Origin of the sequence: Novipirellula aureliae, assembly GCF_007860185.1 — a bacterium.
Lineage (GTDB): Bacteria > Planctomycetota > Planctomycetia > Pirellulales > Pirellulaceae > Novipirellula_A > Novipirellula_A aureliae.
The window spans coordinates 199,330-299,866 of sequence record NZ_SJPY01000009.1 but is presented as its reverse complement, the minus strand read 5'-3'; the positions used below and the strand labels follow the sequence as shown (position 1 = coordinate 299,866).

66 protein-coding genes (1 of these 66 cut by a window edge) are annotated in these 100,537 nt (G+C 53.0%); 26 read left to right on the top strand and 40 right to left on the bottom strand.

The window, feature by feature from the left end; genetic code table 11:
• Positions 1–310: 310 nt before the first annotated feature.
• The 3 genes from Q31b_RS24870 to Q31b_RS24860 all read left to right on the top strand — a co-directional run bounded on the left by Q31b_RS24870 (position 311) and on the right by Q31b_RS24860 (position 3,702).
• A complete protein-coding gene (locus tag Q31b_RS24870) occupies positions 311–751 on the top strand; it encodes a hypothetical protein (protein ID WP_146602351.1) in 441 nt (146 codons plus the stop codon).
• 1,837 nt (positions 752–2,588) lie between these two features.
• Positions 2,589–3,137 (top strand): hypothetical protein, encoded by a 549-nt coding sequence (locus Q31b_RS24865; protein ID WP_146602350.1) that lies wholly within the window; start codon positions 2,589–2,591, stop codon positions 3,135–3,137.
• Between the two features lie 103 nt (positions 3,138–3,240).
• Positions 3,241–3,702 carry a hypothetical protein gene (locus tag Q31b_RS24860; protein ID WP_146602349.1) on the top strand — a complete coding sequence of 154 codons (462 nt, stop codon included), beginning with the start codon at positions 3,241–3,243 and terminating at the stop codon, positions 3,700–3,702.
• Between the two features lie 149 nt (positions 3,703–3,851).
• Here Q31b_RS24860 and Q31b_RS24855 read toward each other — a convergent pair whose 3' ends face one another.
• Positions 3,852–4,046, bottom strand: a complete 195-nt coding sequence (locus Q31b_RS24855) for a hypothetical protein (RefSeq protein WP_146602348.1) — start codon at positions 4,044–4,046, stop codon at positions 3,852–3,854.
• Between the two features lie 130 nt (positions 4,047–4,176).
• Here Q31b_RS24855 and Q31b_RS24850 point away from each other — a divergent pair, with 130 nt between their 5' ends.
• The 5 genes from Q31b_RS24850 (at position 4,177) to Q31b_RS24830 (ending at position 8,498) form a co-directional block, all read left to right on the top strand.
• Positions 4,177–4,452 carry a hypothetical protein gene (locus tag Q31b_RS24850; protein WP_146602347.1) on the top strand — a complete coding sequence of 92 codons (276 nt, stop codon included), beginning with the start codon at positions 4,177–4,179 and terminating at the stop codon, positions 4,450–4,452.
• Positions 4,453–5,095: 643 nt separating this feature from the next.
• Positions 5,096–5,659, top strand: coding sequence for a hypothetical protein (locus tag Q31b_RS24845; RefSeq protein ID WP_146602346.1), 564 nt, complete (start codon positions 5,096–5,098; stop codon positions 5,657–5,659).
• 618 nt (positions 5,660–6,277) lie between these two features.
• Entirely contained in the window at positions 6,278–6,829 is a 552-nt protein-coding gene (locus Q31b_RS24840; RefSeq protein ID WP_197172293.1) for a hypothetical protein, read from the top strand.
• A 122-nt stretch (positions 6,830–6,951) separates the two neighbouring features.
• Positions 6,952–7,275: a hypothetical protein gene (locus Q31b_RS24835; protein WP_146602344.1), complete on the top strand. Its 324-nt coding sequence runs from the start codon at positions 6,952–6,954 to the stop codon at positions 7,273–7,275.
• A gap of 203 nt (positions 7,276–7,478) precedes the next feature.
• Complete coding sequence (locus Q31b_RS24830) at positions 7,479–8,498, top strand: flagellin (RefSeq protein ID WP_146602343.1); 1,020 nt, start codon at positions 7,479–7,481, stop codon at positions 8,496–8,498.
• 226 nt (positions 8,499–8,724) lie between these two features.
• Here the strand turns inward: Q31b_RS24830 and Q31b_RS24825 are convergent, their stop codons facing one another.
• The 3 genes from Q31b_RS24825 to Q31b_RS24815 form a co-directional block, all read right to left on the bottom strand.
• Positions 8,725–9,348 (bottom strand): SpoVG family protein, encoded by a 624-nt coding sequence (locus Q31b_RS24825; protein WP_146602342.1) that lies wholly within the window; start codon positions 9,346–9,348, stop codon positions 8,725–8,727.
• Between the two features lie 69 nt (positions 9,349–9,417).
• On the bottom strand, positions 9,418–10,413 hold the full coding sequence (locus Q31b_RS24820) for a 4-(cytidine 5'-diphospho)-2-C-methyl-D-erythritol kinase (protein ID WP_146602341.1): 996 nt from the start codon (positions 10,411–10,413) through the stop codon (positions 9,418–9,420).
• Positions 10,414–11,472 carry a thiamine phosphate synthase gene (locus Q31b_RS24815; RefSeq protein WP_146602340.1) on the bottom strand — a complete coding sequence of 353 codons (1,059 nt, stop codon included), beginning with the start codon at positions 11,470–11,472 and terminating at the stop codon, positions 10,414–10,416.
• A gap of 142 nt (positions 11,473–11,614) precedes the next feature.
• Between Q31b_RS24815 and Q31b_RS24810 the strand changes: the two genes are divergently transcribed.
• Genes Q31b_RS24810 through Q31b_RS24800 form a run of 3 tightly spaced genes read left to right on the top strand, consistent with a single transcriptional unit; the run spans position 11,615 to position 15,494 of the window.
• On the top strand, positions 11,615–12,232 hold the full coding sequence (locus Q31b_RS24810) for a LemA family protein (RefSeq protein ID WP_146602339.1): 618 nt from the start codon (positions 11,615–11,617) through the stop codon (positions 12,230–12,232).
• Complete coding sequence (locus Q31b_RS24805) at positions 12,229–14,268, top strand: M48 family metallopeptidase (RefSeq protein ID WP_146602338.1); 2,040 nt, start codon at positions 12,229–12,231, stop codon at positions 14,266–14,268. The genes Q31b_RS24810 and Q31b_RS24805 overlap by 4 nt, the downstream gene beginning before the upstream one ends.
• The gene (locus tag Q31b_RS24800) at positions 14,265–15,494 is read left to right on the top strand and encodes an amidohydrolase family protein (protein WP_146602337.1); all 1,230 of its coding nucleotides are present in this window, start codon (positions 14,265–14,267) and stop codon (positions 15,492–15,494) included. Before Q31b_RS24805 ends, Q31b_RS24800 begins: the two co-directional genes overlap by 4 nt.
• Before the next feature lie 386 nt (positions 15,495–15,880).
• On the opposite strand, the gene Q31b_RS24795 is transcribed toward Q31b_RS24800, so the two are convergent.
• Positions 15,881–16,108, bottom strand: coding sequence for a hypothetical protein (locus tag Q31b_RS24795; RefSeq protein WP_146602336.1), 228 nt, complete (start codon positions 16,106–16,108; stop codon positions 15,881–15,883).
• Between the two features lie 225 nt (positions 16,109–16,333).
• Positions 16,334–17,917: a citramalate synthase gene (cimA, locus tag Q31b_RS24790; protein ID WP_146602335.1), complete on the bottom strand. Its 1,584-nt coding sequence runs from the start codon at positions 17,915–17,917 to the stop codon at positions 16,334–16,336.
• A gap of 393 nt (positions 17,918–18,310) precedes the next feature.
• Between cimA and Q31b_RS24785 the strand changes: the two genes are divergently transcribed.
• Both Q31b_RS24785 and Q31b_RS24780 read left to right on the top strand, forming a co-directional pair.
• Entirely contained in the window at positions 18,311–18,817 is a 507-nt protein-coding gene (locus Q31b_RS24785; protein WP_146602334.1) for a hypothetical protein, read from the top strand.
• Positions 18,814–20,559, top strand: a complete 1,746-nt coding sequence (locus Q31b_RS24780) for a GspE/PulE family protein (protein ID WP_197172290.1) — start codon at positions 18,814–18,816, stop codon at positions 20,557–20,559. The genes Q31b_RS24785 and Q31b_RS24780 overlap by 4 nt, the downstream gene beginning before the upstream one ends.
• Here Q31b_RS24780 and Q31b_RS24775 read toward each other — a convergent pair.
• The 19 genes from Q31b_RS24775 to Q31b_RS24685 form a co-directional block, all read right to left on the bottom strand.
• Positions 20,519–21,322 (bottom strand): class I SAM-dependent methyltransferase, encoded by an 804-nt coding sequence (locus Q31b_RS24775; protein WP_197172287.1) that lies wholly within the window; start codon positions 21,320–21,322, stop codon positions 20,519–20,521. The genes Q31b_RS24780 and Q31b_RS24775 overlap by 41 nt on opposite strands.
• A gap of 135 nt (positions 21,323–21,457) precedes the next feature.
• The gene (locus Q31b_RS24770; RefSeq protein ID WP_197172284.1) at positions 21,458–22,681 is read right to left on the bottom strand and encodes a glycosyltransferase family 4 protein; all 1,224 of its coding nucleotides are present in this window, start codon (positions 22,679–22,681) and stop codon (positions 21,458–21,460) included.
• Complete coding sequence (locus Q31b_RS24765; RefSeq protein ID WP_146602331.1) at positions 22,671–23,864, bottom strand: lipid II:glycine glycyltransferase FemX; 1,194 nt, start codon at positions 23,862–23,864, stop codon at positions 22,671–22,673. The genes Q31b_RS24770 and Q31b_RS24765 overlap by 11 nt, the downstream gene beginning before the upstream one ends.
• Positions 23,861–25,201 carry a glycosyltransferase gene (locus tag Q31b_RS24760; RefSeq protein WP_146602330.1) on the bottom strand — a complete coding sequence of 447 codons (1,341 nt, stop codon included), beginning with the start codon at positions 25,199–25,201 and terminating at the stop codon, positions 23,861–23,863. The genes Q31b_RS24765 and Q31b_RS24760 overlap by 4 nt, the downstream gene beginning before the upstream one ends.
• A gap of 26 nt (positions 25,202–25,227) precedes the next feature.
• Complete coding sequence (locus tag Q31b_RS24755; protein WP_146602329.1) at positions 25,228–26,121, bottom strand: heparin lyase I family protein; 894 nt, start codon at positions 26,119–26,121, stop codon at positions 25,228–25,230.
• Positions 26,122–26,140: 19 nt separating this feature from the next.
• Positions 26,141–27,250, bottom strand: coding sequence for a glycosyltransferase family 4 protein (locus Q31b_RS24750; protein ID WP_146602328.1), 1,110 nt, complete (start codon positions 27,248–27,250; stop codon positions 26,141–26,143).
• Positions 27,247–29,472: an NAD-dependent epimerase/dehydratase family protein gene (locus tag Q31b_RS24745; RefSeq protein ID WP_146602327.1), complete on the bottom strand. Its 2,226-nt coding sequence runs from the start codon at positions 29,470–29,472 to the stop codon at positions 27,247–27,249. Before Q31b_RS24745 ends, Q31b_RS24750 begins: the two co-directional genes overlap by 4 nt.
• Before the next feature lie 70 nt (positions 29,473–29,542).
• Positions 29,543–31,087 carry a flippase gene (locus tag Q31b_RS24740; RefSeq protein ID WP_146602326.1) on the bottom strand — a complete coding sequence of 515 codons (1,545 nt, stop codon included), beginning with the start codon at positions 31,085–31,087 and terminating at the stop codon, positions 29,543–29,545.
• Positions 31,084–32,397: an O-antigen ligase family protein gene (locus Q31b_RS24735; protein WP_197172279.1), complete on the bottom strand. Its 1,314-nt coding sequence runs from the start codon at positions 32,395–32,397 to the stop codon at positions 31,084–31,086. Before Q31b_RS24735 ends, Q31b_RS24740 begins: the two co-directional genes overlap by 4 nt.
• A 95-nt stretch (positions 32,398–32,492) precedes the next feature.
• The gene (locus Q31b_RS24730) at positions 32,493–34,886 is read right to left on the bottom strand and encodes a GumC family protein (protein WP_146602324.1); all 2,394 of its coding nucleotides are present in this window, start codon (positions 34,884–34,886) and stop codon (positions 32,493–32,495) included.
• A complete protein-coding gene (locus Q31b_RS24725) occupies positions 34,873–36,021 on the bottom strand; it encodes a DegT/DnrJ/EryC1/StrS family aminotransferase (RefSeq protein ID WP_146602323.1) in 1,149 nt (382 codons plus the stop codon). The genes Q31b_RS24730 and Q31b_RS24725 overlap by 14 nt, the downstream gene beginning before the upstream one ends.
• 272 nt (positions 36,022–36,293) lie before the next feature.
• Complete coding sequence (locus Q31b_RS24720) at positions 36,294–36,860, bottom strand: acyltransferase (protein ID WP_146602322.1); 567 nt, start codon at positions 36,858–36,860, stop codon at positions 36,294–36,296.
• Between the two features lie 10 nt (positions 36,861–36,870).
• Positions 36,871–37,953 carry a Gfo/Idh/MocA family protein gene (locus Q31b_RS24715; RefSeq protein WP_146602321.1) on the bottom strand — a complete coding sequence of 361 codons (1,083 nt, stop codon included), beginning with the start codon at positions 37,951–37,953 and terminating at the stop codon, positions 36,871–36,873.
• A 44-nt stretch (positions 37,954–37,997) separates the two neighbouring features.
• A complete protein-coding gene (locus Q31b_RS24710) occupies positions 37,998–38,744 on the bottom strand; it encodes a sugar transferase (protein WP_146602320.1) in 747 nt (248 codons plus the stop codon).
• A gap of 645 nt (positions 38,745–39,389) precedes the next feature.
• The gene (locus Q31b_RS24705; RefSeq protein WP_146602319.1) at positions 39,390–40,772 is read right to left on the bottom strand and encodes an MBOAT family O-acyltransferase; all 1,383 of its coding nucleotides are present in this window, start codon (positions 40,770–40,772) and stop codon (positions 39,390–39,392) included.
• Positions 40,773–41,822, bottom strand: a complete 1,050-nt coding sequence (locus tag Q31b_RS24700) for a hypothetical protein (RefSeq protein ID WP_146602318.1) — start codon at positions 41,820–41,822, stop codon at positions 40,773–40,775.
• A gap of 63 nt (positions 41,823–41,885) precedes the next feature.
• Positions 41,886–43,043 (bottom strand): hypothetical protein, encoded by a 1,158-nt coding sequence (locus tag Q31b_RS24695; protein WP_146602317.1) that lies wholly within the window; start codon positions 43,041–43,043, stop codon positions 41,886–41,888.
• A 110-nt stretch (positions 43,044–43,153) separates the two neighbouring features.
• Positions 43,154–44,275, bottom strand: a complete 1,122-nt coding sequence (gene carA / locus Q31b_RS24690) for a glutamine-hydrolyzing carbamoyl-phosphate synthase small subunit (RefSeq protein ID WP_146602316.1) — start codon at positions 44,273–44,275, stop codon at positions 43,154–43,156.
• A 190-nt stretch (positions 44,276–44,465) separates the two neighbouring features.
• On the bottom strand, positions 44,466–45,011 hold the full coding sequence (locus tag Q31b_RS24685; RefSeq protein ID WP_146602315.1) for a tRNA (cytidine(34)-2'-O)-methyltransferase: 546 nt from the start codon (positions 45,009–45,011) through the stop codon (positions 44,466–44,468).
• On the opposite strand from Q31b_RS24685, the gene Q31b_RS24680 reads away from it, so the two are divergent.
• Positions 45,010–45,720 carry a hypothetical protein gene (locus Q31b_RS24680; RefSeq protein ID WP_146602314.1) on the top strand — a complete coding sequence of 237 codons (711 nt, stop codon included), beginning with the start codon at positions 45,010–45,012 and terminating at the stop codon, positions 45,718–45,720. The two genes, Q31b_RS24685 and Q31b_RS24680, sit on opposite strands and share 2 nt — an antisense overlap.
• Before the next feature lie 13 nt (positions 45,721–45,733).
• The gene (locus Q31b_RS24675; RefSeq protein ID WP_146602313.1) at positions 45,734–47,185 is read left to right on the top strand and encodes an HD domain-containing protein; all 1,452 of its coding nucleotides are present in this window, start codon (positions 45,734–45,736) and stop codon (positions 47,183–47,185) included.
• A 125-nt stretch (positions 47,186–47,310) separates the two neighbouring features.
• Here the strand turns inward: Q31b_RS24675 and Q31b_RS24670 are convergent, their stop codons facing one another.
• The 4 genes from Q31b_RS24670 to Q31b_RS24655 form a co-directional block, all read right to left on the bottom strand.
• On the bottom strand, positions 47,311–48,855 hold the full coding sequence (locus Q31b_RS24670) for a sulfatase family protein (protein WP_146602312.1): 1,545 nt from the start codon (positions 48,853–48,855) through the stop codon (positions 47,311–47,313).
• Between the two features lie 91 nt (positions 48,856–48,946).
• Positions 48,947–50,647: a hypothetical protein gene (locus Q31b_RS24665; RefSeq protein WP_146602311.1), complete on the bottom strand. Its 1,701-nt coding sequence runs from the start codon at positions 50,645–50,647 to the stop codon at positions 48,947–48,949.
• Complete coding sequence (locus Q31b_RS24660) at positions 50,640–51,590, bottom strand: ABC transporter ATP-binding protein (RefSeq protein WP_146602310.1); 951 nt, start codon at positions 51,588–51,590, stop codon at positions 50,640–50,642. The genes Q31b_RS24665 and Q31b_RS24660 overlap by 8 nt, the downstream gene beginning before the upstream one ends.
• Positions 51,587–51,979 carry a GntR family transcriptional regulator gene (locus Q31b_RS24655; RefSeq protein WP_146602309.1) on the bottom strand — a complete coding sequence of 131 codons (393 nt, stop codon included), beginning with the start codon at positions 51,977–51,979 and terminating at the stop codon, positions 51,587–51,589. Before Q31b_RS24655 ends, Q31b_RS24660 begins: the two co-directional genes overlap by 4 nt.
• A gap of 372 nt (positions 51,980–52,351) precedes the next feature.
• Here Q31b_RS24655 and Q31b_RS24650 point away from each other — a divergent pair, with 372 nt between their 5' ends.
• From Q31b_RS24650 to Q31b_RS24630, 5 genes are all read left to right on the top strand, one after another.
• Positions 52,352–53,182: a serine/threonine protein kinase gene (locus Q31b_RS24650; protein WP_231617831.1), complete on the top strand. Its 831-nt coding sequence runs from the start codon at positions 52,352–52,354 to the stop codon at positions 53,180–53,182.
• Positions 53,183–53,575: 393 nt separating this feature from the next.
• Complete coding sequence (gene lpxD, locus Q31b_RS24645) at positions 53,576–54,643, top strand: UDP-3-O-(3-hydroxymyristoyl)glucosamine N-acyltransferase (protein WP_146602308.1); 1,068 nt, start codon at positions 53,576–53,578, stop codon at positions 54,641–54,643.
• A 15-nt stretch (positions 54,644–54,658) separates the two neighbouring features.
• The gene (locus tag Q31b_RS24640) at positions 54,659–55,549 is read left to right on the top strand and encodes an LpxI family protein (protein WP_231617830.1); all 891 of its coding nucleotides are present in this window, start codon (positions 54,659–54,661) and stop codon (positions 55,547–55,549) included.
• 70 nt (positions 55,550–55,619) lie between these two features.
• Positions 55,620–56,600 carry a phosphotransferase gene (locus Q31b_RS24635; protein ID WP_197172277.1) on the top strand — a complete coding sequence of 327 codons (981 nt, stop codon included), beginning with the start codon at positions 55,620–55,622 and terminating at the stop codon, positions 56,598–56,600.
• A gap of 100 nt (positions 56,601–56,700) precedes the next feature.
• The gene (locus tag Q31b_RS24630) at positions 56,701–59,235 is read left to right on the top strand and encodes a protein-disulfide reductase DsbD family protein (protein WP_231617829.1); all 2,535 of its coding nucleotides are present in this window, start codon (positions 56,701–56,703) and stop codon (positions 59,233–59,235) included.
• A 288-nt stretch (positions 59,236–59,523) separates the two neighbouring features.
• Here Q31b_RS24630 and Q31b_RS24625 read toward each other — a convergent pair whose 3' ends face one another.
• Entirely contained in the window at positions 59,524–60,075 is a 552-nt protein-coding gene (locus Q31b_RS24625; RefSeq protein WP_146602305.1) for a cob(I)yrinic acid a,c-diamide adenosyltransferase, read from the bottom strand.
• A gap of 67 nt (positions 60,076–60,142) precedes the next feature.
• Here Q31b_RS24625 and Q31b_RS24620 point away from each other — a divergent pair, with 67 nt between their 5' ends.
• The gene (locus Q31b_RS24620; protein WP_146602304.1) at positions 60,143–60,580 is read left to right on the top strand and encodes a bis(5'-nucleosyl)-tetraphosphatase; all 438 of its coding nucleotides are present in this window, start codon (positions 60,143–60,145) and stop codon (positions 60,578–60,580) included.
• A gap of 232 nt (positions 60,581–60,812) precedes the next feature.
• On the opposite strand, the gene Q31b_RS24615 is transcribed toward Q31b_RS24620, so the two are convergent.
• On the bottom strand, positions 60,813–62,456 hold the full coding sequence (locus Q31b_RS24615) for a Na/Pi cotransporter family protein (protein ID WP_261343884.1): 1,644 nt from the start codon (positions 62,454–62,456) through the stop codon (positions 60,813–60,815).
• Between the two features lie 137 nt (positions 62,457–62,593).
• Between Q31b_RS24615 and Q31b_RS24610 the strand changes: the two genes are divergently transcribed.
• Both Q31b_RS24610 and Q31b_RS24605 read left to right on the top strand, forming a co-directional pair.
• Positions 62,594–62,899, top strand: a complete 306-nt coding sequence (locus Q31b_RS24610) for a hypothetical protein (RefSeq protein WP_146602302.1) — start codon at positions 62,594–62,596, stop codon at positions 62,897–62,899.
• 607 nt (positions 62,900–63,506) lie between these two features.
• A complete protein-coding gene (locus tag Q31b_RS24605; protein WP_146602301.1) occupies positions 63,507–64,661 on the top strand; it encodes a hypothetical protein in 1,155 nt (384 codons plus the stop codon).
• A 17-nt stretch (positions 64,662–64,678) separates the two neighbouring features.
• On the opposite strand, the gene Q31b_RS24600 is transcribed toward Q31b_RS24605, so the two are convergent.
• From Q31b_RS24600 to Q31b_RS24580, 5 genes are all read right to left on the bottom strand, one after another.
• Entirely contained in the window at positions 64,679–65,599 is a 921-nt protein-coding gene (locus Q31b_RS24600) for an NAD(P)-dependent oxidoreductase (protein WP_146602300.1), read from the bottom strand.
• A 161-nt stretch (positions 65,600–65,760) separates the two neighbouring features.
• Positions 65,761–66,570, bottom strand: coding sequence for a PEP-CTERM sorting domain-containing protein (locus Q31b_RS24595; protein WP_146602299.1), 810 nt, complete (start codon positions 66,568–66,570; stop codon positions 65,761–65,763).
• Between the two features lie 129 nt (positions 66,571–66,699).
• Positions 66,700–75,636 carry a PKD domain-containing protein gene (locus Q31b_RS24590; protein ID WP_146602298.1) on the bottom strand — a complete coding sequence of 2,979 codons (8,937 nt, stop codon included), beginning with the start codon at positions 75,634–75,636 and terminating at the stop codon, positions 66,700–66,702.
• Positions 75,637–75,926: 290 nt separating this feature from the next.
• On the bottom strand, positions 75,927–77,648 hold the full coding sequence (locus tag Q31b_RS24585; RefSeq protein ID WP_146602297.1) for a serine/threonine-protein kinase: 1,722 nt from the start codon (positions 77,646–77,648) through the stop codon (positions 75,927–75,929).
• Entirely contained in the window at positions 77,617–78,264 is a 648-nt protein-coding gene (locus Q31b_RS24580) for a sigma-70 family RNA polymerase sigma factor (RefSeq protein ID WP_146602296.1), read from the bottom strand. Before Q31b_RS24580 ends, Q31b_RS24585 begins: the two co-directional genes overlap by 32 nt.
• A 439-nt stretch (positions 78,265–78,703) precedes the next feature.
• Between Q31b_RS24580 and Q31b_RS24575 the strand changes: the two genes are divergently transcribed.
• Positions 78,704–80,440, top strand: a complete 1,737-nt coding sequence (locus Q31b_RS24575) for a dockerin type I domain-containing protein (RefSeq protein ID WP_146602295.1) — start codon at positions 78,704–78,706, stop codon at positions 80,438–80,440.
• A 190-nt stretch (positions 80,441–80,630) separates the two neighbouring features.
• On the opposite strand, the gene Q31b_RS24570 is transcribed toward Q31b_RS24575, so the two are convergent.
• The 3 genes from Q31b_RS24570 to Q31b_RS24560 all read right to left on the bottom strand — a co-directional run bounded on the left by Q31b_RS24570 (position 80,631) and on the right by Q31b_RS24560 (position 82,412).
• Positions 80,631–81,341: a hypothetical protein gene (locus tag Q31b_RS24570; RefSeq protein ID WP_146602294.1), complete on the bottom strand. Its 711-nt coding sequence runs from the start codon at positions 81,339–81,341 to the stop codon at positions 80,631–80,633.
• On the bottom strand, positions 81,295–81,564 hold the full coding sequence (locus Q31b_RS24565) for a hypothetical protein (RefSeq protein WP_146602293.1): 270 nt from the start codon (positions 81,562–81,564) through the stop codon (positions 81,295–81,297). Before Q31b_RS24565 ends, Q31b_RS24570 begins: the two co-directional genes overlap by 47 nt.
• Before the next feature lie 557 nt (positions 81,565–82,121).
• Positions 82,122–82,412 carry a hypothetical protein gene (locus tag Q31b_RS24560; RefSeq protein WP_146602292.1) on the bottom strand — a complete coding sequence of 97 codons (291 nt, stop codon included), beginning with the start codon at positions 82,410–82,412 and terminating at the stop codon, positions 82,122–82,124.
• Positions 82,413–82,675: 263 nt separating this feature from the next.
• On the opposite strand from Q31b_RS24560, the gene Q31b_RS24555 reads away from it, so the two are divergent.
• Positions 82,676–86,473 (top strand): Calx-beta domain-containing protein, encoded by a 3,798-nt coding sequence (locus Q31b_RS24555; RefSeq protein WP_146602291.1) that lies wholly within the window; start codon positions 82,676–82,678, stop codon positions 86,471–86,473.
• 192 nt (positions 86,474–86,665) lie between these two features.
• Here the strand turns inward: Q31b_RS24555 and Q31b_RS24550 are convergent, their stop codons facing one another.
• Positions 86,666–87,004 carry an ECF-type sigma factor gene (locus Q31b_RS24550; RefSeq protein ID WP_146602290.1) on the bottom strand — a complete coding sequence of 113 codons (339 nt, stop codon included), beginning with the start codon at positions 87,002–87,004 and terminating at the stop codon, positions 86,666–86,668.
• Between the two features lie 263 nt (positions 87,005–87,267).
• Here Q31b_RS24550 and Q31b_RS24545 point away from each other — a divergent pair, with 263 nt between their 5' ends.
• On the top strand, positions 87,268–100,537 hold the 5' portion of the coding sequence (locus Q31b_RS24545; protein WP_146602289.1) for a S8 family serine peptidase. The gene runs 551 nt beyond the window's last position; the window shows 13,270 of its 13,821 coding nt (coding positions 1–13,270); it begins with the start codon at positions 87,268–87,270; the stop codon falls past the right edge of the window.

The following is a 100,537-nucleotide window of genomic DNA, read 5'->3' as shown; positions in this document are numbered from 1 at the left end:
CATTGAGATTGTAGTAGAATTCATGAGGCTTCTTTCGCATGTATTGTCGAACCACGATGTCCAAATTGTTGGTTACGACCATTAACACCAAGTGAGCGAATCCTCGTGATTCAGCTCGTTTATTACATCGAGAGAAGCCATTTTCGTTTAAAAATCCAATCAGTCCACCTAAGAGTATGTGCACGGGAGCGGCGTAGCGACCGCTGCGGCCATCGCCAGACCTTGGGTCGCCGCCCCGTGATGCCCAACGTTATCCGACTAAATCATTCACTGCACAACAGCACTCCATAGACACAAGGAAGTACCGCTGATGATTCTCATACCCCGTAAGATCCAAAGTGCAGTAGTGGCTTCCATTGCGATCGTGCTCCTCCATGACACCGTCGTTGCCCAGTCTCCCACGAGAGCCAATCGGTTATTTCAAATCCAACGCGACCAGCTATCTGATGCTCTTGGAGCCAATCATCCCGCTGTGCTCGCGGCAACCGCTCGTGTTGAGCTTGACCGGCAGTCTCGAACTCAGACTCACAGCATTGTGGATTTACCCAAGCCCGACCAAAAGTCCCAGCTCAATCAAGTTATTAACGCATTCAGTGACCTCGCTTCCGAGACCAACCACAAGTCTCAGCTCAAGCGAGTTGTTGACGCGTTCAACGACCTTGTTTCCGAGAACTACAAGCTTAAAAGACGAATTTTGGAGCTTGAGAAAAAGTTAGAGAGGCTTGAGGAGAAAAAAGCGGGTGCTGAGTAGCTAAAGCACCCAGACCGTAGATAACCAAACGTCCAGCGTGCGGACTGGAAATGGTTTGACAACGAACGGGTGTGAATCCCGCCTGGGTAGCCGCTATCCGCCTTAATGCTCGATGACACTTCGTAAACATGCTGGACTGCTAACTGTATCTTGCTCTGCTATTCGACGTCGCGTAGACACTGTTGATGTCATCGGATTGGTTCCGAGCGTTTACTGGATCGCGACGTCATTTCGTAAACGACTTGGGATTGGATTGGTTTCGAACGTTTATTCGATGACGACGTTGTTTGGTAAACGCTATGTCACCGAGGGGGACGAAGTCCGCACTGGTACGCCCACTGAATGATGGCACACTGGACCACTTCGTAAACCATCGTGGTGCTTCGTGTACTCGATTGCAAACGTTTGCTCGTTAATTACATCAAACTTATTACACTCACACCGTAGCGGATAACAACGCGATCAACCGCAGTCGGCCACGATAGTTTGCGGTCATCTAAGCGTTAATCGGGCCGACGCGGTTATCGCAAGCGTTATCGGATTGATGCGCTGTAGTCGTTACGGCAATTGGTGCGCTGTCGTTGCTCGGTTGATGCGGATGCTCGAATCCTAACCGCTATACTTGCTCGGTCGAACACTGACCCGAAACCCTAACTGCTATCGCTACTCGGTTGATGCGGATGCTCGAATCCTAACCGCCATACTTGCTCGGTCGAATCCTGACCCGAAATCCTGACCGCTATCCTTGCTCGGTCGATGGTTGCTCGGTCTCGCTTCGGTCGGCTACAATGGTGTTTTAACGTTCGCCGATTTAGAAAACCTTTTCGGCGATTCCCCAAACTGATCCGATAACCAATCGATGAACGTGCGGACTGGCAAGGTCTGATTGACTAGCGGGGGGAGATCCCGCCTGGGTAAGTGCTAGCCCCACGCCCAGTATCGAGTGTTGCAGCGACTGTATAAGACCAGAGGTCGAAGTCAGTCGTTGAAGCGTACACAGAAAGGTAGTGAGGATGAAGCGATCGTAGGTGGCCCTGCGACGTTGAATGGAATTAGCCCCGAAATTTGGTAACTGTCGGATCCTGCCCAAGGTTTGTTCATGCCTGAAGGCAATATCGGTTGCAGCGTTAACGGCAAGCTGTCATCGGAGGCCCGGGGTCGGCGGCCCATTCGCACTACACATCATGTCAATCAGGCAACCAGTGAGACCCTGAAGTTCTTGATCGCTTCGCGACTTCCAATTGTGAGCGGTCGAGTATGTCCTAGAAGTGGAATAAGCGACGAAGACAAATGACGCTCAGGGAGTCGGATGACCGAATAGTACCGTTGAAGCTTGAAGTCCAATCAGGTGGAATGACGTCGAGTAATATCGATCAAGGGAAGGCGGTCAGGATTTCACGCGATTCAGACTGGGCACCGCCCGTACTCTGTGACGGACCTTCGGTGTTAACTCGGCTGTATCGCAGTATTTCTCTTGTAATGGGAGTTCTGGATCGCACCACGTTGTTTTCCCCGCGCGTACGCCCCCGCGCGTATCGACAACGACAGAGTGTGGCCACCCGTTTGCTTGGGCGATACCAAGTGAGATTTGGGAGCCGGATGCTAGAAAGTGGCACGTCCGGATCTGAGAGGGGCCGAGGGTCAATGAGGCAAGGTTCGAATCTTGTGACACCACAATCGGGAAACCGGTGGCAAACAGGGAATACAAAGTGTAACCTAAACCAAAGAGACCCCGGTCTACTCGCCGGGAGCCGCCGATGACGCGTTTACAAATCGAGAGTCTTTCGCGGTCGCCCGGTTACGACCGCCGTTCGCCCAATTGGGAATACGCTTTTTGATGGCAGGCATTGACGATGAGCGAATGTGCGAGTGCGGGTGGCTTGGCGCGCAGCTAAACGACCCCGATTCGCCTGTTGGATACGACTCGCTATCTAACAGTTTTCACTTTACCGGACCGGACCGCGCTCAATACTCGATGTACTACTGTCCCTTTTGTGGTGGCAAATTCCCCGATTCAAACAAGCGGATGAACGTTCCTCTCGCGCCACCGGGAGAACGCATACGATTAGAGACAATGATCCGAAGCGTCGAGAGTGCCGATGATGCTACCCGAGTTCTTGGTCCGCCTGACTACGACGGTCTGATGCGAACCTACCGGCAAACCGCGGACGGGATGACCGTGGACTCATCGGTAACGCCCACCCGCAATATCGAATACTACAACGTATCCGACTGGTACAACATAGAGTTTTACTTTCATTCCGATGAACATACTGCTAAGATCGTCCCCAAGAATCTCTCGGCGACTCAGCTTGAAGGCACTTTTGACTTTCCCGAATCCGATGATCCGATTGTCGGTGACCTCGATGACGAGTTGCACGGATAGGGCGAATCAGCGGATGCTCGTGAGCCGCCGACTTGAGTTTATTGAAGTGGTCGGTCGTTCGCGGCGGCCACGTGATCCGTAATCGTTATCCGACTGAAATCCGATGAAACGCTTCCTTCGGTTTCGCATCCTTACACTACTTTGCGTCACGTTCGTTGCCGCGATCGGACTCGCTCTTAGTCGCCCGTTTGATCCCAAGATCACATTTGTTTCGACCGTTGCCACGACACAACCGCTGGACGAAGGCGGAACATATCCGTGCCTTCAGTTCTCGTTTCGCAACGACGGTCTGTTTCCGGTGTGGTACAACAATTCCGGCCCGCTATCTTGTGATATGATCATTCGTCAGTTTCCTGCGAATGAAACTGCTGACTGGGTCTGGCTTATGCCTGACGATGGGGTGTGGACTCGCGTAGACCCAAGTGATACCGCATCGGTGAACGTACCGTTTGACACCGGCGCAACCCGCCTTAGAATCGGGATCAAGCTGGCTGACTGGCGCGGACGTGACGCCGAGCGTTGGAGCGAAACCGTTAATCCAACGCAGCTACAAGACGGCACATAACTAAGGCATCGCTTTACGCTTGCTTGTCAAACGCCCTACCGTCAAGCGAGCCGAGTGGTTTGGCCAAGGAACGTCTTTCGCGCGTCCTCGGTGATCCCGGCCATTATCGGAATGGTGCTCGATCGACCCCTGACCCGAAACCCTAGCTGCTATTTCTTATCGATCGGTTGTTGCTCTGTCTCGCTTCGATCGACTACAATCAGATTCACACCGAATCGGGACGAATGTGTCACCGAAGCGGTCGAAGACCAAACCGACTCCGCTCCAATCCTGCTGCATAGTTCATCTTTGAAGTTCTGCGTCCCCAATTTCTCGTCGATCCCCCACACTGATCCGATTACCATGGGTTGAACGGGAGTCGGCCACGACGACTTTCGGCAATCTAAGCGGTTTTTTTTGGCCGACCACGTTAACCCGAACGTTCGTCGTGTCGGCAAACTCGACCCCCAAGCTCTTTGCAGCTCGCAATCTTCGATGCCCAACTCAAACGAAATGGACCCGCTCAATCCTGGCCGCTTGCCCACTCCCGATGACCTTCGTTTCAAACCGAAGGAAACACCGGATCCTCAACACACGCCACTGCCATCATGGACCGCGCCAGCATTGGGCGCAATGATCGGTGCTTTTGGAGCCATTCCGGCATTTCAACAGTACGACGGACCAATGGCGTGGATACTGACTGGCGTGATGATGTTCCTCGGCTTGCTTGGTGGCTTGATTATTCTCGGTTACGATATTGCTCGGCGTTGACCGACTGATAGCGCTCGAATTTTGCTCGGTCCTTCGTTGGCTTGTAAACTGAATGGTCGCGTCAACGCAACTCGGTCGCCATGACAGGCCGCCCAAACAGCCCCGACGAACCATGGGTTGGACGCGGAGGACTCGAAAGCGATTTTGGGCAGTGGTTGCTCATCCGCTCGTCCCAGGTCAACCCAAACGTTCCCCGACTGAAGACTTAAAGCACTCCAATCTAAAACTGTAGCTTTGCCGATTGGTTTATTCGTACTGCTTTTTATGACAGTCGCTATTTTCCGCCGTGCTCGGCGCAACGGCAGATCTGGTGCTGCATGGGCCGTTGGTCTTTGGGTGGCTTCGTTTGCCTGTGGGATGCTCTGCTCGGTTGGGTACTTGCTGGTCCTCGCAGTCACAACTGATCCAGAGGTCACTGACATCAAACTTCGTGATATGATGCTTCTTCCAACCGCAGTTGGCATGTGCATCGGCGCATTACTTGCAACGTCTCTAGCTGGCCGACCGCGTAAAGAATGACGCGCGGGGAGCCATGCGGTGACCATAAGCGGCGGTGGTGACTTTGATTGAAGTGGTTGATCAACCCCCGCCGCCCGCATATCGCAAACGTTCTGCCATACAAAACAATCGGCCATGTCGCATCGTGCTTGACCACCTTGAGCCAAACGATTCGCCCATCGAATCACTACCGATACTGAATGCGTACCTTCATACCGTTGCAGCTACTCTCAAGCCAAAGGTCGATCGCAAGGCGAAGGCTGTGGTTGGCATCGCGTGCTTGCCCTCATTTGAAGTCGAGTGGATGCTTGCGCTTCAGTGTTCACGCAGCGGGCATTACACATCCTACGCACACACTGCCGACCAAGAAATCTGGCCGCTTGAAGAGACGAAGGCAATTACACCGATCAAGAACCATGCGGCTGTTTCAAATGAACTCGGAGCTTCGCTGCACAAAATCTTTCGACTGGCGCTATTGGGGACTCGGCATTCGGATTCGCCCAACATGGGGCTTGATGGCGTCACCTATCACTTTTCTTGCGACCACATGAGCGGTAGGACTTGGTCACCTCCAGAGAACTCCTTGCCGGGTAAACTGTGCGCCCTTTCCGATTGTCTTTACAATGACACAGTCGCCGGCAAGATCAACGAGCGCCGGATTTCCCGACGCGTCCGTTGGTTTCATGGCAACCTTCCCGGGTTTGATTGAAGCGTACGAAGGCAGAACAATGACATGCACGGGAGGACGGCTTGCGACGTTTATTGAAATGGAAAGTCAACTCTCCGTCCCCCGTGATGTCGGACGTTCGCCGACCAAGACTCTCACTGGATCGCCCGTAAGCAGATTCTTCATGGAGACTACTCGCTGGATTGCTACTTTCATCGCGCTCGCTATCGCAGCGGTCTCCACCGGAGCCAACTTCTTCCTGGCATGTCGAAAGCTGATCCTCTTCACGTCGTCCGGGCCCTCCTACATTCCCGTCGTAGGATTTACCGCAGCACTGCTTGGCTTATTGTTGGTGCCAAAGACCCAGGCCACACTATCGGCGATTGCCGTCACGGCGGGATGTGTGTTCCTGTGCTTTGACATCTCCCCCCACTGCGCGGATGTGATAAACTCAGTGCGTGCAAGATTGACCGGGCGCAAGCCTTCGTGACCCTAAAGCGGGGATTGTTTGATCGTGACGACGAATTCCATGTCTCGCGTCAACTACGATCAAGAGCGGCGAACCAGACGATGCACGTGAGTCGCCGAGTTGAGTTTTTTTGGAGTGGTGAGTCGTTCGCGGCGACCACGTGATCGTTACCGTTCTGCATCTCAAACAGCATGACACTGGAAGCCGACATTATCGAACGCATCCGCGCAGACTTTCCGGATGCTGGTACCGCCCTTGCTGCTATGAGCGTGAGTGGAAAGACCGGACGCATTGCGCGATGTATTGTCTTCGCTTCAAACGGCTCGCTCGAGAAGATGCGCGAGTACATTCAAATGGCGGAGACGGACTTTCGCGATGTTATCGTCGCTGGGGAATATGATGAAACAATGCGTCCGGTTAGGGATCTGTGCGTTTCATTTCTGATTGCTTCTCCCGATGATTTTTGGATCGCTGAGACTGCAAAATCAATTTACAAACGCGGTTATTCGCTCACGGCTGTGAAATCTGGCCCTGCAACCGTCGGTCCGTTTGACTACACATGCGACCGAAGCGAAGGTACAGCGACGTTTTCAAGCGACGTTCACGAAATTGAAATCGAAAAAGCAGATCGAAAGTGGTCCGTTAATTCGGACGATGACTTGCGGCGATTCGGACTGGACGAATCCTTAGACGACGAGGAACGATTCAGGATACAATTGGACTTGTACCTGTCGCAGAAATGATGCAGAACCAGGCCGTGAACCGGAGCGGCCGGTGACGTCGGTTTTGAAGTCATAGTTTTTCGCGGCCGCCCGGTTACGGCTGTTGTTCCCCGACTGAACGATGCGGGGCATTTGGCTAATGCATGAAACAAGACACAAACCCATACGAATCACCAGCGGAACAATCGCGGCCAGCATCGTCCCCGCCGATCAAACGAGGCCCAAGCATTCCAGTCGGGATCGGCATCTGCGCCGCGATCACGGTGGTTTATTGGATCTGGGAAAGTCGGACCGGTGGAAATATCCGGGTCGACCTGCTTTTGTTCTATCCGGTATTGTTCGGCTTGTACCTCTATTCCCTGCAGCGTCTTGGCTGGCTTTCGGCGATCATCACGCTCCTACTTATGGTTGCAAATTACTGCTTTTTCGCAATTTCGTATTCGCTATTCGACCTACCATTGGGGTGACCTGAGGCGATCTTTTCTCACACCGGTTCTTACTCGGTGTATTCTATGATCGGCGGCCTTGCTCTACGTTTCACGCTTCGGTGGTTCTTAACCCGACTTGCGGGGAACCAGACGATGCACGTGAGTCGCCGAGCTGAGTCTATCGAAGTGGTGAGTCGTTTGCGGCGACCACGTGATCGTTAACGTTCGCCAACTGAATTACGATGAGATTGAAGCCGCAATACAAACTGTCCGCACTACTGGTGGTGACATTGGTTGCGGCAATTGCGTGTTCTCTTGCTTTGCCATTCGATCCGACCGTGACGTATCTAGCGATGACCGCCTACAACTCGACCGACGGAACGGCCACACCCACCGCGTTTGCTGACGGCGTGGATGCAGCAGGCGGACTCGCCGAAGACGTTGTCTTCGAACTGCTGGGCAAATCAGGCTCCGAAGTCTTCAACGTCAGTAAAGGAACGAGTATAGATGACCTCGTAAAACAGATCAACTTGGTCAACGATGCAACCGGGGTTACGGCAACCAAAGATGGCCAAGCGTTAGTTCTGACTTCGAACGACTATGGCTCCGATGCGATTGTTGACTTCCGTGTCATCAGCGAAGACAGTGGCGGAACAATGACGGCATCCGTCGGAGCTGGGGTTCGAGATACCGGAGCCGATATTGTTGCCAAGATCAACGGGATTGATGCCAACGGCAAAGGCAATACACTGGCGATCAACACCTCGACTCTTGACGTATCGATCCAAGTCGATCAGGGATCAAGCGACAGTATCGACTTCACAATCAATGGTGGAGGTGCACTCTTCCAACTCGGTTCGGATGTCGTCAGCAACCAACAAGCGCGGATTGGGATCGGCAGTGTTAGCACCGCTCGGCTAGGTGGTGCAACAGGAAAAATGTTCCAGCTTGGTAGTGGTGAATCGGCTTCATTGACGAATGACCCCAACCAGGCAGCCAAGATCGTCACCGAAGCAATCGAACAAATCACGAGTCTTCGCGGGCGGTTAGGTGCGTTTCAATCAACGACCCTCGAGAGCAATATTGTCAGCTTGAACGATACGGTCGCCAACTTGCAAGAGGCGGAAAGCTCGATCCGCGATGCCGACTTTGCGGAAGAGTCAGCCCGTCTAACACGTGCTCAAATCTTGGTGCAATCGGGAACAAATGTCTTGTCGATGGCAAATCAGAATCCTCAAAACGTTTTGTCACTCCTGCGATAGCCCGTTGGAATGGTTTCGTTCCCTTGTCTCCGGGCTCACGTTTGGGAACGAACGCGATGCAAGGAGAATTCGCACCCGGACCTCTGTCTCCCATGCAGAGGGCTCCCATGCAGAGGGCTCGGCAGGCGGCATGCAAGACAACCCGCTCTCAGGTGGATGCCTGGGAAGCCGTCGCATGCTGAGGAATGCGTGAAGCTCACGGTCTGATGGCGTGCGGTTTCACTCGCTAGAAAATGCCGACTCCGAAATCATCACCGCCCCCTGATTCGTTGCCCTCGGCATCGACCCGTTCTTTGGTGGACTGGTTTGACTCATCCAAAAAATGTGGACGTGGTGGACTCCCGCTTTCAAGCTTCGCGGGTCCTTCCTGGTCGATCATCGCCGTTTTGTTGCCGTCGCTCGGTTGGCTTGCTTCCGATTGGCTATTTACTTCGTGGCCGTCGTAGTCAAAATCATCATCATAACGAGATTGATAGCCTGGCTCACGTGAGCGAGCGAGTTCCGATCTGAATTCTTCGATCACGGCGGATTGAATTGTTTCACGACATTCACTGTTGATTGGATGGGCGACATCCGCATACAGCTTTTGCGGAGAATCAAGATCGACATCAAGCTGAAGCTTCGTTCCGCAATGGTTGCAGTAGGTTGCTCGCAAATGATTTTTGTGAGAACAGCGTTGGCAATGACCGGTAAGTTTGCGACTTGGCATGGCAACGAAAGGACCGTTTGCACCGTCAATGATTTTCAGGTCTCGGACGACAAAGCATCCGTCCATCGTGATCGAGCAAAATGCGCGAAGACGATCTTCGGATGATTCCATCAGCTTGATTCGAATTTCTGTGATTTGCACGGTTCGACCCTCCCTAACCGTTCGGCGTTACAACGTTTGCTTCTACTCTGATCCTGTTTGGACGACTCTTTAGCAGTTGGAACTCATTTCAATCTGCGAAGGAACCATCGACTGCCGACAATGCGAAACACGCAACCCAGGATAATATTGACTTCGCAATTGATTTGCCACACGTTTCGCATCGACCGTCGATCGAGCAAAACCGAAACAAGCCGACCCGCTGCCCGTTAGTTGACACCCTAACAAGTTCGACCGCCACATCGATTTGAGTATTTCGTCAATTTCAGGAGCAGTTTTTGAAGCGGGTTCCTGTAGTCGGTTCAGCCCCCCAAAGGCGATGTCGTTTACCAAACCCGCCTCAAGTGCCACGATCATCGCAGCACTGTCAATTGTAGCGTCTGGAATCGAGGCCACGGAATAAACACGAGCTGTTGACAAAGAAACTGCTGGAAAAACCACCACAATGTCAAACTGAGAGGATGACGCAATCTGCGACAAATGCTCTCCTCGACCCGTCGCTCGAGCGGCGCGGCTCTTTTCACCATTTGGACCTAAAAAGAAGGGGACATCGCTTCCCAAACCGGCAGCCAACTCCAGTATACCCGAATGATTTGGCGAGATTCCATTTAAAATCGCCGCACACCTCAACGCTGCGGCCGCATCACTACTCGCACCTCCCATCCCCGCCCCCGCTGGAATCGACTTCAACAATTCGCAGCGAAAACCAGTCGGAAGATCAAAACGATTGCGGAATCCTTCGAGCGCCCGGAAGACCAAATTTCGATCGTCTGCCGGAATCGCGAGCCATTCCGTTTGTTCCGATTCGGGGGTAACCCCCATTTGGCAAGCGATGATTTCCTGCGACGGCATCCAGCGAACCGACAATTCAATGGAGTCAGATTGGGTACGCTCAAGCGATAGATGGTCGCACCAATCGATCGGTACCATCACCGTGTCAATATCGTGAAAACCATCATCACGTTTGCCGAGTAGTTCAAGAAACAAGTTTAGCTTTGCAGGCGGACGTGTTCTTACAATCGTCGAAAAGGGGAGTGGATCATTCATTCAGTTTACCAGAATTGCTTTCAAATGAGCTGCGGCGGCTGCCGGGTCCTCGGCGTCTCTCAATGCTCCTGTGACGGCAATACGATCAAAACCAGCATCGATGACTTGATTGACATTCGTTTCATCGATGCCACCGATGGCAAATGCGGGTATGGTTGTCATCGTGGCTGCCTTTTCAAGAAACGCTGTACCGACATAATGGCTAAATGACTTGGTACGACCACCGAAAACAGGGCCACAACCGATATAATTCGCTCCATCAATCTGAGCCTGTTCAATCTCTTGAACCGTATGAGTTGAAACGCCAACAAGTCGCGAGTCACCAATGACCTGTCTCGCAATCTTCGCTGGCAGCTCATCCTGACCGACATGCACGCCATCGGAATCAGCAGCGGCCGCAATGTCTGCTCGATCATTGACGAGGAACAAGCAATCGAGTTCGATCGCTAGTTTCGCAGCAACGACGGAGCGCTCGTAAAGGGTGCGGTCGCTTGCGTCTTTATCGCGAAGTTGAAAGACGTCCACTCCCGCAGCAGCAAGCGATCGAATCGATGCGACGAACATCTCGAGATCCTCGTGAACATCCATTAGCAAATATAACTTCGCTTGCTCGAGCAATCTTTGACGGCGTGAGACCGGTACAAGTCGTTCGATCGAAGCACAGTGATGATAAGCTTGGTAACGGAGTTGCTCGACTTCCTTTGCAAAGCCCGCGTCAATGGTTTTCCCATATTCCTCGATCACCCGCAGCGATTGTTGGATCCGTGACGACGCAGCGGCGACAATCTGAATCTTCGTCGTCCGGTTGTACTCGGCCTTGGTTTGGATCACCGTGCCGATATCATCCGGTGTATTGCGGGCCGCCAAGAGCATCGAACGCGATAGGGACGTGTTCACCAGTCGAGTCAGTTGATGCCGGAGCGACTTAAACGATTCGGAGTGCGAAACCGACTCGATTTCAAAACGCGAGTACTCTTCGATGGTCCGAATTCCCTCGCTGACCCGATTGATCGAGGCGTCTAAAATTCGATAGGTCGCTGTAAGTGAGTCCGGTATCATTGCAATTTCAAACTTGGGTTGCGTGCGATTCAGCGCATTTGCCGACTCCGAATGGCGTCGACCGTTCCTATCGCGGTAAAATCGTGTTATCCTGGGGGGAACAATTCTTCCCTAACGTCTCATTCTATCTAAGAGTGCTTGCATGCCGCTACCTACCATTGCAATTGTCGCTTTCATCGTCGTCCTGCTAATCGGATTGGTTCTGTTACTGTATGGTGTTGGGATCTTCAATCGTTTAGTGACACTACGAAATCGCGTCGACAACGCTTTCTCGCAGATTGAAGTACAGCTCAAGCGGCGGCACGACCTGATTCCCAATCTGGTCGAAACGGTTAAAGGCTACATGAAGCACGAACGCGAAACACTTGAAGCGGTTATCAACGCTCGCAAACAGGCTGTTGGTGGACTGTCAAACGCCGCTTCCGATCCGAGCAATCCCGAAGCAATGGCAATGTTGGCCGGAGCGGAACAAGGATTGTCTGGAGCCCTCGGACGATTGTTCGCACTGGCCGAAGCCTATCCTGATCTAAAGGCGAATCAGAACATGGCACAATTAACCGAAGAGATCACGACGACCGAAAACAAAATTGGTTTTGCTCGGCAAGCCTATAACGATTCGGTGACAGAGTACAACACCTATCGGCAAACCTTCCCACCCATGTTGTTTGCAAATGCGTTTGGACACACTCGCGATCGGGAATTGTTGCAATTCGAAGACGAAAACCTCAACGAAGCTCCCAAGGTATCGTTTGAGAAATGAGCACTCGCTTCTTCGAGCAGCAAACAAAGGCTCGTCGAAACACGGCATGGCTGGTCGCCATGTTTGTGATTGCGACGTCGTGTATCGTCATCGTGACGTTTTTTGCCGTCACCTACTTTGCCAACGTCTCGCTGCGCCCAAAACGGTTCGATCTGTCCAGCGTTGATTCCGTTAGCATCCATCATTTTTTAGCAAACCCGAAAGCGACGAGGTTCGGCTATGGTGCTGCGATTTTTGCTACCGCGATGATCCTCGGTGGCACGGCATACAAAGTGATTTCGCTTCGTCATGGCGGCGGTAGGGGCGTTGCGGAAAGTGTTGGTGGACGACGCGTCGTTCCCGATTCCGCCGAACTCTCTGAGCGGCGGCTACTCAATATCGTTGAAGAGATGGCGATCGCGTCCGGCACGCCAGTTCCACCCGTCTATCTCCTTGAAGAGCCTGGAATCAATGCGTTCGCAGCTGGATATTCATCAAGTGATGCCGTTATTGGTGTGACTCGCGGAGCTCTCAACCATTTCGATCGCGAACAATTGCAAGGTGTGATTGCACACGAGTTTAGCCATATTCTCAATGGCGACATGCGAATGAATATCCGTATGATCGGTATCTTACACGGCATCCTGCTGCTGGCGTTGATCGGACGCTTGTTGTTTCGACTGTTCCTCTACGGAGGCAATGGGCAAAGTCGATCGAGCGATAGTCGAAATTCCACCGGTCTCTACATTGTTGTGATCGCTCTTGTATTGATTGTTATCGGATCGATCGGTTCCCTTTTCGGTGGCATGATCAAGGCGGCGGTATCAAGGCAACGCGAATACTTGGCGGATGCATCCGCAGTCCAATTCACGCGAAACCCAGATGGGATTGCTGGGGCACTGAAAAAGATTGGTGGCTATGCCTCGCATGGACGTTTGCAGCATCCCAACGCGGCAGTGGCCAGCCACATGTATTTCGCACAAGGAATCTTTGAAGGGTTGAGTGGCTTGATGGCGACTCACCCGCCACTCCCGAAGCGAATTCGGGCAATCGACCCGAACTGGAATGGGAAATTTGCTAGACTCGAACAGCCTGGACCAATGCCCAAACCAATGCCCGAGTACAAACGCGAAGCATTGCAGGCGGCATCGGGTTTGGCGGCATCGGGTTTGGCGGCATCGGGTTTGGCTGGCACAACGGCTGTCAAAGCTGCACCATCCGATCACGCTCCGCTGCAAGTCGTCGCCTCCGCAGTCGATTCCGTGGGGACGCACGAGAAATACCACCGAGTTTATGCCGCAGATCTGCTGGATGAACTCGATCCGCGAGTGCGCGGCGCGGCAAGAGAACCCTATTCCGCTCGGGCGTTGGTCTTCGCGATCCTGTTGGACCAGGATCCTTCGGTCCGCAAGGACCAGATTACAGCATTGTCCGCCCGAATCGAACCAGCGTTGGTAAAACTCACGCTAGAGTTAGCAACAGCAATCGAAACGTTGCCAGATAAAGCCTACTTGCCCGTCGTCGACCTCAGTTTGCCCGCGCTGTCAGCCATGTCGAAACCTCAGTACAGCGCCTTTATGAATTCATTTGTCGAACTGGCTCGAGCCGATTCAAAAATTACCATATTCGAGTGGACCCTCGCTCAAGTGCTGATGCGCCACTTGCGTCCCCGGTTCGAACAAGTGCGCAGTCCCATTCCCCATTATTACGGGTTACAACGTCTCGGAACGGAAATCTCGATGCTGCTTAGCATTCTCGCTCGCGTCGGCCATCCTACGGCGCAAGGTGTACAAAGCGCGTTTGATGTCGGTGCTCGTCGAATCGGCGGGTCGCTTACGCTGCAACCGCGTGAAAAGCATTCGTTGTCGAACTTGGAAACCGCAGTCAAAAAACTACAGAAATTAACAGTCCAGCTTCGTGGCAAAATCGTCGATGGTTGTGCGGCGGTTGTGTGTGCCGATGGAACGGTTGAAGTCCGCGAAGCCGAGCTATTACGCGGTATCGCCGATTTGCTCGATTGTCCCGTTCCACCGCTAATCGAGCAGATCGAACCATGACCATTTTGGCTGGTCAACTTCTGCTCGCTGAAAGTCCCAACCAACTCGAGCTTCGACCTGGTTTTGTTCGCATCGACGACGATCACATTCGCGAGGTGGTTGAAGGCGAATTGCCCCGCTCGGCCGATTACCTAAATCCTAACGCATTAATCTGCCCCGGCTTCATCGATACGCACCTTCATTTGCCGCAGTTTAATATGATTGGCGCCCATTCGATGCCGCTACTTCAGTGGTTAGAATCGGTCGTTTTCTCTGAAGAAGAAAAGTGGGCCGACGCATCTTATGCTCACAAAATGTCGACCCAAGTTTATCGGCAATTGCTGTCCGTTGGAACGACTAGCTTTTGCGCTTACGCGTCGGTACATCACGATGCTACGCTTTGTGCGATGGAGTTGGCACACCAAACAGGGTTTCGGGCATTGATCGGGCAAGTCCTGATGAACCGGTTTGCACCCAAGTCACTTTGCCCGAGCACAAATCAATTGATCGATGAAGCGTCAAAAACGATTGAACGTTTTCCGATCGACAAACAAATCGCGGCCGCAGTCACACCGCGGTTTGCAATCAGTTGCACCTACGATTTGTTGGAAGCGGCCGGAAGATTAGCAACACAAGCAAGTGCGTTTGTGCAAACCCATTTGTCCGAAACCGTGGCTGAATGTCGCCAAGTGTCGGAGCTGTTTGACGGTGCTCGCTATGTCGATGTCTATCAAAAGTCTGGTTTGTTGGGGACACGGAGTATCCTCGGACATGGGATTCACCTGAGCGTTTCCGATCGAAAGGTCTTGGCCGATCACGAATGCAAGATCGCTCATTGTCCGACCGCGAACACATTCCTGGGATCGGGGGCGATGGACCGTGAAGCGTTAGAAACCGATTCCGTTACCGTGGTTCTCGGGTCCGATATCGGTGCCGGATATGAGCGCAGCATGGTACGTGTCGCTCGAGCGATGATCGAAACGGCTTCACTACGACAGAACAAAATTCCATCTGCAAGTTCAGCCTGGTACGACATCACCGCAGGTGCTGCCGACGCACTCGGCTGGTCGGACGTCGGGCGTCTGCAAAGCGGTTGCCGTGCGGACGTACTCGTCATCGAACCTGATATCAAGTGGATCGATTCGCCAGTCGACCCACTGTCGATGTTGATGTTCGCTTGGGACGATCGGTGGATCAAACGGACCTATTTGAGAGGCCAATGGCGTCACACAGAAGATTCTCGATAGGACGTTGATCATTGAGACGTCATCTTGCCGTCGGTAACAGACGCTTTCAATTGCATGATCGAAAATCGTCTTTTCCGGCCCGCCACCATTGTCTTAGAGAGATCGAACTTCTCTTCGATGGAGGAACCGCTTGCAGTGGAGCGAAGGATGGCATCTGTTTTTGACCAACGTTATGACGCAACCGTACCTAGCAGTATCGCGGCAACATCGCGGCAGCATCGGGTTTTTTAGAGCATCTTCCCAAGCAGAGTCGGTGAACTCGATGCATTGAGAATGCTTACCAAACGCGTCACAATCGGAATGGACCGTATTCGACGTCGAAATAGCGGTGACCGTTCACGGACGAAGCCCGTGAACGATTACACCGATAGGCCCCTGGTGGCTCGCTAACGTTTCACTCGTTTGCGCCAATAGCTAACGCCCATTTCGTTGACGGCTTTTCCATCGAGACAGATTTCGATGCGATCGGTGCCATCGACGACATTCTTTAGTTGTTTTGCTGCCGCTTCGCCACTTGGAGCCTCGACGGTCGCGGCGGACAAGCATTTCCCGGCATCGGACATCTGGCGAATTTCATAGCTTTTCGTATCGGTTTGGGTGGTTTCGAAGTTCAAGCCTGCTCCTCTATTAAGTATCGAATTGATGAGTAACATCCACACGGACGCTCTCTCTTTCCCATCAGGTAACGCCATTTACCCCAAACCTGTCAACCGCAAACGGCAAAAGAATGTCCCAATGGCGAGGTGAGTGCCATTGTCACTCTACACTCCGATCGTCAATTACGACAAAGCCGGCTTAGGATCAGACAAAATTCAAAAATCGCTAGCAACCAGGATTGACTAGCCATTTTTGTGAAGTTTGTACTCCACCGCATCGACCAAAGCACGCCAACTTGCTTCGATAATGTTTTCGCTAACTCCAATGGTGCCCCACGACTCATTCTCGTCACAGCTTTCGATGTTGACGCGTGTCGATGCAGCCGTGCCAGCCCCCGAATCGACAACTCGCACTTTGTAGTCAATCAATCGCATTTTGGCGAGCGACGGATAGACATCAAGTAGCGCTTTGCGAAGAGCCGCATCGAGGGCGTTAACAGGCCCCTTTCCCTCGGCAGCTTCGAACCATAACTTATCACCAACCTTTAGCTTGATGATGGCTTCGGCGAACACCGATTGTCCATCGCCATGACTGTCGCGATCCCCCGCGACCACGCGATACTTGATCGGTTCGAAATGCGACGTGTAAGAACCCGCGATGCGTTTGATCAATAGATCGAAAGACGCAGCCGCGTTTTCGAATTGGTAACCTCGATTTTCAAGCCGTACGACTTCGGCCAAGACTTTGTCCATCAGTGCATTGTCGTCAGCGATATGATGCTTTGTCGCAAGTGCAACAATGTTGCTGCGCCCCGACAACTCGCTCACCAAAATCCTTCGCTCGTTTCCGACCGATACAGGATCAATGTGTTCATAGGTCTTTGCAGCCTTGTTGATCGCATGAACGTGCATGCCACCTTTGTGCGCGAACGCACTTTGCCCGACAAACGGCTGGCTACTCTGCCATTGCAAATTAGCGGTCTCATACACAAACCGGCTTAACTCGGTTAACGACTGAAGCGACCGTCCACCGAGAACCGTGTATCCGGTTTTCTTTAACGCCAAGTTTGAGAGAACAGAGATCAAGTCAACATTGCCACATCGTTCACCGATCCCATTGATCGTCCCTTGAACCTGAGTCGCTCCCGCGTCGACGGCAGCCAATGAGTTGGCGACAGCCAATTCGCAATCATTGTGGCAATGGATGCCAAACTTGACGTCGTAGTCGGCTAGTTCCTGACGAGCGATAGCGGTGACTTCGGCAACCCGCTCGGGCAAAGATCCACCATTGGTGTCGCACAATGACAACCATTTTGCTCCCGCGGACGCCGCAGCCTTCAAGGTTTCGATTGCGTACGGAGGGTTAGCACGAAAGCCGTCAAAAAAATGCTCCGCGTCATAAATGACCATCGCATGTTTCGCTAAGAATTCGGCACTCTCGCCGATCAGAGCCAAGTTCTCTTCGAGCGTAACGCCTAACACTTCGGTAGCATGGTAATCCCACGTTTTTCCTACCAGCGTGATGCAGGGAGTTTCCGCGGCCACGAGAGCATTCATGCCGGGATCTTGATCGGCCTTCAGCCGTTTTCGCCGCGTCATTCCAAACGCACTGATTTTGGTTTCGCCAAGATCTCGCTTTCTCACTTCCTTAAAAAAGGCGACATCCTTTTCATTGGACAGTGGGTAGCCGCCTTCAATGAAATCGACACCAATTTCAGCCAAACGCTCTGCAATATTCAGTTTGTCGAGTAGCGAAAAACTAACCCCTTCGCCTTGCGAGCCATCGCGAAGAGTTGTGTCGTAAATTAAGATGGATTTCGAATTCATTAAATGAGATCGTCGATTCGACGCAAGGAACACGCCTTCGTCAGAGATGCCAGCAGTAAAATGGTCGGAAACAATTTGGCCCAACAGGATAAGCTGGTGGGCTGAAAGCGTCAATTCCTGCACTTTTTTCACTCAACCACCTGCCCATTGGGCCGTCAGCCCCACGGCGTAGACCAGCTCCGCATGCGAACCGCTCGGCACGCGATTCAATCTAGGAAACTCGCTGTAACCCGAACGAGCGATACAGACCGTCCATCGGAAACGGAAATCTCCTGACCAGCTGACTTTATCTCGGATGAGAATCTGTCTTCTCCAACCTTTGAGCTATCCCTTTAGGTAGCGGACCTCTGTCACACCCATTTGCGTGTATCAATCGTTGGTCAACGATCCAAAATGAATCCTCTAATACCGATACGTACGATCATCCCTTCGCGCCATCGCTCTCGATCCGGTATCTCGATGATCGTGGTGATGACGGTTTTAGCAGCACTTTTCGGATTGGGAACGATCTTGTTTTTTGTACGCATGAATCATCAAGAAAGCACACGAGCAAGCGAAGCTTTTGAGTACCTGTCCGACATTCGGTCTGCCCAGCAATCCTACTTTATTCGTACAGGGGCATATGCAAACAGCTTAGACGATTTGGATTTATCCAAACCGACACCCGCTTACTTTTCCGTAGGAAAGCTGTGCGTTCACAATCGAAACACAGACCGAACCTCTTGGCGGTTGACACTTTTACGAGCAGGCGTTTCGCCTCTATACGGTGACTATCAGATTACATTTTCCGACTCGGGATTTGATGAGTCGTCGTCCTCGATCGACGCTGCGCTGATGCCGCAATCGTCCCCTTCCCCTTCCCTACTTCGATGTTTGACGCTGGCAAAGTTGGAACGATGAGCAAAACTTCAATGGCTGTGATCGACCCTTCATCTTGTGATGATGGTTTTTCCGACTTAGGATTCGCTGTTCTTTTGCCGCCCAAAGAGTTGGTGACAAAAGATTCGAGCGGGGGCGAGCTAGCCATTGAGAACTTTGAGGACATCGACGAAAGCGTTGCGGCAAGGCGAGAATCGACGAACCTAGAAACCGCCAAGTCCTATGCGAAACACTATTTGCTGCCGCTATTCGATCCGCCTGCGGATCAACCTTTACCGATTCGTCCAGGGATTGGCGATGCTCTGCCGCAACGATGGTGTTACGATCATCGCGTCGCCCCCTTAAGTGATGATGGCGAAACGATTGAAGTCGCTATCGTCATGCCCGATAGCCTCTTGTTGGCCGATGAAGTTCGAACGTTGACCGGTCGGCAAATGAGGCCGTTCTTCGCACCAACGGCTGTTGTCGATCGATTGCTACACTCGCTCTACCCCATTTCGACTGCGGTAAAGCTAGAGGAGTCTCTCGAAGATGACGCATCTTGTTCGGTCACCGATCAAGGACCAGTGGACCCTCCAAATCATGCTCACAATCCGCTCTTACTCGATTCACCATCCTCATCGATAAGGGCGTTGCCCGAAGCGTGTAGCAGTGACTCGTGTTCGCTCAGTCGCATCTTGTTGCATCTGGCCCAAGGGCTAGTCGAACAGATTTTGATTGAACCCAACGGACGCACCGTCCAGATCCGTGCGCGGCATGGGGGTGGATTGTACGAACTAGAAACCCTAAGCCGATCGGCTGGGAAAGAACTCTTATCGCAAGTGCTATCTCAATGCGGTTGGAGTGGGGATGCTTCGACGAGCAAGATCGTTGCCAGCGGACAAACCGGAGAATTTCGGGTACGAATCGGCGAGCGTCGTATTCCCATTCGAGCGACGTTCTGTCCAACCGTCAGCGGTGTCATGGTGACATTGATCCGTGGAAAAACGGCTTCGAAAGCTCGACACTTAAATGAGATTGGTCTCCAAACTAGCCAATTCGATTTCCTGCAAAACCTGCTTCGCAAAAAGAGCGGGTTGATTCTAATTTCTGGCAAACGACGTAGCGGAAAAACGACGACATTCTATTCGCTACTTGAGCAGTGCAAGACGCCTGCCACCCATGTTTGTACGATTGAAGACGCGGTAACGGTCGATTTGGACGGCATCAACCAAGTGTCCCTATGCGATTTGCCTGGATTGAGCCGAGTCGATGCGATGGATTTGATCTCGATGCAACTGCCTGATGTCATTGGCATTGATCGCTTGAACGACGCGCAAACAGCAAACACAGCGATTCAAATGGCTGCCGAAGGTGCTCTTGTCATCGCTACGCTGGCATGTCGCGATGGACTCAGTGCAGCGGTGCGGATGAAACAACTTGGAGTCGATCCGTCGACATTGTCAAGTTTGTTGTTGGGGACGCTTTCACAAAAGCGTTACGGACGATTGTGCGTTCACTGTCGCCGTCAAGCATCACCACCCGCGGAAATCGCCGAAAAGTTGAACATGCCGCCGAACTCGACGTTAGCATGGCCGCGAGGATGTCCTGCGTGTGGTAATATGGGGTACAAAGGAAGCGTCGTTGTTTTTGATGTTTTCGCACCGCAAACGCAATCCGCTGCAGCGATTGGGCTACCATCGGCAAAGCACGTGCTCTGGACTCACGTCGTCGCCAATGAGATCAGTTCCGATGCTGCGTTGAATTCTCTTGGCGATCTGTAGTGTCGGTCTTCGTGCATAGATAGATAACTTCGTTTTCAGGTAGGCGAAACCTTTCCGCAACCGACGGCGAAAACTCTTCACGATAGCGATCAACCGAAACCGTGAACCCGGCGTCTTGAAGTCGATCCTTGTAGTCCCTTCCATAGAGCCGCACATGGTCCTCCTGACCAAAATGTTTCAATCGTTCCTCAGGCGATTGAATCGTAAAATCCTCGTAGGTATTTTCAAGCGACAGATCAAGAGGAACCTGCAATATTGCCCAGCCACCCGGCTTTAAAACCCGATGCAGTTCCCGCATTGCCTGCACATCTTTGGGCACATGCTCAAGAACGTGGTTACAAATAATGGCATCATAGCTGTTGTCTTCTTGTTCAATCGCGGTGATGTCCATTTCGATATCTGCAAAGGGAGCCTCAATTCCGGCACCGACGTATTGAATATTGGGTAGCGAACGAAACATCTTTCGAAAAACATATTCCGGCGCAATGTGCAGCAAAACCATCTCACGTTTGTAGACCGCCAACTTTTCGTTGAGGTACAGCCAAAGTAATCGATGCCGCTCGTAGGCATTGCAACCGGGACAGACTGCATTCTCTCTTTGCGAAACGCCTCCGGGAAGCATTTTTCGAAACGTTCCCTGACAACACGGACAGTAATACTTTTTCCCACGATAAATGAGCGCCATTACGCGACCGCCTGCTTCCATTAACAATGGAAAGAAGCGTTCAGGTACGTGCTTTTTGACGGAGTCTCTCACAGACATTGTTCGCTCATCGTTAGGTTAGGGCTTGGAATGTAGATTGTAGAAATCGAGAAATGGTTGGACGACTATCGTAATTGGTGCAAGACAACCCGCAACACTCACGATCAGGATATTCGGCAAAAGATGGAGGTGACTTCACGCTCGAATCTGGTAAAGCAAACGATCGTACAGCGCAATCAATTGAGGCGATTGATGATGCCATGTCAGCCCGCCATCGATACGCTGCCTACCGATTGCGCCAAGCTGATTACGAAGTGATTCGTCGTCCATCAATCGGATCGTTTGACTGGCGAATTCGGCGACGTCGTTGTTATCTGCATACAGTGCTGCATCAGCGACGGTCCGCTGGTTTTCGGTCGTGCGGAAACAGACAATTGGCTTTGCCAGCGCCATGTACTCCATCGTCTTGATCGTTGTACAGCTATCGTTGTACGCATTGCTCGGGTCGGGCGTTAGACAGATATCAAATGCTGCAATACATGAAGGGACCTCGGCGAATGGAATCTTTCCGGTGAAGTGAATTAAATTCTCAACATCCAGTTGTTTGGCGAGTGTTTTGAGAGTCGGAAGCGCCGGTCCGTCGCCGATGATGACGGCAAGAAAATCGTCGCGGTTATGAACCATCCGTAATTGCTTGACCACGTGGATTACGTAATCGACACCGTCTTGAGACCCAATCGCACCAACATAACCGAGAACGATCTTCTCCGGTGCATCTATTTCAGCATTCGCAATGACATCGCCCAAAAACGATTCGTTCGGTCCGTTGCGTACCACGTAGCAGCGATCGGGATCGGCTCCGCAGCGTCCGATTTGCATGCTTCGCTGAGTTTCGTTTGTGGCGATCAAGCGGTCGGCATGACGGCAAGCCAAACGTTCGAAAAATCGGAGCAAATGGTAGACTGAGTTTGGCTTTCGGTTCGGAACCTGGGCCAAATAGAGCTCGGGAGACAAGTCGTGGTGGTCGTACACAAAACGCTTGCCAAGAATCTTATAAAAGATCGCGATGATCGACGTCATATCAGGTGGTGTATGGACATGGACCACGTCAAACCCACGACGCAGATAGATCAAGATCGACCACAGAAAAAGTGCCAGCAAACTATAGCTGTATTCCATCACGTATCCGCAGAACCCACGAACTTCAAAGATGGCCGGATAGCGGTAGACGGTGATGCGACCGACCGTTTCTACCCATTTCCTCGATCGGCCAGTTGGGCAGATAACGGAGACTTGGTAACCCGCTTCGATCAACGATTCAGCTTCCAACACGACGCGTGTGTCCTCGGGAATGCTCTCGTTCTCAAGCAGCATCAACACTCGCAGCTTTCGCGTCGGCAGTGTCTTCTCAGATTGCATACTCGCCGCCAGTATTCTTGTGGCTTTGTTTCCAATCTTCTTTGGCGACGATCGGTGGATGTTCCGAGGATCCGGAAATCGAATGCTTGGGAATTCGTATCTTCTCACCTGTGTGCAGATCCAGCAATCGGCGTGCATAGCGATAAACCGTTTCGGCTGCTTTCATGGCAGGCTTCGAATGGATGCGACGATATCGTCCGTATTCAACCAATCGACCGCCGAATCGGGACTTAAACTTGCCCGGTCCGTACGCTTCGCCCTTCCATCCAGCACCGGCAAAATCGAGTATCGAATGCCCGTCGGCGGCACCACGGCGAATCGCGTCCCAGTTGAGCATCGAGTTCGCTGCGATACCGGGCGTTCGAATGATACCGGCATACCAACAGAACACGCGTCCCTTGAAGATCAAGTTGCAAACCGACGCAATCGGTGCGCCCTGATACTCGGCGATGCACAGAGAAACCTGTTTGGTCGGTAACTCTCGGGCGGCAGCAACAAACAAACTGCGGTCGACTAAAGGCACGTGCGATCGAGAATGACTCTGCTGCAAGTGCCCGTAAAGAACGCCCAAGTCGTCAATCAGATTTCCATCACGAAGCGTCACGCCGCGTCGCTCGCTTCGGAGAATGTCGCGGCGGCATTTCGCGTTGATATTGTTCCACAATTCATTTTCCGGCCGCGTCAAGTCGACGACGTAATTGTTGTAACCGAGTCGCTCGTAGCCACGCGAGATCATCACAGCATGCTCTCGCTCACCTTGCCGAAACGCACTCGTTTCGGAAACACACTCATCCCGTTCATACCGATTGGGGCCACAATGAAACACCGGCCGCACTTCGCTGAACAATGTCCGCTGCGCCACGCAACGGTCGTGGTGCTCCAACAATCGATTCAAACATTTTTCACCGATCTCGTCATCACTACAGATCGGTTCGGCGAACATGATTGAGCGAGCCGCCAATCTCCCGAGCGAGCGAATTGTGGAAATACGTATCGCGACCAGTATCGCTTGAACATCGCCATCGCCGACACATGCCGCTATCGCCAGTACCTCATAGCCTTTCGTTGCCTGCATCGTACGGCACATAGCCGCAGTGTGAAAGATCGAACCTTTGGGGTGAGCGGCGACAAACGCGTCCCAATCCTCCGTTTGGTCGAAAGACTGAATTCCAATGTGGCTCATATGCGTACAGGCTCCGCCGCGGTTTGCTTGGGAACACTTTGCTGGGTTGGTTGTGAATACTGCCTAAACACGCTTGCTAAACGGGTTGTTGTTTTCCGTATATCAAACTCATCGACGATCGTTTCACGGGCTGCGTCCCCCAGTTGTTCTCGGAGATTGGCGTCGCCAATCAAACGCTCTAGCGCATCGGCGAAGCTCACCGCATCGCGAGATTTTACCAGCAACCCGTTTTCGCCATCGCGAACCAAGTCGGGGATGCCCGATACAGGACACGTGACGACCGGCAACCCACACGCCATCGCTTCGATCAGCACTACCGGCATGCCGTCACGATCACCGTCCTTCGCCATCACGCAGGCCAACGCGAAAATATCGCTCTTGTGATACTCTTTAAGAACTTCTTGCTGATCGCGAAAATCGATTAACTTCACCCGATCTTGCAACTCGAACCGATCGACCACTTCCTGCAACGACTCCGCCTCCTTTCCTCGGCCGACCATCATTTCACATTGAAATGGTATACCTCGAGAAACCAAATGAGAGCAGGCTTCAATTAAGTATTCGTGTCCCTTCTTTTCGATCGGTCGACCGACTGTCAAAATCCGCAAAGGTTGATCACCTATTGCGCGTGCTTCGCATCGCGGGATCATTCGTTCCGTATCGATGCCCAGATTCACAATGTGCACATTCTCAACGTTTACCTTCGGACATAACTCCACGATCTTGCGGCGGTGGTAAGTCGCAATGGTGCAAATAAAGTCCGCCAATTCCAATTCGTACTTGGCGTCTTTCTGGTTTCGCTGGAACAACCCAAACGCGTGAGGATGTAGGCTAAACGAGATGCCCACAAGCTCTCGAACGACCGACGCACTGATGCCACCAAGCCAAACGAAATGCGCATGAATATGATCGATCTTCAGCCGTTTCATCTCCCGTGCCAAATGGACGTTTTTGGGAAACAAGGCCACCGCCAATAGTGCCAACTTAGGTTCGCGAAACGTTTGCCGTATCACTGTTACAAAAGCACTCAAATAGCGAATCGGTAACCTAAGTAAAAAGTAGATTTGAGACCACAGAATCGCCCACGACATCCACGGCGTGTAATGCGTAAGCGGCAACAATTTCTTGGCGACATCATGGACCGGTCCATCCTTAGGTGACATCAGCGAAAAGATCGAAACTTCAACGTCTTGCTCTTGCAACCAATATATCTCGTTAGCGATAAACGTTTCCGAGATGCACGGAAATCGATGCAAGATATACGCCACCCGCATTGGAGTAGCCGGCAGTGTAGCGGACGGCAAATCGAGCTTCGAAGCGTCGGACAATTCGTTCATGAGATTTGTATAATGAATAACTGCTGTTAGTGAATCGTTTGCGAAACCCGCTGAGTGCTTATTGCCGCATCATCAAAATAGATCGAACAGGATCCCTCCGTTTTCCCGCCAGTAATATGGTCAGTGTAATTGCCGATCCCCCAAACCGCATGTTCGTTCTTGCTACAAATCGCTGTCTTTACCTGATCGGCATGAAGAATCTTCACTCCATCCTGCCAAACGGTGATCTCCCCGTCATTTTTACTGTCGACAAGAAAAAACACTTCGACGTGGAACCAGTGGCCAATGGGCAAACTTTTTGGATTGGTCTGTAATATTGAACGCGGGGAATTGATGGGACTGTAAAGTCCGACGCTCAATTGCCCGTTTCGATCATCGTGCCCAATGTTAAGTACCCAGGTCGGTTGACTGACATCATTCTCGTCCTCCGCTTTGAACTGAAACACATTCCACCATCCACCATCACCGGGATCCCACGGATCATACTTTTTCGAATTGTATGGTTTTGGCAAAAACATCCACGTGCTGTAGTAAGCGGATTTTGGTAGATGCGAACCCCCTTGGTCCCATGGCCGATCGGTCCAACGCATCAAACGCACCGCTCGCTTTCCATGTTGAGCCCGAATAGCACCACGGATCGTCGCTTGGACTGAAAACAATCCTGAATGGGCGACCCTATCTGTCGCTTCAGCGATCGCTTCTTCGCCACCTGTGTTGAAGATACCGGCACCTGGATACTTGCAGTTGGGAGGATCCCATTGTGATAAGTCACCCGTTTCATGATCAGCGTACCAGATAATGGACGCTTTCGTTTCCTCAGGCAATTGCGTAATCCAAGTCGAAGTCTGCTCAGCTATCGATCTGCTTACCCAAGTACACGACAACAGAACAGCCACACATAAACCGACAATCGCACGCATGAATCAGATTCCTTTATCGCTATTTGGGTGCGGCCTTATTGATCGCGACTGTGCGGTCTTGGATAGCCGCACGGTAAACCTCGATCGTCTGCCGTGTGACCACTTCCGCAGAACACTCTCTATCGAGCTTTGCTTTCCCTGCACGGCCCATCTCAATTCGTTTTTCGTTGTCACTCAGTAGTTCAATGATCGCATCGGCTAACGCATCGTGGTCTTTTGGCGGAACAAGTAAACCGGTTTTGCCGTGTTCGACCATCTCGGGTAGCCCGCCGACGTTGGTCGCAACGACCGGTTTTGCGTAGTTGTAGGCGACCGGAATCACCCCGCTTTGGGTTGCTTCGATGTAGGGCAACACAACGACACTTGACGATGCAAACATTGCCGCCCGCTGATCTTCGGTAATCCATCCGTTGTGAACTTCGAATCGATCGGGATTGCACATCATTTGTCGATAACGATCGAAATCCTCGCCACGCCCGCCGATCACAATTCGGACGTTTGGAAATTGGTTGGAAATCTTTGGTTCCGCCCGAATCAGATACTCTAAACCTTTGTATTCCCAAATTCGGCCAAAGAACAACAACGTTCTTCCATCGTCTTGAATATCTGCCGGTAGCTTCCGGTCGCCAATTGCCACATGCGGAATAACGTGAATCGAGTCCTTTCTGATTCCAAGCTCTTTTTCCACGATCGGTTTTAGTTCGTTGCCATGAACGATCACTCGATCTGCCCTTTTGAACCCGAAATCCATCACCCACTGTGGTGTCTTTCTGGAGTCACGATCCCCAGCATGTTGGCGTGGATCGTGAATCGTTACCACCAACGGATACCTTTTCAACAAAAGCAAAGCCAGGTTAAAAAACAAGTGACCATGTTGAAAGTGAACGACGTCGGGATGAAACGATCGCACATTACGTAGGATCTGGCGGATCGTTCGGCATTGTCGTAGCGGTTGCCGAAAACGGGGACGTTCAAACGATTCGTGGAACACGGCAGGATCGATAAGATGCAGATGCTCCTTGGCAATATCGCTGGGCATCACCAAGACCACGTCATGATCGCGACTCATGACATTGGCTTGACGAATGCAGTACTCAGGAAAGTAGTAGGAAATGACCGCTATTTTCATGACAATGCATCTTCAGAGACTCGCGACGTCCCGGGCATACCTTCGAAAGTCTCGTCGGAATTTGGATTGGGCAAATCGAAATTCTCACTCGTTGCTCTTCCGTAGGTCTCAGATCGATCGTCTCCCTGCCTGATGACCTCATGATGGCGCAGCCAAAGAACGCTTTGTGCAATCCCTTCGTCGATTGAATATTTCGGCCGGTAACCGAGCATTGAATGAGCTTTTTCATCACAGTATACAACGTCACGAGAAAAAAGCCCATTTAATTCGGCACCGCTTGGAACCGAACTCAGTTCACCTTTGACCTTCTTCATCAACCGACTCATCGGTCCCCCTTGAAGGTATACTTCCATCAAGCGATCCTGGTAGCGGGCAACGACGGTTGACGTGACCAAACGAACGGCATCCATCATTTGTGTACGCATTCGAGACTTTGCCGCCGAGAATTTTTGTAAAGGCGGAAACCCTAAGGCTGCATTAAAGCGTTCGAAGTAATCATTCCAGGTTAACGTATCGGGCCCGTTGACGTTAAACGCCTCGCCCTGAGCCGCATCACAGCGAAGCGAGCGGACGATCGCTTGCACTAAATCGTCAACATAAACCAAATTCGCTTTGCCATCACCCAATTGATCGAACGAGCCCCATTTGCCCGATTGCAAACGTGTCGCGATGTTACTGGTCCATGAACTGCTAAACGGGCCATAGATAACCGAAGGCCGCAGGATGGTCGGCTTCAATCCACGGTCATGAAATTCTCGGCAAACCGCTTCCGCTTCGATCTTAGCGTCTCCATACAAACGGTCGGTTAGCTCCGTCGGTGTCGTTTCGACAATTTCACCCTTCACATCAGGACCATAAACCTCTCCCGTACTGAGATAAACGAAACGCTTGACTCCATGCTTCACCGCAGCTTCAAGCAAGTTCCGAGTTCCGCCAACGATCGACTCTCGGTCATCCGTTTTCGCACAGTGGACAATTGCATCGATTCCTTGTACTGCCTTATCGACCTGATTGGCATCTTCGATATCACAGATGGCAACCTCTGCGCCGATACGTGCCGCCCGAGATGCTCGCGACCATCGACGAACCGAAGCAACCGGATGCAAACCATCCATTTCCATCATCATTTCGACGACTCGTCCGCCTAGAAAACCGGTCGCTCCGGTCACCAAAACCCGCATGGTTTGCTGCGTCTGTGCACCGCTCGGCAACTCACCGATATCTTTCACGGGACTCTTCCAAGGCATCGCGTAAGTCTTGCTTTCGTCATAGGCTTGCTCAAGTAACGAAATGGTCCCAATCGTGCTTCGACCACTGACCGTCGGCTCCGCTTTGCGAGCGACGACATCAGCAAAATTATCTAGCAAAGGTTTGGCAAAATCGACATACTTTACTTTTCGCGAACCGCAAGAGTAGACTTTGTTACGACCGTTGTGGAACTTGACTCGGACTTCCGAAAACTCTTCCGCAACCGCTTCAATTGTCCCCAATGATCCGACGATGCGAAAGCCATTCATCAATTTACCTAAACGGCTAACTTTGATTTCGACGCGACATTGACCGTGCTTTAGCCGGACGGTTGCCATCGCTTCAGGACCAATTTCGGAATCATTCAAAGACTCGACCAACGTCGGTGTTTCGCCCAGCCAATAGCAGACTGTGTCCAACAGATGCACACCGGTATCGGACCATGCACCCTTTGCCCCACGAGCAAAATGGTGCGGCGTCGCTGCGGGCCAATCAAAATCATTCCCATCGTGGTAGGTGATCGACTTCAGCTCACCAAGAATACCATCTTTGATCAGTTCGCGAATTTTTTGATAGGTGGGAAAGAATCGACGCGTTTGATTTACCGCCAATTTCGCTCCGTTCTGCTCAGCGATGTCAACCAATTCTTTGGCCTGACTGCCTGATTCCGTTAACGGTTTTTCACACAATACATCAATTCCACGCTCCAAAAACCACTTGCATATTTCGAAGTGACTCGCGGGTGGCGTCGCGACGATGACGCCGTCTATTTTTCCTTCCAAGGTTCGATAATCCTCTACCGCATCGGCAACCGAGAATCGTTTCCCCATCTCAGCCAATCGTGCAGCATTCGGATCAACTAGCACGGTATTGCCAACTGCCGAAGCGAGATTCTCGAGTGCGGGCAAGTGATAAAGCTCCGCGATGGCCCCACAACCTATCATTCCGATGCGAAGGTGATTACGATCCGACATGATTAGTATTTTCCTAAGTAGACGCTTGGCAAAAAATCCGCTCGAGTGCTCGTGAGCGATGGAAATAAAGTTAATGACTCGAAGACCGCTCTTCAGACTCTCCGGAGCTTGGGGCAGTATAGTTCCCCGATTCTAAAGCTGGCGTTCGCATTTTCAGCGAAATCGCATTAAACGTGTTTTTGAAAAATGTGAAATCCTCAAAACGAACCGCACCCGCGAAGATCAGCAGGATCGGATAAACGAGTAGGCTGGTGAGTACAATGACAGCCCAAAATGAATTGCGGACCATTGAAATAACAAGTGCTAATACCGCACAAGCGATTAGAATTCTTGTTGTCTCCAAAAATGTGTTGCGTATTTCTCGTTTTTCCATCGTCGCGACAAAGTAACAACACATTGCCACCGAACCACTGATCAAGGTGCCCAAAGCGGCACCGACCGCACCATAGCGAACGACGAGGAAGTAGGTGGCGACCGAATTGACAGCTAAACTGATCGCTGCAACTCGCATCGAACGATCTTGGCGTCCTTGAGCAAACAGCGTATAGCTGAGGAATGGATTCAAAAAATCGATCAGCAGGACCCAGATCAGTACTCGAAGGACGGTCGCCGCTTCGTCAAACTCGCTGCTAAATAGCAACCCGATCACTCGCTCAGGAATCACCGAGACGACCGCAACCGCTGGCAGCGCCAACAACGTCAAGACGCGAATAGAATGAGTGTACAACCGAGAAAACGAATCGCGTGATTCCGTATACATGCGGCTCATGACTGGGAAGATCGCCGTGGTGTAACTCTTGGCGACAACCGCTCCGAGACGCACCACTTTTCGAGCGGCACTATAGATCCCCGCTGCGGCTTCGCCTGATATCCATGACAAGACGATAATGTCCAAATTGGTGTAAATCGATGCCATCCAATTCTCGGCCGCAAACATTCTCCAACGTGAGATCAAGCGGAAATGACGATGCCGCGAAAAGGTCCACCCCAGTGCTCCAATACGCTGCATCCCCCATAGATACACCAATAATAGGAAACAGCGAACGACTAAGAATGCCCACAACAATGCAATCAAGCCGAAACCCTGGGCCAACAGCCAAAGACTAATGCCAATTCGCAAAAAACTCTCAAGCGTCACGCCGCCCGCCATCAACTCGGCTCGGCCGTGTGTCACAAACACCGCTTCAAAAACGACACATATCGAAGCGGGAATCAATGCTGCCGAAGCGATCAACATGGCTTGTCGGGTGTCAAGATCGTAGCCAAACAAATACCCAAGCATCCATATGGCAACCGAACCAAAAACACTAAGCATCGATGTCAGCAAAATACCTGACGTCAACAATTGGTCGCTATGGCGAGGCCAACGAGCAATATCACGTGTGAGAAGAATTCCAACAGCTGTAGCTGTCAAACTCAAAAACAATTCAAAGTAATGAACCGCAACGGTGTATTTGCCGAAACCTTCAACACCGAGTTGGTCGGCACAGTAGACGATAAACGCAAACGCAGCGATCATACGAATCATCGTACCCGCCAACAACATGACCGCATTTTTACTGGTCTTGAATACGGTCCCTCTTGGTTTTGAACTGTTTTTCGAACCTGCCCTCATCCGGCCCTCCGAAGCATCGTCGGAGCGCGGCGAGCGAAACGTTCGTGATTCGATAGCTTGTAAACGGCAGCGGACATTCCAAACAGCAACCACAGAATCTGGACTTGTGTCCGCGAGTTGAAAATATCAACCGCCAAATGCAGCATGTGCCCCGAAATGGATGCGAAAAACGCCAGACCAATGACAGCCAATGCGCCATCCTTTGTTAGCCAAGCCGCCATCGATTGACGCAGCGCATTACCAATCACCGCTAAAAAGGCGATAAATCCAAAGACACCTGTTTCGATCCAGACCAACAAGTATTTACTATGGACGGTGTAGTACCATTCGCCCCGGAACTCGCCGCGATCTGCAATATTTTGACCCGCCAAATGACAATTTCCTGAGCCATGGCCTAGCATCGGATGCTGTGAAATCAGTTCGAGTGCGATGGCCGACAAGTGCTTTCGTGCTCTGGCCGAATCTCCGTCACCGAATTGAACTCGTTTCTCGTAGACAATGATGGCAGGATAAATACTAACAATGACTAAAACCCCAGCAAGCACAATCGTCCACTTAGGTAGCCAACCTCGCATCAGCATTCCTCCGCCAATGATTGACATGCCCACCACCGAAGTCAAAATCGCACCCCGCGTTTGGGTCAAGAAAATTGCAACGACCCCCATGACGACCGCTACAAAAGCGAAACACCAAGACCGCTTTTCCTTCAATACAGTCAACGACGCCAGAACTGGCAACCACAGCATCGCGAGCGTACTGCCCGCCAAAACCGGTGAGTGCATTGTCCCCCCGTGACGCTGCCCTTCGTTTACGGTTAGCGTGATGGGCCCAAGATCGTATCGCTCGGTTTCAATGCCAAGAAATCCAGCGTAGAAAATCAATCCACTTTGAATCGCCATTGTCAAGGCAAATCCAAACAGGATAAATTGAACATCGCTGTGCGTTTGCAAACGGTTGGCAACGTAAAAAAACAGCAAATAGGCATGCACCAAAACTGCAAAATCGAATAGGGATAATGCAGGTTTTGTCGCCCACATCGCACTGGCAAGCACGATTGTCAGATACACGATCATCGGGTATCCGAAGATGCACCTGTATGCCAAACGGGACCGATGTAGAGCAGTATTGGCAGCCCAAACACCATACAAAAAGATCAGCGACAGAGTAGTCAGTGATATACTCAGCCCACCAACCGCCCCAAGTAACGAGTCGCTCTCGTGAAAAAAGAAAAACTTATCGAGCTGTAACGGAATCTCGATGATCGCAACCAACAAAGCCAAACGTTCAGGCCACGAAAGCGAATTCGCCATCGATTGCGAAACGTTCCTTTGACTCACCAAACATGTTTGTATCGGGGCGTTCACAACTGCATTAACCATCGAATAAGTTTCCCACGACCTCGGACCTAGACGGATGAGGCGGTGAACCTCCGAATTACTTTTGGAAGGTAATGCTGCGTTTTATTCAGCACGACGCCAACGATCTGTGTTGGGCTGTCTGCCAATCTTCTTAACAATCGTTCCGCCGCTTCGATTTCCGTTTGTTCGGACTCGACGACGACCAAAACGCAGTCAAGATGCTGAACCAAGGTGACCACTTGATCGGGCTGGTTCGCAGCAGGCAAATCGATAACCATCAATTTGCACTCATGTCGATAAGCATGCAACGCCTGGATAATATCCGACGGCGTACCGCGTAGGGTTTCGGTACATGAATCCGCAGCCGACGCGACCAAGTCGATCGGATATCCGTCCGCTCGTTGTAGACATTCATCATGCGAGGCTTGACCACCAACAAGTTCAACCAATCCGGGTGAACCGTTTAGCCCGAAAATATCCGACGTCGTTCGTTGCTGGGCATCCGCATCGACAAGCATGGTCTTAATACCGTAGTCGACACTACTGGTTCTTGCCAAATGAACCGCTAACGTACTGGCCCCTACACCGACGTCAACGCCGATCACGCCAAGCATCAATGCTTCGGGACCTTCGCAAGGACGCGTAGAGGAAGAACGCCCCATTAATACCTCGGCTATTAATTCTTGGCATCTCTTTTGGTAAACGCGATCGTTTGTCAACCCAGGCGAAGACAAACGACGCGTCTGTGGAATGTTAGCAACAACGGGAACGCCGAGCTGGTTTTCGACATCGAAACTGGTCCGGATCTTTTGCGACGTTCCCTCTCGGAGAAACGCCAAACCGAGTCCCGATGCCACCCCCAAACCAATGAACCCAATTGCAAACAAAGGTTTTTTCGGACTGACCGGGCGTTCAACGAACGACGCGGGTTGAAAGATGTGAATATTAGAGATCTTCTTTGCATTGAGCTGCTCGATCACGCGAGCCTCTTCCAACTTTTCGCGTAGCATTCTCAATGTGCTATCGAGCAAATGAATATCGCGATCTGATTCGGTTAACCTCCGTTCGCCGTCGAGCAATTGGTCAATACGCTCTTCCAACTCAGCTCGCTGTGCCAACTTCTGATGCATCAGTGCGCTAAGTCCGGCAGCTGACGTGGTTTGCTGCTGCAGCTCCTCTCTCAATTGCATCTTCAGCGGATTCGGGGTGGTGTTTTCATCAACTCGCTCACTTTTTGTCTTTGCAAGTTCATCGCGAGCGGAACGTAATTGTTCACGTATTTGGATGAGTTGAGGATGATTCGAACGACTTCGCGACGCCCAATCCTGTTCGGCAAGTTCCAAGTCATGAACCTTCTGGCGCATCCCACTCCACGTTGGATTCGTTCCTACCAACTTGGATGAAATAATCTCGTCATCGGTGATGTCCAACTTTGACTTCAAATCATTCACCATCGAAACAGCTTGCTCCAGTTGCCCAGAAGCGACAACCAAGTCACGATCCAGCCCCGAAATCCGTTCTTGCAACAAATCACGATTCGCTTGAATCGATATAATTTTATTGTCTTGCATGAATTGGCTACGCGCAGCAACGAGTGCATTCAATTGTTCCTTGACTTTAGCCGCTTCGGCCTTAAAAAATTCATAGGAACCGGCAGTGTGCGACGTCTTAATATGTTCATCCATGAAAGACTCCGTCAACTCTCGAACAATCGCTTGCGCCATTTGAGGTGTCTTTGCTTCGGCTTCAATCACAATCACGGTCGACTTTCGGGGCGAGAAGATACTGACCGAGGATTGGAGTTTCCGAACCGCACGTTCGCGGTCCCCGTACTCATCGCGAATTCCAGCGGCTAGCAATCCATCCATCAACGCTTGCTTGGCCGGGTCAACGACCCTATCGATCTTGTCTCCTAACGCTGGTGCGTGTGTTTTCGCTGCCGCCGTTTGTTGGGCGTTTCGTGGCAATGCACCTTCGATAATCGCAGCAGGGGTCAATTTGTCGACTACGGACTCTGCCATTTGACGACTGCTCAAAATTTCTAATGCCGAAACAATCTCTTCTTCCTGCGTCTTCTGCAACATTAATGTCGAACTCGTCGTCGCCGTGGGGTCGAGCGAAACGCTTTCTCGACCAACTCGTACAATCAATTTTGACTCGGACGAATAACTGCGCGGCCACAACGCAATCGCCATCCATCCCAACAACAAACTCATCAGCATTGAGCCAATGATTAGCCGCTTGTGACGAAAAGGAATCTCTAAGTAGGATTCAAGCGATGCGTTTTGGCTGGCACGCGAATTCGCCCAGAGGGGCGAAACCACGGGCTTCGATTCGGCTAACGTATGAAACGGGCTCGCTTCGATCAAAGCACGATCAGAACCGCTTGCTTCGTCTCGAGACGTTTCATTTCGCAACAAGGTTTGGTCAGACAAGTTCACTTGCGTTTTCCTTTTCTTTCACAAAGGAGCTGATCGCTTCGCTGACACGCGACACCTGGTCTCGTGTCATTTCAGGGTACATCGGTAGCGAAACAATTTCCTCCGCAACGGTTTGACACACTGGCAAACCCATGGGATATGTACGCGAGTCCACAAACGGAGCCGCTCGGCTTAGTGGATTAGGGTAATGGATACCCGCCGCAATATTCTTCGCAGCCAACGAAGCCATCAATTCATCGCGATGGGGCGTACGAACGACAAACAAATGGTAGACATGACGGACATCATGACGTTCTTCCGGCAACATCAATTCGACGTCGGCCAAATCCTCTCGGTACCACGCTGCCACTTGCTGACGTTGCTCGGTCCATTTTTCAACATGGTCCATTTTCGAGAGCAGAACACACGCTTGAATCGTATCAAGCCGGCTGTTGAAAGCCAGCACATCGTGTCGGTTTTTCTCTTTTTGCCCGTAATTGCGAAGCAAACGCAGCTTGTCGGCCAATGCCGGATCATTGGTGACCGTTGCACCACCGTCACCGAAGGCACCGAGATTCTTGCCAGGATAGAAGCTAAAACAGCCAATATCACCAAACGAACCACAACGTTTGCCATCGATTTCCGCACCATGGCCTTGAGCCGAATCCTCAATGATTTTCAATCCGTGCCGATCCGCGATCTCCCGAATCTCTTTCATCCGAGCAGGCTGGCCAAATAAATGGACGGGGATAATTGCCTTCGTTTTTTCCGTAATCGCATCCTCGATCAATTCGATATCAATATTGAAATCGGTTGAATCGATATCAATGAATACCGCCTCGGCTCCCGCGTGAGCTATCGCCAAAGCGGTTGCTGCAAACGAATTGCCTGCAGTAATGACCTCGTCGCCTGCTCCAATATCGAGGGCGCGGAGGGCCATGTGAATCGCTTCGGTACCGTTCGCCATGCCGATACAATGATCGACTTGGCAATAGGCTGCAAACCGCTCTTCAAATTCTTGAACCTCTTGGCCGAGAATGTACCGGGCTCCGTCGATCACATCGCCCATGCGGCGAAGAATGTCCTCTTTAAGAAGACGTGATTGAGTTTGCAAGTCAACAAGAGGAATCAGCGAAGTGGAGTTATCTTGATGCATGATCTATTCAGTTAGTGTAAGTAGCCGCGTCTCTCCGAGACGCGATTTTTCAGTGGCGTCTCTCCGAGACGCTGTGTTGTGGTGGAATTCGCAAGAATTCCCGACGTATTCGATCGCGTTGCATTCGACGTCTCGGAGAGACGCCGATACGGTCAGTGTCGCAGTCGACGTCTCGGAGAGACGCCGCTACGGTCAGTGTTGCAGTCGACGTCTCGGAGAGACGCCGCTACGGTCAGCGTTGCATTCGACGTCTCGGAGAGACGCCGATATGGTTAAAGTCGCGATGCTCCGGTCTCGCCACAGGCGTCGCAGTTTGCTTCGGTAAAATGCCCGCCAAGTTTCTGGCCACAACTGCAAACATAGTGTACATGCCGAGCGGGGGATCCAATCACTAAACTGTGTGGCTCGACATTTTTTGTCACCAAAGCCCCAGCTGCGACCATCGAAAACCTTCCCAATTCGATTCCAGGGCACAGAATCGAACCACCTCCAATGGAGCTACCACGGCGAACAATTGTTTTGACCAACCAATTCGCTTTATCCGAGTAACGCTGTTTTGCCGCTTCCATGCGACCGCTCCGAGGGTAGCGGTCGTTGGTAAAAATGACCCCTGGCCCCACAAAGACATCGTCCTCGATCGTGATCCCTTCCCAAATCAAAACATTATTTTTGAGCGTCACGTTGTTGCCAATGATCGCACCCGATTCCACAAAGGCGTGGTCGCCGATGTTGCAACACCGCCCAATTCGAGCGTTTTTCATCACATGAGCGAACGCCCAAATGTAGGTGTCCTCGCCAATTTGACTCTCGTCATCAACAATCGCGTGGGAATGAATCATTGGCTACTCACTATACCATTGCCGTCTTGGAGACGTTTGCAGAATCCGAATCAGTGGCAGCATCATCCAAGCCTTGTTGCAAGGATGCCAATTCAACTCGGAGCCCATCGCTCCGCATCGATACATCGGCAGCCTCTAAGACTTCAACCACGTCCAATCCATTGACACCATCGGTCAAGGGCACATCGCCTTCGTCGATGCAGCGAATGAATTCAGCACATTCGGCTTTTAGCGGTTCGTTCTCTTTGATGTAGGGACTGTAACTTCCGCCATAGCGGTACGCCAATTGAAAATCAGCGTAGTCGCCCGTGGCGTTTTTGGGCCGATCGATTCCCTTATCAAACACCTTGATCTTCTCTTGTTCCAAGTCATCGTAGACGGCCATTCGTTTATCGCCGACAACAGTCAAAACCCTCTCTTTTCGCGGGTCCAACCAACTAACGTGGACCATCCCCATCCGATTTCCCTCGAACATCATCGTTAGGTTGCAGACATCGTGGATTCCGGGGTTGAGTCGATCGAAACCGCTACATGTTACCGAGATCGGTTTTTGACCGAGCAGGTGCAGCATCATCGAAATATCGTGAGGTGCCAAATCGTAGAGAGCGCTGACGTCTTTTCGGACAGGCCCCAAATTTAAACGACGACTGCTGATGTAATTGATCGAGCCGAGTTCACCCGTTTCAATCAAGTCGCGAAGCTTCATCACGGGCGATGAATGCAAAAAGACGTGACCAACAAATAATACCCGGTTTCGTTCACCAGCGGTTTTGATTAGCGTTCGGCATTCCGCCGATGTCTTCGCCAACGGCTTCTCGACAAACACGTGTAAATCATTAGCGAACGCCTTCATCGATAATTCGAAGTGCGTTGCGGTTGGAGTCGCGATCACGACGGCATCAATAACACCCGATTTAAACATCGCATCGACGTCATCAAATGGTTGAACGCTGGGAAATCGTTCTTTGATCCGCAACAATTGATCGCCACTGCGATCACAAACTGCCGTGACCCTGCAGTTATCAAGTTCAGAAAAACAGCGGACTAAATTTGGACCCCAATAACCAACACCAACAATACCAACGCGAATCATGGAATTTTTTTCATTTGTACAAGGAAGTAAGTCGAGAAATTTGTTTACTCGTTACGTTCGAATAGCAACACAGAAAAGGTTCGACAAATGATCCGCAAATCCGTCGCAATGGATCTTGTCTCAATATATTGAATGTCTAAATCGATCATCTGATCGAAACTCAATCGGTTTTTCCCGCTGACCTGCCACAGTCCGGTCATCCCTGGAACCACCTCGAAGCGCCGCAGTTGCCAAGTTTGGTAATCGTTTAGCTTGAGTACATCTGGACGAGGCCCCACCAAACTCATGTTGCCAAGCAATACATTGAAGAGTTGCGGCAGTTCATCGATTGAAAGTTTGCGGATCCTCTCGCCACCAGGGATCAATTCATTTTTGTAATCTGGCTTTTTCAGCGTTCCGGTTTCGTTTGTTCCGTCTGCCCGCGATAAACTAGCGACATAACCACGGTGCTTTTCATCGCGGCTCACTTTCGGCACATGCATCGTTCGGAATTTGAAAATCCGAAACATTTCGCCACCAAACCCAACCCGCGATTGAACGAACAACACGGGACCTCGCGATACCAGCTTGATATAGGCCGCTACTAACACAAACAGCGGAGCCAGCAGAGGCAAGACTACGACAATACCGACGATGTCGATCGTCCGCTTCCAAGCAGGCGTGTAACGCCGCTTAATTTGAACGAACTCGTCCGCTCGATCAGAACAGTAGACTTCTGTGTCCGCTGCCCCAGCTTGAGTCCTGGTTTTGGCTCCGGTTACCGAAGCGGGATATCGCTTTAACGAAACCATGGGATCCAAACTCCCACTAGCTCGCGATGTTGTCTGACGACGCAACTTCAAGCGTCGAACCTTAGATAACGGATGTTTGGTTGGGGCATTCACTTAGCTGGTATCCCGGCAATTCAAAAAACAGTTTGAGCAATAAGCAAATAGCAAGTCGATTTCACTCGTCGAAGTTTGGATAAGTGTAGTAGGGAGGGAAGAATATGCAAACCTTTCTGGTTGTATTGAGCTTGCTCGTTATAGCAATAGGCGTGCATTGCGAGCTGATACCGAACCGCAATAAAATGGAAAAGCATCTAAGGTAACTAGACACACACTTTCTTCCGATTTGTGGACGGGAATTCAGCCACAGCCTACATTCCAAAAAACTTGTCCTGCGGTGGATTGGATTCCAAAAAAAATTGCTGCCGTTGAACAAAATTGGATATTTCACTCGTTCCCAGACTCCCGCCATGCAACACAATCGGGCAAACGGTTTCGAGTACGTACGTACCTACGAGCGCATTCTTAACCGCTTAAACGCTTACCCAACGGGCTCCGCATTTGACACTGCCGTCACTGGGGGGGCACCGGTCACACCCACGTCAACAAGTAAACCTAGTGGTGTGGACCACCGGGCAAGCGGATAAAACAAAACACAACCTGACTTCTTTAAAACTGAAAGTAGACAAATGGTTTGAAACCGACCGGAGAATAAATCACGAGTGACCATAACAAGACAACGGTAATCGGAGGGGAATACCAAGTGTCCGCTCGGAGACGCATTGCCGGGCGTAATTTCGTGCGCCACGCTAAATGTTCAGCGGCCATACACGTTAGTACCCCTATGACAAGAGGGGGATACCAGGGGATCCCCGGCGGCAAAAACAGCATTTGCGAAAGCATCAATTGGCAAGTCGCCATGTCCGGAGATCGGAAAACCACCCACGCGAACAGAACGACCGTCATCGTCATCAACCACCTAAAGAAAATCGGGATGGCTAGGGAGGTTCGGGCAAGCAGTGCCCTTTCCATACAAAGCGCAACCCCATGAACGGCTCCCCACAACACGAACGTCCAGGCTGCTCCATGCCATAGTCCTCCGAGAACCATTGTCAGCATCAAATTGCGATAGGTCATCCACGTTGACCCGCGACTGCCTCCAAGCGATATGTACAAGTAATCACGAAGCCAACGCGATAACGTCATGTGCCAACGATGCCAGAAATCGGCAAAGGATATTGCCAAATACGGATGGCGAAAATTCTTCGGGAAGCGATAGCCCAATATTTTTGCTACTCCAATCGCCATGTCGGTGTAGCCTGAGAAGTCATAATAGATCTGCCCCGCATAAGCAAACGCAGCAACCCAAACCGTTGTGCCCGCGTAGTATTGAGGATCGGCGAACACGACGTCGACCATCTCACCGAGCCGGTCAGCCAATAGCAACTTCTTGACGGCTCCGATTAGAAAGAGTTGAAATCCACCATAGCATCGTCGGTAAGACCAGCGGGGCACCGAGGCCAACTGCGGTAACAATTCGCGGGCTCGGACGATCGGCCCAGCGACCAACTGCGGAAAGAACGCGACGTACAGAGCAAAGTTCAGCAGTTTCTCCGTCGGCTTGAGCTTCTGCCGATAAACATCGATCGTATAGCTGAGCGTTTGAAAAGTGTAGAAAGAAATTCCGACCGGCAAAATGACGTTTAAAGTCTGCGCGCCCCAACCCACCGACTCCAACAACGGCGCAATAGAGTCAATAAAAAAGTTGAAATACTTAAACGTTCCAAGCACGCCCAAATTGACCGAGACGCTAACCCAAAGCCACCGCAGCCGAGTCGATCGTTCTTCCGCTGCGTCAATCTTTTTTGCAACAAAGAAATCGACTAAAGTCGAGAGCAATAGAAGTCCACAAAATCGATAATCCCAGTAGGCATAAAAGTAATAGCTGGCGACTAACAACAGCCCATTGCGAATCGCAAGCTGTTTCGTGCTCCAGACCGCTACAAACACAATTGCGAAAAATATCAGAAATTCAAGTTGAGAGAATTGCATCTAATCGGCAATCCTCGAAAACGTTGGGGCACCCTTGGCACGAAAAAAATCGACGACGTCCGCCGCGATTCTTTCGTAGCCGACATCGTTTAGATGCCCGACCCCGAATTGTCCGTTGTGAAATCCGTGTGGCCATCGATTGGTAGCAGCCGATCGGAGCAGTGAGCCTCGTGTATCGACAAAACCGATACCGTTCGCTTCCAATTCATTCTTTAGAGTTTGTATGGAGAGGGCCTCCTCAGCGACGTCGCCACCTACCGAAAAACCAATCGGAATATTGGGAGCATAAACAATCAATACGCGTTCGTCGGTTGTTGCCTCGATCGATTTCGCAATGGTTTTCCAACCGCTTTTCGGACCAACCTGTCTTGACTCGGAGTGAGGCAAAGTGTCTGCAACGGGGCCGACACCGAACCGCAACGTCCTTGGCGTGTCGTCAGGGTTGCGAATTGTCCGCCGGATCGCTTCGATGAAGAAAGCAGGACAGGCTTCTGCAATCCGACTGCGGTTCGTAGGCAGAGCCAACTCGACATCTGGCACGGACTCCTCCTCCGGAACCGGCACTGCCAAATCGGATAACTCGGCGATCAGAATAAGATGCATGTCGATATCAAGTTTTGAATCGACACGAGGAATTTGGGACAGCCAATCACTTAAATCATCTCCGCTACGCCCCAACGGCAAAACCGTTAACTGCATACCCGCCTGCTCGGCAAGCTGTTGTATTTGGCGGTGCAGCTTTTTTGAATCCGCAACACAGACTCCTTCTGCTTGCGAATCACCCCAAAGAGCAATTCGCAATTCAGCATCTGAAGTTCTTTGGGGAATGACCATCGGCCCGCCTGGCATTCCCATCGCACCGATTCGAGTCGTTGCATAGCCCTCACGGCGCCAGCGGTAGTGTTCGCCTCGCACCAGAACGGGCACTTTACGAATGGAGTCGATCTCAAACAACAAGTAACTGCGAACAAACAACGGCGACGTGGCCGCAATCAAGAACGTACCGACTAACCCACCCAAAACCCAATTTCGAAATAGACGTTGCTTCATGAGACGATCTTCCTCTACCAATCACCCTCTACCGACCACTTCTACTAGGCGTGTTGTTTCGCTCTACTCATACAATCGCTGTAGCCCTTCGGCGACAAGTTTCGGCTCGAAATCCGGAACCTGCTCGTTGATCGACTCCAAAACTCTGATCGATCTCTGCCGATGTTCGGGGGTAGCATTTTTTGAAATTGCTTCAAAAGCAGCTTTTGCAGCGATCGTCGTGGGCGATTTTTCGGACATCGAAAAGGTACTTAGTCGGTGTGCTAATAATAGCGGAATCTCGTCAAATAGATAACGGTGTGTCTTGGCGTTCAAACGTACCACCAAACGCTGTGGTGTTGCCTCGACCACGATCACGCGAACTCCGAAATCGATTTCAAAATCGCTTCCAGCTTTCAGGGTTTCGATTCCGCGGCGAATGCCGTCACGGTAATGATTTGCCAAATCAGAAATCTGATAGAGCGACTCGGCAATACGTAGTTGGTGATCCGTTCCAGGCATCTCGACACAAGTTTTCGCCAATGAACTCATCTGCTGCCAATCGGCATTTCGTATCGATGCGGACGTCCGACCAATCGCGATCTCCATTGCCGCAATCATATCAGGCGTCAAAGTGCTTTGATGTGCTTCGGTTGGCATCATCGGGTTCTCTAGGACGGACTCTTCCTCCTTAGCACTCCCGGGAGGCAGCATCGGGACATCCGGTTGCTCCACCACGATTGGTTCCGAAGCAAGCTCGGAAGGAAAAGGCTGATTCCCAGCATCCGTTACGACATCACTCGTGATGTCCGGCTCCGATTTCGACGGCGAATGGAAGACGGGATCGAATTCAGGCGACAAAGTCCGGCTCTCGTTCGAGTCATCCCGTTTTGAGGCGGCAGGGATTGCACTTGCAACCGGCGATGATCGGTACAGAAACATCCACGCCAAGCTGCAGAGAATGGTGACGAAGGCTACCGCCACTCCGGCGAAAATAAAAATACCAACCGGTGATCGACGGCGTCTCGATACAGTTCTACGTCCTGGCCCTTTCGGTCGAGCTTGAACCGGCGAACATGGCTTAGCAAATGAGGTGGGCGGTTCGATCGCGTCCGCAGCCGTGTTGGCGGATTGTTCCGCTACGGGCATCTCCGAGGTCAGCATTGCCAGCGGATTCGATTTTGGCAGATACGCTTTTAACGGATCGTCGGCGAAGGACTCGACGGTAGGATTTTCGCTCATATCGAATTTCGGAGAAAGAACTGCGTCAATGGACCAAGCACCACGAAACAAATTGTAGCCGAAATCGACAGATCTTTTGCCAAGCCTAAAAATCAAGCGGCGACAAAGCCCTAGCTCAATTGTGCTTGAAAACGCTCGAACAAATAATGGCTGTCATGCGGACCCGAAGCGGCTTCGGGGTGATACTGAACACCAAACGCCGTATGCTCGCGATGCCGAATTCCTGCGACCGTGTCGTCATTCAAGTTTCGGTGAGTCACTTCCAAACAATCGGGCAGCGATTCTTCATCGACAGCAAAACCATGATTCTGCGTCGTGATTTCCACTTTGCTTGTCGTGGTATCCATGATCGGATGATTCACACCACGATGGCCAAATTTCAACTTAAAAGTCTTGCCGCCGCAGGCAAGCGCCAACAATTGATGGCCTAAACAGATACCAAAAACCGGAACCTTGCCGATCAAATCCCTGATCGTCTGATGAGCGTAATCGAGTGGTTCAGGATCGCCGGGGCCGTTGGACAGGAAGACCCCATTTGGTTCCAATTTCCGGATTTCGTCCGCCGCTGTATCCCCAGGAACGATTGTTACACGATTCCCACGCGATGCAAAATGCCTCGGGATATTCCATTTCATACCGAAATCCATACACACGATATGTTTGCCCGTGTCGGCACCTTTTGCGTCGCCAATTTGATGAGCGGTCCAATCGTCGAGTTGGCCCTCCCAGGCGCAAACCTCCTTCGCCATCACCTCGCGAACCAAGTCGCGCCCCACAAGTCCGGCTGAGCTCTTCGCCTTGGCGATCAAGCTTTGGTCATCGAGATCCTCGGTTGATAAAATCCCACGCATTGCACCGTGAATACGAATACGGCGAACGAGTGCGCGGGTGTCGATACCGGCCAAACCGATCAAATTGTGCGTTTTCAGATAATCCTGTAGCCCCCCGTCAGCCCGATAATTGCTAAAAATTCGGCTTTCTTCGCGGACGATAAAGCCGCTAAGCGAAGGAGATTCGTGCTCGACATCAAGCGAATTGACGCCGTAATTGCCGATTTCCGGATAGGTCATCGTCACGATTTGGCCGTGATAGCTGGGGTCCGTCAAAATTTCTTGGTAGCCTGTCATCGCGGTGTTGAAGACGACTTCACCCGCCAATTCGCCGGACGCTCCGATTGCGTATCCTTCGTATACGGTGCCGTCCTCGAGAGCAAGTTTCGCAGTTTGTGGCATAGGTCAAAAAAAGGGTTGAAAGGTCGAGTTGGGTCGTTCGAGTCGCATTGTAGAGAAAAACCACCATTCTGGCGAGGCACTCTTCAGTGGGGAATTTTTGCAAAATGCAAAATGGACATTGCCGATTGCAAAATAAATCACAAAGCTTTTCAAAGACAATTCTCTATTTGCAATTCTCTATTTGCAATGTTCATTGTTCCATTTGCATTCTCATTTGCCGTTGATGCTCGTACAGGACGATTGCTGCGGTATTGCCCAAGTTCAAACTTCGCACTTCAGGACGCATCGGAATTCTCAATGATTGCGGGTTGTCGCAATCGAGGATCGAATCGGGAAGTCCAGACGACTCGCTGCCAAAAACGAACACATCCTCTCGCTCGAACGAGGCATCCCAAATCGATTGTTTTGCAAACCGCGAAAAGTAAAAAAAACGTCTCGGTTTTAGTTTGTGTGTTAGATCGTCCCAATTAATCGCATCTTCGAGCATTAAATGTTGCCAATAATCTAGTCCGGCGCGGCGAAGTCGTTTATCGTCAAGCCTGAAAGCGGCTGGGCGAACGATCCAAAGCTTTGCACCAACCGCAACACAAGTGCGTCCAATGTTCCCAGTGTTTTGAGCGATCTCCGGCTGGTATAACACCACATGTGCCGTCGGATCATTCGCTATACTTTGGCCGTCCGAACGACTCCGTTCCCCTTTTTCTCGCTGTACCCGATCCTGTTGTTTCTCAGTCATGCCGATTCAAGTTACCTGTCCAAAGTGTTTTAAGCGGTTCCAAGTCAGCGACAAATTCGCTGGTAAGAAGGGCCCCTGCCCCAGTTGTAAGAACACCATAACGGTACCCGACAAAGACGAGCAGGTCGTCATTCACGAGCAGCCTGACGACTCACCGAAGGATCGCAGCGGTCAAAGCGTTCTCAAACCAATTAAACGAACCGAAACCAAGGTGACTCGCAAGGGGCTGATTGCGACAATCTCGGCAATCGTGGGCGTTTTCGCCATCGCACTCTTCTTTCGGCTTTCGGGGGGTGAAGCGGGTACGCCGCTGTGGGCTCAAATCCTTGGCATCATCCTCCTCGCTCCCCCTCTCGTTTGGGCTGGCTATTCCTTCACCTACGACCAAGAACTTGAACCCTACCGCGGTGCCGAGCTTCGCAACCGCGTGCTGCTGGCATCCGTGCTGTTAGCCCTCGTCTGGATTGTCTATGCCTTCGTCCCCGCCTACCTGCTCGATCTCGAGCATGCCGCCGAAATGTCGTACACGACGTTTGGTATTTTCTTTTGCATCATGCTGGGGATCGGTTCGGTCATCGCCGTGGCGACGTTCGAGTTGGAAGTTTTTGGTGGCGTCCTGCTGGCAGGCCTTTACCTTTTATCGGTCGTGTTATTAGCGATCGTCAGCGGCGTGACCTTAGCCGGAATGCCAATCCCTATCAGCCCTTAGGATTCGAGCGAAGATGATCCCTGAACTCAAACAGCTTCATCAAGCATCCTCCTTGATCCGCATTCCGCCTGCGGACGGAGTTCCTTTGTCCAATCGTGTCCGCCGGATTATTGACTCAGCGCCGATGCGTCGACTTGCATCGATCAGCCAACTCGGCATGGTTTCGCTCGTCTACCCCGGAGCGACCCATAGTCGGTTCGAACATTCACTTGGCGTCTATCTCAACGCCCTACGTGTGCTCGCCCGCTTCGCCGATGACGCGGTCGCCCGCCCAATGATCACGCCCGCTATGGCGGATGCGTTTGTGTTGGCGGCACTGTTGCATGACGTCGGACATTGGCCGTTTTGTCACCCGATCGAAGATATGCAACTGAGAGGACTCGACAAACATGAATCGCGAGTCATCGAGTGGATCAAGAACTCCGAGCTAATCGATTGTATTGACCAGGATTGGGACTGTGATGTCGCACTGATCGACGAGCTACTCGGTTCCGCCCGTGGTGACCGAGAAACGCCGACCGATCAACTACCAATGGCTGAGTCGTCCCGCGCAGTACGTTTCCTCCGAAGTTGTCTCAGCGGCCCAGTCGACATCGACAAGATCGACTACTTACAACGCGACAGCCTTCATGCGGGTGTACCCTATGGCCGCAACTTTGACGTTGGACGACTGGTCCATTCGATGACGATTCATCCCGACCGGCAAACGTTGTCGATCGGCGAAAAAGGTCGCACCGCTGCAGAGATGATGGTCTTTGCCCGTTACGTCATGTTCAGCGAAGTCTATTGGCATCCGACTGTCCGCTCGGCAACCGCGATGCTGCAACGAGCCGTCTTTTCGCTTTGGACCCGATCGAGTTCCGATCGTCCCAACTTGCAAGATTCTTTTAAGCTAACCGATAGTCAATGGACCGAGTGGCTTTCGAGAGAATACAGCAAAGCCTTTCCAACATCAGCATTGGTCGATGGCATTTTTGGTCCCGTTCGTAAACTTTACAAACGAGTGGCCGAGTTTGATGCGATGACGGATTCGAGTCTCCCTAACAACATCGGCGATAACGAAACCACTGCTTCGTCTGATCGAGGGAGGATCCATCGCAAGATCGCCAGAAAACCCTATTGGTGGTTGGTTCGGTGTGGCGAAATTTTAGCCGACCAACTTAGCGAACGTTGCGGGCAATCGATCGCGCCGACCGATATTTTGATCGATGCGCCGCCCGTCAAACTCGAAGTCGACATCAACGTCGATGTGATTCGCCGAAAGGGCACAGCCATGCAACTCGCGGACGTCTCCCCAGTCGCACGCGCATTGGCTCAGCAACAATTTGACAATCAAGTCAAACGAGTGCGTTTGTTCGTCCATCCCGCACTCCGCGACATGCTCCACAAGACGATGCCTGAACGAAGCGATTGGTCCGATCAGTTGCTCCAAGCAGTCGCCGCAACCGACAAGGAAATTGTCTGACGGGTCGCCCTTAAAGCCTTTTGATTTTGCTATGGCTGGGGCTTCCAGCCACCATTGAAAAGAGCACTGCCGCTGGAAGCGACAGCCACGAAACACGCAGCCTACGGCATTCTGCAAAAAAAACTCTAGGGTCGAACCGGGGCGCTGCGGCCACTTGAAATCGATTCCTGCAGCAACGACCGCAACCCTTCCGCAATCTCGGGGTGGGATGCCGCCAGGTTCTTGGTCTCACCTGGATCCGACTGCAAGTCAAACAATTGTCCCTCGGCATCAGGGGCAGTATCTGGCAATGCGTACTCGATCAGCTGTGGGTGGGTGGCGTAGTTGTTTCCGCCTGAACCTTTATGGGCCAGGTACTTCCAACGGCCACGACGAATGGCGAGGTATTTTTTTCCACCAAACCCCTGTTGCAACAGATAAGGCCGAATGGGCTTGTCTCGCTCTGATTCAAGCAACGCAGGCAAGATAGAAAAGCTGTCTTCGGCGGAATCATTTGGCAACACCGTATCGTTGATCTCAGCAACCGTTGCCATCACATCGGTCAGTGACGTTAACTCACTTGAAGTCGCCCCAGCAGCGACTTGCCCAGGCCATCGAACGATAAACGGCACGCGGTGGCCGCCTTCCCAGTTATCGCGTTTGACGCCTCGCCACGGTCTCGCCCCGTCGTGACCGTAGTCATGACGCATGTGATAAACCGTCGGTACTTCGGGGCCATTGTCACTGGTAAAAATCACGATCGTGTTGTCAGCAATCGAGAGTGACTGCAGCGTTTCCATCAATTCGCCAACGACATAATCGAGTTCAAAAATGAAGTCGCCGTGCGGTCCCGAATCGGTCTTCCCCTTGAACGCGTCCGCTGGAAAGGATGGTAGGTGCACCCCCTGGGCGGAGTGGAATAGAAAGAACGGTTGGTCAGGCTTCGTTGAAACATGCTGTTTCAGGAACGCCTTGCTCTTTTCCAAGAACACCAAATCGACTTCCTCCAAATCAAAATCGGGCGCAACGAAGCCAGGGCGGTTGTCGACCGCATAGGGGTGTTGGGGCAAGTCTGATTTATCGAGCCGCCCGGTTGGCGGATTCGGTATCCGTTTGCCGTCGATGTAAGCGTACAGCCAATCGGTGGTAGGACAACACGCGGTACCGAAAAACAGATCGAACCCGCAATCGATCGGTCCGCCATCAATATCGCGTGAGTAATCAATTCGCTCGACTCCGGTAGGGCCACCATCATGAATCGGCTGGCCTTCCGCATCATAAAACGTCAACCCGATGTGCCACTTGCCAAAACAGGCTGTGGCATAACCTTGATCTCGCAACATCTGCGGCAGAGTCAACTGCCCAGGCTCGATGAGTGAAGGGCCGCCCGCACCGGAGAATACGCGTCCACCGAGGGGAGTGCGAAACGCCATCTGACCGGTCATCAAACTGTACCTTGTCGGCGTGCACACCGTGCAGGGACTGTGGGCGTCGGTGAAACGCATTCCTTGCGACGCTAGCTTATTTAGGTTGGGCGTCGGAATCCGCGATTGCTCGTTATAGCACTGGAGATCACCATAGCCGAGATCATCGGCTAAAATGACGACGATATTCGGCGGCGTGTCAGCCCGAACAGCCGGAAACGCAGAGCAACAAAAAAACAATACGGCAAGCGGTAGTAGTCGATTCATCTGAAAACTCATGTTCCAAGAACGATTTTGCTCCAACGCGAAGCGTTCGGATTTACCAAACAGCATAGCTGAGACGCAACCATCCGCAAGCTCAGGCGGTCCGATGACGGTTCGTCGCGACTGCAAGCGGCAGAATGAGGATGCGACTGAGCGGGATGATCACTGCCACGAATCCGCAGCACATCCAAAAGTGATACCGAGAGTCGGGGCACAAAAAGAACAGGATCGACGCCAGTACGACAACAAGCAATAACCACACCAGCGTCACCTGACCTAGCTGCGACCAATTGAGAATTTCTTTTTGCCGCATCGCCATCACTGCAGCACAGACGGCCAGCATCTTTCCCCCCAAGAGCATGCTGACCACGATCGGCCAATACTCCCAGAACCACTGGGTTGTCAATTCAACAACTTCAACGTCGAGATGTGAAAGAAACCACCATAGAAGAGCAAATTGGGTGGTGAAGAAAAGAATGGTATAGCCGATAATCGCTGTCATCATGATCCAACTACGCCCCGCCATCGCGATCCAAAGATGGCCTGCGACAAAGCCGATGGCCAATAGACTCCACGACAATTGAACTGCAATGGTCGCCCGCAGACCAACGGTCAGCGGAGTCCCAGCGATGGTATCGGATCCAGTCAACTGACGCGCCCACTGGAACCACTCGTGTCGGTTTTCAGGCCAGAGCATCGTGATCGCAAAAACGAGGATTGAACTGAGAGTGAACAATGATGCAAGCGTCACGACGGAAAACAGCCGTGTCCAAGCCAACGTCGATGCGGCGATTGGGCTAGCGGCTAGATACGGCGGCAATGTCGGCAGACTTTCCGCTGACAACGGTTCCATCATTTTCATCATCGACAATATCGACGCGAAGAGCATGAAACAAACACTCAGTCCGCTCGTTCCAACAACGCTGTGTGTCCCCGGTGTCAATAGCAGGAGAAGGGAACTTGGCAACGCGATAAACAAAATCGCCTTAATCCGATAGCCACGCGACCGCTGCCAATCATGCCAAACCATCGCACGACTAACGCTTGCGTGTTGGTGAACCGGACAGACAACGTCACTCTGCCCAATAACTCGCTTCCATGTCTTTTCAGCGCGGCCCTCTGGATCAATGCTGATAATCCCCGACACGTGACACCTAGCCAGTCGGATCGACCGATGCGCAAACACGACACCAAGAACGAAGACGACCAAACATACGATCGCAATGCCGAATTCAGCAAGAAACGGAAGCCGCGCCTCACCACCGCCACTGATCAACGCGACCGCCAAATACAGAACCAACCCCGCCGACCCCAGCACCCACATGCGACGCCATGCCGATCGGTACGGACGCCAAACGATTGCGGTCATCCAAACGCTTGCAGCGGAGAAACTTAAAATGGGTGCCACCAACCACATTCGAGTTCCCGAGTGAGTAAGAACCGCTGAAAAGGTCAACCAAACAATACTAATCCATGCTGTTTTCACTGCGATTGGAACCAGGGTTAACCTCCAGTTCGAAATCGGCATCCGCAACAAGAAATGATCGTAACCGCTTTTTGCCGTTTCGAGAGCTTTCCAATCAACGACTCCCAACGCGAAAACTCCCCAAAGAATCGCGGGCAGAAAACAGATCGTTAACGCAAATCCGGCAACTCGACTCGTGGTCGGACCCGTGAACCTCTCGGGCATCAGAAAAAAGTACAAGACAGCAACAAAAATCACGGATAAAAACAATCGGATCCGCGATTGATGCTTGGCCGCGATGTAACCGAGAAGTGCATCGTTGCTAAACATTGGACCGCCCCTTTTCGCCGTTGTCCGTCATTTCGTTGCGACTGGACGCCTCCTGACCGGCTCGGGCTGCAAACCAACGATCGAGCGTGATCGCACGCTTGGAGATTAGCTTGACGGATGCCGGTAATTGTAGACCGGCCGTGCTTAGATTCCGGCGGTCAACGACACCCGTCCATTCGTTCTCGCTTCCTTGCCAACCGAACACTCCATCGACACTCGGCTTTGAGCCATCTTCGACTTGGCAAACGATTTCTTCGTAGCGTTCTTGCAGTTCATCATTCGTTGTGGTTTCAATGATCTTGCCCGTGCTCATTAAGGCAACGGTATCGCAAACACGATCGACTTCCTCGAGCAAATGGCTCGAGAACAAAACGGTGCGCCCATCATCGCTGACCGTGCGAATGATCGCTTCAAGAATATCACGGCGAGCGAGCGGATCAAGCCCGCTGCTCGGTTCGTCCAAAATCAACAATTCCGGCCGGTGGGCAATCGCCACCAAGAGACCCGCACGCGCCCGAAGTCCCTTCGACAAGGAGCTTAGGCGGTCGTTTCTCGATAGTCCAAACGAATCAAGTAGCTTCACCGCATAATCGTCATCCCAATCGCGGTAGACAGCTCGACTGAAGTCGATCAACTCGCCCACTCGCATCCACTGTGGAAGCGAATCCTCTTCGGTCAAGTAACCGATTCTGGCAAGGACGTCGACACAGTTGCCAACCGGGTCCTTGCCAAGCACGCGAACGGAGCCCACTTGAGCCGTGAGGGAACCGATCAAATGCCGAATCAGCGTCGTCTTCCCCGCACCATTGAGCCCGACCAATCCGAAGATTGAGCCGACCGGAATACTCAGGTCGACACCGTCCAAGGCGACATTTCCTCGAAACGATCGACTCAGGTTTTGAACTTCGACCGCTACATGGTCGAGTGCGTTGATTGGCGTCACGATTGGTTTTCCGAACGAGAGAGTTTGGCATCTTGCTTTCGCAACTGGACGATCAGTTCATCAAGATCCAGGCCGAGTTGGCGAGACAGAATAAGCAGTTTGTCGAGATGGGGAGCAATCAGTCGTCGTCGCTGGGCCATCGTCTGTTGCGAAACAGCTTCGGAAACGAAGGTGCCGGTGGTTCGTCGTTTCTCGACCAAGCCCTCGTGTTCGAGTTCGCGATAAGCACGAGCGACGGTGTTGGGATTCACACAAAGAGTCTCTGCCAACCCACGAATGGTGGGCAGCTCGTCGCCAGCGTTCAGGACGCCCGATACTATACGAAAGCGAATTTGGTCCACGATCTGCTGATAGATCGGCGTCGAATCGCTCGAAATGTGAATCTGCATCTTTACCTCGTTGTATCACTACAGTAATACAACACTACAATAGATTGATCAAGTGTCTTTCCCCTTTTTTAGAGGCTTTTCAGAAGAATTAGTGAGTAGATTCAGCAATCCCAAGAACCGAAGGGTAGTTTTTTCAGGAACCGCAGGGCAAACAGTATGCTTCGGTGCATCGGCAATCTGACGTTCAAAAATAGCCCTCGTTGCTCCTCAGCAGAGCTAGGCCGGAGGAGGAGCGTCCCCATGATGTCACGCTAGGTAGTTTTGGCGGTTTCTAATGGTTGAGACCGAGTGGTTTGATAGGGACGGATTGGTTGGTCGATATCCTGCACTAGCAGGCATCGCATCGCTCCACTCATCTCAGGAATACCTCAAGTGCCAGAAGTATCTTCTCAAAGCAAAGCAACAAGAAGCGACGTTGGCTCCATTCTGGGAATTTGGCGATTGGGAGAACCGGTCCACACCAGCACATCGGCAATGCATTGTCTCGCTCAGCCCGCCGATGCGAATGGCAATCCTCGTTGGGATTACGTTCTGCGCCGCCCGATTGGCTCGAATCCAATCGAAGGGCTACGCCAAATTCGGCATTTCAACGCCTGTGCCGCAGGCATCCACCATCCAAATTTGATCGCCGTATTGGACGCCTCCGACAGTGTGACACATCCATATTTGGTGATGCCTTTGCTAGAGGGCAAAACGATGCAGCGGTGTTGGGAAGAGGGACCGCCGAAACCTTTGCCCGTCGGCCTTTGGCTTGTGCGGCAAGTCGCACAAGCACTCGAGGCGCTGCATGCAGGCGGCTGGGTTCACGGAGACGTGAAACCGGCAAACGTGATCGTTGGTCCGACGGGGCACGCAACATTGATTGATCTTGGCTTTGCCGACCGAGTCCACTCGCCACCGAATCGTCTGTTTCGCGGCACCCCCGATTACGCGGCACCGGAAAACATATCTGGCGAATCGCTCACGCTACCTGCTTCCGACATTTTCTCTCTTGGCCGGATACTTTGGCAGTGGATGACGAGGGTCGAAGTGGTTAGTGAATGTCAACTGTCGCCTGTCGCAGAATTGGTTGAAGCGATGGTCAGCGAAACGCCCTCTGAACGACCGACGGCAAGTCAAATTTGCCGAGATTTACTAAGGCTTGAAATCGAATCATTAGGCTGCCACATCGAGCCGAAACAGCGACTGCGGCGAGCAGCCTAAAAAGAGGTAGTGGATCTTGTTAAAGATCCAAATTTCCGGGGATCTTTAGCAAGATCCACGACCGCCACTCCCAATCGGCCTGCCGGCCTTTGCCCGCCAAGACCGCCTTTGCCCGGCAAGACCAACCGGGCTGTCGATCTAATCGGTTTGACTCGACTTATTGTTTAACGACAAGCCATAGGCGACCGCTTACGGAAAAGCTGACGCCTTCGGCTAAGCGTTAAACGATTAAATCGACAGCCCGCAACGCGAGCGGCACATTTTGAGAGCAAATGTTTCGGAATCGATCTTGCTCTCAATCTCATCAGAGCGATATACCTGAACCAGCAGGTTTCAACAGCATGACGAAATCAATAAAATTTATAGTGTTTGGCGCGTTGCAAGGATGACGGAATGAATGTAAGGCTTCACAGCATCGTAACGATGGTGGACGGTGAACTTATCAACGGCGAATCGGTGGGCAACCCGGATTCGCTCTGCAGCGGGGCGTTTCCGCTTGGTGACGAATCGGACGGCCAAATTACGATGCTTGACGATCCTCGGCGAGCCCAACAATTGGCTCATTCCGATGCGGTCGCCGTCGTGACTTCGGTTCGGCTCGAATCGATCCCGATGGCTCAAATCGTTGTTGCCAATACACATGAAGCCTTTTCAAAAATCGTCTCCCATTTTAGGCCACCGCTCTCATGCGAATTACCTAGCATTGGAGTGGATTTGGAAGCGAATGTGGCCAAGTCGGCTCACGTGCATCCCTCGGCAATCGTCGGGCGTGGTGTGACGATTGGTGAGCGGACTCGGATTATGCCAGGCGTCGTGATCATGCCTGGATGTGTGATCGGATGCGACTGCGTTCTCTACCCAAACGTGACACTCTATCAACACACGCAAATCGGTGACCGATGCGTCCTGCACGCGGGCGTCATCCTCGGAGCAAACGGGTTCGGCTATCGTCAAGAAAATGGCCGGCACATTCCGACCGCTCAATTGGGTTTTGTGCAAATCGACTCCGACGTCGAATTGGGGGCTGGCGTGATGGTTGACCGCGCCACCTACGGAAGAACTCGCATTGGCGAAGGCACGAAGATCGACAACCAAGTGATGATTGGTCACAATTGTCGAATTGGGCGCCACAATTTGTTGTGCAGCCAAGTTGGCATCGCAGGCAGCTGCACGACCGGCGACTACGTCGTTTTGGCTGGCCAGGTTGGCCTGAAAGATCATGTCAATCTTGGTGATCGCACGATCATCGGTGCACAAGCAGGTGTGATGAACGACTGCGCGGGCGACCAAGTCTATCTTGGATCTCCAGCAACGCCGCAGCGAGAGCAGATGCAAATCATGGCTGTCGAGCGAAAATTGCCCGAACTACGGCGCGAACTCAAAACGTTACGTCGCGATGTCGACCAAATCGTCAAACAGAATCCTAAGTCGGCCGCAGCGACCAAGACAAAGGCTGCCTAAATGTCGGGAATGCCATTGGAACGAACTGATAACGCACCCATCGGACTCATCGCCGGTTGGGGGAGCTTTCCGATCGAAGTGGCCCGCGAAGTCACTCGCCAAGGTGGTCGTGTTTGCTGTATCGCAATCAAAGGGCATGCTTGCGAATCACTCGAAGCGATTTGCGATCGTGTGGCCTGGTCAGGCGTCGGCAAAGTGGGAGGGCATATCCGTTACTTTCGACGTCATGGAGTGAAACAGGTGACGATGGCGGGCAAGCTGTTTAAGTCCGATCTCCTGTTTAGCGGTTCACTTTGGCTAAAGCATCTACCCGATATCCAGTGTCTACGAACGTTTGGGCCATTGCTATTTGGTCGCAGTCGTGACGCTCGCGATGACCGCTTGCTGTTGGCGGTCACCGATACGTACAACCAGCGTGGGTTGCAAGTTTGTGCCCCGACCGATTTTGCACCGGAGTTACTTGTGAAGCATGGCTTACTTGTTGGACGTCGCCTCAGTTCTAGCCAACAAAAAGACGTTCAAATGGGATGGCATGTCGCCCGACAAATGGGCGGCATGGATATCGGGCAATCGATTACGATCAAAGATGGTGCGGTGATTGCCGTCGAAGCGATCGAGGGCACCGATGCTTGTATCGAACGATCTGGGCAGTTGTGCAAACGTGGCGGTTGGACCCTGGTGAAAGTCAGTAAACCGGACCAAGACATGCGTTTTGATGTGCCGACGATCGGAGCGCAAACGGTCCAAAAAGTGAAACAAGCCGGTGGATCAACGATCGTAATCGAAGCAGATAAGACGATTCTAGTCGACCGCGATAAGACGATTGAAGAAGCCAAACGTGCCGGGATCACGATCGTCGCCATGAGAGAATCCGATTTTCAATCGGTCGCGAGCGATGCAGCGTAGCGTGCCGGCTGAAATTCTAAAAAGTTGGTTTGGGCCAACTGCAAATTCGATCGTTTCGTCGATCGAAACGATGCCCCCCGGTTTCAGCGGCGCAGATGTCTTCCGTGTCACGGACTCCATTGGAAAGACGTTTGCTCTAAAACGCTACAGCGTTGGAACCACCATCGACCGGATCAACTCGATTCACCGCTTTCTGTCCGCAGTCTACCACAACGACTGTCAATTGGTTCCTCGCGTTTGCCCCGTGCTCAACGCGAATGACACAGTGGTTTGGGATGGGCTTCGGGGCTGGGAATTGGTGACCTGGGTTTCGGGCTCGCCAATCAAAATGACCACCAACCACCGAGTGCTACTCGATGGATTATCGAAAGGCGCTGCGGCGATTGCAAACGTTCATCGTGCGTCACACTCGCTTGGGATTCATCAGCAACCTGCTGCTGCCGTTGGCGTTCGGCTAAAACGAGCCGACGAGATTTCGAAGCTTCTCGATCAATTGATTTGCGAGGGGCGAGCAAACGTCTTTTCGGATAGCTTGTCCGCAAAAATCGATTCAGAACTGACCCAAAGTCTGCTCACCGCCATCGATTTTCTGGCCAAACGATGGCAAAGCATCACGAAATCGATCTCGGAATCACTTCGGCCCTTTGCGAATATGCGGTTATCGAACCAGCACGTCATACGCGACGTGCATCGAGAACACATTTTTTTTGACCACGACGGGATTTCTGGCGTCAGCGGAATCATCGATTTCGATGCGATTCGGGTCGATTCGCCAGCAACCGACCTGTCCCGCTGGACAACGAGCTTTGTATCAAGTGGAATCCAGTTATCGGAACTGTGGAATTCTGCGTTTGCGGGTTACCGGCAAGAATGGGGCCTCGGCGAACACGAAGAATCGCTGGCCCGCCATTTGACACTGGCGTCTGCATGGATCAGCCTCGCAAACTGGGTAATTTGGGTCGCGTTACAGCGCCGTTCGTTTCCCGTTGAGCCCAATCGAGTGGCAGCCCGAATAAATGAATGTCTAAAAACAGTCGAATTCCTTGAATAAAACTCGGCTGCCGGGTGGTCCTCTCGTTCCAAAGACCATTTCAACGTATAAGATAAAGTTTGGCTTCTACCTCTCCACCATCACGACGCAACCGTAAAATATGCAACCGTCACTGAAAAGAACTCGGCATCCGAGCAGCTGTCTTACACACCCCTGCGCAACTCTGTTGGCGGTAGCGGTCGCCTTCATGGTTTCGGCATTGGCTCCTTCAAGTGTTCAAGGGCAATTCGGCGACGACCCGTCGGAGGTGTTTTCGGACTTTTCACTTGGTGGTTTCGGAGGAGCAGCGAATGAAAACACGAAGTGGAAAGCCGCGTACTTCGTCGATTCAAATGGCCAAGGAAAGCTTCAAGTCGAAGCGAAGGTTCCCGAGGGTTGGCACATTTACTCGGTGACGCAACCCGAGGGCGGTCCGTTACCCACACGTTTGACGATCCAATCGCCTGAGTCCGCGAGATTGGTTGGCGATTTTTCGCCGGATAAACCGGCAAAGACGAGCGTATCCGACATTTTTGTCGGCGTCACAATCGAAGAACACTCGGGCACCGTCGTTTGGTCGGCACCGATCCGTGCTGCGAAAGGTTTCCATGATTCGATCGTGGTAGCTGTCGATGCTCAAATCTGCAAAGACGATGGCGCTTGCATTCCGATCGAGGAAACCGTGACCGCTAATTTTGTCAAATTGGCAAGCGATTCCGTCACCGGTGCGAATGCAAAGCCAGCTCCTCCCTTTCGTGATTCGGATTATCCGGTTGAATGGTCGGCGGAGCTGATTCCTGCGAACCCCAATCCAGGAGATCTGGCCTATTTGGTATTCAACGCCAAGCCGAATGCCACCTACCACGTCTACCAAGCAGCGGTGAACGACGCAGACTTTTCCACCAATTTTGTCTTCACCGAAAAATCGGGTTTACAGCTAGGGAAGCCGATTGCCAGCACGCAGCCGGTCTCTAGCGATTTGATGCCGGAGGTGTTCTATCACAAAGGGGACGCGAAATGGACGATTCCGGTCCAAATTCCTGGATCGGCCGCAGCGGGCGAATACGTTTTAAAAGGTGGAATCGCTTACACGGCATGTACCGACACCAGTTGTCTGCAGCCTAAAGCATTGGAGTTTATGACGACGTTCACGGTCGGAAGTGGATCGGGTAGCGCCCCACTCTCAGCGGTGGTCGAAATGAAGGTTGGCGAGCGATCCGACGTACTCGATGCTGCCGCGGTGACAAAATGGGTCGACGAGATCGGGGAGGTCGATACAAAACGAGGCGAATCAAGTGGTCCATCCGCGGAGGATGCTGGTACGGATGATTCAGTGAATACCGCAGGGTCAAAAGCAGTAACCCCCATCGTTCTTGACAGCGGCAAATCGTCGCCGAAGAGATCGTTTGCCTTCGTTTTGCTGTTGTCCTTTCTGGGCGGAGTGATATTGAATTTCATGCCGTGCGTTCTGCCAGTCGTTGGCTTGAAGGTGATGAGTTTCGTTCAGCAGGCGGGTGCCGACCGTCGCCGCGCGTTCCTATTGAACTTTTTCTATGCTGCCGGCATTCTGGCTGTGTTTGGAGTGTTAACGTTTCTGCTCGTGATCTTGTCGTTTTCCTGGGGCGAACAGTTCACGTACTTTCCCTTCCGTTTAGGTTTGACGTTGCTGATGTTCGCGATGGCACTAAGCTATCTCGGAGTTTGGGAGATCCCGGTTCCCGGCATGATGGCTGGAAAGAAGAGCCAGGAGCTACAGCAGCGTGAAGGGTTGTCCGGCGCATTCTTCAAGGGAGCCTTCGCAACAGTCCTATCGACACCTTGTAGCGGGCCGTTATTGGGAGTCATCTTCGGCTTAACGATTTCGTTGTCGCCCTTACAAAACATGATGGTCATGATGACGATCGGTCTGGGGATGGCGATTCCCTACGTGATGATCGGGATTTGGCCTGTTTTGGTAGCCTGGTTACCCAAACCGGGTGATTGGATGGAGACGCTAAAGGAATTTTTGGCGTTTCTGTTTTTGGCAACCGTCGCTTTCTTTTTCAGCATTTTTGACGACGCTGACAAATTGCCGCTGTTTGTAACGTTGATTGCGGTTTGGTTCGGCTGTTGGATCATCGGTAAAGTCCCCAATTGGGCTGACCTAGAGAAACGTTTGATCGCATGGGCAGGAGGTATATCGATCGCCACGGTGATCGGTTTCATGGCCTTTAGCTATCTCGGGGAGACCCCGCCCGCAGAAGAATCGGGGGTCGAGTCGATTGCCTGGGTCGATTACGACGAGGAACTGCTCGAGAAATACCAAGCGGAAGGGCGAACCGTGATCATCGATTTCACCGCCAAATGGTGTGTCAACTGCATCGTCAATTACAAGGTTGCTCTCAATACCGAAGCGACACGCGTCATGATCGAAGAACTCGATGCCGTTCCAATGCTTGCCGATTGGACGAACCGCAATGATGAGATCAAACAGAAGCTGGAGGAACTCGAAAGCCGTTCGATTCCGGTACTAGCGATCTATCCCGGTTCACGGCCGAACCAGCCAATCATTTTGCGAGATTTGGTCAGCCAATCTGCAGTCTTGGAGGCATTGGAAGCCGCAGGCCCTAGTATCGGAGTCCCCCCTGATGCGACTGCCGCGATCGTGGGCATGTAAAGTCGAGTGGCGTTCATTCTATTGCCACCTAACCACTCTGCGTCGCAATGTCATGCCTCTGCATTTTTCGCTCCGCTCTGCGAGCGGGCGGAGCGCGTCTTTGGTCTAGCCCGGATGATTCATGGGCTTGCAAATTGTTTTGCTAACGTCTACGCCTTCAAGCGTTTACGTTCATTGCTCGAAAAACAGTCTGCGTATTATCCGGGCTAGAGCTTGAAAGGATGGACCGGGCCAATCCGTCCACGCGATCAATAGCGGTGAGCTGAGCGGCAGCGCGGCAGCGCCGGATTAAGTCGGCCGCTGCCAAGGCACTTCGTCAACCCCCGCCTCCTGGTTTGCAACTCGCGAAAGCACGAACAGCAGATCGCTCAGACGGTTTAAGTAAATCGTTAACGACTCACTCATCTGAACATCGTCATGGCTCGCTAGGGTCACGACTCGCCGTTCCGCACGTCGGCACACGGATCGAGCTAAATGCAATTGGACAGACGCCAGTGCTCCCGCAGGCAAGATAAACGTTTTGAGTGGCGTGAGGGACTGCTCGTGTTCGTCAATCCACTGCTCAAGTCTAGCAATATGGGCATTATCGATAATCCTCATATCATGTCGGTCAGCGTCGGGCGTCGCCAGTTCGGCTCCGATCGAGAACAACTCGTTTTGAATCTGTTGCAACTGCCCATCGATCGCCTTGGAAACTCCTGAAGCTCGAACGACACCTAAACACGCGTTTAGTTCATCAACGGTTCCGTAGGATTCGATTCGATCGTCATCTTTGGGAACCCTTGGTCCGCCGAACAAGCCGGTGCTGCCCGAATCGCCACTACGCGTATAAATTTTCATTTTGGTAACTATTCAAATATTAGAAAACGCACATTGGAATGAAGGTGCGAGGGAAAAGAGAAAGTACATGATGATTCAATCTGATGGAACCGTCCGCGCCGCAGGTATTCTGCTGATGCTAAGAGCTCCCCAGCAACAATTTTTGCTGCTGCGTCATTCCGATCGTTGGGACTTACCCAAGGGACATTGCGAACCGGGAGAATCGTTTTTGGAAACCGCGCTTCGCGAGACGGAAGAGGAGACGGGGATCGGTACAAATGAGATTGCGATTGATCAATCGTTCCAGTACGAAATTAGCTATCCGGTGACATACCAAAGCAGGGGCGGTCAAACATTCCTGAAAACGGTTCGATATTTCTTGGGATACTTGGCATCGAAGCCAGCGTTGACGTTGACCGAGCATCAATCATCGCAGTGGTTTGATTGGAACCCGCCGCATCGGATCCAGAGTCAAACCATCGACCCCCTGCTAGAGGCGGTCGCTCGCCATCATGGCGAGAATTGAGCGGAAGCAAGCTCCCATCCTTTTGTTTGGGAACCGGTGGTGCGCCCTTCCGCGTGGGACGTCGAATGTACCAAACAGAAAGTGACGTTTTACCGCGAAACTCGGCAACCGTTTCGGCAACAGTCAAAAAGGGGGCCGAGAGCCAAAAGTCTTGGCGACTATCGCAGCGGTCGAAGCCGCGATGTCGCCTGGTTTCCAAATCGTGACAGCCTGGAAGCGATAGGCAGCGATGTTACTTTTCACCAGAGATTGCTTCCGAGACATTTCGTGTATGATCACGAACGCGAGCGAACGCGTTGAGCGATGCCAAATAGGCAACACTGACCAATGGAGGAATATTTCCATTGGAGAGATCCTCGAGGTGCTTCCGACGAAGCGATTTGATCTGAATACGAACCCGCTTCGACGCTGCGTCGGTCATCACCAGAACGTTTTCGTTGCCGGTACGCAGTGCTTCATTGACTTCGGAGAGATAGGCTTTGACAAATCGATTGAGTTCCACGAGGTCCGCCCGCTGGGACTCGGTAAACCGAAAGCCATCACGACGGAGTTTGCGATCGAATTTGTCGAGATCATAGACATAGTCGCTAATCGATTCAAACTCGTCGGTCATGCGAAGTTGTCGTCTCGCTTCATCCGCAACGGTGTGAGGGATATTCCCTGACAACAGGTTGGTGACGTAGACGGCGATCTCGTCCTGAATCGCATCGAGAATCTGCTCACGTCGTTTCAGCTTATCGGCGAGTTCTTTATCAGGCTTGTCTTGCTGGACCAACGTCGCCAACCAATCGATCATTTTCTCGCATCCGTCCGCCATCCGCTGGATCTCTTTTCCCGATTGCTCAATAGCCAACAGAGGGGTATCGAGCATGCGAATATCCAAGTCGGTCAAGTGGGGTTTTTCTTTAAAATCTTTCGCTGGAACCAACCAGGTCAAGAACCGCACAAAGATCGGAACGAACGCCAGGAATGCTAAGGAGTTAACGATGTTAAACAAGCTGTGCGTCGTCGCGATCGCCGCGGTGATCTTGGGGAAAGTCTCCACCCCATTGACCATGACCGAGGTTTGCACATTGCCCCCCATCAACCATTGGACAAGCTGGATGTACCAGGAGAAAACAGCCGTGATCCAAATGACGCCGATCATATTGAAAATGACGTGAAAATAGGCGGCCCGCCGCGCGTTGGTCGTCGCACCTAGAGATGCCAATAACGCCGTAATGGTCGTGCCAATATTCTCGCCTAAAACCAACGCGGCGGCGGTTTCGTAGCTGATGACTCCCTGAGTCGCCAACGAGATCGTAATCCCCAACGTTGCCGATGATGATTGGACCATTGTCGTGATGACGCAACCAACCATCGCACATTTTAGAACCCCAAAATAGGTGTCCGCTTGAAACGCATGGAACCAAGCCTCGAATTGAGGCAGTTGTTTGATGATCGCACAGGCGTTCTTCATCAACTCAAGCCCAAAAAAAACCATCCCGACGCCCATCACGGTCATTGCCAAATATCGCCATCGGTCCCCACGTGAAAACAAGTAGACAAATGCGGATGCCCCCAAAATAGGTAGCCCATACTTGCCGACCTCTAGCACTAAAATCCATCCCGTAATCGTGGTCCCAACATTGGCACCCATGATGACGCCAATCGCTTGGGCTAAATTCATCACCCCGCTATTGACGAACCCAACGACCATCACCGTCGTGATCGAACTCGATTGAACCAGACAGGTAACGACAATCCCAACAATCATCGCTAGAATGCGGTTAGAGGTCACCGCAGCGATCAGGCGACGCAGGCTGCTGCCGGCGACCGCTTGCATACCCTCGGACATGTTTTTCATGCCGAGCAGGAACATACCTAAACCGCCCACAAGGCCGAAAATAAGCTCGGTAACAACAGAGAAATCCAATTTGGCAACCTGCAGAAATTGATCATTAAGATTTGATTAAGTTTTTGTAGCTATCAATGTACCGGTGAAGTCAGTGGGAACAACCATAGGAATGCGGAATGAGTAACTGGAAGACAGGCGATTGGGTGATTTATCGCAAGCAAAAAAACAGTAAATCGCCTGGCCAACGAGCGTCAAACGTCCACCCCGCATCCAAGGGTGATTTGTACCACTATGTCGTGGACAAGTATTGGATCGTGGAAAAGGTACTTGATAACGGCGACATCCAACTCGGTACCCGACGTGGAAAAACCCATCAAGTAAATCCCAAGGATTCTCTCCTGCGGCACGCGAGTTGGTGGCAACGTCTGCTCTACCGTCGGCGCTATCACGCCATTTTGTCGGCAAAGCAAAGCGGTGACTAAACATCCCAATACCGTAGCGAAAGTCGCCAAGACATTCGGCCATGTCTTTCGGCCAATAGGAGCGTTTATCGAGGAGCCCCGAACGGTGTGGATATGGACTGGATCCAGTGATTTAACCAATCCACGGGCCATCCTATTCCCATAATGACTGGACTCCCGCCATCTTTTGTGACAGATCCGGACTCGTCCGGAAGGGCGTGGACTTAAGAAAAACGGAGTGAATTTCGCAGAGGGTGTTTTTCCCGCTTCCGTTCGGCTTGTATCAGTCATGCCGATCATTCAACAAAAAAATCGTCGATTCCCCCGCTCTTGCTAGCTTGGACTACAGACGCCCCCCCCCGAATTTCGATATTGATATCAAATAGAATGCCGCTTCGTTAGCCGATCGACAGAGGCGTTTGGAAGGAGCTTTTGCAAGGAAACCATTGGAAAAGACCCATTTTCCTTGCATTCGTTAAAAAACGTCGTACGTTTTCGCAGTGACTTTAATCACAGTGACGTTAATTCGTACGACGCGTACGCGACCAACGAACCCACCTTCCAAGCACCACTTTAACGCTCGCTTTGTTTGCCAACTCAGCGACTCGACACAGGAAGCCTACCCAAGATGCCTCAACGAACGAAAAAAACGGTATCCGCCATCGCTGCGGTACTCCTTTCTGTACTCGGACAAAACGCGATCGCTCGATCAACTCACGCCCTACCCGCTGACAATCATGTCTCGGTGACGAGCAGCGGCAGCGTCCAATTGCACCTCGATTTGCCAATTGGTCAAAACCGCGACGTCTTAGCGGGAGCGAACGTTACCTTGGTCGATCGCAACGGGGTGGCCAAAAAATACACGGCGGACGCTGATGGCGTCGTCGAATTGACCGACATCGCTGCTGGCCCCTACGCCGTAGTCGCCTCTAGCGGGAATGTGTACGCGTCGACCATTCTTTCCGTTCACGATACCGATGCTCCGCAACAAGCCCCAAGCATGATGCGAATGCCAATGGCAGTTGTCAATACAAAGAAATTGGCTCCTTGGATGGAGACCTTTGTCGGCCAATTGTCGAAGAAGCAAGCCGCACAACTCGGCCAAGTGATGACGGAGATTGAACCCGAAGCGTCCCAGTTTGGTTATCGGGTGAAACTTCGCGAAGGCGGCATCCTCGAGGGACAATTGGTTTCCATTTTAAGTGATGATCACTCTAATATTTCACTTGCCGATACCGAAGTCATCTTGATGCAAAACGGCATTGCGGTAGGCAAGTCGTATACCAACGAGTTCGGAGAGTTCCACTTCAAAGGTGTTCGCACAGGGGTCCATGGAATCGTAGCAGCCGGATCGGCGGGTTACGCAACCTTCGCATTCGAAGTCGTTGAAGAATCTGGACTCGCTAGCGAAAGTGCTCTCGGTCACAAATTTGTCTCCTACGCCAGTGCTGATTTGACGACGACTTTGCCAGTCACCCTTGTACCACCTAGCATGATCCCAGGCGTTGTTGACCCATTTGGTTCCATCAGTCCTGACGCAGGTCTCTTTCAGACTCCTGCCCCCACTTTGACATCGACAGGTTTTTCAAGCGGCGGAATGGGCGGTGCCAGTTTTGGCGGTGGCGGCGTCGTTAATGGCGGTGCCGGTGGTGGCTTTGGCGGTAGCGGTGGCGGTGGCATAGGACTGTTGGGGGCCGCGGCTGCGGGAATAGCGATCCCACTCGCTGTCGATGGCGACGATGATAACGACGCAGGACCCGTCGCATCACCTTCGGGTACCTAGCCTTTTGACGACTTCCGCTACGGCGACTCAGTGTTTGGCCAATCGACCGCGGAAAGTTCTGCCAACGCAAGCACAAGTGCTTGCGTTCCTTTTTTGTGCATCCCTTTCGCCTTGACCGATTGATACAATTGGTCGGCGAGTGCCAAACCGGGCATCGACAATCCCATGCGGCGACTTTCGCTTAAGACGATTCCCATATCTTTGATGAAATGCTCGACGTAGAACCCAGGTTCAAAGTCGCCCGCGATCATTCGCGGCCCCAGATTCGATAGCGACCAACTACCGGCTGCACCCGAGCCGACCGATGCTAACACGGTCTCTAAATCGAGGCCCGCACGGGTCGCATAAATCAATGCTTCGCAGACGCCGACCATCCCCGACGCTATTAGCGTCTGGTTAACCATTTTAGTATGTTGGCCTGCGCCAGCACCGCCTTGATGGACAATCGTTTTCCCCATCTGCTCGAAACATGGCTTGACGGTTTCAAAGGTCTCTTTCGCACCGCCAACCATGATCGAAAGGGTTTGGTTTCTCGCTCCGCTGTCACCGCCAGAAACCGGTGCATCGAGCGTCGAAACGCCAAGCTGCTGAGCCTTGTTATAGATTTCGATCGCCAGGGATGGTTCGCTCGTCGTCATGTCGACAAGAATGGCTTTTTCCTTCGCCCCCGCCAACATGCCACTATTCTTGCACAGATAGATTTTGCGGACATCTTCGGGGTAGCTGACGATGGTAAAAACCACATCCGATTCCTCCGCAACCTGTCTCGGCGAATCGACCCAGCGAGCACCGCTGCGGACCAGCGACTCCGCTTTCGATCGTGTACGATTGTAAACGGTGACCGAGAAACCCGATTGCAGCAAATGACCGCACATCGATTTCCCCATCACCCCCGTGCCGATCCAACCAATCCGTGTTTTGTTAGGTTCAATATTCATGCCACGATTCTAACAAAATTGGTATAGGGCGTAGAGGCGTAAGCTTCCAGCTTGCGATCTTTTTTAAGGTAATCAGGAAACTTACCCCACCTTTCGTATTCACCGATTCGAATCGATTCCGACCGCGAGGCCGCCCCATGGTCAAGCAACGTGACGGTGTTCTACTTTCGTCCTTCGGATTCATCAAAGCGGCCAAAACGCAAACTCGTCTTCTGTTTCTTCCTGGCCCTTGTTCCCCATCCCAAGACGAGACAGAGACTACCAAGGAAGAACGACGTTGTTGGTTCGGGTACCGCCGTTGCCGAAGCTTCCCCGCCGAGAAATGAAGACATCTCCAGGGTCGTTTCTTGGCCAGCGGCTAACGTGATTGCGAAACTGGTTGGCATTGGGTTAATCGCCGAATAGCTGCCACCCGCGGGCTCTTCAAACGACGGCTCGAGGAACAATACGTTTTCATCCTCGCCATGAAGAATTAGCAAACTACCGTAGGCGGTCGCAAATGTTTCTGGATCCGTCCAAGGACTAAGGTCGAGCTCAAACGAATAAGCTAGCAAGAAATTAGCGGTTACTTCATTAGAAGTTTCGTTGGAGAGAAATAGCGATACCGAGGAGATCGCTAAGGTTTGGCTCAACCCAGAACCACCTAGTCCAAATTCGATTGAATTGCTGATGGTAATACTGTCTCCGCTGCCGAGCGACTCGGGATTTGTCCCTCCGTTGGCGTCTGCGAACGAAAAGGAATATCCATCACCGGTACTAAAATCCTCGAAATGAGGGGGAAAAGGATTGGTGGCATCGCTTTGGATCACGAGACCCGTTGCCGACACCGCGTTCCCGCTGCCGTCGACCACCCTATCGATCGTGATGATCGAGTCGATTAAACCGAAAGCGGTGATGGCAGCGGCGCGTGCTTGGTTAGCGGATGCCAGGACTACAAGACTGATCGTAGCAAGGCGTAAGAAACGAATCATTGGATTAACTTTAGATTGAGGAATTACGTGTTAGTAGGACAGCACGAACGAGGTGAGCGGCAAGGCGCTAGCCGCCGGTATTTCATTGGCAACCGGCGGCTAGCGTCTTGCCGCTCATTTGATCCTTTTTTACCGTCTGCTTTCCGCTTGAGACCCAGATCTCCTGACGCCCAACAGCCGATCGCCGAGTCCGTCAAAGTACAGGTCGCGGCCTGACAACCCGAACAATAAATCTCGCTCGTTGTCGTCAACATCGTCGATCAAGGCGGTCACGGCATCGGTTCGGTCTGCATAGGAATTGTCGCTGTTCCAAGCGGACATGATTTGATCGTGCAGCGCGTCGCCACTTAGGCTTCCATCGTTTCCTTGAATCTCACCGCCGATCAAAACGTCGTCTTCTTGACCGCCAATCAAGTTGTCTCGGCCAGTTCCACCGACCAATAGGCTCCGGTCGCGGCCACCGCGAAGTAGATCGTTGCCTGCGCCACCGAGCACGAGACTTGGGCCTCCACCAGCGTAGAGGAAATCATTGCCGTCACCGCCATCAATGATCGTCGGCATCACTAACCACGCCGACATGCTGAAGACATCGTTGCCTGCGCCCAACTCCGCATGGACCTTTTGCACATCCGAGAGTGGGAAGGAAACCGATCCGAGGCTCCACCAATAAGCCGAAGGCAGGAAGCTGGCCGCGACATAGACGAGTGATCCGCGGCGTGAGACCGAAACGATGTCTCTCTCGTCCGTACCAATGATCCGCAACTGCCCCTCGTTGAGCGTTACGCCGGGCTCGCTATTGACCACCTCGATCACGGTCGTCTCAATCGACGTCGTCGTTTCGAGCTCGCCATCAATGATTGTGACGGTAGCAGTATAGGATCCTGGATTTGCGTAGGCATGATTCGCCGCGAACGAACCACTGCCCAATTCGAAGCTGACCGTCAGCGGCTCTGATTCGCTGCCGTCGCCCCAATCAACCGTGCCGGTATGAGCCAAGACGGTTCCGGAATCCAGGAACGTACCGTTGAGTGTTAGTGTTTCACCCGCAACGGCTTGCTCATCTGCGCCCGTAATCACCGCCGACTCAATCGTCGCGGCAAGATTGTGGACATTGATACTGACGGTCGTCGCTGCACTTGGTCTGCCACTGGATTGGGCCACGTAGGAAAACTTGTCGGTGCCTAGGAAATCGGCTTCTGGGGTATACGTGAAAGTACCATCAGCGTTCCAAACAAAACTGCTGGCATGCTCCGGCGCAGTCACTAGCAATGACTCGAGTGGATCGGTTGTGGATGGCCAATCGTTGGCTAGTACACCGTCATCAATTCCCACTAAAAGCGTTTCCGCTTGGTTGACGTTATAGTCGTCCGACTTCGCATCTGGCGAGATTTGATTCTCGGGCACCTGGGTGCTGACGCTATCCGTATCCTGCTGACTGGTTGCGTCGGTAACGCTCAGATTGATGTCATAAGTGGTTGTCCGCGGTGCATGATCCACTCCGTACGGATGTGGAATCGTAAACGATCGCTCGCCGGGATCGATCGTCAGCGTCTCGATTTTCCCATCACCCCATTCGACTTGAACGGTGTGTGTATCCGCTATACTGGCGTCGCTAAAGGTACCCGACAGTGTCACGACACCGTTCTCGTCAAGCATCGGATCGACGTTCAGGCCAGTGATCACCGGGGCGTTGTTACGAACTGTGATCTCGCTCGTGCTCGCCGCGACAGCTTGGTCGGCGTTCAGAACCGCGGTGTTCTGAACAAAAGCTGCCCCCGGTGGGAATTCCGCTCCGGAGTTAATCGTGACTTCGTAAGTCACCGTGCCAGAGGCACCGGGCTCGATGTCACCGAGTTCCCAACGGAGGACGTTGCCATCGGCGATGCCGCCGTGACTGATGTTTACGGGTGTCCCCATCAATGTTTCATCAAAAACATCCATTAGGAATCCACCGGTGATGGTGGTCGTACCCGTGTTCTCGTAATTCAATGTAAACGCGAGCGTGTCACCGGGCTCGGGCGCGTCGCTGGTCGCCATCGCCATTGGCGCAGAGAAGGCGAAAGCGGAGGCGAAACCGCGAGAGGCGGACATCAGCGGTGCGAACGCGGGCACCGGCTCGGGCACGATCGACGTCCCGTACTCGAGGGTCAGCGAGGTTGTGTCCAGGTCGCCAACCATAACGGCTCGCGTTACATGAGTACGTGCCCGGAAAGCGAACTCCGGCTCAGCGATCACTTGAATAATGTGAAGCCCTTCCGCTGTCGGCACCCAATTCATGGCTAGCAAAGCGGGGTCGTCGAGACCGCCCTCTGGGATAATGAGCACTTCGCTGCCGATTTCAAACGTTCTCATCTGCCCCGCGACCGGAAAGAGGTCGTTGAATGTCACAGGCACATCTAGACGTTGATCCAGTTCATAGTCAAAGCTACCGATGATGGTGACGGGTATGCCGATTTGCGGATTGTCAGGCGGAAACGTCGGCTGCGGTTCTTCAGTCACCGGATCCATTAACTGAATCGAAGGCGAGAATACGTAGCCCGGCCCGCCGGGCCCACTCGGACGTGGTGGCGCGTTGGGCGTTTCACCGGAAACGTTGAGTGTTGCAGTAACCACCGTACTCAACGTTCCCTCGATAATCTCGTACTCAAGTGTGTAGACGCCATCTCTATCTGGTGCGTGAATAAAATACGAAAAGCCTCCACCGATTCCCGTACGAGTTCCAGAGGACTTCACCAGATTGTTACTTGAATCGTAGACTCGCAGCGTCACACTCGCATTTTGAATAGGAAAGTCTTTGTCGCCAGGAATCGATCCGAAGTTGTAAAACGCTTGACCGCCGACCGCCACGTAAGCCTCACGAGTTGTCGTGCGATCCGACGCGGTGGCGAATAGACCGGCCGAACCGAAATCGGGGCTACCGATTTGCAAGACTTGAATCGCCTCGTTGTTCGATTCGTCCGATTCTTCAACGGTCAAGTCGGGATCAAGCACGACGCGCACCAACAGGTACGTGTCTTCGTTCGGTAGTGTTGGCTGGCCGTCCGTGCCATGCCAGGTAAGGCCAATTCGGGTACCGGAATTCTCAGCGAGTGAGGTGATCACGCCGCGATCGATTTCTACGTACGCTCCAGTGTCGGTATCGACATCATAATCATAAACTTGAACGCTGACGGTGATGTTGTCGGCCGGGATTTCCCCGTTATTGGTCACATCAATTTCAAAGTTAACCGAAGTGCCGACACCGGGATTGATCGGATGGAAGAGCACATTGGAGGAGATCAATGTCAAATCTGCCAAATCTGGCACAGGAGGAGTCTCGACGATCACCGTCAAAGTCTTGTTGGTAACTCCACCATCTCCGTCGTCAATCGTGACGACAGCGGAGTAGACACCAGCGGTGCTGTAGGTATGGGCCAATTGGAACTCGTTGCCACTGAGCGTCAGCGTTTGATTGCCGGATCCGTCCGAGTAATTGACGGTGGCCGTCCAAGTATCGGGCCCCGGGTCGAAAAACGATCCGTCAAGCGTGAAGCTGTCGCCACTCAATACAGTGATTGTCGAATCGAATTGCAACGTTGGAGCCACGTTGACCACGGTGATGCCGACAGAATCAAAATCGACCGCTCCCCATTCGTCTTCGACTCGCAACTGGACCACAATCGAATCGGAGTCGTCGCTGAGTGCCGCCGAGAACTCAGGTTGAAGCCCAATTTCGTCACCACGCGTAGCATCCAGTCCACTTTCCCCGAACTCCTCGTCTCCGTCTAGATTCCATTGAACCTTAAGCGACTGCGTGTCTTGATCCGGATCTGACGTGAGGCTGGCACTCAGCGGTATCGCACTTCCTTCGTTGACGACATAGGGACCTCCGGCATTCGCAGTTGGGGGAGTGTTCAGTCGCACCGTCACATCAAAACTGTCAATCGCTTCGCCTGCGTCGTCATCCCTGAGAGTGACCGTGACCGTAAAGGTGCCGATTGCGGTAAACGTATGATTCAAGTCGAACGACCGTGCTCCGACGGGCGACACAGCAATTGTCTGTGGATCACTGCCATCGCCATAGTCGACGATCACAGTATGGGTATCGTTGACTCCAACATCACTGAAGCTGATTTCTCGGGTCAGGACAGGGTTTTGAAAGGCGAGCTGGACGTCGCCGGAGTCTGCCAGCACGGGATCAAGATTGCGGACCAGCAACTCGGGCGAGGCGAGGCCAGGTTCGCCAAGTCCTCGCACAAAGATGTCTGCCACCCCGTTCGTGTCGCCGGCAACCAGATCGGTGGCGTCCGAAGAAAACGCAACCACCAGTCCATTGGCGGCAATGGCTGCACCGGTTGGTCGGCCTGTTGATTGCGCACCATCGTTCGTTACGGAGATACGTTCTGTGGTACCATCGATGCGGTCACGAACGAAGACATCCGGTCGATTGTTGGTATCTCCTTCGACCAGATTCTTGCCGTCGGACACGAAAGCAACGAAGCGACCGTCGTGAGAAACCGTCGGCTGGGGATAGCCGGAATTTTCATCGGCCGGGTCACCGGAATCATTTACCGACACCAGTTCTGTGTGCCCTGTTATCAGGTCATGGAGAAAGACCTGAGTCCTGGAAAACGTGTTGGCGACAAGTGTCGTTGCGTTGGAGTAGAACACCACGTGTCGTCCGTCGCCGGATATCTGACTGCGCAAAGCGTCGCGATCCGATTGGGCACCCGTTGAACTGACGGACGCTCGCGTTGTTGTTCCCGTTAGACGATCACGGACGAAGACGTCGAATTCGCCATTCGTATCGCCGTCGACCAGATTGGTCGCATCTGTATCAAATGACACGTAGCGACCGTCCGCAGAGATCGAAGGACGTTGCCCCCCCCTATTGCCCTGCGTTCCGTCCGACGCCACACTGGCTAACTCCGTAATTCCCGTCTGCAGGTTGTGTACAAAAATGTCCCTTTGAATGTTTGTGTCACCGGGCACAAGGTTGTAGGCATGCGACTCGAATGTGACGTACTGACCGTTTGCTGAAATAGCAGGCAAGGACGAAAAGCCATTCGCCTGTGTACCGTCGGAGGCGACCGAGACCCGACGTGTTTCTCCGGTCTGCAGATCGTGGACAAAGATGTCAGTGGTGCCGTTGGTGTCACCCGGAACCAGATTGGACGCTCTCGACTCGAACACGACATACCGACCATTACCGCTCAACACACTTTGGCCTGAATGGTCGTTGGCTTCACTTCCGTCTGAGGCGACGGAGATTGGTTTTGTCAGACCCGTTACACGATCATGAACAAAGACATCGCGTTTACTATTGGTGTCGTTGGGGACCAAGTTCGTGGCAGACGAAGCAAACGTGACGTAGCGACCATCACCGGAAATCGCAAAGGTTCCCGCAGCGAGTTCAGCTTCGCTGCCGTCCGAGGCAACGGAGACTCGCTGCGTCTGACCGGCTGCAGCATCGACCGTTGTTGCCTCGCCACCGTCGTCGTCGACAACGGTCACCAACACCTGATACGAAGCTTCCGCCGAACCGGAATAGGGGTCATCCAGGTACGTGTGGTGCAGGCTGAAGGAATTTGTCGTAACGTCAGCGATCACGTCCCGGGAACCATCACCCCAGTCGATCGTCACGGTGTGAGTGTCATCGGTGCCGGGATCAGAGAACTGTCCGGTCAGCACCACCGAACCGCCTTCATCAATGGCAGATGTGTCGAATTGAAGGTCCGTGATGGTGGGAGCCACATTTTGCACGTCCAGGCGAAAACGTACGGAATCAACGTCACCTCCGTCGTTCGTCAGAAAGATGTCGACGTACGGTGCGGCAAGAGGTCCGTCCGTCGTCGGCAAAGACCAACTCCACACACCGGCCCCGGATGCAGTGACCGTGCCCACCGACGCCGACAACGTGCCCGAACCGTCGCCGGGATCAACAAACGTGCCGGAGTTGCTGGCCGTCTGGCCTTCCGTAATGGTCACGCTGCTGGAATCCGCACGCACAACACCGTTGGTTAAGTAGAGTAGATGAGTCGTGGACGTTCGCGTTGATGAAACCCACAGATCGTCAATACCGTTGCCGTCCAGATCACCCATGTTCGTCAATGCGCGACCATAGAAGTACGGGATCGGCGTTGTGCCATCCGCCTCGGTTGGCGCACCGAACGCACCTTCATGAAACTTCCGAATCCCCTTCGACGTACCGTCCGAATTCAACAGAACAAGAAAGACGGAACCCGACTGTGTCCCGGACCCCAGCGCACCCACTGCTAAATCATTGACTCCATTGCCGTCGAGGTCCCCGATCGCAACGACGTCAAGTCCAAATCCTGCGTCGCGGTCCACGGGAATGCCGGTCTCGCGAGTCAGACGCGTGGTGCTTAGGGCAGTGCCGTCGGGATTCATCATCAGCATAAAGACGGCTCCGCTGCGTGAGGCAACGTTGCCTTGGCCGTGATAGTAGGCACCGACCGCCAGATCCGTCACACCGTCACCGTTGAGGTCGCCCATGTTGGTCAGTGAAGAGCCCATGCGAGAGAACGACTGCAGACTGGGGCCGCCGCCGATGTTGTCGCCGATTGTTGTTGACGAGGCAACAGTTCCGTCGGCGTTCATGAATTGCACATAGACGGCTCCCGCCTGGCCGTCCGCTCGCGTGGCTCCCACGGCAATGTCGTTGACACCGTCGTTGTCCAGATCGCCAATCGCAGCCACCGAATTGCCAAAGCCGGATCCGCCTTCAATCCTACTTGTCTCGCGAACGGATCCGTCGGAGTTAAGGAAAATCAGTGTCACTGACCCGCCTGCATTAGCCGTCCCGACGCCCACCGCAAGCTCTTCAATGCCGTCGCCGTCGATATCTCCCGCCGACGCCAGCGTTCCACTCGAACGGTAATCTACCCAACTACGACTTTGCACCGAGCCATCGGGGTTCATCAGAAGAACGTAAGTACCAGACGTTCCGTAGCTGGTAAAGATCGCTCGATCCGTGGCGCCGTCGCCGTTGACGTCGCCCAACGTGATGACCTCATTGCCAAACGGCGTATCCGGTTCATGGGCGCGGTGTTCCTCCCAGCGGTCAATACGAAAATCAAACGGTAGCGGGCTCACAGTTAGGTCGAACGTCGCTGTTGTGGCGTCGCCTTCGGTATCCGTGGCGGTAATCGTGACGGTACCGTTTTCGGCGGGATCATTGCTGGTCGCGAATGTCCAGTCCCAGGTGCCGTCGTTGTTGGCGAGGACGTCACCGATGGAAGCGGTCAGCACGACATCGTCACTGTCGACGTCCGAAAAGGTGCCGCTAATCGAGGCCAGTTGCCCTTCACCGATCGTCACCGCTGTACTTCCGCTGACGGCAACTTCAGGAAAGTCGTTGACCGCAGCGACCGTCAGAGTCGACGTAGCGACCGCGCTGTCGAATTCGGCGACCCGCACGACGAATTCCACCTGCCGATCCGTCGTGTCGGGATCCTCTGATGTGTTTTCGTAACGAACTGTTCGTAGCACCTGCTGGTAGTTGGCTTCACTATCCACACCGCTCAACGTCAATAATCCGTTCCGGTATTCAGCGGCAATGGCGGTGCCCGACGTGTCGACCGTTAGTACTTCGTCCGTGCCGTCCAATGGATTGGTGATCGAGACGGTCGCCTTATCGATCAATCCGGAGGCGGAGCGAAAATATCGCCCGAATACTTCTCGTTCACCAGGTGCTGGTTCGTTTAGCCAGACCGTTAAGAAATCACCATTGTCGAGTAAATCGACGGAAGGATTTTGCTGATCATCATCGGTGGTCTCGTTGATCAGAAATTCGTCACCGGCCATGGTTCCGTCAGCATAGAACCGCTGCCCGTAGACACCGTAATAGCTGCCATCCTGAAAATAGCTGCTCCACGTCACAACAAAATTGCCGACGCTGTCCATCGCTAGCGACGAGTAACGTTTGTCCCGCGAGTCGTTAGTCGTGATCCGAAACTCACCGCCCACTGGCAGTCCAATGGGATCAAACCGTTGCCCGTAAATGCCATCGCGCAGGCTGCCAAAATAGTCGTCCTGATCCTGGCTGTTCCACGTGACGACGGAATTACCGGCGTCGTCGATATCGACGGCGACATAGTCCTGATTTTTTTCTGTGAACGTATTGACCTGAAATTCGTCCGTCACAGCGGTGCCGTTAGATGCGTATCGACGCCCAAATATCTCATTCGAAATACCGTAAGTAGACCAGGCGACAAAGAATCCCCCGGCATCGTCCATCGCCACCGATGCCTGTCCACCGGTCTGAGTGGGATTGACCAGAAACTCTGAACCAACTCGGCTACCATCCGCCAGAAATCGCTGACCGTAAACTTCGGTGTTCGACCACACCACCACGAAGTCCCCGTCGCCATTCATCGAAGCGACCGGCCTCGACGCATTTCCAGTGGCAGCCGTTGGAATCAGGAACTCACCACCTGCCTTTGTTCCATCTGGATTGAATCGCTGACCGAACACTCCGGTGCTGTCGCCTGGGCCGTTTCCTTCCCACACCACCAGGAAGTTCCCGGCATCATCCATGGTCAGCGACGGATTGGACTGATTGCCACTGGTCGTTGTGTTCACCTGGAATTCGCCGCCAGCGGCTACTCCGACGGTGTCGTAGCGTTGACCAAAGATCCCGTTGCTGTTGCCGTCTTGCCCGAAGCTGATCCAGACGACGGTGTGGTTTCCGTTGGCATCGCTGGCCACATATCGCCCCCGGCCACTGATACCGATCGTTTGATTGCTCACTGTCTCGGTGTTGACCTGAAATTCGCTCCCTGGCTGCCTGGTCACCACTGTTCCAGCCGCCGCTGTCAGGTCTCCATCCTGCAGCAACGCTGCACTGCTGCCCTCCGCATACGTGGCCGCGAAGTCGATTCCACCATCATCACTGCCATTCAAATCCAAAGTGACGGCCGCCAGCAAGTGCCGTTCTTCCAGTCGTTCGACGATCGCCAGCCGTTTTTGGCGGCGCAGCGAGGTTTTGCGGCGTTGAAGCGCAAAACGCTGCGATTTGCGGGAAGCAAGGAACTTGTCGAGCCTGCGAATGCCTGAAAATGTCATGGAAATTGCCGATTCGGAAGAAAAGGGATTAACGTGAGTAAAGTATCCCGTCTATTGATTGGGCGTTCTTGCGGGAACAAACCGGACAAGAAAATGATGCCAGCTATGATTTCATGCGAAAATTGTCGCGTGAGTGTCCAACCTTTTTCTTTTATGGCTCTCTAGAGGCTGTCCTATAAATTGAGGGAGCGGCGTCTGTTGCTCGAAACGCTGATGCGATCCGATCTGCAAATGATTGAAAATGTCTTTGGAATCTAGAACCCTACCGGCACATTCCTACCGGGACATTCCTACCTTGCTGTCGCCATCTTTGCTGGACGGTGGCGTTTCCAATTCCATCGATTCGCATAAATGCCAATGGATAGGTAGATCGCCTCCGAAAGGCTGATCAACAAGACCAAAGCGTGAAAACTCTTCTTGAAATAGGGGAACGGGCCGTAAATGGGATCAAGCAAACCGACAAAATCGCCAATGATCAAGAGCGGTACAAAAACGCCTCCGGTTAACAACAATAACATCGCGACCTTCATCGCCCAGATCTTTCTGCGAAGCCCCAAGACAGCCAAAACCAGTACCGGCAGATTAATGCAAGCGATGATCGCAAGTGCTTGAATCGCTGGTGTCCATGGATCGTCACCAGGAAACCATGGCCCCATGACCAGGGAGATAGAGTACAAGACCCAGACAATCAGAGCGGACATTGCTGCAACGGTAGAGACACAAGCTTCGCGCGTGCGCCGAGCATCGCGACACCACACCCGTGCTCGAGTGATCCATGTCATTTTGCGAGCGGATATCGTTTCTCCTGCGGCGAAAGCGGCTAAGTCCACCGACAAGGCGTCTGCGGATGCATAACGATTTTCGGGTGTCCTGCTAAGACATTTGTCTATGATCGTTCGCAAGTCAGATGGAATGTCTGAATAGACAATCGATTTGCGCGGCTCATCTTGAAAGAATGACAAGATCTCAACGTAGGTCTTTCCACTTAGCGGCGGTTTCCCATCGATCAGCTCGACCAATAAGACCCCGATTGAATAAATGTCCGTCTGAAAAGTGATCGGCCCCAAATCGGGCAGCAACTGCTCGGGGGCCATGTACAACGGTGTGCCAATGATCAGACTGCTGCGCGTGTCAACAATCGGTTCGTCAGAAAATTTGGCCAATCCAAAATCGGTCAATCGCGGTCGGTAGGCTGACAACGGCACGGATTGCGGGGGCTCACTTTTCGATGTGGCTGTGGCTTCCAGCGATCTACTTTCCGACGGACCCACTACATCCGGACCCACTACATCGAGCGCCAGCAACACATTGCTGGGTTTGATGTCGCGATGGATCACCCCCTTACCGTGGGCATAGGCCACCGCATCGGCCAACCGACTGACAAACGAGGCAATTTCGATCACGCTCGGTCGCTCCGTTTGAGAACCAAGCCAAGTCGCCAGGTCGGGACCTTCGCAGTAGGAGGAAACCAGATAAACGGTCTCCCCCTCACATCCACTCTCGTAGATGGGGATGATGCCAGGGTGTTCAAGTGAACCTGCTGTGCGGGCCTCATGAATCATCTGTTTTCGGCGAACCGCGTCCTGGATCAGATCGCGTCGCGGAAGTTTGATCGCGACATCGCGACCGATCGCTTCGTCACGAGCAAGATAGATCACACCAAAACCGCCACTGCCAATCTCTCGAAGAATGGAAAAGCGACCAATCTGCTTCGGAATGACATGACCGTCGGCGGCAATCGGAACTTCGGGCGGCCGATCCGAATAATGCTTGGCAAGTCGCAACAGCAAAGCGGCGTTTTTGTGGATCGACTCCTCATCGTCACCCCCGCCAGTTCCGGAAGCAGCGAACAACTCGGCTATGGATTCCACCTGCTCACCACTTGACCCAGAGGCGAGCAGTTGGAACGCATCGTCCAATTCTGACAGATCAACGCGATCGTCTGGAATCTCTGCTCCCAGATCACCATGGGCATCCATATCAAACCCGTCTGGAACAAGCCTGCGAATCAAAACGACGCAGTTTGTGTTGGAGTAACTTCAAGATGCGACCCCACCGCTTCCGCACCGTATCCTCTTTCATATTGACTCGAGTTCCTATTTCGCCAAACGCTAGTTTCTGCTGGTACCGCAGCGTCAGAATCTGCTGGTCAATTTGATCAAGCGTACCGATCACACGATGCAGTTCACGATCGAACTCGTTAGACACTGCGACACCCACAGGAGACTTTTCGCTGGTTTTTAACAGCGGACCGATGAATCGATCCATCGGCTGCTCTCGCTCCACGCTCCGCATCTGGGCAACCACAAACTTCCGACGCGAGTCTTGCAGATTGTGAGCCAGGATCGCTCGCAGCCACTGATTGAACTCAGCAATGGATGAGCCAGAGAAAGAGGAAAGTGTATCGGCAGCCTCGAGAAAGGTGTTTTGGACAATGTCCGACGCGCCCACTTTCGACTGCCACCTTCGAGCGATTGAATTGCGAGCGATCGCTGTCAACTGAGGAATTAGCCGTGCGATCAGCGACACATCAAACGTTTCGCGGTTCTCACTCGAACACTCTGCACTGGACTCGCTTTCTGCACTGGACTCGCTTTCTGCACTGGACTCAGTTTTCGTATTGGGCATAACTGGAATGCGGGGCTTTTTGGATGGGTGTCAAAACGGGGCAAACCCCCTCACCAGAGGCACACCCCCCATCCTAGCGGCCGACAGTATCGACCGCAAGTTTTTTTGACATTTTTTTCCGGTAACCGCCACCGCAGACGCCCGGGAACTGTCTCTAACCCAGAAACCGGTTGACATTGGCGAACCCCGAGCCTAACCCCAGTGAGATTGACAGGGGGGAAGCCAGTAGTAAAATCGAACTAGTGGTCTGTCAGGATTGAGTTTTAGGGTTAGCGGCCTGTTGATTTAATCGTGATAGGATCAACTTAAGGCGGCTTCGCCGCGGGTGTCGCTTCGAAATAACATTAGATGCGGCGATAACTGACGTAGAACGGAGTTCATTCCGCAACTCCGGCAATGGTTGGTACACAGATTTACCCGCGTACAAAATTTGGAAACGATGAACCTCCGACGACCGAAGCGACGATTGGCAATCGAAAACTTGGAAGTTCGTCGACTGATGGTGGCGGATATGGATGTCATTGAGCAGGCATCGGCCACCATGTCCATTTACGACCAACAAATGCTGGAGTTAATCAATCGGGCACGTGCCGATCCATTAGCAGAGGCAGCACGCAGGCAGATCGATCTCAACGAGGGACTTAATCCAGGCGCAATTACGTCGGATCCCAAACAGCCGCTCGCGCCAATCACCGTACTCAACGACGTAGCAATCGCACACTCGCAAGACATGATCGAGCGAGGTTTTTTCGCCCATGAAAACCCGGATGGACTTCGGCCCTTTGAGCGTGCTCTTAATGCTGGATACGGATCGGGATTTGCGGGCGAAAACTTGGCCGCGCGGAGCGGAATTAGTCTAGTTCGTGCATCCACGCTCCTTCATTTTGATCTCTATGGAAGCCCAGGGCATCGTTATAACTTTCTTTTACCTAGATATCGTGACGTTGGACTTGGCTTCGAACGGGGGCCGATTACTTTTAGTAGCGGGCAGATTGCTACAGGGATTTTGGTCACACAAGTCTTCGGAGGCGGTGTGCAAGACGAGTATTCGATCACGGGTGTTGCCTTTGAAGACTCTAAGACTGCCGACGATTTTTACAGCCTGGGCGAAGGTCGCGGAGGGATCATTATTGAGGCTCGTCAGTCCAACGGGCCACTGTTCGTGACGACGACGGGAAGTTCCGGCGGATATGCGCTGCGGGTAGGTTCTGGCAGCTACCAACTGACCGCGTATTCATCAAGTCGTTTAGAATCGATTGATCTTGGTGTGATCGTGGTCACGGACCAAAATATCAAAATTGATGTGCGAACGGAAGAATTTGTTTCCGTCGATCCGGTCAAAGAGAGTCTCGTGTTGCTGGGTGCCGACGAATTGATTCGTCTGGCTGATCCGCAAGTTGACTTAAGTGCGCTCGTCACGATTGATATTCGCGGTAAGGGCGACAATACGCTCGTCGTTGATGCTGGCAGGCTTGGATCGTTATTGCCCTTAACCCCGTTGACGGTGCTCGCGAATTCGGGAGACAGGGTTGTCTTCGAGCCAGGTTGGAAGTTTGAATCGGCTCGACTGAGCGAGGGGGCTCTCATCCGGCAGTTTCGTCATGATCAAGCGATCATCGATCTGGTCGGTCCGTCGTCGTTTCAGAATCCGGTCAACGCTTTTGACGTCAGTGGCGACCTTTCGGTTACGGCCAGCGACGCGCTCAAGATTATCAATGAACTATCGCTTCGTCGCTACAGCAACAATCCCAATGGCGAGTTGCGTGATGAGCAATCCATTGACGTGAACCTGTTCAATTTCTATGACGTTTCCGGCGATTTTAAGGTGACGGCACTCGACGCATTACAAGTCATCAATGCGATCATCCACGATTCAAATCCCGTTGTTGTGGTCCCTGAACCAGAGCAGTATGGCACGGTTGAAAAATCAGATCGCGACGAACCGTCCGAGAACCTTCGCAGGATCAACGGTATCAGCGAGACGTTGACCGCGCCTTCCGTTTTGATTCGATCGACCGCCTGGATGAGTGACTCAACGTCAGTTTCCTCGGGAAGTCCGCCGCCGAGCGGCGTTGAAAGTGTCCGAGATAACGAACGAGTCCGAGATCACTTATTCTCTTCGTTGGCAGACATCGGATTTTCGATCGACAGCATGGCTCTACGTTCCCTCGAATAAACGTCAATTCGTGATCGTTGAGTTGCATCTCGACGAAACCGTCAAAAGAACAGACGACCGGCGAGTAATCGTCGAGCGTCGAGTGCCGGTCGCTCGCGTCACTTCAGACCGCGTCATTTCTTTTACTTCAATCAAATGTTCCACCGTTTGAGTCGGTGTGAGTTTGGGTCGCGGAACCTAAATTGTAACCTTAAAGCTCCACTCGAATCGCTGGAAGCTCTCGTGTGATATCGATCAGTGACTTGTCCCATTCGTGATGCCACTCTTTTGGAATCTCCACTTCAGGCTTGCGAACCCGCTTGACTTTCTCTCCGGTGACAAACCCTAACAGATAGTAAACGAATTGGACAACCTCGACGTAGACGTCTTCACCGACATCCACTAAATCATTGAGATCGTCGACAAGATCACCTGCCCAGCCTCTCGCTTCGACTCCCACTTCTGCTTCCAAGTCCAGTCGTCCGATCGAGAATGGTTGGACGTTGAGCGTGGGACGCGATGCGTTGCCACCGAAAAAGTATGTCTTCGAATCACGCCCGAAGAACCAATCTTGGCCGATCCCAACGGTACCGACAATCTCGGCCCGAACAACGACATCGATGGTTTTTAACGATGGAATGAGTTTCTTAAGCTTGCCCTTAATCTCTTCGGTATCCCAGCCAATTTCGGCACTCAGTTTTGCAGTGGACTTTAAGGAAATCTCTTTAAGATAAAGCCCATTTCGAAGCCGTTCCAATCGCCCCGTCGCCAAGCCGTGTGTGTCCAGTCCAGCGATAATGCCAAACTCGATGGCTTGATTCACCTTAAACGCCCATTGAACAGGGACAATTCCCAAGCTCAACGGCCCCTGCTGTTCACTGGAGGCGAGCACAATCGCTTCGTTGGCAGGCAACTCCTTCAAGACTGTCCTTTCCCGAACCGCCAAAGGCAACGATCGGAATGGCCTTATCTTGTTCGCCCCATGAATCCCAAAGCACGAGTGAATCATCGCCACTGAGCCCATGGAAGGTGATGCGATCGATATTGTCAACAAAGAATTCAAATGGCACTTCGACCGGCTCGTCGTCGGTCGACAACGCTGCGACTCGGCTGCTCAGGACTTGCTGGGCAGAAGGATCGTTCACCGTTACAACGATAATTCCGCTATCGTTCTCGCTAATGCCGATTTGTATGTCGTCATCAAAATCATTGCGTCCTGTGATCGTCAGTTCACGGCCTCGGCGTGCGCTACTTCGAAAAGAGTGATCTCAACATTTCCTGATAATTCTTTAGAAGGTTCCGCGTCGTCAAAGGTGTACCAGGCGATTGTTTGACCACTATCGCTAACAGGGTCGGTGTAGTAACTGTTGCATTCAATCTGAATCGATGCTGACTCGGACTGGGACGCCAGCAGCGTGTTGTCCAGGAGGTAGCAAGCCTCAAACGTTTCGCCACGAGGCCGATAGAAACACGGGGCGGGCGAGTTATGGTTGCGGATCAGCGCCAGCCTGGCTCGGACAATCGTTGACGGAGTCTGCGTCGATTCCGGAATGCCCGTAATTGCCCCGTAATTGATTCGACATCTCGGCTTTCCCCCTTTTTCCCGTGCGCTGTCTACGTAGTCGGTGACGACGATGCTCGTTCTGTGCGAAATTTGAAATAAAAAGACGGACTCTACTGGCCTTAGGCGTCCGCGTCGGTGTCAACCGGAAAAGCAAATTAAGAAAAATTGCAAGTTTTGGTAGTTTCCAAAGTGGCGTAAGCTTCCAGCTGGCGTGCCTTTTTCTAAAGGCATGCTGATCGCCTGCGCGAGCCAGATCAACAAGATCAGGGCGTGAAAGCTCTTCGCCCGTACCCACTGATTGGGTTCAGCGTTCGACTTCCAATCGATTGCTGTTGACTGAGGCAGTAGGCGTGCGATTAGCGAAACATCAATTGCTTCACCGCCATCATTCAATTTCTCCGCCCTGGCCTCGGTGTTCGCAATGGGCATGACTGGAATCCTTGAGTTTTGAACGAATACCGCAGCCCCTCTCCTCTGCAGATCCCCAATCGACCCGTCCTAACGGCTTTTGCACTGCCAGCAAGCTTTTTCGGTTATTAGTTTCCGGTTACCGCCGTCGCAGACGCCTAGAGCATGTAGAGCCCCTTCACTCGTTAGCTTTTCAATCCAGACGCCCGAACCAGCGATGCGTCCTCGATTCGCTGATCGCTGCGTCGGTTAGACACCCGATTCACAACTTGGAGCCATGAACGATGCGATCACCACGCCGAAAACGCCGACGACTTTTCCGCCTTGAAACGCTAGAACGCCGCGACCTGTTGGCCGCCTCCGTTTGGCAAAACTCCACCGATCGATTCGATGTAAATAATGATGCTGTGTATAGTTCTGGCGATTTAATTCCCATCTTTGCTGAAGTGTTGAATCATAATTACAGTGATGCCAATGGCCGATTGCCAGACGAGCGTCCCTCCGACGACAATGCCTACTTCTTCGATGTCAGCGGCGATGGCTTTGTCACCCATTTGGATTTAAACCAAATGCGGTTTTTCCTGGGCGCTAGCGACTTCACGACGTACCGACCGAACATACTCTCGGTCAACTCCGAGAGACAAGACAAGGAAGACCCACTCACTATCGAAGATTTCGTATTTGGCGGCGCGATGAGCGTTACGGTCGACAGTGATTACTTTGCCGGTAGCGTCGATGTTGCGACAGAGGACATTGCAGGCCAGGCCGTTGCCGGTGTTGATTACACGAGCTTTAGTACAACTCTAAGCTTTGACGAGTCAAACGATTATATGGAGTCCTTTAGCGTCGATTTCATCGCTGATGCGACGCCCGAACCCGATGAAACGTTCGCCGTCACGCTGAGTAATCTGCAGCCCGGTGAGGAAGGGCCGTGGATATTCGACCAAACTCTGGTGTATGACACCGAATTTTCGACAGCGTCAACCGCTAACCTCAGTTCTGCCGCCACGGATGTGAATGTCCAAGACACGACGGCTTATGTCACCGATGGCGATGGTGTTCACGTCTTTAGTATTTTTGATGTCAGTAATCCCCTCGCACTCGGCTCGCTCACCGGCTTGGGGGATACCCAAGCGATTCAAGTGGTCGATTTTTCGACGGCCTACATCGCTGCCGGCGAAGATGGCCTGATCGTCATGGATGTCACTAACCCAGCGATGATGATGCCACTGGGATCGTTGCCAACGACGGCCGATGTCTATGACGTCTATTACTTGGACGGGCGGCTCTATACCGCCGAAGGTAATGACGGAGCGCACACGATGCGAATCTACGATGCCTCCGATCCAGCGGCGCTGGTTGAACTTGGTCGGACGGTGACACCCGAAATCAATCAATTGATCGTGCAAGGAACGGTTGCTTACGCCGCTGCCTCCGATGGCGGATTGATTCTACTCGATGTGGCCGATCCGAGTTCGATCACCATGCTCGACTCGGACAATACGCTCAATGCACAATCGATCGATCTAAGAGACACAACCCTCTACGTCGGAGCGACCGACAGCGTGAAAGCCTATGATGTTAGTGATCCATCGAACATCGTCTTGCTTGGATCAATCGACTCTGGAACAAACGTCTCCTTCTCCCTATCCGGTGAATTTGGTTATTTTGGTGATGAGATCCGTGGTTTTGGCGGACTGCTCTACGCAACCGAGTCCGACGGACTGCTTAAGGTTTACAATGTTTCTAATCCGAGTGAGATGGTGCTCGTCGGCAGCTTTGCGGTCACGAATCCAAGAGGATTAGACCTCGCCGTGGACAGAGTGTTCCTGGCTGCAGATTCTGGTCTTCAAGTTCTCACGCAGACGCAAATAGCGACCGTTGTTGGGACGATTCTAAACGACGACGAGGGGACGCCGACCGTGTTCTTTACCAGCGATGGTCAATTCGTTCGTGAAGTCGATGGCTCGGTCAGCGTCGAGTTCACCTTATCCGCGGCCAGCGACACTCCAATAGTCGTGCCAATCAGCTACAGCGGCACCGCTGATGATGGCACGGATTACAGTAGCGGCGGTGTAAGCGAAATCAGCATTCCAGCTGGCGACACGTCCGCTAGTCTTTCCCTTTCGATCATCGATGACGAAGTCGCTGAATCCTCTGAAACGATTGTTGTCAGCATGGGGACACCCAGCGGTGCGGTTCTAGGCTCAGTAACCGAACAAACCATCACGATCACTGACGACGATGTCAACGCAACACCAACGGTCCAGTTTACCGCCGACGCGCAAAACGCCAGCGAAAGCGACGGTTCAATCAGCGTCAGCGTGATGCTGTCGGCCGCCAGTGACACCGAAGTGGTCGTCCCGCTCAGCTACAGCGGGACTGCGGACGATGGAACCGACTACAGCAGCAGCGGTGCAAGCCAAATCACGATTCCAGCCGGTGACACGTCCGCTAGTGTTTCGCTTTCGATCAGTGACGACGACGAAGTCGAACCCGCCGAGACGATCATCGTCAGCATGGGCACGCCGAGCGGCGCGGATCTCGGAACGACCTCCGAACAAACGATCACGATCACTGACAACGATGTCACTGCAACACCAACGGTCCAGTTTACCGCCGACGCGCAAAACGCCAGTGAAAGCGACGGTTCAATTAACGTCAGCGTGATGCTGTCGGCCGCCAGTAACACCGAAGTCGTCGTCCCGCTCAGCTACAGCGGGACCGCGGATGATGGAACCGATTACAGTAGCAGCGGCGCGAGCCAAATCACGATTCCTGCGGGTGACACGTCCGCTAGTGTTTCGCTTTCGATCACGGACGACGACGAAGTCGAACCCGCCGAGACGATCATCGTCAGCATGGGCACGCCGAGCGGCGCGGATCTCGGAACGACCTCCGAGCAGACGATCACGATCACTGACGACGATGCCACCGCAACGCCAACGGTCCAGTTCGCCAGTGCCACGCAAAACGCCAGTGAAAGCGACGGTTCAATCAGCGTCAGCGTGACGCTGTCGGCCGCCAGTGACACCGAAGTCGTCGTCCCGCTGAGCTACAGCGGGACTGCGGATGATGGAACCGATTACAGTAGCAGCGGCGCGAGCCAAATCACGATTCCTGTGGGTGACACGTCCGCTGGTGTTTCGCTTTCGATCACCGATGACGACGATGTCGAACCCGCCGAGACGATCATCGTCAGTATGGGTACGCCTAGTGGCGTAAACCTCGGAAGCACCAGCGAGCAAACGATTACGATCAACGACAATGATGTCACGGTTCCAACGGACGAGCAGGTCGTTGTCAGCCGGGGGCTTGTTACGGGGCCCGCATTGATCCCCGCTGGTGACAAAGCCGTCGTCCATATTTTTGGTGCCAAGCGAGATACAGAATTGACAGTGACAGCAATTGGCAGGTCTTCGGTCAACGGAATGCCAACGGTACACTTGTATGACGCAGATTTGGGTGTTTTGGCTGACAATCGTACCGGATCGATCACAGCAACATTGGATGGCGGAAAGCTGTATGCGATTCGTTTTGAAGCAACAGACGCCGAACGTCTATTTTCGATTCGAAGTTCAGCTGGGTACGACGCACTCTTCCAAACGCCGATCACTAATCTTATTCAGAGGACGGATGTGGACGCCAGCGGTGAAACGACTGCGAACGATGCACTGATGATTGTCAACCGTTTGAGCGAGTCGCGGTCGGCACAGGGCGAGTCGCTTTCATTTGCCAATCGGTTTTATGACGTCAGCGGTGATGGTATCATCACGGCTCTGGATGCTTTGATGGTAATCAATTTCTTATCCGAAGGCAGTCGTTCGGTCGCCGAATCAGAATCAATTCCGCTGGCCGCAAATGGGATCGACAACGAATCTATCGCCGATTCTGATGTATTCTCCGACGAGTTTGCAATCGTTGCACCAGAGAAGAAAGTGATGGTATTCTCGAATCCCGATCCATCCGATCCGCTTCCATCCGATCCGCTTCCGTCCAGTGCGGCACAAACCGACAACGAGATGGAGGGACAAGAGGTCGATCTCGTGATGGCGTTACTTGGTGGAACTGATTTAGGCTAACGTTGCGAAGGTAGGCTGGGTCAAGTCGTTTTCTTTATAAACGACGTAGACCCGGCATCGACAACGGACCTGCATCCGTTATCGCCTCAACGAGTGCTTTTTCGACCTTAGCTTTTAGGGTAGTGGATCTTGTTAAAGATCCTTCTGCATGGGGGATCTACTGCCAACTCAAATTCTATCCCTGACAAAGCACTAAGATTGTCTCGCGTCAATTGCCTCTCGGCTATCCGAGCGGAAAGCGTCTTCGGCCTGGGGATCAAAAACTGAACCGAGCCAATGGGCGGACGCTTTCCAAATCGAGAAGCAGGTCGGTCGTCTGCCTTGACTCGTCAACCAACTGAGGTATTTCGAGTAGGTTGAAACGTTGGAAGTAGCCGCCACGTATTGGCAATCGCGACGGCGAGCGGCGTCGACCCGTATTCGTCGCTTCACTTCAGCGGTGGCTGCGAAGAAATGCCCGCGAATGTGAAAACGTTGCAGTCGGCCAACCCAAACCAACCGCAGATAGACATCGTTCACTGATGCCGTCAGGGACTGCGTTCTGCCGTGGCCTGGCGGTTTTCAAGTTTTTCAAGTTTTCTTTTCCGATTCGACCGGAGACGTGCGCCTAAAAAGGCAGACGGGGGTGCTGCCGTGTTTGCAAGGTAGAGCCCCCAACTATCAAAATATCGAGAATTTATACGGACGATGGCAGCCAGTTTCACGCATGAAACTCTATCGGGGGTTGTCGGAGTCCTTTTGCGGCAATTTGTCACCTGTGTCCGTACGTCCACCTCTCCACCAGGCACGTTTCAATGAAATCCTTTCGAAAACGTCGTAAACAACAGCCGCGTCGCGGACCTCGATCTCGAACGATTCGAAACCGCAAGCCAAGACTCGAATCGCTCGAAGCTCGTTTGTTGTTAGTTGGTTCGCTTGAGGTTGAGCCGAATGATACGATTGGCAACGCTTCAGCAATCATATTGACTCAGGACCCACCTCTCGGCGGCAGCCTAGTCGCCTTCGCGGAAGGCACGATCAGTCCGGCTACCGGGTCGACCAATTGGTCGGATCCAGATTACTGGTCGTTCTCCGCGATTGCCGGTGATCGGGTCAATATTAGCGTAGATACGATCAGTGGTGCGCTTGATCCGTATGTCGAATTGCGGAATGGTGCCGACGGCACGCTCGCCAGTGACGACCAAAGCGGTGCTGGCAGCAACGCTTTCATTAGTAACGTCGAAATCCTATCCAGCGGTACTTATCTCGTTCGCGTCGGCAAGAACTACTTTTCGCAAGAGACCGGTAACTACCAGTTGCGAGTGGACGTGGCGCGTGGAATCGAGCTGGAATCCGATAGAAACTACAGCAACGATACGATTGCCACTGCCAATCAAGTCACTCGAGAGCGAACGGCCCTTGGGCAATTCTCCGGAACGATTGCCGGGACGGTCATGGCGGCTCAGGGAAGCAATCAGGACGAGGATGTCTTTTCGCTCGGACGATTAAGTGCCGGTAATGTGGTCGATTTACAGATGACATTGCCTAGCGGCAGTTCACTTGCTGGTCAACTACGGATCCGAAATAGTGCCGGCAGCATCATGTCGGAGAAACTCATCGATGGGTCACCGTTGCAGTGGACTGTTACCGGTTTGGATGACTATTACGCCGAAGTGACCAGCGGTTGGGTGCGTGATGGCCGTTTCTATGAAATGCTTCCCTCCCAGAGTTGGGATAACGCCGAGGCGGCCGCGCAGCAAGTCGGCGGTCACTTGGTAACGATCAACGATGAGGGTGAACAAGCTTGGATCGCACAGCAGTTCGGAACTTTCAGTGACTTCTACATTGGACTTTCGGACACCGAGACCGAAGGGACATTCGTGTGGGCCGATGGCACACCATTGGGTTACACCAACTGGGCTGACGGAGAACCCAACAACGGTACCAACTACAACTACGTCAATTTCATTACAAGCACGGGGTTGTGGCAAGACTTTTACAACGCGTCTCGGCAAAGCCTGAGTGAACGGACTGATCCGCAAGGACGCACGTCGGGCGGCCCAGGATCTTTGGCACAGTACGTGCTTGGCATCACCGTCTCGGATGTTGTCGCTCCGACGGTCACGGACGTGACCCGTTTTCCGGGCGATGGCCAAAGCGGTGATGAGCTAGCCAGCGAGTTCCAGGTGATCTTTAGCGAAGACATGGACCCGTTAAGCGTCAACGTGGCCGCGTTCGAACTTCGCGACGCCGGTGCCGATGGACTGCTCGATACGACCGACGATCTGCTGCGACAAGTTCAGCTTGTCGTACCCTTCATTGGCGGTCGCCAAGCGAATTTCGAGATTCTCGATGGGCCGCTGGGGCCGGGGAATTATCGTCTGACCCTTCCAGCGACGCTCAGCGACATCGCGGGCAACCCGCTCGATGGTAACGGCGACACCACCGCGGGCGATGCGTTCACGCAGACCTTCGAGATCGTGATCCCTGCCGGATTCACGTTTGAAGGAACCAGCAACGATGATCAGGCCTCGGCCACACCGCTACCACTGAGCGAAGATCCGGTCGGCAGTGGTTACTGGGTCGGCCGTGGCGCCGGGTCGATCGATCCGGCGATTTACGCGAGCTACAACGATGCCGATTGGTGGAGTTTTGAAGGGCAAGTTGGTGACCGAGTATCGTTGTCAGCCGACCTCTCTAGTGGCAGCTTGGCAGATCCCGACGTATCGCTCTACAACGCTTTGGGCCAACGTCTCGCCATTGATAGCAACGGGGGGCCTGGGGATGCGGCGTTACTGAGTGACTATGAGTTACCCGAGACGGGAACTTACTACGTTCAGGTCCGGAAAGACTATTACTCGCAAGTGCAAGAGATCGGGAACTACCAATTGCGGGTCGACCTGGCTCGTGGAATCGACCTGGAGTCAGATCGAAACTACAGCAACGATACGATCGCCACCGCCAATCCGGTCTCGCTTACCGTTTCCGGAGCGGGAGAAGTGTCCGGTGCGATTGCCGGGACGATCATGTCAGCGGAGGGTACCAATCGAGACGAGGATGTTTATTCACTGGGACGACTGAGTGCCGGTAATGTGGTGGATTTGGAGATGACGTTACCCAGCGGCAGTACGCTAGCCGGTCAACTTCGGATTCGAAACAGCGCCGGCGATGTCGTCGCCGAAAAGATTGCCGATGGTTCACCGCTGCAGTGGACTGTTACCGGATTGGATGACTATTACGCCGAAGTGACCAGTGGTTGGGTGCGTGATGGCCGTTTCTATGAAATGCTTCCTGCTCAGATCTGGGATAACGCCGAGGCGGCCGCGCAGCAAGTCGGCGGTCACTTGGTAACGATCAACGATGAGGGTGAACAAGCTTGGATCGCACAGCAGTTCGGAACTTTTAGTGACTTCTACATTGGACTTTCGGACACCGAGACCGAAGGGACATTCGTGTGGGCCGATGGCACACCATTGGGTTACACCAACTGGGCTGACGGAGAACCCAACATCGGTACCAACTACGACTATGTCAATTTCATTACAAGCACGGGGTTGTGGCAAGACTTTTACAACGCGTCTCGGCAAAGCCTGAGTGAACGGACTGATCCGCAAGGACGCACGTCGGGCGGCCCAGGATCTTTGGCACAGTACGTGCTTGGCATCACCGTTTCGGATGTTGTCGCTCCGACGGTCACGGACGTGACCCGTTTTCCGGGCGATGGCCAAAGCGGTGATGAGCTAGCCAGCGAGTTCCAGGTGATCTTTAGCGAAGACATGGACCCGTTAAGCGTCAACGCGGCCGCGTTCGAACTTCGCGACGCCGGTGCCGATGGACTGCTCGATACGACCGACGATCTGCTGCGACAAGTTCAGCTTGTCGTACCCTTCATTGGCGGTCGCCAAGCGAATTTCGAGATTCTCGATGGGCCGCTGGGGCCGGGGAATTATCGTCTGACCCTTCCGGCGACGCTCAGCGACATCGCGGGCAACCCGCTCGATGGTAACGGCGACACCACCGCGGGCGATGCGTTCACGCAGACCTTCGAGATCGTGATCCCTGCCGGATTCACGTTTGAAGGAACCAGCAACGATGATCAGGCCTCGGCCACACCGCTACCACTGAGCGAAGATCCGGTCGGCAGTGGTTACTGGGTAGGCCGTGGCGCCGGGTCGATCGATCCGGCGATTTACGCCAATGACAGCGATATTGACTGGTGGAGTTTTGCCGGCCAAGCGGGCGACCGAATCTCGTTGTCCGCCGACTTGCCCAGCGGCAGTCTGGCCGATCCTGAGGTCCGCCTCTACAACGCTTCGGGCCAAAGTCTTGGCAGCGATAGCAACGGGGGTCCGGGGAATGCGTCGCTGCTAAGCGACTACGAGTTGCCCGAGACTGGAACTTACTACGCTCGGGTCTCGAAATACTACTGGTCTCAAACGCAAGAGATCGGGAACTATCAATTGCGGGTCGACCTGGCCCGTGGAATCGACCTGGAGTCAGATCGAAACTACAGCAACGATACGATCGCCACCGCCAATCCGGTCTCGCTGACCGTTTCCGGAGCGGGACGACTGGGCATTGTTGCGGGCTCGGTCATGGCTGGGGATTCGGGGAACGTCGATGAAGACTATTTCAATTTGGGAGTTGTCACGGCTGGTGATACGATCCTACTAAATACACGTTTGCCCTCGGCAAGCACGCTCGTGCCAGTTGTCGAAATCCGTGATTCGGCAAACAACGTCGTTAGCGTGGCGACCAATCCGTCCGATGCTGTGGCAAGAGCCGATATTACGGAAACGGGGGGCTACTATGCTGTTGTCCTGGCCAACAGTGGCGAAGGGCATTTGGGACAGTATTTACTGGATGTGGCGATCCGCCCGACGGCGGAACTTGATTTTTCCGATTTGGTTGTCAGTGAGTTCACTGCACCCTCGATGGTCTCCAGTGGTGAAACGATTTCACTCCAGTGGACCGTCGGTAACTTTGGTGCGATTACGACAGCGACAAGCGACTGGGCCGATCAAATTGTCTTGTCGGTTAATGACCAGTACGGTGATGAAGATGATCAAGTATTGGCGATCGTTGCCCACAACGGCGCCTTGTTACCTCAACAGACCTACGCTGCCCAGGCCAACGTTCAGATTCCACGCGGCATCAGCGGCGATTACTGGTTCTTTGTCGAGACCGATGCCGGCACGAGCGTTGCGGAGTTTATTTTCGAATCGAACAATGTTCGATCGAGTGACCAACAGGTCAACGTCAATCGAACTCCATCAGCAGATCTTTTTCTCGAGAACGTGAGCGGGCCTGAGAACGCGACAGCAGGCGATCCGATCACGATCAGCTGGGAGGTTTCGAATCAGGGTGACGGAACGACCGGAACCGGTGTTCCTGCGGAGTTCATCGGTCAGTGGAGCGATCGAGTGGTCCTATCAGCAAACTCGGTCTTCGGCGATGTCGACGACGTGTTTCTGGCCGCTGTCATGCGGGATGCTAATTTGGCACCCAACGAGTCCTATTCCGGCACTTGGACCGGCAACCTTCCCGCAGATCTAGTTGGTAATTATCGGATACTGGTTGCGGCCGACTTTGACGATCTGGTCTTCGAATCACCGGATGTTGGTTCGAATCTCGGGGAGGCAGCAGCGTCGATCATCGTGCAAGCATTGCAGCCCGCGCTCAGCCTGAGCTTTGCGCCGACGGTGATTTCAGAAAGCGCGGGCGCCACGGCAACGATTGGAACCATCACTCGGAATACGGGGCACACCAGTGAACTGACGATTCAACTGATGGGCAGCGAAACCTCCGATATCACGTTTCCCACGACGGTGACGATTCCTGCGAATCAGCAATTTGTTAATTTTCCCGTGGCAGTATCTGACAACGAGCTTGTCGACGGTACGCGAACGTTCGAACTGCTCGCCACGGCTGTGGGCTTCGTCCAAAGCGAAGCGGCGATCCAAGTCACCGACGACGACACGCCGACACTTCAGGTCTTCCTGGACAGCTCGACGATCGAGGAAGGTGGCTCGATTACTGGTCGAGTCGAGCGAAACTGGATCACCAATTCGACCCTGGCCGTGGAACTCGTTTCCTCGTTAGACGATCAGTTGAGTTTGCCGCTTGTGCTAATTGCTCCTGGTCAGGCGGCCGCCACGTTTACGATCGGCACGGTGCAGGACACGCGATCCGAGCAAGATCAGTTGTTAGGCGTCACGGCGCAGAGCAACGGATTCATCAGTGACGCGGCCTCATTCACGTTGACCGACCAAGAGGACTTACCGTTGCTGACGCTCAGTCCCGTCAGCAGCAGCATGCGTGAGGATTCGGATGGACTTAGCTATACCGTTAGTCGCGACGTGGTGGTGGATTCACCCCTGACCGTGCAACTCCAGAGTGTCGATCCATCGGTGGCCCAACCAGCCTTGGCAACCGTGGTGATTCCCGCCGATGAAAGTTCGGTAACGTTCACGGTCCTTCCAACGAACAACGCCGTCGTCGACGCAACTCGATCGACAACGATCCAGGCCAATGGCGTCTACGCCGACTGCGTGTGCCAAATCACCACTGGCGTCGGGACGGCCAGCGTTGAGGTCATCGACGACGATGCGCCCGCATTGAGATTGACTGCAGATCAGTTGACCGTTCGAGAAGGCCCCAACGAATCGATCAGCATCCAAATCACTCGCAACACCGATCTTGGGGTGGAACTGACTGTCGCACTTCAAACGGACGATTCACAGTTGTTGATCGTGCCGGCAAGCGTCACGATACCTGTCGGCCAGTCAACGCTGATCGTGCCGATCAGCATTGGCAGTGACGGGGTCGTAAGTGGGGCCAAAGAAGTTGGCGTGACGGCGACGGCATCCGGCCTGGCAACTGCGAGCCTGACGGTAACGATTCTGGATCGCGACGCGCCCGATCTATCCGTTGGTAATATCGGTTTCCCTGCTAGCGGCGTGATCGGCCAATCCATTTCCGTCAGTTGGGAAGTCAGCAACATCGGTCGAGTCGCCGCATCGGCACCTTGGCTGGAACGAGTCTACTTTTCGCGAGATACTGTTCTCGACGGTAGTGACTTGCTGGCCGCAGAGTTGACGGTTCAGGACACCTTGCCGGCCTCGACAACGGCTAGCCGATCGACCTCCGTCGCGCTGCCGGATCTACCTCTGGGTTACCACTTGATTGTCGTCGCAGATGCGACGCAAGTGGTTTCCGAAGCCGACGAGTTGAACAATGAATTGGCCTCGACGAGCGCGATGTCGGTCACGCCAACCTACACGGCAACTGTGACGACAGACACGGATGTCGCGATCGCTGGAACTCAAGTGCAATTCAGTGGAACGGCGTCGCTGACCGGTTCGGGCGCCGCGGCGGCGAATGTCGATGTGACGTTACGGATTGTTTCGGAGATCGGAATCCGCCGAGTGTATCGGGTCACCACGGACGCGGCAGGCAATTTCACTGGAACGTTCACGCCGCTCGCCAATGAAGCGGGCATCTACAGCGTTGCCGCTGCCCATCCGGCAGTCGTCGAAGATGTCGCCCAAGACAGTTTCCAGTTAGTTGGCATGCGACTTGCGCCAGCCGAACTATCACTTCGTGTTGTTCCCGGCGATGCGTTGGGTGGCTACGTCGAGATTCAGAATTTGGGTAGTGTGCCGCTTACCGGACTGGCCGTCCAAGTACTCGATGCCCCAGCGAATGTCGCGCTGACGACATCACTTGAAGCGAACACGCTGAGCGGCAACGGGACAGTCCGGCTTTCTTACTCATTGCTGGCGTCGGATGCGTCGGTGCTGCAGGGCAACCTGCGAATGATCGTCACTTCGGCTGAAGGCGTCACGAAAGAAATTCCGTTGCGGGTTCAGGTCGCGCCGTTGACGCCCCAGATGGTCGCCAACCCGGGCGTGCTCCTGGACGGCGTCATCCCTGGTCAGCAGAAATTGGTTAGCTTTGAGCTTTCCAACGTCGGTGGTGCGACGTCAGGTCCGCTGGACGTCACGCTGCCGGGAGCACCAAGTTGGGTCACTCTGTCAAGCGTGTCCCATGTCAACTCGATCCAGTCCGGCGGCAGAACTGTCGTCACGTTGGCACTGACTCCACCGATCAGCGTTCCGGTCGGTCTGTACGAGGGCGCGGTAGCGATTTCGGGTTCAAACGTTGAACTGAATGTGCCCTACCAATTTAGGACGGTCTCAACTTCCGTCGGGGGCGTTCGCGTGTTCGTAGAGGATCAATACACGTACTTTGCCGCCGACGCCCCGTTGGTTTCAGAAGCCGAGGTGCTGCTACGCGATCCCTATGACAATACGATCGTCGTCGCTGAAGGCGTAACCGACGCATCAGGTAGCATTGAGTTTGCGGATGTACCCAGTGGGGAATATCTACTCGAGGTGCGTGCCGAAGGTCACGAAACTTACGTGGCACCCTACACAATGGTGGCAGGACAACTCGCCGAAGCCACTGTCTTTATTGCACGCCAAGCGGTCAGCTATCAGTGGAATGTCGAGCCGACCGAAGTGGAGGACACCTACAACGTGCAATTGCAGTCCACGTTCGAGACCGGTGTCCCCATGTCGGTGGTCACAATTGAGGTGCCGACCGACGTGCCAACGGTTGCCCCCGGCGAAACCGTTCAATTTGAAGCGGTGATTCGTAACAATGGTTTGATCGCTGCCGAGGGCGTGACACTGTCAGTGACGGCTCCAGACGGTTATGTGTTCACTCCGTTGGCAACGGACTTTGGAACCTTGCCAGCGATGAGCGAGATCAGGGTACCGATTCTCGTCAGGCTTTCGGCCGATAGTATTGGCGGTTTGAATCATGATGTGGGCGGACAAAGCAGCATCATAGAGGACATCAAAAAGGATTGTCTCCCAAGTGCCAATTTTGAAGTTGCTTCCTACACCATCTGTGGCGGATTTCCGGTTGGGGCCATCGCGAGTGCCGCAATGTTTGGTAGAGACTTGTTTAATTTTGTGACAGGGGGAAGGTCAACGATTGTCAGTTGTCTCGCAAAACTGATCACCGGTGCGGGCAGCGGAGGAGGCGGCGGAGGTGGAGGTGGAGGTGGAGGTGGACGTGGAGGTGGTGCAACACCCGCGCGCGGCGGAGGCAACTTATGCAGCGATCTCGGATTGGAGTCTGCCAGCGACCAGGGCCTCACTATTTCGGCGGACAATGCCGTTTGCGCGCAAGTCCGTATTCAGATCGATCAAACGGTGGTCACGACACGCGATGCTTTCACGGGTGGATTGACCATCACGAACGAGTTGCCGTCGGCCGTCCAGGGTGTGGACCTCGATATTGAATTCCGCGACCTGGATGGAAACCTAGTCAACGATCGATTCGTTGTCCTGGGTCCTGAATTGAACGGATTGACTGCCGTCGATGGCAGTGGAACGGTGGCGCCGAATAGTTCAGGTTCAGCCAGCTTTACCTTCATTCCGACGCGTGAGGCCGCCAGCGAAGCGCCCACCACTTACCTTGTTTCGGGTGTTTTGAGATACACCGACCCGGCAACCAATACCGAGTTGGTTCTGCCTTTGTTTGGTCCCTCCATCACGGTCCTTCCCGACCCCTTGTTGCAGCTACGCTATTTCCAGCAGCGTGATGTTCTCGGTGACGATCCCTTGACAGACGAAGTCGAGCCGTCGGAACCGTTCACTCTCGGCCTGCTGGCCACCAATCTGGGCAAGGGCGCCGCCGAAGCGTTCACGGTCACCACCGCTCAACCCAAGATCATTGAGAACGAAAAAGGTTTGCTAGTCGACTTCAAAATCATTGGCACCCAGGTTGGCGGCCAACCGACATCGCCAACTCTCACGGCAAATTTAGGAGACATCGATCCAGGGACGACTCAGCTTGCCACCTGGTCGTTGACCTCCAGTTTACTCGGTCGCTTTATTGAATACTCAGCCACGTTTGAACATGCCGACGAACTCGGTGGTGAGCACACGTCGATCATCGACACCGTTTCCATTCACGAATTGATCCATCTGGTTCAGAGCGATCGGCCCGGTGACGATTCCCTCAATGATTTTCTGGTCAACGAGGATCCCGATCCCGAGAACCTTCCCGACACACTCTACTTTAGCGATGGTACCTTGGCTCCCGTCAATGTGGCAACAAATGTACTTGCCGATGGCAGCGTCACCGCAGCGGACCGCACCGTTCTACTAGGCGCGAGTCAAAACACCGGATGGTCCTATCTCCATTTGCCCGACCCGGGACCCGACTGGAAAGTCGCTCGCGTGACTCGCTCCGATGGGAAAGAGTTGCTTGTTGGCACTAATGTTTGGCAAACCTCCAAGGTGTACGACAGCACGCTCAGCCAGTACGTCCCGGATCCAAAGTTGCATCTTCTGGATTTCGATGGCACCGGACAGTACTCGGTCGAGTATGTGCTGGACGATTCAATTCCTCCGATGGTTGTGTCCATTGGATCGATCGATCCAGATCCACGTGATGCACCGGTCGATTCTATCGACGTGACATTCTCGGAAAAGATCGATCTGGGCACATTGGGTTGGCAAGATTTTGTGCTCACTCGCAACCAGGGTGTGAATCTGATCGACGAGACGACGATACTGAGCATCATTGAGCGGGCGGATGCCGAGTCAACCTATCGAGTCAGTGGACTAACGAGTTTGACTGGCGATCCTGGAGTCTATGAATTCAAACTGATCGGCGCGAATGTTAAGGACTTCGGCGAGAACTCGGCTACCGGAGAGGCTTCGGTCGTTTGGTCTAACGGTTCAGCGCCGCCGTTTGTCAAGAGTCTGGGGCCCGTCTCACCATTTCGCAACACCGCTTTGGATGAAATCGAAGTTGAGTTCTCCAAACCGCTCCAAGCGGGAAGTTTCGATATTTCCGATTTTGCTCTCCGCCGCGATGGTGTCAATGTCGCAGTAGCGGGAATCAACGTGCAGCAGCTTTCCGGCAACCGATATCGAATTTCCGGATTGGCCGCGCTGACTGAACCGGATGGGGACTACCTATTTAGCGTCGACGGTAGCGGCGTGGTCGATTTGAATGCAAAGCCAGGACTGCGGATTGCCAACGTCGCATGGGAAATGGATACGATCGCCCCGGAAATCACACTGTTAGAAACGCCGACACCCAACCCTCGCAACATTGTCGTGCGGTCGTTGGATGTTATTTTTAGTGAGCCGATTGATGTCAACACGTTCACACGCGACAACCTGCGTCTGACCCGCGACGGCCTATCGTTAGCGATGGATGATCGAGTCACCATTGTCAGTAGCGGCGACTCGGCTTACCGGCTGTCAGGATTCAATTGGTTTGTTGGCCAATCAGGTGTTTATACGTTGAGTGTAGATGCGGCCGGTGTCGTGGATCTTGCCGGAAACGTCGCCACGGGGATGACGGATTCGACGTGGATCATGGATGCTTCCCGCCCCGCAAGTCCAACCAATGTGGCGTTCTCCCCAGACGCAGGGATTTCTGCATCCGATGGTTTAACGAACACTCGCTCGGTGACAGTAACCGGAGAGCTTGCCGAGCCAAATCTGAAAGTTCGGATTTACGATACGACAAGCGATACCGACCTAGGCTATGCCGATGTCGACGGATTCACTTTTAACGCTGCCGTTCGGATGCGTGGTGGCGGAACCCAGCAACTGAGTGTTTACGTCGTGGATGAGGCGGGCAACACGTCGGATCATACAACGGTGGATTTGTTTATCGACGAGTCCTCCCCAGCGGTACGAACGATTAGTGAGGTAGCGCCCAACCCGCGTGACTTGCCGGTCGATTCGCTCGACGTGACTTTTTCTGAGCCCATCGATGCAAGCACGTTTAATATCCAGGACTTGCACTTAGCGCTAAATGGCGGTGCGAACCTGATCGCCCCGACGGTGAGCGTGATACCGCTGAGTGACACGAGTTTCCGCATCAGTGGTTTAGACGGACTTACCGAACAAGGTGGTGACTATACGTTTGCCGTTCGGCAAGACGGAGTGGCGGACCTGGCCGGCAACTTGGGTACTGGTTTGGCAACTCGGCAGTGGGTCAATCTGCTGGGCACACGAGGCACGATCACGGGACAGAAATTTGAGGATCGAAATGGAAACGGGACGAAGGATGTTGACGAAACGGGCTTGCCCGGTTGGACAATTTTTCTCGACGAAAACGGAAACGAATTGCTTGACTTGGGTGAGCGACGAACGGTAACCGACGAACAAGGCAACTACTCGTTTGTCGATCTGCCTGCTGGAGACTATGTCGTTGGAGAGGTCATGCAGTTGGGCTGGCAACAAACTTCGCCGGGATCCAGTGCTGGACAAAGCCAAGCCGATGCTTCGATCCAAGTATCGATTTCGGGGAACCGCGTTTTGACTGAGGATGGATTGAATGAGATCAGTAACGAACCCTGGCAGGATCTCATTGGCTTAGATAGATTTCAAAGCGACCAACGCTTTGCGGGTATCGATGGCCAGGGCTATGCCGTAGCGATTCTCGATACGGGTATCGACACCAATCACGACTTCTTTGGTGAAGACAGCGACGGAGACGGCCAAGCTGATTCAATTGTCTATCAATACGACTTTGTTGACGACGATGAGTTGGCGTTGGATCTCCATGGTCACGGCACCCACGTTGCAAGCTTGATCGCGGGACGTGGCCCAACTTTCCGCGGAGTCGCGTCATCCGTCAATCTTGTCGTATTGCGAGTGTTGGACGCGGACGGCAATGGCAGCATGCGTTCAGTCGAACGCGCACTTCAGTGGGTTGCCGAGAATGCTGCGGCTTACAATATCGCGGCAGTCAACATGTCATTTGGTGACCGCGGAAACCACGATCGCTCACAATCCCTTTATAGAATTGGTGATGAACTTTCAATTCTTACCGCGTTGGGCGTCGCCGTCGTGTCTGCGGCAGGGAATCAGTATTATGATGCCCAAGGAAAAGCCGGCGTGGCCTACCCGGCTGCCGACCCCAACTCCATAGGGGTTGGCGCTGTCTGGGATTTGGAGGCGGCAGGCCCACACATTTGGTCGGGTGGATCCGTTGACTTTACTTCTGCACCTGATCGCCTGATCAGCTTTTCGCAACGTGACGTAAACCAGTCCGAAATTTTTGCTTCAGGCGGTAGGATCACCGCTGCGGGCTTGGGCGGAACCACCGCGACCTATTCCGGAACCAGCATGGCGGCCCCCCAAATCGCGGGAACAATCGCCTTGATCCAACAGATTGCTGAGAACGAATTGGGCCGACGACTATCGCTCAAGGAAATCCGTCACCTGCTTTCATCGACGGGCGGAAGTATCGTGGACGGGGATGATGAAAATGACAATGTGCCCAATACTCATCAACAGTACGTACGTCTGGACATGCTCGCTGCGGCTGAAGCCATTGCCTCGTATCCGGAATTCCTCGAATCGCCCGATGCGAATGGAAGTCCGTCTATCGACGGAGACAGCGTGCCGATCTTTGCTGCGGGGACAGTTGCGGTGACGATCGTGGCGGGAGATTCAAAGACTGTCGATTTTGGAAACCAAAATCTTCCTCCCGTCCTACAACCACCGCTTGGGTTGACCGGCAATGAAGGTCAAATTTTAGAATTCCCGTTAGGTAGCTTTCTCGATGCCGGAGACGGAAATGGCCCCTGGACCGTTTCCATCAATTGGGGAGATTTCTCGTCTAGTGAAGTCTTCGTAGTGCAGCAGGATGGCGCACTGCCCAACCGTCAACACCGCTACGTAGACAATGGTAGCTATTCCCTCTCGGTGCAGATCACCGATGCTTTCGGTAACTCAGGAGTGGCAAGCTCATTGACTCAAATCGCGAATGTTGCCCCTGAACTCTTGGAATTGGATGGAGTCGCACCGCGAAGTCCGCTCGAGGCTGTCGGCCCCAATGAAACATTCACGTTAAATGGTTTGTTTAGAGAACAAGGTGACATTGACATAGTCACCGTCGAGATTGATTGGGGAGATGGGACCACAACCGTCGCACAACTCGGTGACACCTCCGACTCAATGGGGCAACTATCAAGACCACACGGCTATCAGGTGCTGGGCCAGTACGAAATCAAGGTCCGCTTACATGACGAAGATG

Coding starts and splice junctions, on each gene's coding strand:
- Q31b_RS24870 (WP_146602351.1), top strand. CDS start 311: ATGATTCTCATACCCCGTAAGATCCAAAGTGCAGTAGTGGCTTCCATT.
- Q31b_RS24865 (WP_146602350.1), top strand. CDS start 2,589: ATGGCAGGCATTGACGATGAGCGAATGTGCGAGTGCGGGTGGCTTGGC.
- Q31b_RS24860 (WP_146602349.1), top strand. CDS start 3,241: ATGAAACGCTTCCTTCGGTTTCGCATCCTTACACTACTTTGCGTCACG.
- Q31b_RS24855 (WP_146602348.1), bottom strand. CDS start 4,046: ATGGTAATCGGATCAGTGTGGGGGATCGACGAGAAATTGGGGACGCAG.
- Q31b_RS24850 (WP_146602347.1), top strand. CDS start 4,177: ATGCCCAACTCAAACGAAATGGACCCGCTCAATCCTGGCCGCTTGCCC.
- Q31b_RS24840 (WP_197172293.1), top strand. CDS start 6,278: ATGACACTGGAAGCCGACATTATCGAACGCATCCGCGCAGACTTTCCG.
- Q31b_RS24835 (WP_146602344.1), top strand. CDS start 6,952: ATGAAACAAGACACAAACCCATACGAATCACCAGCGGAACAATCGCGG.
- Q31b_RS24830 (WP_146602343.1), top strand. CDS start 7,479: ATGAGATTGAAGCCGCAATACAAACTGTCCGCACTACTGGTGGTGACA.
- Q31b_RS24820 (WP_146602341.1), bottom strand. CDS start 10,413: ATGAATGATCCACTCCCCTTTTCGACGATTGTAAGAACACGTCCGCCT.
- Q31b_RS24815 (WP_146602340.1), bottom strand. CDS start 11,472: ATGATACCGGACTCACTTACAGCGACCTATCGAATTTTAGACGCCTCG.
- Q31b_RS24810 (WP_146602339.1), top strand. CDS start 11,615: ATGCCGCTACCTACCATTGCAATTGTCGCTTTCATCGTCGTCCTGCTA.
- Q31b_RS24805 (WP_146602338.1), top strand. CDS start 12,229: ATGAGCACTCGCTTCTTCGAGCAGCAAACAAAGGCTCGTCGAAACACG.
- Q31b_RS24800 (WP_146602337.1), top strand. CDS start 14,265: ATGACCATTTTGGCTGGTCAACTTCTGCTCGCTGAAAGTCCCAACCAA.
- cimA (WP_146602335.1), bottom strand. CDS start 17,917: ATGAATTCGAAATCCATCTTAATTTACGACACAACTCTTCGCGATGGC.
- Q31b_RS24785 (WP_146602334.1), top strand. CDS start 18,311: ATGAATCCTCTAATACCGATACGTACGATCATCCCTTCGCGCCATCGC.
- Q31b_RS24780 (WP_197172290.1), top strand. CDS start 18,814: ATGAGCAAAACTTCAATGGCTGTGATCGACCCTTCATCTTGTGATGAT.
- Q31b_RS24775 (WP_197172287.1), bottom strand. CDS start 21,322: ATGTCTGTGAGAGACTCCGTCAAAAAGCACGTACCTGAACGCTTCTTT.
- Q31b_RS24770 (WP_197172284.1), bottom strand. CDS start 22,681: ATGCAATCTGAGAAGACACTGCCGACGCGAAAGCTGCGAGTGTTGATG.
- Q31b_RS24765 (WP_146602331.1), bottom strand. CDS start 23,864: ATGAGCCACATTGGAATTCAGTCTTTCGACCAAACGGAGGATTGGGAC.
- Q31b_RS24760 (WP_146602330.1), bottom strand. CDS start 25,201: ATGAACGAATTGTCCGACGCTTCGAAGCTCGATTTGCCGTCCGCTACA.
- Q31b_RS24755 (WP_146602329.1), bottom strand. CDS start 26,121: ATGCGTGCGATTGTCGGTTTATGTGTGGCTGTTCTGTTGTCGTGTACT.
- Q31b_RS24750 (WP_146602328.1), bottom strand. CDS start 27,250: ATGAAAATAGCGGTCATTTCCTACTACTTTCCTGAGTACTGCATTCGT.
- Q31b_RS24745 (WP_146602327.1), bottom strand. CDS start 29,472: ATGTCGGATCGTAATCACCTTCGCATCGGAATGATAGGTTGTGGGGCC.
- Q31b_RS24740 (WP_146602326.1), bottom strand. CDS start 31,087: ATGAGGGCAGGTTCGAAAAACAGTTCAAAACCAAGAGGGACCGTATTC.
- Q31b_RS24735 (WP_197172279.1), bottom strand. CDS start 32,397: ATGGCGAATTCGCTTTCGTGGCCTGAACGTTTGGCTTTGTTGGTTGCG.
- Q31b_RS24725 (WP_146602323.1), bottom strand. CDS start 36,021: ATGCATCAAGATAACTCCACTTCGCTGATTCCTCTTGTTGACTTGCAA.
- Q31b_RS24720 (WP_146602322.1), bottom strand. CDS start 36,860: ATGATTCATTCCCACGCGATTGTTGATGACGAGAGTCAAATTGGCGAG.
- Q31b_RS24715 (WP_146602321.1), bottom strand. CDS start 37,953: ATGATTCGCGTTGGTATTGTTGGTGTTGGTTATTGGGGTCCAAATTTA.
- Q31b_RS24710 (WP_146602320.1), bottom strand. CDS start 38,744: ATGGTTTCGTTAAAGCGATATCCCGCTTCGGTAACCGGAGCCAAAACC.
- Q31b_RS24705 (WP_146602319.1), bottom strand. CDS start 40,772: ATGCAATTCTCTCAACTTGAATTTCTGATATTTTTCGCAATTGTGTTT.
- Q31b_RS24700 (WP_146602318.1), bottom strand. CDS start 41,822: ATGAAGCAACGTCTATTTCGAAATTGGGTTTTGGGTGGGTTAGTCGGT.
- Q31b_RS24695 (WP_146602317.1), bottom strand. CDS start 43,043: ATGAGCGAAAATCCTACCGTCGAGTCCTTCGCCGACGATCCGTTAAAA.
- carA (WP_146602316.1), bottom strand. CDS start 44,275: ATGCCACAAACTGCGAAACTTGCTCTCGAGGACGGCACCGTATACGAA.
- Q31b_RS24680 (WP_146602314.1), top strand. CDS start 45,010: ATGCCGATTCAAGTTACCTGTCCAAAGTGTTTTAAGCGGTTCCAAGTC.
- Q31b_RS24685 (WP_146602315.1), bottom strand. CDS start 45,011: ATGACTGAGAAACAACAGGATCGGGTACAGCGAGAAAAAGGGGAACGG.
- Q31b_RS24675 (WP_146602313.1), top strand. CDS start 45,734: ATGATCCCTGAACTCAAACAGCTTCATCAAGCATCCTCCTTGATCCGC.
- Q31b_RS24670 (WP_146602312.1), bottom strand. CDS start 48,855: ATGAATCGACTACTACCGCTTGCCGTATTGTTTTTTTGTTGCTCTGCG.
- Q31b_RS24665 (WP_146602311.1), bottom strand. CDS start 50,647: ATGTTTAGCAACGATGCACTTCTCGGTTACATCGCGGCCAAGCATCAA.
- Q31b_RS24655 (WP_146602309.1), bottom strand. CDS start 51,979: ATGCAGATTCACATTTCGAGCGATTCGACGCCGATCTATCAGCAGATC.
- lpxD (WP_146602308.1), top strand. CDS start 53,576: ATGAATGTAAGGCTTCACAGCATCGTAACGATGGTGGACGGTGAACTT.
- Q31b_RS24635 (WP_197172277.1), top strand. CDS start 55,620: ATGCCCCCCGGTTTCAGCGGCGCAGATGTCTTCCGTGTCACGGACTCC.
- Q31b_RS24630 (WP_231617829.1), top strand. CDS start 56,701: ATGCAACCGTCACTGAAAAGAACTCGGCATCCGAGCAGCTGTCTTACA.
- Q31b_RS24625 (WP_146602305.1), bottom strand. CDS start 60,075: ATGAAAATTTATACGCGTAGTGGCGATTCGGGCAGCACCGGCTTGTTC.
- Q31b_RS24620 (WP_146602304.1), top strand. CDS start 60,143: ATGATGATTCAATCTGATGGAACCGTCCGCGCCGCAGGTATTCTGCTG.
- Q31b_RS24610 (WP_146602302.1), top strand. CDS start 62,594: ATGAGTAACTGGAAGACAGGCGATTGGGTGATTTATCGCAAGCAAAAA.
- Q31b_RS24605 (WP_146602301.1), top strand. CDS start 63,507: ATGCCTCAACGAACGAAAAAAACGGTATCCGCCATCGCTGCGGTACTC.
- Q31b_RS24600 (WP_146602300.1), bottom strand. CDS start 65,599: ATGAATATTGAACCTAACAAAACACGGATTGGTTGGATCGGCACGGGG.
- Q31b_RS24595 (WP_146602299.1), bottom strand. CDS start 66,570: ATGATTCGTTTCTTACGCCTTGCTACGATCAGTCTTGTAGTCCTGGCA.
- Q31b_RS24590 (WP_146602298.1), bottom strand. CDS start 75,636: ATGACATTTTCAGGCATTCGCAGGCTCGACAAGTTCCTTGCTTCCCGC.
- Q31b_RS24580 (WP_146602296.1), bottom strand. CDS start 78,264: ATGCCCAATACGAAAACTGAGTCCAGTGCAGAAAGCGAGTCCAGTGCA.
- Q31b_RS24575 (WP_146602295.1), top strand. CDS start 78,704: ATGAACCTCCGACGACCGAAGCGACGATTGGCAATCGAAAACTTGGAA.
- Q31b_RS24560 (WP_146602292.1), bottom strand. CDS start 82,412: ATGCCCATTGCGAACACCGAGGCCAGGGCGGAGAAATTGAATGATGGC.
- Q31b_RS24555 (WP_146602291.1), top strand. CDS start 82,676: ATGCGATCACCACGCCGAAAACGCCGACGACTTTTCCGCCTTGAAACG.